98 protein-coding genes and 1 pseudogene (2 of these 99 running past the window's edge) are annotated in these 114034 nt (G+C 70.4%); 53 read left to right on the top strand and 46 right to left on the bottom strand.

The annotated features are described in order from the left end of the window. Nucleotides 1-941, top strand: the 3' portion of a protein-coding gene (locus OG452_RS13010; protein WP_327295796.1) for a helix-turn-helix transcriptional regulator. 121 nt of this gene lie to the left of the window's left edge; only the last 941 of its 1062 coding nucleotides appear in the window; the start codon falls outside the window, past its left edge; it ends in the stop codon at nucleotides 939-941. Nucleotides 942-1158: 217 nt separating this feature from the next. Beyond that, a complete protein-coding gene (locus tag OG452_RS13005) occupies nucleotides 1159-1686 on the top strand; it encodes a DoxX family protein (RefSeq protein ID WP_327295795.1) in 528 nt (175 codons plus the stop codon). A gap of 348 nt (nucleotides 1687-2034) precedes the next feature. Here OG452_RS13005 and OG452_RS13000 read toward each other — a convergent pair whose 3' ends face one another. Beyond that, nucleotides 2035-3327 carry a PspC domain-containing protein gene (locus tag OG452_RS13000; RefSeq protein ID WP_327295794.1) on the bottom strand — a complete coding sequence of 431 codons (1293 nt, stop codon included), beginning with the start codon at nucleotides 3325-3327 and terminating at the stop codon, nucleotides 2035-2037. Nucleotides 3328-3457: 130 nt separating this feature from the next. Here OG452_RS13000 and OG452_RS12995 point away from each other — a divergent pair, with 130 nt between their 5' ends. Together OG452_RS12995 and OG452_RS12990 are read left to right on the top strand one after the other, a co-directional pair. Continuing rightward, nucleotides 3458-4744, top strand: coding sequence for a PspC domain-containing protein (locus OG452_RS12995; protein WP_327295793.1), 1287 nt, complete (start codon nucleotides 3458-3460; stop codon nucleotides 4742-4744). After that, entirely contained in the window at nucleotides 4741-5472 is a 732-nt protein-coding gene (locus tag OG452_RS12990; RefSeq protein ID WP_327295792.1) for a response regulator transcription factor, read from the top strand. Before OG452_RS12995 ends, OG452_RS12990 begins: the two co-directional genes overlap by 4 nt. A gap of 65 nt (nucleotides 5473-5537) precedes the next feature. On the opposite strand, the gene OG452_RS12985 is transcribed toward OG452_RS12990, so the two are convergent. Both OG452_RS12985 and OG452_RS12980 read right to left on the bottom strand, forming a co-directional pair. Next, on the bottom strand, nucleotides 5538-5846 hold the full coding sequence (locus OG452_RS12985; protein ID WP_327299611.1) for a hypothetical protein: 309 nt from the start codon (nucleotides 5844-5846) through the stop codon (nucleotides 5538-5540). A gap of 86 nt (nucleotides 5847-5932) precedes the next feature. Next, the gene (locus tag OG452_RS12980) at nucleotides 5933-6862 is read right to left on the bottom strand and encodes an SPFH domain-containing protein (protein ID WP_327299610.1); all 930 of its coding nucleotides are present in this window, start codon (nucleotides 6860-6862) and stop codon (nucleotides 5933-5935) included. A gap of 365 nt (nucleotides 6863-7227) precedes the next feature. Here OG452_RS12980 and OG452_RS12975 point away from each other — a divergent pair, with 365 nt between their 5' ends. Beyond that, nucleotides 7228-8403: an alpha/beta hydrolase gene (locus OG452_RS12975; protein ID WP_327295791.1), complete on the top strand. Its 1176-nt coding sequence runs from the start codon at nucleotides 7228-7230 to the stop codon at nucleotides 8401-8403. Here OG452_RS12975 and OG452_RS12970 read toward each other — a convergent pair. Continuing rightward, nucleotides 8358-9443 (bottom strand): C40 family peptidase, encoded by a 1086-nt coding sequence (locus OG452_RS12970; RefSeq protein WP_327299609.1) that lies wholly within the window; start codon nucleotides 9441-9443, stop codon nucleotides 8358-8360. The two genes, OG452_RS12975 and OG452_RS12970, sit on opposite strands and share 46 nt — an antisense overlap. A 345-nt stretch (nucleotides 9444-9788) precedes the next feature. On the opposite strand from OG452_RS12970, the gene OG452_RS12965 reads away from it, so the two are divergent. Then, nucleotides 9789-10142 carry a hypothetical protein gene (locus tag OG452_RS12965; RefSeq protein WP_327295790.1) on the top strand — a complete coding sequence of 118 codons (354 nt, stop codon included), beginning with the start codon at nucleotides 9789-9791 and terminating at the stop codon, nucleotides 10140-10142. 110 nt (nucleotides 10143-10252) lie between these two features. On the opposite strand, the gene OG452_RS12960 is transcribed toward OG452_RS12965, so the two are convergent. Then, nucleotides 10253-11743: a UDP-N-acetylmuramoyl-L-alanyl-D-glutamate--2,6-diaminopimelate ligase gene (locus tag OG452_RS12960; RefSeq protein WP_327295789.1), complete on the bottom strand. Its 1491-nt coding sequence runs from the start codon at nucleotides 11741-11743 to the stop codon at nucleotides 10253-10255. A gap of 843 nt (nucleotides 11744-12586) precedes the next feature. Next, a complete protein-coding gene (locus tag OG452_RS12955) occupies nucleotides 12587-14206 on the bottom strand; it encodes a carboxylesterase/lipase family protein (RefSeq protein ID WP_327295788.1) in 1620 nt (539 codons plus the stop codon). A 159-nt stretch (nucleotides 14207-14365) separates the two neighbouring features. Here OG452_RS12955 and OG452_RS12950 point away from each other — a divergent pair, with 159 nt between their 5' ends. Next, complete coding sequence (locus OG452_RS12950) at nucleotides 14366-15139, top strand: TetR/AcrR family transcriptional regulator (RefSeq protein WP_327295787.1); 774 nt, start codon at nucleotides 14366-14368, stop codon at nucleotides 15137-15139. 135 nt (nucleotides 15140-15274) lie between these two features. Here the strand turns inward: OG452_RS12950 and OG452_RS12945 are convergent. Next, nucleotides 15275-15685: pseudogene (locus tag OG452_RS12945) on the bottom strand (NlpC/P60 family protein); the annotation flags it as partial. Nucleotides 15686-16114: 429 nt separating this feature from the next. Between OG452_RS12945 and pcrA the strand changes: the two are divergent. Beyond that, complete coding sequence (gene pcrA / locus OG452_RS12940; RefSeq protein ID WP_327295786.1) at nucleotides 16115-18610, top strand: DNA helicase PcrA; 2496 nt, start codon at nucleotides 16115-16117, stop codon at nucleotides 18608-18610. Nucleotides 18611-18660: 50 nt separating this feature from the next. Here pcrA and OG452_RS12935 read toward each other — a convergent pair whose 3' ends face one another. Both OG452_RS12935 and OG452_RS12930 read right to left on the bottom strand, forming a co-directional pair. After that, nucleotides 18661-20115: a M23 family metallopeptidase gene (locus OG452_RS12935; protein WP_442810152.1), complete on the bottom strand. Its 1455-nt coding sequence runs from the start codon at nucleotides 20113-20115 to the stop codon at nucleotides 18661-18663. Between the two features lie 364 nt (nucleotides 20116-20479). Further along, the gene (locus OG452_RS12930) at nucleotides 20480-21478 is read right to left on the bottom strand and encodes an esterase/lipase family protein (protein WP_327295784.1); all 999 of its coding nucleotides are present in this window, start codon (nucleotides 21476-21478) and stop codon (nucleotides 20480-20482) included. 352 nt (nucleotides 21479-21830) lie between these two features. On the opposite strand from OG452_RS12930, the gene OG452_RS12925 reads away from it, so the two are divergent. Then, on the top strand, nucleotides 21831-22244 hold the full coding sequence (locus OG452_RS12925; RefSeq protein ID WP_327295783.1) for a cobalamin B12-binding domain-containing protein: 414 nt from the start codon (nucleotides 21831-21833) through the stop codon (nucleotides 22242-22244). Nucleotides 22245-22565: 321 nt separating this feature from the next. On the opposite strand, the gene OG452_RS12920 is transcribed toward OG452_RS12925, so the two are convergent. The 3 genes from OG452_RS12920 to OG452_RS12910 form a co-directional block, all read right to left on the bottom strand. Next, on the bottom strand, nucleotides 22566-23780 hold the full coding sequence (locus OG452_RS12920) for an IS110 family transposase (RefSeq protein ID WP_327295782.1): 1215 nt from the start codon (nucleotides 23778-23780) through the stop codon (nucleotides 22566-22568). A gap of 683 nt (nucleotides 23781-24463) precedes the next feature. Beyond that, complete coding sequence (locus tag OG452_RS12915; RefSeq protein ID WP_327295781.1) at nucleotides 24464-26080, bottom strand: DUF5691 domain-containing protein; 1617 nt, start codon at nucleotides 26078-26080, stop codon at nucleotides 24464-24466. A gap of 189 nt (nucleotides 26081-26269) precedes the next feature. After that, nucleotides 26270-27661: an SWIM zinc finger family protein gene (locus OG452_RS12910; RefSeq protein WP_327295780.1), complete on the bottom strand. Its 1392-nt coding sequence runs from the start codon at nucleotides 27659-27661 to the stop codon at nucleotides 26270-26272. A gap of 118 nt (nucleotides 27662-27779) precedes the next feature. Between OG452_RS12910 and OG452_RS12905 the strand changes: the two genes are divergently transcribed. The 6 genes from OG452_RS12905 (at nucleotide 27780) to sucD (ending at nucleotide 37488) form a co-directional block, all read left to right on the top strand. After that, nucleotides 27780-28883 carry an ATP-binding protein gene (locus tag OG452_RS12905; RefSeq protein WP_327295779.1) on the top strand — a complete coding sequence of 368 codons (1104 nt, stop codon included), beginning with the start codon at nucleotides 27780-27782 and terminating at the stop codon, nucleotides 28881-28883. Next, nucleotides 28880-31450, top strand: coding sequence for a DUF5682 family protein (locus OG452_RS12900; RefSeq protein ID WP_327295778.1), 2571 nt, complete (start codon nucleotides 28880-28882; stop codon nucleotides 31448-31450). The genes OG452_RS12905 and OG452_RS12900 overlap by 4 nt, the downstream gene beginning before the upstream one ends. Nucleotides 31451-31811: 361 nt before the next feature. After that, a complete protein-coding gene (locus OG452_RS12895) occupies nucleotides 31812-32972 on the top strand; it encodes a VWA domain-containing protein (RefSeq protein ID WP_327295777.1) in 1161 nt (386 codons plus the stop codon). Between the two features lie 1202 nt (nucleotides 32973-34174). After that, nucleotides 34175-35080: a hypothetical protein gene (locus OG452_RS12890; protein ID WP_327295776.1), complete on the top strand. Its 906-nt coding sequence runs from the start codon at nucleotides 34175-34177 to the stop codon at nucleotides 35078-35080. A gap of 291 nt (nucleotides 35081-35371) precedes the next feature. Beyond that, complete coding sequence (gene sucC / locus OG452_RS12885; protein WP_327295775.1) at nucleotides 35372-36547, top strand: ADP-forming succinate--CoA ligase subunit beta; 1176 nt, start codon at nucleotides 35372-35374, stop codon at nucleotides 36545-36547. Nucleotides 36548-36567: 20 nt separating this feature from the next. Further along, complete coding sequence (gene sucD / locus OG452_RS12880; protein WP_327295774.1) at nucleotides 36568-37488, top strand: succinate--CoA ligase subunit alpha; 921 nt, start codon at nucleotides 36568-36570, stop codon at nucleotides 37486-37488. A 218-nt stretch (nucleotides 37489-37706) separates the two neighbouring features. Here the strand turns inward: sucD and OG452_RS12875 are convergent, their stop codons facing one another. Continuing rightward, nucleotides 37707-38801 carry a DNA-directed RNA polymerase sigma-70 factor gene (locus OG452_RS12875; RefSeq protein ID WP_327295773.1) on the bottom strand — a complete coding sequence of 365 codons (1095 nt, stop codon included), beginning with the start codon at nucleotides 38799-38801 and terminating at the stop codon, nucleotides 37707-37709. 148 nt (nucleotides 38802-38949) lie between these two features. Between OG452_RS12875 and OG452_RS12870 the strand changes: the two genes are divergently transcribed. After that, nucleotides 38950-40836, top strand: coding sequence for a cell division protein PerM (locus tag OG452_RS12870; protein WP_327299608.1), 1887 nt, complete (start codon nucleotides 38950-38952; stop codon nucleotides 40834-40836). Between the two features lie 47 nt (nucleotides 40837-40883). Here OG452_RS12870 and OG452_RS12865 read toward each other — a convergent pair whose 3' ends face one another. Then, nucleotides 40884-41831, bottom strand: a complete 948-nt coding sequence (locus tag OG452_RS12865; RefSeq protein WP_327295772.1) for a hypothetical protein — start codon at nucleotides 41829-41831, stop codon at nucleotides 40884-40886. A 157-nt stretch (nucleotides 41832-41988) separates the two neighbouring features. On the opposite strand from OG452_RS12865, the gene purN reads away from it, so the two are divergent. Together purN and purH are read left to right on the top strand one after the other, a co-directional pair. After that, the gene (purN, locus tag OG452_RS12860) at nucleotides 41989-42690 is read left to right on the top strand and encodes a phosphoribosylglycinamide formyltransferase (RefSeq protein WP_327295771.1); all 702 of its coding nucleotides are present in this window, start codon (nucleotides 41989-41991) and stop codon (nucleotides 42688-42690) included. After that, nucleotides 42602-44230, top strand: coding sequence for a bifunctional phosphoribosylaminoimidazolecarboxamide formyltransferase/IMP cyclohydrolase (gene purH / locus OG452_RS12855; RefSeq protein WP_327295770.1), 1629 nt, complete (start codon nucleotides 42602-42604; stop codon nucleotides 44228-44230). Before purN ends, purH begins: the two co-directional genes overlap by 89 nt. Nucleotides 44231-44350: 120 nt before the next feature. Here the strand turns inward: purH and OG452_RS12850 are convergent, their stop codons facing one another. Beyond that, nucleotides 44351-44971 carry an RDD family protein gene (locus OG452_RS12850; RefSeq protein WP_327295769.1) on the bottom strand — a complete coding sequence of 207 codons (621 nt, stop codon included), beginning with the start codon at nucleotides 44969-44971 and terminating at the stop codon, nucleotides 44351-44353. 213 nt (nucleotides 44972-45184) lie between these two features. On the opposite strand from OG452_RS12850, the gene OG452_RS12845 reads away from it, so the two are divergent. From OG452_RS12845 to OG452_RS12835, 3 genes are all read left to right on the top strand, one after another. Further along, entirely contained in the window at nucleotides 45185-46039 is an 855-nt protein-coding gene (locus tag OG452_RS12845) for a bifunctional methylenetetrahydrofolate dehydrogenase/methenyltetrahydrofolate cyclohydrolase (protein ID WP_327295768.1), read from the top strand. 394 nt (nucleotides 46040-46433) lie between these two features. Continuing rightward, the gene (locus OG452_RS35415; RefSeq protein ID WP_405562411.1) at nucleotides 46434-46796 is read left to right on the top strand and encodes a DUF3017 domain-containing protein; all 363 of its coding nucleotides are present in this window, start codon (nucleotides 46434-46436) and stop codon (nucleotides 46794-46796) included. Between the two features lie 548 nt (nucleotides 46797-47344). Next, nucleotides 47345-48334, top strand: a complete 990-nt coding sequence (locus OG452_RS12835; RefSeq protein WP_327295766.1) for a malate dehydrogenase — start codon at nucleotides 47345-47347, stop codon at nucleotides 48332-48334. Nucleotides 48335-48572: 238 nt separating this feature from the next. On the opposite strand, the gene OG452_RS12830 is transcribed toward OG452_RS12835, so the two are convergent. Both OG452_RS12830 and OG452_RS12825 read right to left on the bottom strand, forming a co-directional pair. Next, a complete protein-coding gene (locus OG452_RS12830; RefSeq protein ID WP_327295765.1) occupies nucleotides 48573-49289 on the bottom strand; it encodes an isocitrate lyase/PEP mutase family protein in 717 nt (238 codons plus the stop codon). 32 nt (nucleotides 49290-49321) lie between these two features. Then, nucleotides 49322-49861: a carboxymuconolactone decarboxylase family protein gene (locus OG452_RS12825; RefSeq protein ID WP_327299607.1), complete on the bottom strand. Its 540-nt coding sequence runs from the start codon at nucleotides 49859-49861 to the stop codon at nucleotides 49322-49324. A gap of 84 nt (nucleotides 49862-49945) precedes the next feature. On the opposite strand from OG452_RS12825, the gene pdxR reads away from it, so the two are divergent. Next, nucleotides 49946-51337, top strand: a complete 1392-nt coding sequence (gene pdxR, locus OG452_RS12820; RefSeq protein ID WP_327295764.1) for a MocR-like pyridoxine biosynthesis transcription factor PdxR — start codon at nucleotides 49946-49948, stop codon at nucleotides 51335-51337. Nucleotides 51338-51465: 128 nt separating this feature from the next. On the opposite strand, the gene OG452_RS12815 is transcribed toward pdxR, so the two are convergent. Further along, nucleotides 51466-52314 (bottom strand): hypothetical protein, encoded by an 849-nt coding sequence (locus tag OG452_RS12815; protein WP_327299606.1) that lies wholly within the window; start codon nucleotides 52312-52314, stop codon nucleotides 51466-51468. Between the two features lie 144 nt (nucleotides 52315-52458). Between OG452_RS12815 and OG452_RS12810 the strand changes: the two genes are divergently transcribed. After that, the gene (locus OG452_RS12810; protein WP_327295763.1) at nucleotides 52459-52767 is read left to right on the top strand and encodes a hypothetical protein; all 309 of its coding nucleotides are present in this window, start codon (nucleotides 52459-52461) and stop codon (nucleotides 52765-52767) included. Nucleotides 52768-52922: 155 nt separating this feature from the next. Then, on the top strand, nucleotides 52923-54110 hold the full coding sequence (locus OG452_RS12805) for a glutathionylspermidine synthase family protein (RefSeq protein WP_327295762.1): 1188 nt from the start codon (nucleotides 52923-52925) through the stop codon (nucleotides 54108-54110). Nucleotides 54111-54208: 98 nt separating this feature from the next. Here the strand turns inward: OG452_RS12805 and rocD are convergent, their stop codons facing one another. Next, the gene (rocD, locus tag OG452_RS12800; RefSeq protein ID WP_327295761.1) at nucleotides 54209-55414 is read right to left on the bottom strand and encodes an ornithine--oxo-acid transaminase; all 1206 of its coding nucleotides are present in this window, start codon (nucleotides 55412-55414) and stop codon (nucleotides 54209-54211) included. A gap of 545 nt (nucleotides 55415-55959) precedes the next feature. Next, nucleotides 55960-56574, bottom strand: coding sequence for an RNA polymerase sigma factor (locus tag OG452_RS12795; protein ID WP_327299605.1), 615 nt, complete (start codon nucleotides 56572-56574; stop codon nucleotides 55960-55962). A gap of 238 nt (nucleotides 56575-56812) precedes the next feature. Between OG452_RS12795 and trpS the strand changes: the two genes are divergently transcribed. Continuing rightward, on the top strand, nucleotides 56813-57826 hold the full coding sequence (trpS, locus tag OG452_RS12790) for a tryptophan--tRNA ligase (protein WP_327295760.1): 1014 nt from the start codon (nucleotides 56813-56815) through the stop codon (nucleotides 57824-57826). A gap of 109 nt (nucleotides 57827-57935) precedes the next feature. Beyond that, a complete protein-coding gene (locus tag OG452_RS12785; RefSeq protein ID WP_327295759.1) occupies nucleotides 57936-58523 on the top strand; it encodes a 2'-5' RNA ligase family protein in 588 nt (195 codons plus the stop codon). Nucleotides 58524-58558: 35 nt separating this feature from the next. Here the strand turns inward: OG452_RS12785 and OG452_RS12780 are convergent, their stop codons facing one another. Both OG452_RS12780 and OG452_RS12775 read right to left on the bottom strand, forming a co-directional pair. Beyond that, nucleotides 58559-59314, bottom strand: coding sequence for a decaprenylphospho-beta-D-erythro-pentofuranosid-2-ulose 2-reductase (locus OG452_RS12780; protein WP_327295758.1), 756 nt, complete (start codon nucleotides 59312-59314; stop codon nucleotides 58559-58561). 98 nt (nucleotides 59315-59412) lie between these two features. Continuing rightward, nucleotides 59413-60759, bottom strand: a complete 1347-nt coding sequence (locus tag OG452_RS12775) for an FAD-binding oxidoreductase (protein ID WP_327299604.1) — start codon at nucleotides 60757-60759, stop codon at nucleotides 59413-59415. A gap of 458 nt (nucleotides 60760-61217) precedes the next feature. On the opposite strand from OG452_RS12775, the gene OG452_RS12770 reads away from it, so the two are divergent. The 4 genes from OG452_RS12770 to OG452_RS12755 all read left to right on the top strand — a co-directional run bounded on the left by OG452_RS12770 (nucleotide 61218) and on the right by OG452_RS12755 (nucleotide 64140). Next, nucleotides 61218-61706 carry a phosphatase PAP2 family protein gene (locus OG452_RS12770; protein WP_327295757.1) on the top strand — a complete coding sequence of 163 codons (489 nt, stop codon included), beginning with the start codon at nucleotides 61218-61220 and terminating at the stop codon, nucleotides 61704-61706. Beyond that, entirely contained in the window at nucleotides 61690-62700 is a 1011-nt protein-coding gene (locus tag OG452_RS12765) for a decaprenyl-phosphate phosphoribosyltransferase (protein WP_327295756.1), read from the top strand. Before OG452_RS12770 ends, OG452_RS12765 begins: the two co-directional genes overlap by 17 nt. A gap of 70 nt (nucleotides 62701-62770) precedes the next feature. Continuing rightward, nucleotides 62771-63193: a GtrA family protein gene (locus OG452_RS12760; RefSeq protein ID WP_327295755.1), complete on the top strand. Its 423-nt coding sequence runs from the start codon at nucleotides 62771-62773 to the stop codon at nucleotides 63191-63193. Then, nucleotides 63181-64140, top strand: a complete 960-nt coding sequence (locus OG452_RS12755; protein WP_327295754.1) for a YihY/virulence factor BrkB family protein — start codon at nucleotides 63181-63183, stop codon at nucleotides 64138-64140. The genes OG452_RS12760 and OG452_RS12755 overlap by 13 nt, the downstream gene beginning before the upstream one ends. Here OG452_RS12755 and OG452_RS12750 read toward each other — a convergent pair. Then, a complete protein-coding gene (locus tag OG452_RS12750; protein ID WP_327295753.1) occupies nucleotides 64043-65356 on the bottom strand; it encodes a D-alanyl-D-alanine carboxypeptidase family protein in 1314 nt (437 codons plus the stop codon). The two genes, OG452_RS12755 and OG452_RS12750, sit on opposite strands and share 98 nt — an antisense overlap. A gap of 76 nt (nucleotides 65357-65432) precedes the next feature. After that, nucleotides 65433-65672, bottom strand: a complete 240-nt coding sequence (locus OG452_RS12745; RefSeq protein ID WP_327295752.1) for an SCO4848 family membrane protein — start codon at nucleotides 65670-65672, stop codon at nucleotides 65433-65435. Between the two features lie 331 nt (nucleotides 65673-66003). On the opposite strand from OG452_RS12745, the gene OG452_RS12740 reads away from it, so the two are divergent. Continuing rightward, nucleotides 66004-67557, top strand: a complete 1554-nt coding sequence (locus OG452_RS12740) for an ABC transporter substrate-binding protein (protein ID WP_327295751.1) — start codon at nucleotides 66004-66006, stop codon at nucleotides 67555-67557. A gap of 44 nt (nucleotides 67558-67601) precedes the next feature. On the opposite strand, the gene OG452_RS12735 is transcribed toward OG452_RS12740, so the two are convergent. The 8 genes from OG452_RS12735 to OG452_RS12700 all read right to left on the bottom strand — a co-directional run bounded on the left by OG452_RS12735 (nucleotide 67602) and on the right by OG452_RS12700 (nucleotide 73499). Further along, complete coding sequence (locus tag OG452_RS12735; protein ID WP_327295750.1) at nucleotides 67602-68306, bottom strand: TetR/AcrR family transcriptional regulator; 705 nt, start codon at nucleotides 68304-68306, stop codon at nucleotides 67602-67604. Nucleotides 68307-68317: 11 nt separating this feature from the next. Further along, on the bottom strand, nucleotides 68318-68713 hold the full coding sequence (locus OG452_RS12730) for a thiol-disulfide oxidoreductase DCC family protein (protein WP_327295749.1): 396 nt from the start codon (nucleotides 68711-68713) through the stop codon (nucleotides 68318-68320). Between the two features lie 6 nt (nucleotides 68714-68719). Next, nucleotides 68720-69127, bottom strand: a complete 408-nt coding sequence (locus tag OG452_RS12725) for a hypothetical protein (protein ID WP_327295748.1) — start codon at nucleotides 69125-69127, stop codon at nucleotides 68720-68722. 209 nt (nucleotides 69128-69336) lie between these two features. Further along, on the bottom strand, nucleotides 69337-70119 hold the full coding sequence (locus tag OG452_RS12720; protein WP_327295747.1) for a succinate dehydrogenase iron-sulfur subunit: 783 nt from the start codon (nucleotides 70117-70119) through the stop codon (nucleotides 69337-69339). Beyond that, the gene (sdhA, locus tag OG452_RS12715) at nucleotides 70119-71873 is read right to left on the bottom strand and encodes a succinate dehydrogenase flavoprotein subunit (protein WP_327295746.1); all 1755 of its coding nucleotides are present in this window, start codon (nucleotides 71871-71873) and stop codon (nucleotides 70119-70121) included. The genes OG452_RS12720 and sdhA overlap by 1 nt, the downstream gene beginning before the upstream one ends. Before the next feature lie 26 nt (nucleotides 71874-71899). Continuing rightward, nucleotides 71900-72376: a succinate dehydrogenase hydrophobic membrane anchor subunit gene (locus tag OG452_RS12710; RefSeq protein ID WP_327295745.1), complete on the bottom strand. Its 477-nt coding sequence runs from the start codon at nucleotides 72374-72376 to the stop codon at nucleotides 71900-71902. Nucleotides 72377-72383: 7 nt separating this feature from the next. Continuing rightward, a complete protein-coding gene (sdhC, locus tag OG452_RS12705) occupies nucleotides 72384-72764 on the bottom strand; it encodes a succinate dehydrogenase, cytochrome b556 subunit (RefSeq protein WP_164258559.1) in 381 nt (126 codons plus the stop codon). Between the two features lie 168 nt (nucleotides 72765-72932). Beyond that, nucleotides 72933-73499, bottom strand: a complete 567-nt coding sequence (locus OG452_RS12700) for a 2-oxo-4-hydroxy-4-carboxy-5-ureidoimidazoline decarboxylase (RefSeq protein ID WP_405565558.1) — start codon at nucleotides 73497-73499, stop codon at nucleotides 72933-72935. Nucleotides 73500-73731: 232 nt separating this feature from the next. On the opposite strand from OG452_RS12700, the gene OG452_RS12695 reads away from it, so the two are divergent. The 3 genes from OG452_RS12695 (at nucleotide 73732) to OG452_RS12685 (ending at nucleotide 76764) form a co-directional block, all read left to right on the top strand. Continuing rightward, nucleotides 73732-75330: a beta-N-acetylhexosaminidase gene (locus tag OG452_RS12695; protein WP_327295743.1), complete on the top strand. Its 1599-nt coding sequence runs from the start codon at nucleotides 73732-73734 to the stop codon at nucleotides 75328-75330. 261 nt (nucleotides 75331-75591) lie between these two features. Beyond that, nucleotides 75592-76239 carry a hypothetical protein gene (locus tag OG452_RS12690; RefSeq protein WP_327295742.1) on the top strand — a complete coding sequence of 216 codons (648 nt, stop codon included), beginning with the start codon at nucleotides 75592-75594 and terminating at the stop codon, nucleotides 76237-76239. A gap of 270 nt (nucleotides 76240-76509) precedes the next feature. Then, nucleotides 76510-76764: a hypothetical protein gene (locus OG452_RS12685; RefSeq protein WP_327295741.1), complete on the top strand. Its 255-nt coding sequence runs from the start codon at nucleotides 76510-76512 to the stop codon at nucleotides 76762-76764. 36 nt (nucleotides 76765-76800) lie between these two features. On the opposite strand, the gene OG452_RS12680 is transcribed toward OG452_RS12685, so the two are convergent. Together OG452_RS12680 and OG452_RS12675 are read right to left on the bottom strand one after the other, a co-directional pair. Beyond that, complete coding sequence (locus OG452_RS12680) at nucleotides 76801-77037, bottom strand: hypothetical protein (protein ID WP_327295740.1); 237 nt, start codon at nucleotides 77035-77037, stop codon at nucleotides 76801-76803. Between the two features lie 9 nt (nucleotides 77038-77046). Further along, complete coding sequence (locus tag OG452_RS12675; protein ID WP_327295739.1) at nucleotides 77047-77739, bottom strand: TNT domain-containing protein; 693 nt, start codon at nucleotides 77737-77739, stop codon at nucleotides 77047-77049. Between the two features lie 325 nt (nucleotides 77740-78064). Between OG452_RS12675 and OG452_RS12670 the strand changes: the two genes are divergently transcribed. From OG452_RS12670 to leuE, 6 genes are all read left to right on the top strand, one after another. Beyond that, on the top strand, nucleotides 78065-78541 hold the full coding sequence (locus OG452_RS12670; protein WP_442810000.1) for a lamin tail domain-containing protein: 477 nt from the start codon (nucleotides 78065-78067) through the stop codon (nucleotides 78539-78541). A 606-nt stretch (nucleotides 78542-79147) separates the two neighbouring features. Then, on the top strand, nucleotides 79148-79567 hold the full coding sequence (locus OG452_RS12665) for a PIN domain-containing protein (RefSeq protein WP_327295737.1): 420 nt from the start codon (nucleotides 79148-79150) through the stop codon (nucleotides 79565-79567). 562 nt (nucleotides 79568-80129) lie between these two features. Further along, on the top strand, nucleotides 80130-80834 hold the full coding sequence (locus tag OG452_RS12660) for an RNA polymerase sigma factor (RefSeq protein WP_327295736.1): 705 nt from the start codon (nucleotides 80130-80132) through the stop codon (nucleotides 80832-80834). After that, entirely contained in the window at nucleotides 80834-81871 is a 1038-nt protein-coding gene (locus tag OG452_RS12655; protein WP_327295735.1) for a hypothetical protein, read from the top strand. Before OG452_RS12660 ends, OG452_RS12655 begins: the two co-directional genes overlap by 1 nt. A 600-nt stretch (nucleotides 81872-82471) precedes the next feature. After that, a complete protein-coding gene (locus OG452_RS12650; protein ID WP_327295734.1) occupies nucleotides 82472-84070 on the top strand; it encodes an acyl-CoA mutase large subunit family protein in 1599 nt (532 codons plus the stop codon). A 148-nt stretch (nucleotides 84071-84218) separates the two neighbouring features. Beyond that, on the top strand, nucleotides 84219-84908 hold the full coding sequence (leuE, locus tag OG452_RS12645) for a leucine efflux protein LeuE (RefSeq protein WP_327295733.1): 690 nt from the start codon (nucleotides 84219-84221) through the stop codon (nucleotides 84906-84908). Nucleotides 84909-84979: 71 nt separating this feature from the next. On the opposite strand, the gene OG452_RS12640 is transcribed toward leuE, so the two are convergent. The 7 genes from OG452_RS12640 to OG452_RS12610 form a co-directional block, all read right to left on the bottom strand. Further along, complete coding sequence (locus tag OG452_RS12640) at nucleotides 84980-85888, bottom strand: class I SAM-dependent methyltransferase (protein ID WP_327295732.1); 909 nt, start codon at nucleotides 85886-85888, stop codon at nucleotides 84980-84982. Between the two features lie 129 nt (nucleotides 85889-86017). Then, the gene (locus OG452_RS12635) at nucleotides 86018-87112 is read right to left on the bottom strand and encodes an NAD(P)-dependent alcohol dehydrogenase (RefSeq protein ID WP_327295731.1); all 1095 of its coding nucleotides are present in this window, start codon (nucleotides 87110-87112) and stop codon (nucleotides 86018-86020) included. Beyond that, entirely contained in the window at nucleotides 87109-88512 is a 1404-nt protein-coding gene (locus OG452_RS12630; protein ID WP_327295730.1) for an aldehyde dehydrogenase family protein, read from the bottom strand. Before OG452_RS12630 ends, OG452_RS12635 begins: the two co-directional genes overlap by 4 nt. Before the next feature lie 8 nt (nucleotides 88513-88520). Further along, nucleotides 88521-89297 carry a (5-formylfuran-3-yl)methyl phosphate synthase gene (locus OG452_RS12625; RefSeq protein ID WP_327295729.1) on the bottom strand — a complete coding sequence of 259 codons (777 nt, stop codon included), beginning with the start codon at nucleotides 89295-89297 and terminating at the stop codon, nucleotides 88521-88523. A gap of 403 nt (nucleotides 89298-89700) precedes the next feature. Beyond that, on the bottom strand, nucleotides 89701-90813 hold the full coding sequence (locus OG452_RS12620) for an acyltransferase family protein (protein WP_327299603.1): 1113 nt from the start codon (nucleotides 90811-90813) through the stop codon (nucleotides 89701-89703). 233 nt (nucleotides 90814-91046) lie between these two features. Beyond that, a complete protein-coding gene (locus OG452_RS12615) occupies nucleotides 91047-92429 on the bottom strand; it encodes an alpha-2,8-polysialyltransferase family protein (protein WP_327295728.1) in 1383 nt (460 codons plus the stop codon). Continuing rightward, nucleotides 92426-93409 carry a glycosyltransferase family 2 protein gene (locus OG452_RS12610; RefSeq protein WP_327295727.1) on the bottom strand — a complete coding sequence of 328 codons (984 nt, stop codon included), beginning with the start codon at nucleotides 93407-93409 and terminating at the stop codon, nucleotides 92426-92428. The genes OG452_RS12615 and OG452_RS12610 overlap by 4 nt, the downstream gene beginning before the upstream one ends. 187 nt (nucleotides 93410-93596) lie before the next feature. Here OG452_RS12610 and OG452_RS12605 point away from each other — a divergent pair, with 187 nt between their 5' ends. The 4 genes from OG452_RS12605 (at nucleotide 93597) to OG452_RS12590 (ending at nucleotide 98305) form a co-directional block, all read left to right on the top strand. After that, a complete protein-coding gene (locus tag OG452_RS12605) occupies nucleotides 93597-94970 on the top strand; it encodes a DUF6716 putative glycosyltransferase (RefSeq protein WP_327295726.1) in 1374 nt (457 codons plus the stop codon). An 89-nt stretch (nucleotides 94971-95059) separates the two neighbouring features. Further along, a complete protein-coding gene (locus OG452_RS12600) occupies nucleotides 95060-96283 on the top strand; it encodes an acylneuraminate cytidylyltransferase (RefSeq protein ID WP_327295725.1) in 1224 nt (407 codons plus the stop codon). Nucleotides 96284-96294: 11 nt separating this feature from the next. After that, the gene (locus OG452_RS12595; protein WP_327295724.1) at nucleotides 96295-97218 is read left to right on the top strand and encodes an N-acetylneuraminate synthase family protein; all 924 of its coding nucleotides are present in this window, start codon (nucleotides 96295-96297) and stop codon (nucleotides 97216-97218) included. Nucleotides 97219-97270: 52 nt separating this feature from the next. After that, nucleotides 97271-98305, top strand: coding sequence for a hypothetical protein (locus OG452_RS12590; protein WP_327295723.1), 1035 nt, complete (start codon nucleotides 97271-97273; stop codon nucleotides 98303-98305). 42 nt (nucleotides 98306-98347) lie between these two features. Here OG452_RS12590 and OG452_RS12585 read toward each other — a convergent pair whose 3' ends face one another. Both OG452_RS12585 and OG452_RS12580 read right to left on the bottom strand, forming a co-directional pair. After that, nucleotides 98348-99859, bottom strand: coding sequence for an AAA family ATPase (locus OG452_RS12585; protein WP_327295722.1), 1512 nt, complete (start codon nucleotides 99857-99859; stop codon nucleotides 98348-98350). A 195-nt stretch (nucleotides 99860-100054) separates the two neighbouring features. Further along, nucleotides 100055-100600 (bottom strand): signal peptidase II, encoded by a 546-nt coding sequence (locus OG452_RS12580; RefSeq protein ID WP_327295721.1) that lies wholly within the window; start codon nucleotides 100598-100600, stop codon nucleotides 100055-100057. Nucleotides 100601-100893: 293 nt separating this feature from the next. Here OG452_RS12580 and OG452_RS12575 point away from each other — a divergent pair, with 293 nt between their 5' ends. The 8 genes from OG452_RS12575 (at nucleotide 100894) to OG452_RS12540 (ending at nucleotide 109831) form a co-directional block, all read left to right on the top strand. After that, complete coding sequence (locus tag OG452_RS12575; RefSeq protein WP_327299602.1) at nucleotides 100894-102216, top strand: amidohydrolase; 1323 nt, start codon at nucleotides 100894-100896, stop codon at nucleotides 102214-102216. A 152-nt stretch (nucleotides 102217-102368) separates the two neighbouring features. After that, entirely contained in the window at nucleotides 102369-103424 is a 1056-nt protein-coding gene (locus OG452_RS12570; RefSeq protein ID WP_327295720.1) for a BMP family lipoprotein, read from the top strand. A 209-nt stretch (nucleotides 103425-103633) separates the two neighbouring features. Beyond that, complete coding sequence (locus tag OG452_RS12565) at nucleotides 103634-105259, top strand: ABC transporter ATP-binding protein (RefSeq protein WP_327299601.1); 1626 nt, start codon at nucleotides 103634-103636, stop codon at nucleotides 105257-105259. After that, a complete protein-coding gene (locus OG452_RS12560) occupies nucleotides 105256-106386 on the top strand; it encodes an ABC transporter permease (protein WP_327295719.1) in 1131 nt (376 codons plus the stop codon). Before OG452_RS12565 ends, OG452_RS12560 begins: the two co-directional genes overlap by 4 nt. Further along, nucleotides 106383-107672, top strand: coding sequence for an ABC transporter permease (locus tag OG452_RS12555; protein ID WP_327295718.1), 1290 nt, complete (start codon nucleotides 106383-106385; stop codon nucleotides 107670-107672). The genes OG452_RS12560 and OG452_RS12555 overlap by 4 nt, the downstream gene beginning before the upstream one ends. Then, nucleotides 107669-108058 (top strand): cytidine deaminase, encoded by a 390-nt coding sequence (locus OG452_RS12550; RefSeq protein ID WP_327295717.1) that lies wholly within the window; start codon nucleotides 107669-107671, stop codon nucleotides 108056-108058. The genes OG452_RS12555 and OG452_RS12550 overlap by 4 nt, the downstream gene beginning before the upstream one ends. A 134-nt stretch (nucleotides 108059-108192) precedes the next feature. After that, nucleotides 108193-109470 carry a thymidine phosphorylase gene (locus OG452_RS12545; RefSeq protein WP_327295716.1) on the top strand — a complete coding sequence of 426 codons (1278 nt, stop codon included), beginning with the start codon at nucleotides 108193-108195 and terminating at the stop codon, nucleotides 109468-109470. A 31-nt stretch (nucleotides 109471-109501) separates the two neighbouring features. Then, entirely contained in the window at nucleotides 109502-109831 is a 330-nt protein-coding gene (locus OG452_RS12540; protein ID WP_327295715.1) for an STAS domain-containing protein, read from the top strand. Nucleotides 109832-109842: 11 nt separating this feature from the next. Here the strand turns inward: OG452_RS12540 and OG452_RS12535 are convergent, their stop codons facing one another. Continuing rightward, complete coding sequence (locus OG452_RS12535) at nucleotides 109843-110820, bottom strand: sigma-70 family RNA polymerase sigma factor (RefSeq protein WP_327295714.1); 978 nt, start codon at nucleotides 110818-110820, stop codon at nucleotides 109843-109845. 88 nt (nucleotides 110821-110908) lie between these two features. After that, nucleotides 110909-112249 carry an MFS transporter gene (locus tag OG452_RS12530; protein WP_327295713.1) on the bottom strand — a complete coding sequence of 447 codons (1341 nt, stop codon included), beginning with the start codon at nucleotides 112247-112249 and terminating at the stop codon, nucleotides 110909-110911. 62 nt (nucleotides 112250-112311) lie between these two features. Between OG452_RS12530 and OG452_RS12525 the strand changes: the two genes are divergently transcribed. Beyond that, entirely contained in the window at nucleotides 112312-113301 is a 990-nt protein-coding gene (locus OG452_RS12525) for a LysR family transcriptional regulator (protein WP_327295712.1), read from the top strand. Nucleotides 113302-113378: 77 nt separating this feature from the next. Here the strand turns inward: OG452_RS12525 and OG452_RS12520 are convergent, their stop codons facing one another. Then, a protein-coding gene (locus OG452_RS12520; protein ID WP_327295711.1) for an alpha/beta hydrolase crosses the window boundary here: on the bottom strand, nucleotides 113379-114034 show its 3' portion. It continues 106 nt past the right edge of the window; only the last 656 of its 762 coding nucleotides appear in the window; its start codon lies off the right edge, out of view; the stop codon is at nucleotides 113379-113381.

Raw genomic sequence — 114034 nt, 5'->3', positions numbered from 1 at the left:
TGGACCAGCTGGTCGACCTGGACCTGCCCGTGGAGGCGGTGCGAGGCCGGTACGGCGGGTACCGGCTCGCCTCCGGGTACCGCCTGCCTCCCCTCATGCTCAGCGACGACGAGGCGCTCGCTGTGCTGCTCGGTCTGGTCGCCGGCCGCCGGGCGGGGCTGATGACGACGGCGGACACGGCGAGCGAGACGGCAGCGGCCAAGATCCGCAGGGTGCTCCCCGCGCCGCTGGCCCGCAGGCTCGACACGGTCCTGGAATCCCTCGCGTTCACGGCGCCGCCCGGCGAGTCCGCCACCCCGGACGCCGATGTCCTGCTCACCGTCGCCGATGCGGTGCGCCACCGGCGGCCGGTCTCGATCAGGTACACCGACCGCGAAGGCCGACGCAGTGAACGCCCGCTGCACCCGTACGGGATCGTCGCGCACTCGGGCCGGTGGTACGTCACGGGCACGGACCCCGGGATCGGCGAGGACCGGACCTTCCGGCTCGACCGCATCGCTGACGCGAGGACTCTGCCCGGCTCCTTCGACGAGCCCGCCGGACCCGATCCGGCGCAGCGCGTGCTGTCGGGGTTCGCCACGGCCGAGTACCGGTACGAGGTGGTCCTGCGGATCCACGGGACCGTCGACCAGATCCGCGCCCGCCTTCCGGCCACCGTCGCGAGCGTCACGGAGATCGAGCCTGTGCCTGTGCCCGGGGCCGACGCGGAAGCGGAGCCCGACGCGGAAGCGGAGCCCGGGGCGGATGCGGAGCCCGGGGCAGGCGCGGATCAGGCGGCCGGGGGCTGGCTGCGGGTCGAACTGCGGGCGGAGCGGCTCGACTGGTTGCCACCGGTACTCGCCTCACTCGACCGGCCGTTCACCATCGAGCGCCCCGACGAACTGCGCGACCTCGTCACCGCGCTCGCCGACCGTCTCGCGTCCTGCGCCCGGCGGACCTGACGTTCGTGTGAGACATGGGCCCGCCCGGCCGCCCCGACATGTGAACCGAACCGTGAGCCCCGTCCGGCGAATCCGCCCCGTCGAATCGGGCCCGTGCGACCTGACCCCCCGCAGAGGCACCCCGTCCGCAGGATGCGTCGCCGCAGGACGCAAAATCGTGACTGCGTCCGCCACACCGGCACGCGCCACGGGGCAATCGGAGAGGCAGGACCAGGCCATGGTTCAGGGATACCGGACGGGCACACCCATCGGGCTCGGCGGCAGTGTGCGCAGCCGTAACGGTGGCTGGAAGGACACTGCCCGGCGGTACTCGCTGCTCCCGCTGCGGATCTTCCTCGGCGTCACCTTTCTGTACGCCGGTACCGACAAGCTCACCGGCTCCGGCTTCCTGCACACGACAGGCCCCGGTTCCATCGGCGAGCTCATGCACTCCGTACGCGGCTCCGCTGCTTTCCCGGCGCTCGTGGACCTGGCCCTGAAGAGCCCGGCCGGCTTCGGCTACGCGATCGCCATCGGTGAACTCGCCGTCGGCATCGGCACCCTGCTGGGGCTGTACGGGCGGGTCGCGGCGCTCGGCGGCGCCCTGATCTCGCTGAGCCTCTGGCTGACCGTGAGCTGGCAGTCCACCCCGTACTACTACGGCAACGACCTGGCCTACCTCATGGCCTGGCTTCCGCTCGTGCTCGCCGGGTCGCCGCTGCTCTCACTGGACGCCCTCCGGGCCGACCGCCGCCGGATGCTGTAACCGATGGTGCTGGCGATCCCCGCCAGCACGAGACCGGCGGCAAGCATCGGCAGCGCGGCCGGCGGAGGTGTCCGCCAGAGGCCGCCCGCGTCGCCGAGGTAGACGGCCGCGATGGCCAGCAGCACCAGACCCGCGACGGCCTTTCCCGGCCGGAACTCGTGCAGGAACGCGCGCTGAGGCCGACCGCGCGGTGGTTCACCGGCCAGTGGTTCATCGCGCAGTGGTTCACCGGCCAGTGGTTCACCGGCCGGCGGTTCATCGCGCAGTGGTTCGCCGGGACGCCATGCGTCGTGGCGTGGTCCGGCCGGGTGCGCCCCACCCGCCGCCGGGCCGCCAGTTCCTGCTCCGTCACCGTGCACGGGTCACCTCCGCCTGTCCCAGGCCGACCTCCAGGCGGAGGTCGACCGTGCCTCCGGCCTTGCCGCCCCCCTGCGGGGCGAGCGTCACCGTTCTCTCCCGGGCGGGGGAGATGTCGTTGTTGGTGGCCTTCTGGTTCTCACCGGGCAGCTGGATGTCGCCGAGACCCACCTCGGCATGGAGCCGCACCGTTACGTTCTTCGGTACGACGACCGACACCCGGCCCGCGCCGACCTCCACATGGGTACGGACGGACGTACCCGGCGGAACCCTCAGTTGCCGGAGGTTCAGCGTGCCGACCCCCGTTCCCACCTCGTACCGCGGGTGCACCGCCGACACCGACGCGGGCCGCCACTCCGTCCGCATCCAGTGCGTGGTGACGGTTTTCGGCAGGGCGCTCGCGCCCGCCAGCAGCGCCGTCGTGACCACCACCAGGAAGATCGTGCCGGACCCGGTACGCCCGACGAACGAGCTGAGCAGCATGCCGAGCCCGAAGACGGCGAGTGCGCAGGCCAGCCCGATCTGCAGACTCGTGGCGAACGGCTGGCTGTGCCTGGAGAGGCCCGTGCCGAGACAGGCGGCGATCAGGGCGAGCAGGAACAGCCGGCCGCCGATACCGCGCGGCCCCCGGCTGGCCGCCGGGGCGGACCGGGCCGGTCTGCGGGACGGCGGCGGATCAGGTGTGGTGTCCGAAGGGCCCCAGAGATAGCCGGAACCGACCGGTCCGGTGGTGCCGTCCTTGATGATCGGGTCCCGCCACCAGGACGGGCCGCCCGGCGTCGGCGGGGCCTTCGTCTCCGGCGGCGCGTCCGCCACTTTCTGCCCGGCGGGCTTCTGCGTGGCCGCCCGCTGCCCGGCGGCGGGCTCCGGCGGTTCGGGGGCGGCGAGCCGGCGCCGTTCCGACCAGACCGCGGAGCCCGCGGTGGCCAGCGACAGCAGGGCGGCGAAGACCAGCACCGACACGTAGTGCAGCATCGACAGGAACAGCCCGCAGCCGCCCAGCGCGAAGAGCACCGCGGCCATGGACGCGCCCTCGACCCGGCCGGTCAGCAGCCTGCGCGCCTCGTTCTCCTCCTCGCCCTCCAGCTGGATCACCAGCCAGGCGAAACCGTAGAAGATCAGCCCGATACCGCCGGTCACCGCGAGGACACCGAGTACGACGCGGAAGATCACCGGATCCAGGTCGAAGTGTCTGCCGAGCCCTCCGCAGACCCCGGCGACCACCTTGTTGTTCCGGTGGCGCCGCAGGGGTGGTCGCGGCTCGTTCAGCGGCGGGGTTGTCATACCCCCATGGTGACGGTCGTCCCCGGCGGGCGGGGGCGGTGACGACCCTGGCCGATCCCTGATTTCGGCCCCTGGAACCAGGGGGTTTTCCCTGATGCCCGTGGCGGCCCGTCCGTGTGACGATCGAACCATGCCAGTCGCCCCGCCCCGCGCCGCCGGTGCCGCATCCGAAACCCCGGACGAGCCCGCGCCGCGCAAGCTGTACCGCAGCGCCGAAGGGCGGATGCTGGGCGGCGTCGCGCGCGGCCTCGCCGGACACCTCGGGGTGCCCGTCTCCTGGGTGCGGGCCGCGTTCATCGTGCTCTTCGCCCTGGAGGGGCTGGGCGCGCTGCTGTATGCCGCGTTCTGGTTCGTCGTGCCGCTCGGCGCGGGCGGGGTCGAGCAGCCTGGCGTGTCATCGCCGTTCGAGGAGTCCCCGGACGGCCGCCGCAGACTGCGCAAGCCCGACCGTGGCCAGATCGTCGCCCTCATCGCGCTGATCATCGGCGTGGCGGCCTTCATCGGGAACGTGGACATCGGCGGCGACGCCAGTCCGTACATCTGGCCCGTCCTGCTCATCGGCGCCGGTGTCGTCCTCGTCTGGCGCCAGGCGGACAACACGCGGCGCGCGCACTGGGCGGAGGTCGGCCGCAGCAGCAGGCTTCTCCCGCTGGGCCGCGCGCTGGCGGGTGTCGTGCTGGTCGGCGCGGGGCTCGCCGCGTTCATCGTGATCCGCGGCTCGTCGGCGCAGCTCGGCAATGTCCTGACCGCCGCACTCGCCGTGGTCGCCGGGATCGCCCTGCTGGTCGGCCCCTGGCTCATCCGGATGACCCAGGACCTCTCCCAGGAGCGCCTGATGCGCATCCGCGCCCAGGAACGCGCGGAGGTCGCGGCGCATGTCCACGACTCGGTGCTGCACACGCTCACCCTGATCCAGCGCAACGCCGAGGAACCGGGCGAGGTCCGCAGGCTGGCCCGCGCCCAGGAGCGCGAACTGCGCGCCTGGCTCTACCGGCCCGAGGGCACCGGCAAGGACAAGGACGACGAACCCGAGACCCTCGCCGACGCCGTCAGACAGTCCGCCGCCGAGGTCGAGGACAAGCACGGGGTACCGCTCGAAGTGGTGGTCGTGGGGGACTGCCCGCTGGACGAGAAGCTGTCGGCCCAGATGCAGGCCGCACGCGAGGCCATGGTCAACGCGGCCAAGTACGGTGGCGAGGGCGGGGCCGTACAGGTGTACGCGGAAGTCGAAGGCCGTACGGTCTTCGTGTCGGTACGGGACCGGGGGCCCGGGTTCGATCTGGAAGCGGTGCCCGGGGACCGGATGGGCGTAAGAGAATCGATCATCGGCCGTATGCAGCGCAACGGCGGTACGGCAAGCCTGCGTTCCGCTCCCGACGGCGGCACCGTAGTGGAACTGGAGATGGAGCGAGCATGACCGAGCCCACCGACCGAACCGAGCCCACCGGCCGAACCGGCTGCACCGAGCCCACCGACCGAACCGGCCGCAGGGCCAGGGTCGTTCTCGTGGACGACCACCGGATGTTCCGCACGGGGGTGCAGGCGGAGATCGGCCGCACCGAGTCGACGGGCGTCGAGGTCGTCGGCGAAGCGGCCGACGTCGACCAGGCGGTCACCGTCATCAAGGCCACCCGCCCCGAGGTCGTCCTCCTCGACGTCCACCTCCCGGGCGGCGGCGGCGTCGAAGTGCTGCGCCGCTCGGCCGCGCTGATGTCCGACGCGGAGAACCCGGTCCGCTTCCTCGCCCTGTCCGTGTCGGACGCGGCGGAGGACGTGATCGGTGTCATCAGGGGCGGCGCCCGCGGTTACGTCACCAAGACGATCACCGGCACCGACCTGGTCGACTCGATCTTCCGGGTGCAGGACGGCGACGCGGTCTTCTCGCCCCGTCTCGCGGGGTTCGTCCTCGACGCCTTCGCCTCCACGGACGCACCGCCGGTCGACGAGGACATGGACCGGCTGACGCAGCGCGAGCGGGAGGTTCTGCGCCTCATCGCGCGCGGATACGCGTACAAGGAGATCGCCAAACAGCTCTTCATCTCGGTGAAGACGGTCGAGTCGCACGTCTCGGCGGTGCTGCGCAAGCTCCAGCTGTCGAACCGCCATGAACTGACCCGGTGGGCGACGGCGCGCCGGCTGGTCTGAAAGTTCTGGCCGAAGGCGCCGGCTGAGGGTTCTGTCCGACAGCTCTGTCCGACGGTTCGGGTGTGTCAGTCCGTCCCGTCGCCGCGGTCCGGGTTCGGGGGCCTGCCGCGGCGGGGGAGTGCACCGGCGTCGCGCGGCAGCCGTCCCGCGTCGGAGAGGGCCTTGCGGAGCAGGAACTCGATCTGGGCGTTGGCGCTGCGGAGTTCGTCCGCCGCCCAGCGCGCCAAGGCGTCGTGCACGGACGGGTCCAGCCGGAGCAGCACCTGCTTGCGCGCCCTGGCCGCCCGCCGCGGCGCCGGGCCGGAAGAGCCGGGGGCGCCGGTGCTTTCAGCGCTTACGGGACCCTCAGCGCTTACGGGATCCTCAGCGTTTATGGGGCCTTCCGCGCTCACGGGATCCTCAGCGTTTACGGGGCCCTCGGCACTCACCGGACCTTCCTCGCTCGCCGGCCCCTCCGCACTCACTGGTAGAGGGAACCGGTGTTCAGGACCGGCTGGACGGCGCGGTCACCGCACAGCACCACCATCAAGTTGCTGACCATGGTGGCCTTGCGCTCCTCATCCAGTTCCACGATGCCCTGTTCGCTGATCCGGACCAGGGCCTGCTCGACCATGCCGACCGCGCCCTCGACGATCTGCTGGCGGGCTGCGACAACCGCCCCGGCCTGCTGGCGCTGGAGCATCGCGGAGGCGATCTCCGGTGCGTACGCGAGGTGGCTGAACCGGGACTCGACGATCCGGACCCCCGCGGCCCGGACCCGCGCCGTCAGCTCCAGCGAGAGCTTCTCGGTGATCTCGTCCGCGTTGCCGCGCAGGGACAGCGCGTCATCGTCGTGCGCGTCGTACGGGTACTCGATGGCGATGTGCCGGACCGCCGACTCGGTCTGGGTCGCGACGAACTTGCGGTAGTCGTCCACCTCGAACAGCGCCTGCGCGGTGTCCTCGACCTTCCACACCACGACCGCCGCGAGTTCGATCGGGTTGCCGTAGGCGTCGTTGACCTTCATCACCGGTGTCTCGTTGTTCCGCACCCGGGTGGAGATCTTCCGTGAACTGGTCAGCGGATTCACCCAGCGCAGTCCGTCCTGGCGGATCGTGCCCACGTACCGCCCGAACAGCTGGATGACGCGGGCCTCGCCCGGTGCCACCATCTTCACGCCGGTCATGCAGAACAGGGAGCCGAGCAGTACGACGATGCCCACCACGACCAGGGTGACGCCCAGACCGTCGGCGGCCACACCGCCACCCACGAGCAGCCCGATCCCCACCACCGCGCCGAGCAGGGTCAGCAGCAGTGCGGCGCCGCCCGCGATGCCGTGCGCCGGGGTCTCGTGCACATGCGGGGCCGGCATGTCCGGGGTGTCCGCCTCCAGCCCGGCCGCGGTGGTCATGGCGTTGGCTGACGCCGGCCTGCCGGTGGGCGCCGGGTCCTGTCCGGGTGTTTCCGTCATGGTGTTCTCTCTCTTCGGGGCGTTGCTTCTCCGAAACCCAGACTGATGTCTGTGGCTAATCAAAGTGATAGCTAATTTAAGCATGGCGCTGCAGAGTGGGCAATCACCCCGGCCCGCTCCCTCCTGCGCCCGTGGCGACCGGCGGGCCGGTGTGTACGGGTATGGCCAGGTGCGGGCAGAGTCGGCCAGCGCCAGGCAAGGAACGGGCGTATACCGTACGTGTTGGGTCATCGCCGTACGTGACGACGTAAAAAGGGCGCAAAACAGGTAACCCCAGGGTCCAATAGGGCATCTTTCCACCCGTGATGAGCCTGACGGGAACCCCGTTCTTCCTCGCCGCGATCGCCATGATGGGCGTCGCGGTGCTGCTGCCCCTGCTGCTGTGGGGGCGCGTGACCGGCCCCGCGGCCGTACGCGGTGCGGCCCGGCTGGTGATGGTGCTGTTCGCGCAGGCGACCGCGGTGCTGGTCGTCTTCGTGGCGGTGAACAACAGCAACGGCCTGTACGACAACTGGGCCGATCTGCTCGGCACCGGCAATCATGTGGTCGCCGCACCCGACCTCGGCACCGACGGCCTCGGCGGGCGGCAGCTGGCCTCCGAACCTCACCAGCGGGCCGTGTTCAAGCCGGTGACCGACCCGCGCATGGGCCACGGCGTGCGCAGCACGGTGCTCACCGGGCAGGTGTCGGGGGTGCGCGGTGAGGTGTACGTCTGGCTGCCGCCCGAGTACCACGAACCCGCCTACCGTCACCACTCCTTCCCGGTGGTCGAACTGCTCTCCGGGTTCCCCGGCACGGCGAAGGCCTGGTTCTCCAGTCTCGGAGCGGAGAAGCAGCTGGCGCCGATGATGCAGCGGGGCGAAGTCGCGCCGTTCATCCTGGTGTCGCCGCGCACCTCACTCCTGGGCAGCCAGGACACCGGCTGTGCCAACGTGACCGGGGTGATCAACGCGGACACCTGGCTGAGCGTCGACGTGCCGCGGATGGTGACCGACACTTTCCGGGCGAAGCACGGAGCGGCCGGGTGGGCGGTCGCCGGGTACTCGGCGGGGGCGCACTGTGCGGTGAAGCTCGCGCTGGCGCACCCCGACCGGTACCACGCGGCGGCCGGGCTCTCCGGGTACAACGATCCGGCGGCCGAGCGCGCCTCCATCACCGCCAGGGATCCCGGGCTGCGGCGTACGAACAATCCGCTGTGGATCCTGCGCCATGCCAAGACCCCGCCGCGCGTCTCCCTCTTCATCTCCGGTGCGCCGCGCGACGGTTACCGGGACGGTCTGGCGCTGCGCGCCGCCGCCAAGCCGCCGACGTCGGTGCAGGTCATCCCGGTGACGGGCGGACACAGTCTGGCGGTGTGGCGCAAGCAGGTGCCTGATGTCTTCACCTGGCTGAGCGCTCAGTTCAGACCGGGGGCCCGCTCAGGCGCATCGATCGGTCACGTGCCCGCGACCGGCCGCGTCGCACCGGCGAAAGGCATCTGATCGATCGGCGCGAGCCTGACCGGGGCGCCGGGGTGCGGGGCGTGGATCATCCGGCCATCGCCCACGTAGATGCCGACATGGCTGATCCCGGAGAAGAAGAACACCAGGTCGCCTGGGGCCAGTTCGGAGCGTTTCACCCGCTGTCCGGAGTTGATCTGGGTGTACGTGGTGCGCGGGAGTGAAACCCCCGCCGAGCGGTACGCGGCCTGGGCCAGGCCCGAGCAGTCGAAGGACGAGGGTCCCGTGGCCCCCCAGACGTAGGGCTTGCCGAGCGCGCTGTAGGCGAAGGCGACCGCCCGCGCCGCCCGGGAACCGGGGGTGGCGACCGGGCCGCGCACGGCCGACCGGTCGGCGGCCTGCGGGGCGGCGGACCTGTTGGCGCCATTGGACTCGTGCTGGGTCTGGTGCTGGGACTCGTACTGCGAGCGCTCGGGTGCCGACAGCCGGGAGAGCAGTGCCTCGGCCGCGTGGATCTTGCTCCGCACGGTGGTCTTCTGCTTCTTCAGGTCCGCCTGCTGGGTCCGCAGCCCACTGAGGGCGGAGGCCGCCTCGGAGCGCAGCTGGGCGAGTTGTCCGATCTGCCGGCGCACCCCGGTGACCTCGGCGGCCTGCTGATCACCGACGCGCTCCACATAGGCGGCCCGGTCCAGGTACTGCGCCGGGCCGGACGAGAGGAACACCTGCAGCGACGGGTCGATGGCGCCGTTGCGGTACTGGGCCGACGCCGTCGAAGCGAGCGCGGAACGCGCCGTGTTGAGCTGCTCCGTCCGGCGGGCGGCCTGGTCGCGCAGGGAGCGCAGCGACTTCTCCGACGCCGCGGTCTTCTCCTTGGCCCCGTCGTACTTCTCGGTAGCGGTCTCCGCCTCCTGGTACAGCTCGTCGACCTGGGCCTTGACCTGCGCGGGTGTGAGGCGCGGCGCCGCGTGGCCGACGCCCTGGAAGGCGGTGGCGGACGCGGCTCCCGCGAGGGTGAGGGTTGCGGCGGTCCGGGCCGCGGGGCCGGTGAGCGGGCGCTGCCTGGGTTTTCGGTGAGCGGCCACGAGGGCGTTCACGTCCTTCCGTACGTCCTTGCGGCGGTGATGACCGACGGCCGCCCGGTTTCGGGACGGCGGTGGGGAGCCGGTCGCCTGGGCAAGAACGCTAAACCTGAGGTTATGGGACCGAGACCTCATGGGACATAGTGGTCGAATCTGGCCGCTGCGTTGCTTTGTGTCTGCTTTATGCGGCCGCTGATGACCGGATCGGACTGGTTCTTGGGGTGCGCTGTGGCGGACGGGCGGCGGGGCCCGTTGTCCGGGGCCGGCCAGTGCCACGGGCGGTCACGGGCGGGCACACAGGCCTACCGGTGGCAGGGACCCGTAGGGCGGTGGCTAAGGTCGAATCCCATGGACGTACTCATCAATGCCGTCGTCGGCCTGCACATCATCGGTATCGCCGCGCTGCTCGGCGGCTTCCTGACCCAGATGAAGGCGATGCGCACCGGCGACGCCCGGTTCGGGCCCGGGATGCTGCACGGCGCGCTGACGATGCTGGTGACCGGCGTGGCGCTGGTCGGCCTGAACCAGGCCGAGGGCAACACCATCAACACCATCAAGATCGGGATCAAGCTGGCGTTCCTGGTGGTGATCCTGGGACTCGTCTATGTGAAGCGTGATGACGAGCGGATCGAGAAGGGCCTCTTCGGGGCGGTCGGCGGTCTGACGATCGCCAACATCTTCATCGCGCTGCTCTGGACCTGAGGAGCGGGCTGCTCCGGTTCTGAGCGCTGTGCTCCGGTCCTGGGCGGGCGGCCCGTGCGGACGGCCCGCCGCGGTCCGGCCCGCCCCGGTACGGCTGACGGCCGGTGCTCCTACTCCCGTACGGCTGACAGCTCGCGCACCGTCGCCATGTCGCTGAACGGGATCAGCTGGTCGCCGACGATCTGGTACGGCTCGCTGCCCTTTCCCGCGACCAGCACGACGTCGGCCGGCCCCGCGGCGGACAGGGCGAAGGCGATGGCGCCGCGGCGGTCGGCGATCCGCTCGAACGGGGTGCCGGTGGCCGTCAGCCCCGGTGTGATCTGGTCCATGATCGCCTCGGGGTCCTCGTCACGGGGGTTGTCCGATGTGAGCACGCACAGATCGGAGTGGGTCCCGGCGATCTCTCCCATCGGGGCCCGCTTGGTGACATCCCGGTCGCCGCCGCAGCCGAAGACTGTGATGACCCGGGCGCCGGCGAAGTCCCTGATGGCGGCGAGCACCTTGTCCAGGGAGTCGGGCGAGTGCGCGTAGTCCACGATCACGGACGCGCCCTGCGGCGCCTCGAACCGCTCCAGCCGCCCGGGGACGGGAGGCATTCGGTCGAGCGCCGCCACCAGACCCGCCAGGTCATGGCCCAGGAGGTGGCAGGCGGCCAGCGTGGCCAGTGCGTTGGCGACCGAGAACCTGCCGGGTACGGGGATCGCGGCTGGATACTTGCGCCCGTCGTGGTGAAGCGTGAACCGCGTACCGAAGGCGTCCATGTCCAGGTCGGTCGCCCGGTAGTCGGCTTCCGCGTCCAGGCCGTACGTACGGACCAGACCCGGCATCATCGCCGGAACCAGCGCGCCGACCGGGTCGTCCGCGTTCACCACCGCGCGCTGGCAGAGCCCGCCGAAGAGCCGGAGCTTGGCGTCCCGGTAGTGCTCCATCGTGCCGTGGTCGTCCAGGTGGTCCTGGGTGAGGTTGGTGAAGACGCCCACGTCGATGAAGGAATGGTCGATCCGGTGGTTCAGCAGGCCCATCGAGGTGGCCTCCAGGACCACGGTGCCCACCTCGTGGTCGCGCATGTGCCCCAGCAGATACTGGAAGTCCGGTGACTCCGGAGTGGTCAGCACCGAGCGCGGCATCGGGATCAGCTCGTCGCCGATCCGGTTTCCGCCCGTCCCGATCACGCCCACTTTCGCGCCCTCGGCGATCCGCAGTACTGACTCCACCATGTACGAGACGGACGTCTTCCCGTTGGTGCCGGTGACGGCCACCATGTCCATCGCCCGGCCGGGCTCCCCGTGGTAGCGCGAGGTGATCAGCGCGGCGGCCTTACGGGTGTCGGCCACCCGCACGACGCAGGCACCGTCCGCCGACGGCCGTACCGCTGCGGGAAGACCGGGCGCGGGCTCTTCAACGAGCACCCCTACGGCGCCGCGTGCCAGTGCGGATCCGATGGCCTCGGGGCCGCCACCCTGGTGCCCGGGCACCGCGATGAAGAGCGAACCCGGCGAGACGCGGTGGGCGTCGAAGCATGCCCCCGCGGTGACCCTCGTCCCCGGATCGCCCAGAAGTACTTCGTGGTCGTGCCCGGCCAGCAACTCGCTCAACTTCACAGGGGTCCTCTCAGGGTGCGGCCGGCTCGCCGATGGCCGCGGGAAACGACACCGGCGGTACGCCAGGGGGCGCGGGGCCGCAGGGAGTAGTGGGGGAGTACGGGGATGCGTGGTGCTGCTGGTGCTGGATGCGTGGAGGGAGGGTGAGATGCGGCCTTGTGCCACGGCGATGCGTTGCGAGAGCCCGCGGAAGCTTCTCGGCCGAGGCTCAGGAGGGGGCCGAGGCGCGGCGGGTCCGCCGGGGGGCGCTTCCTGCGGGTGTGCAGGCAGGGCGGTAAGTGCGGCGGCGGGACAACGGGACGCGCGGGCCTGGTGGGAAAGTTGCTAGCCGTGGCCGTGCAGCGCACGGCAGCGCGCCCGGGGCGCGACAGGACCCGGCGAGCGAGGGGCCCGGACCGGGCACTCCGTCACCGCATGTGTATGTCCCATACGGGGAGTCTACGCGCCGGGAGCCCCGGGTCCTGCGGACCGGAGCGAGCCTTCCGCGAAGCGGCTCCAAGGCGCCCCGCACTCCGGTGCCCAGCCCAAGCGTGTCGCCGGCCTGCCGAATCGCCACCGGCCCCGCGGCCTGCTGCACGACGGCGAGGATGCGCTGGTACCCCGGCGGTACCACCCTTGTCCACGCCCGGCGCGCGGTCCGGGACCAGCAGCACTCCGCGCCGGTCCACCTGCGCAGACGCCGCGCGGTCAACGCCTGTTCCGCGGCGCGACCTGGTACGTCATGCGGACCGGACCTGATGGGGGACGACGAGCTCGTCCCGCTCATGCACTCAACCGCCTGCCGGAACCCAAAGCCCGGTTCCGCAGCCGCGAGCCCATCGAGCACAGGCGCCGTGGCAGCCGTCAGCTGCCGATGGTCTTCCAGAAGCCACACTGGTGTTCCTGGGCGAGATCGGCCGGTTCCGTCTTCCCCGGTTGCAGCGACTGGACGTGCCGGAGGGTTCCGAATCGGGGCCAGGGCGCCGCGCCGTGGCCGTTCGGGTCGTCCGTGTAGGCGAACTGGGCCCAGTAGCGCACCATCGTGTCCGCGAGTTGGCGCTGAGCGGGTGTGGCCGGACCGGGGAGCTGCTCGTCGTCGAAGAGGTACTGCAGCTCACTGCCGTGGAACGCCCCGGTGGGGAAATTGGGTTTCTTGAGGGTGCCGAACCAGGGAGCTTCCTCGTCGTCGAACTCGTAGGCGTAGGTCGGCACTTGCCGGTCCAGGGCCCGGTCCCGGTCGAGGACCGTGCACCCCCAGGCCCAGTCGCTGATGACGGCGGACAGCGCCTCGCCCGGGGACCGGAAGCGGTCGGCGGGGTAGCGGGCCAGGACGTGGGCCGCGTCGGCAGGGGCGAAAAGTGTCTGGATCTGTTGCCGGTAGCTGCCGTCGGTCGTCGTCTGGCCGGTCACTGCTTCGATGGCCGCGGTGAACAGGCGATGTTCGTCCCGGGTCGTTCCCTGAATGACGGGGACCCGCTGGAAGTGGCCGGTGGCGAACCCCTTTTCCGGGCTCACAGGCAGTATGCCGCCGCCGACCGAAGGCCCGGACCCGAGTCCGTAATCGGACCACTTGACGAGATCCTCCACGGGTTCGGCGCGTAGGCAGGCCGCTGCTGTCCGGAGGTCGGAGCAGCCGGCCTTGGCCGCTACGTCAAGCCCGTGCCGCTCGCGCTCCGCGCGCGGCAGCGGGAACCAGGTCGCCGGACCCGGTGACCATCTGCGTCCCGTGCACTGGGCGCTTTGCAGGATCGCCTTTTGGAAGAGACCCGCTGACCCCGGCGCCACGAGATGCGCGCAGACGCTGGTACCGCCGGCCGACTCGCCGAAGAGCGTGACGTTCGCCGGGTCGCCGCCGAATGCCGCCGCGTTGCGCTTCACCCACCGCAACGCGGCCTGCTGGTCCTCCAGGCCGAAGTTGCCCGACAGGTGCTTGGCCAGACCGTGGTCGAGCGCGGGATGGTCGAGGAATCCGAAGATACCGAGCCGGTAGTTGAAGCTGACCACGATCACCTTGCCCGTACTGGCCAGGCGCTGTGCGTCGTAAAGGCTCCCGGCGCCGTTGATGAAGCCGTTCCCGTGGATCCAGACCATCACCGGCAGATTGCGGGCGCTGCTGCGCAGAGGCGCGGTGACGTTCAGGTAGAGGCAGTCCTCACTGCTGCTCTGCTGGTCGATGAGCCCCGCTGCCTGTGCACACCGGTTGCCGGGTGCGGTCGCGGTCCGTACGCCTGCCCAGGACGCAGCCGGCCGGGGCGACGCCCAGCGCAGCTGCCCTACCGGCGGGGCGGCGTAAGGGATCCCCTGGAACATCCGGGTGCCCGTGCCGAGGCGGCCTTCGACCAAGCCGGCGTCCGTCCTGACCACGGTGGCAGGACCGCCTTGGCCGGCCTCGGCGTGATGTGCTTCCTTCGAGCATCCGGCTGCGCCGCTGATCATGGCGCCGCAGAGCAGAGCGGCCAGCAGGGCCCGTAAGCGCGGCCGCACCGTGACCTGCGAACTGCGGCGCCCTGGTGAGGGCGCCCGACCTATGGGATTCACAGACGTTCACGTCCTCAATCAGTTCGTGTGGGGCACGCACTAATATAAAGTGTGGGGCAAGCACAAAGTCAATGCTCCCGTGGACGAGACATAGAGATGAGCTCGATGCCGACAAGTGACGACGAGCGGCTGCCACCTGGCCTCGCCCTGGCGTGGGGGCTGCCCGTCAAGACGGGGCGACTGGGCCGCAAGCCCTCACAGAGCGTTGAGGGAATCGTCGAAGCAGCTGTCGGGCTGGCCGATGCGGAAGGCTTCACGGCCCTGTCCATGCCGAACATCGCCAAGCGGGTGGGGCTCACCGCCAACGCGATCTACCGGTACGTCAGCTCGCGGGACGAACTGCTGGTGCTCGCCGCCGAGACCGCGTGGGGTCCGGCACCGGACCTGGAAACCGGTACGGACCAGTGGCGAGCCGCGGCCGCCACCTGGACGAGGGCAATGATCGCGCGATGCGACACTCATCCCTGGCTGTCCGACCTGCCCATTCGCGGGGCGCCCGCGACCCCGAACCTGCTGCGCTGGACAGAAGTGCTGCTGGAAGCGCTCACCGGCGCCGGACTGAGCTCTGCCGAATCGCTGGGGTGTGCGCTGCTGCTTGACGGCTACGCCCGGCGAATCGCCAGTGCCCGCCGGGATGTGCGCAACAGCAGTGCGGCGCCGGTTCAGTCCGCCGCCGTGACCCGGTTCCTTCAACCGCTCCTGCATGAGCACGGATACCCCATTCTCGCGTCCATGATGACGCAGAACGAATACGACGACGCCATCGGCGACGACGACGTTGACTTCGGCCTGACCCGGATCCTGGACGGCATCGAGGTCCTGATCGCTCGACGAACACAGGAGCGGCCGCCACGGCAGTCATGGCACACGGGCGGGTAAGCGCGGACCTTACCGGCGCAGATCACCGACACGTGATGTCGGAAGAGTCACCCGACGACGGCAGCCGTGCGCCGATGCCGCCTGCGAAACCGGGAGAAGAACGCAATGAAAGGGCCCCACCCCGCTGAGCTGCTGCTACCCGGGCCGCACGCTGCCGGGGATCGGTATGTAGTAGATCGACTCCTCGCGCACATACGCGCCCGGCTTCGGGGCGTGGATCATCATCCCGTTGCCGACGTACATCCCGACATGGCTGATGTCGTCATAGAAGAACACCATCGTCTCCAGCGCCGCGAGCCGCGCCTTCTCCTCGGCCGTCAGCTTCGAGAGCAGGCCGCGTGCCTCGGCGAGTTTCGACTGGATGGCCTCCTTGCTCGTCTTCAGCACCGCCTGCGACGCGGTCGGACTCTCCAGGCCGCGCGCCGCCTCGCCGCGCTCCCGGGCCTCCGACCGCTGCTCCCGGTAGTCGGAGACGGCCTTCTCCTGGCGGTCGCCGAGCCGCTTCATCAGCTGGTCCTGGTCGGAGTACGACTGGGGGTTGTCGGCGGCCGTTCAGGCTCTGGGAGAGGGTTCGGGCCCGTCCGGAAGATCGCCCTACGGTCGGTCCGTGGGGAAGATTGCCGGGTGGTGCGGACCGATTCACCCCGTTGGTGCCTGATGGGCCCCGGCTCCATCTGCCACATGCCGTACGTCACGCATCGCATCGCACGTCGCACGGCAGAGCGGACTCGGCGCGGACCGCTCGTCCCGGCGCCGTTCGCCGAGGGGGGACCGGCGGTCCTGAGCGAGCAAGACAGCCAACTCCTGTGACGGGTGGGAAGGCTGATGTTCGATATGCCCGATACATTTTCGTGACCTTGCCGCCGGCCGCAGGTCGGGGGCCGGGGGCAGACGGGCGGGGGCGGCGGGAGGTGAACAGGGTGACCGGACGTACGGCCCCGGGCTGTCACTGGCTCGGCCTAGACTCGGTGGACGATGAGCAGCCTCTTTGATGACAGCTTCCTGGCGAACCTCCAGCCCCCGGAGGAAGAGCCCCCGCCGCCCGCCGAGGACTCCGCCGGCGGCCACGCCGGAGGGAGCCACTCCCCGGAGGAGGTTCCGCACGACCTCTTCGCCGGTGCGTGGCCCGTCACGGAAGGGGACCCGCCCCGGCGTGACGGGTACTACCGCGACGGCGCCCCGCGCCCCGCCGTGGACCCCGCAGCGCTGCTCGAAGGGCTGAACGCCGAGCAGCGCGCCGCCGTCGTGCACGCAGGTTCCCCGCTGCTCATCGTGGCCGGTGCCGGCTCAGGCAAGACCCGGGTGCTGACCCACCGGATCGGGCATCTGCTCGGCTCACGCGGGGTGCACCCCGGCCAGATCCTCGCGATCACCTTCACCAACAAGGCTGCGGGCGAGATGAAGGAGCGCGTCGAGGAGCTCGTCGGCCCGCGCGCCCAGGCGATGTGGGTCATGACCTTCCACAGCGCGTGCGTGCGGATCCTGCGCCGCGAGTCGAAGAAGCTCGGCTTCACCTCGTCGTTCTCGATCTACGACGCTGCCGACTCCAAGCGGCTGATGGCACTGGTCTGCCGCGATCTGGACCTCGACCCGAAGAAGTTCCCGCCGAAGTCCTTCAGCGCCAAGATCTCGAACCTGAAGAACGAGCTGATCGACGAGGAGACCTTCGCTGGGCGGGCGGCTGATGGTTTCGAGAAGACCCTCGCCGAGGCGTACGCGCTCTACCAGGCACGGCTGCGCGAGGCCAACGCGCTGGACTTCGACGACATCATCATGACGACGGTCCATCTGCTCCAGGCGTTCCCGGATGTCGCAGAGCACTACCGGATGCGCTTCCGGCACGTCCTGGTCGACGAGTACCAGGACACCAACCACGCCCAGTACACGCTGGTACGCGAACTGGTCGGCCCGTCGGGCGAGGGCAGGGCGCCGGGCGAACTGTGTGTCGTCGGTGACGCGGACCAGTCCATCTACGCGTTCCGCGGGGCCACCATCCGTAACATCCTCCAGTTCGAGGAGGACTACCCGGACGCGACGACGATCCTCCTGGAGCAGAACTACCGCTCCACCCAGACGATCCTCTCCGCAGCCAACGCGGTCATCGAGCGCAACGAGAACCGCCGCGCCAAGAACCTCTGGACCGAGGCCGGCGAGGGCGCGAAGATCATCGGCTATGTCGCGGACACCGAGCACGACGAGGCGCAGTTCGTCGCCGACGAGATCGACCGGCTGACCGACGCGGGCGACGCGAAGGCCGGCGACGTCGCTGTCTTCTACCGGACGAACGCGCAGTCCCGTGTCTTCGAGGAGATCTTCATCCGGGTCGGCCTCCCGTACAAGGTCGTCGGCGGGGTGCGGTTCTACGAGCGCAAGGAGGTCCGCGATGTGCTGGCCTATCTGCGAGTCCTGGCCAACCCCGAGGACACCGTCCCGCTGCGCCGGATCCTCAACGTGCCCAAGCGCGGGATCGGCGACCGGGCCGAGGCGATGATCGACGCGCTCGCGCAGCGCGAGAAGGTCAGTTTCCCGCAGGCGCTGCGCCGGGTCGACGAGGCGTACGGCATGGCGGCCCGCTCGGCCAACGCGGTGAAGCGGTTCAACGTCCTGATGGAGGAGCTGCGCACCATCGTCGAGTCGGGTGCGGGGCCCGCCGTGGTGCTGGAGGCCGTCTTCGAACGGACCGGCTACCTGGCCGAGTTGCAGGCATCCACCGACCCGCAGGACGAGACCCGGATCGAGAACCTTCAGGAACTCGCCGCTGTCGCCCTGGAGTTCGAGCAGGAGCGCAGCGACGAGGAGGGTACGGGCACGCTCGCCGAATTCCTGGAGAAGGTCGCGCTGGTCGCCGACTCCGACCAGATCCCGGACGAGGACGAGGACGGCTCCGGTGTCATCACCCTGATGACGCTCCACACGGCCAAGGGGCTCGAATTCCCTGTCGTGTTCCTGACCGGCATGGAGGACGGCGTCTTCCCGCACATGCGTGCGCTCGGGCAGGTCAAGGAGCTGGAGGAGGAGCGGCGGCTGGCGTACGTGGGGATCACACGTGCCCGCGAGCGGCTGTATCTGACACGCTCGACGCTCCGCAGCGCCTGGGGCCAGCCTTCGTACAATCCGGCCTCGCGCTTCCTTGAGGAGATCCCCGCCCAGCACCTGGAGTGGAAGCGCCTGGGCGCGATGGCGGCCCCGGCGGGTCCGACGTCGGGAGTCACCTCGTCGCTGTCGTCCTCGCTGTCCTCTTCACGTTCGCGTGCGGGCTCGGGCGGCGCTTCGGGCTTCGCGACCCGGCGGGTCGGTGACAAGCCGGTGATCACGCTGAACGTGGGGGACCGGGTCACGCACGACCAGTTCGGTCTGGGAACCGTGATGCAGGTGACGGGGACGGGCGCGGATGCCCAGGTCACGGTGGACTTCGGCGACGAACGCCCGAAGAAGCTGCTGCTGCGCTACGCACCGGTCGAGAAGCTCTAGGCAGGGCGGCACCGCTTGGCCTGCCGGCAGGTCCGGCAGGGCCGGGCGGCTTACGTCGGGTTGAGGCCGTGGCTGCGGAGCCACGGCAGCGGGTCGATGGCAGCGCCGCTGTGGGGCCGTACTTCGAAGTGCAGATGCGGTCCGGTCGAGTTCCCGGAGTCCCCGGAGTACGCGATGACCTCGCCCGCCTTGACGGACCCCGAGCGGATCTTGGTACTGCTGAGGTGGCAGTACCAGGTCTCGGTGCCGTCGGGCGACGTCACCATCGCCATGTTGCCGTAGGCGCTGTTCCACTGCGTACGGACGGTGCCGTCGGTGGCGGCCATGACAGGCGTTCCGTAGGAGACGGGGAAGTCGATACCGGTGTGGACGGACATCCAGTTGGTCCCGGCCTGGCCGAAGTAGGCGCTGAGTCCCTTCTGCGTCACCGGCAGGACGAACTTCGGCCGGGCCGCCTCCTTGCGCGCGGCTTCCTCCTCGGCCTTCTTCTTCGCTGTGGCCTGCCGCTGCTTCAGGTCGATGCGCTCCTGCGTGCGGCTCGCGCGGTCGGCGAAGTCGTCGGCCTCGTGGCTGAGGTCGGCGAGCTGGCTGTCCAGCTTGCTGTTGGCGGCCACCGGCTTGACTGACGACGGATCAGCGGCGGCCTGTGTGGCCGTGTCGCTGTCCTTGCCGCTCTCCCCGATCCCTCCGACGGTCGCGGCGGCGACTCCGGCTACGCCCATCACACAGACGGAGGGGACGGCAATGGTCAGCAGCGCGGAACGCTTGGCAGGTGTACGGCGACGACCGCCCCGGCCGCCCGAGGCGCGGCGCGCGGCGGGATGGGGTTCAGGGTGGGGCACGGGGAGCGATGCGGTGGGAGCGGTGCCGTCCGAGGGGGCACCCGCTGTGTGGCCCGACTCGTCAGACAACTCGGGCTCACTGAACTCCGCGAGACCGTCCTGGTCGGCGAACGCCGCGAATTCGGCGGTGTGTTCTGGCAGGGTGGCATCCGGAAGACCGACGGCGGCGAACTGCTGGGTCGCGTGGGGAGTCGCCTCACCGACGGATGTCCAGGCGGTTGCGTCATGGGCAGCGGTGTCGTTGCCGTACGCACTAGTGCCGTATGTGCCGGTGCTGTAGAGGCCGGTGTCGTACGTACCGGTGTCGTACGGGGCGGCGGCGTCGGACGGCGCGAGCCACTGCTGGGTGGTGTCGGCGCTCTCGAACCGACCAGTGATTTTCCCGGCGTTGGAGTTCCAGGCGCTGGCATCCCACTGGCCCGTCGTGTCATACCCGGCCGTGTCCTGACCGGCTACGACCTGCGTGGGATAGCCGTAACTCTGGGGCTGGGGCTGAACCGGCCACTGGCCGGTCGGCTGATACGTCGCGTCGTATCCGAGAGTTCCGAGAGTTCCGTGGGAACCGGTGTCCCACTGGGTGGAGTCGTACTCTCCGCTGTGTCCTGCTGCGTGGGCTGCGTGGTGGTGTGCTTCGTGCGGCTGGGGGGCGTACCTGCCCGGCATATCGCCGAAAAGCGGGTCAACGGCAAAAGTACCGGTGGAGCTGGAGGCGGAGTAATCGTCGTTTCCGACATACCCGGCGTGGGTTTGCTGGTCGTTCACCAACGTCTCTCTCGCCTCGGCAGCAGGGCCCTGCGTCGGGGGCACCCCCGGTGGAAGCAGTGGCGCGACTGTACCCGGCAGTACGTGGCGGCGACAATCTTCGGCAGGTAGCGGACGCCCGGGAATCGGGCATTCGGCCGTCTTTCGAGGGGCTATGTGCACAGCCTTGGCCCGGCGTTCGGGAAGCGTTCGACGTATCAATGCCTTTTGACCGTCCTCGCTTCCTTTTCTTCCAGTCGTTCATCCACGCGTTTTCCGGCCACTGTCAGGCGACCGAGATGACGCTTTCCAGGGAACCGGTGGCGGTTTCGTCGGACGACTCGAGTGCCTCCCGGATGGCGGCGGCCACGACCGGGTGCACCGGCAGGGCGAGGTGTCCGATGCCGCTGACCCTGACATTCGTCGTGATGAGGTCGGGGTGGTCGATACAGCCGGCCTCGACCGGGATCATCAGATGGTCGAGTTCACTCCAGAAACTCACGAAACGGGTTCGGCAGCCGGGCGCGGGCCCGCGCAATTCCTCGATCACGTCCGAGTGGGGGAGCATCTGCCGGACGAGTGGGTGGGCGCTCATCAACAGAGCGATCTGGGTTCCCTCGTGCGGCGTGCCAAGGGTGACGAGCGTGCGCACCCGTCTGTCACCACCTTGTCGCTGTACGTAGTACCGGGCGATCAGGCCACCGAGGCTGTGTCCGACGATGTCGACGTCCTGGTGTCCCGTGCGGGCGCAGATCTCCTCGATGTGCTGCCCCAGCAACTCGGCCGCCGCGCGGATGTCGCAGGTCAGCAGCGAGTAGTTGAGCGACTCCGGGTGCTGCCACCCGTGCCGCAGGAGGGAACGGCGCAGCAGGACGAAGACGGAGCGGTTGTCCACGAAGCCGTGGAGCAGTACGACGGGCCGGTGCCCCTGGCCGGGAGGGGGGAGGTGCTCGACCGTGGACTCCCCGGTGCGTGGGTGCCCGAGTGGCCGCCCGTCCGGCTTACGGAGGGGGGCGCCGAGGGCTTCGACCGCGGGCGACCCTGCGGGGGGCCCGGTGTGCCCTGTCGACGCGTTTCCGTCCACGCTTCGCCTGCCCGTGGGTCCGCCGGGCGGTGCGTCCAGTGGCAGGTCGATCCGACGCTCATCCGTGATGCCGGACGGGTAGAGCAGCACATGCCCGGCCAGGATCGCGAGGTCGAGGGCCGTTGCGCGCAGTGGCACGGAGGAAAGCTGGAGCTGGCGCAGCAGCCATTGGGGGGAGAGGAAATCCGGCAGCACCTTCATGGGGGCGACCTCCCGAACCGCGTATGGAGGCGACCTTGTCCCCACACGCACTCATGGGTGCCACGGAAGAGTCCTTGGCTGACATGACGGACATGTCAGCTTCCGTGCCATCCACCGTGCAGCCGATGGTACGGGTAATGCGGCGCTCTCGCCTGCGGCTCCCGTCACGCGGCACCCGGGTGCGCCTGGGGCGGAGCAGACTTCCGGATTTCCGCCCTGACACGGGGCGTGACGCGTAGTGAATGTGTCCCATGTGTGATTTCCCCCTCCCTGGCCACCTCGAAACGGCTGGTTGCGAGATGCTGTGGATAACGTTCGTTCACGTTCGTTCGCATCGTGCATGGAGGCAGTGATGGGTGTGGTCGGTCCGATCCGCGTAGTGGTCGCCAAGCCGGGTCTCGACGGGCACGATCGCGGGGCGAAGGTCATCGCGCGTGCCCTGCGGGATGCCGGTATGGAGGTCATCTACACCGGCCTCCACCAGACGCCCGAGCAGATCGTGGGAACCGCCATTCAGGAGGACGCCGACGCGATCGGGCTCTCCATCCTGTCCGGCGCCCACAACACGCTCTTCGCGAAGGTGATTGAGCTGCTGAAGGAGCGCGACGCCGAAGACATCAAGGTCTTCGGCGGCGGGATCATCCCCGAAGCGGACATCGCACCGCTGAAGCAACTGGGCGTCGCTGAGATCTTCACCCCGGGTGCGACCACGACATCCATCGTGGACTGGGTCCACGCGAACGTACGCCAGCCCGCCGGCGCCTGACCGGCTGGTTCCCTGGTTGGTCACCTCCTGGTTGCCCTGCCTCCTGGCTGGGCGATCTCCTGGCGGCCACCCCTCTTGGCTGGGCGATTCTCCTCCTCTTGGCTGCCGCCCCTCCTGGCTGCTGCCCCCTTTCCTGGCTGGCGGCACCTCCTGACCAGCCGTCCGTCTGGCCGACCGGCAGGGACACCCGGTCGTTCGAGAGCCGGCCACAGAGTTTCGCCCGGGCTGTCCGGAGCTGCCACCGCTGGCCTGGCTGCCCGGGGGGTGCCTCTATGTCGTTCGTCAATTCCGCGCTGCCGGTTTCGGGGGTGTTGGTCTGGTTTATGCGGCGAGGGCAACGGTGGGTGTTCGGGGTTCGTAGAAGGTTCCGTCGCGGAGCATGGCGAACAGGACGCTGATGCGTTGGCGGGCGAGGCGGAGGAGGGCTTGGGTGTGGGTCTTTCCGCGGGCGCGTTGCTTGTCGTAGTAGGTCCGGGAGGCGGGATCGGCGTTCATGCAGGCGAAGGCGGACAGGAACATGGCCCGTTTGAGCTGGCGGTTTCCGCCTCGTGGGGCGTGTTCGCCGTGGATGGAGGTTCCCGACGACTTTGTTGTCGGGGCGAGGCCCGCGTAGGAGGCGAGGTGGGCGGCGGTGGGGAAGTTGGTGCCGTCGCCGACGGTGGTCAGCAGGACTGCGGCGGTCCTGACGCCGACGCCGGGCATCGAGGTCAGGACCGGGGAAAGAGGGTGGGCCTCCAGCAGGGTGTTGATCTGGGCTTCCAGGGCCCGGCGCTGTGCGTGGACGGCGGCGAGCGAGCGGGCCAGGGACGGGACCACGATGTCGAGGGTGCCGGTGCCGGGAACGGTCACGGTCTGCTCGTCCAGGGCGTCGAAGACGTCGTCGATCAGCCGGGCGGCCATGCGCGGGGCCTTGGGCCGGATGAGTTCGACGAGGCGGCGTCGGCCGGCTTTGCGCAGGGCGGCCGGGGAGCCGTGGCGTTCCAGGAGCCAGGTGACGGCCTGGTGGTCCAGGCGGGGGCCCAGGACACGCTCCAGCGACGGGTGGAACTGGGTGAGCAGGCCGCGTATCCGGTTGCTGGTGCGGGTGGCCTCGGCGGCGAGGTCCTGGTCGAAGCCGGTCAGGACGGTGAGCTCGGCGGTGATCTCGTCGGCGAGTTCGAGCGAGCGCAGGGTGTGGGGCAGGGTGCGGGCGGCATCCGCGATCACTGCCGCGTCCCTGGCGTCGGTCTTCGCCTCGCCGGGATACAGGTCAGCGATCCGGCGCATCGCGAGTCCTGGCAGGTAGGCGACTTTGCAACCGGTGTCCCGGGCGACGGCCAGGGGCAGGGCGCCGATGGAGGCGGGCTGGTCCACGATCACCAGCACCATGCCGAACTTCGTGGCCAGCTTCTCGAAGACGGCCCGCAGATTCGGCTCGCTGTTGGGCAGCTGCTTGTCGAAGACCTTCTTCCCGGCCGGGGTCAGCCCGTGTCCGTGATGGGCACTCTTGCCGACGTCCAGGCCCAGGAAGACGCCCACCTCAGTGGTGTCGAGCATCGTTGTTCTCCCTCTCCTCAAGGGGGTGTTCACGGTGCCGGCCTCGGCATGGGTGTCGTACGCGCGCATCCACGTTATGCAGACCTGCCGCCCGCGAACTGTCCGGCATTGCGCCGGACCGGGCGGTGGCCGGACCTCTCATCAGCGTCTCCGACAACACCTCCCGGGCCCGGTGACACCACCCCCCAGGTCATGCCTTCGACAGGGGGCAACAGTCATGCCGGACCCGGAGGCCAGCGGTCCCATTGCAGGACCGCGAAAAACATAACGGGGTAGCCAGGACCAGCGGGCGGCAGGCCGCAGGGACCAGCGGGCGGCAGGCCGCAAGGACCACCCGGCGCGGCAGTCAGGGCCCGCCGGTAGACGCCCAGCAAACGCCCGCCGCCCAGGGGGCGGTCTCTGCTGTCGCCCCCGCCCGCAGGTGGGCCCACCACGCAACGGGCGACGGTGATCACGCGCCCTGCACAGCGAACACCTGCCCCTGCACGGCGGCTGCGCTGGGCAGGGCCGCAGCTTTGCGGTTGCGCGCTTTGCCGTTGCGTGCTCTGGGGAGCGCGCAACGCGGTAGCACGTCAGGTCGCGTCGCGTCGTATCTGCGGCAGGTTGTGGATCACCCTTTCCCCAGAGCTCACGGGGGCGGGGTGTTCGCCCGCGGAGTCGTGCAGGGAACCGGATACGCAGCATCAAGCCGTCGGTTCCATCGCCTCTGCCAAGCGCGCCTCCCCTGTCAGTTCCTCCGCCAGTTCCCCTGCCAGTTCCGCGGCCATCGCAGCCCGGAGCTTCAACGTCGAGACCAGCCGCTGGAATGCCTCCGACCAGTAGCCGCCGGCTCCCGGTGACGCCCTCTCTGTTTCGTCCGGTAGCGCGGTGAGGATCTCAAGGCGTGGTGCTTCGGTGGGGTCCAGGCACCGTTCGGCCAGTCCCATGACGCCGCTGAAGCTCCAGGGATAACTGCCCGCATCCCGCGCGATCTCCAGCGCGTCCACCACGGCCCGGCCCAGCGGCTCCGCCCAGGGCACATCGCAGACGGCCAGCAGCTGGAACGCCTCCGACAACCCGTGCCCGGCTATGAACTCCGCTATCCAGCGAGCCCGTTCGTCGTCCGGTAGCGCGGCCAGCAGTTCGGAGCGCTCGGCGAGGGACGTCGTGCCGGGACCCGAGAGCAGCGCTCGCGACCATTCGGGGTCCCGCTGCCGCACTGCGGCCCGGCGCCATGCGGCGTGCAGTTCCTCTGCCCAGCCGTCCGCCACCGGCAGTGTGACGATCCGGTCGGGCGTGCGGCCTCGCAGCCTGGTGGTCCAGACACCGAGCGGAGTGGCCTCCACCAGTTGGCCCAGCCACCAGGACCGCTCGCCCCGTCCGGCCGGTGGGACCGCGGACACGCCGTCGCGCTGCATCGCCGCATCGCACTCGTGCGGCGCTTCGACGGAGATCCGGACCTGGTCCACGGACAGGTCCAGACTGACGCACGTCATCGCGCGGTCCGCCATCCGCCCGGCCAGCGCGGACGTGGGCAGAGCGGAGAGCAGTTCGGCCGCGGTGGAGCGGACATTGCGGCTCCGGTCGGCCAGGGCTCGCTCCAGGAAGGGCTCGTCCCCATCCGTGAGCCCGGTGCGCAACGAGTCGAGGAACATCAGCCGGTCCTCGGCTCGTTCCCTGGTCCATGTGGTGGCGAGCAGGGCGATACCAGCTGCCGGTGAATGCGCCCGTACGGAGGTGAGGAGTGCCACGCGCTCGACGAACAGGCCTTCCTCCCAGAGGCCTTGAACGGCCTCCGTGGCGGTGGGCGCGGGCAGCGCCCCGCCGCCCGACGTGCTGCGCAGCGCGAATTTCCAGTCAGGATTGAGCCGGGCGAGCCACAGTCCGCGTGCTCCGGCGAAGGCGAGTGCGTGCGGCCGCAGATCCGTACGCGCCCGAGCCGCGTCGAGCAGCGCGTCCAACTGCGAGGCCGGCGCGCGGTAGCCGTGCCGGAGAGCCGCCGCAAGCCACTGGGGCAGCAACTCGGTGAGGTCGGGTGCCGCGCCGCGCCGTCCGCCCGATCCCGGGGGCCCGGGCCGGTCGGCCAGCAGTTGAGCCAGTCTTCGTCTGGCAGGCTCGGGCGGCTCGGGCCGTGGATCGTCCGGAGCAGGGGAGGGCGGCGCGGCTGCGGCAGCGGGAAGCAGCCCTGCCCTGCGCCGTACGGTGTGGAGAGCGGCCGCGTCCAGCAGCGGAAGGTCCCCGGTCGGCGGTGGCCTGCGGTCGGTGCCGAGCAGAGCCGAGGTGACGAGCTCTTGCCAGGCGGCGGTGCGGGTGCTGGTCATCGGCCCCTCCGTGAGCGTGCATGCGTGAACGTATAGATGAATGCGGATGTGAGCGCGGTGGAGTACCCCGGCCCGACGGGCGCTCAGCCACGTTGCCGAGCCGGTCACGTCAGCCAGAGGTCACGTCCGGTCGGGCCAGGCGGGTCACGCCAGGCCACGTGAGGCCGCGTCAGACGGCGCCACGCCGTGTCACGTCAGCGGCACGGCTTCGGCGGTACCTGGCGTCCATGCCGTCAGTGGGGTGAATCCTCGGTGTCCGCACTCGCCGAACACGGTGACCGGGCTCCCACCGGACAGGGCGGTGAGCTTCCACAGCCCTGTTCTGGCCGATGCGTCCGAGGCGATGGGCAGGGCGGACTCGCCCTCGGCGTCGGCCAGTTGCCAGCCGCTGCTTCCGCCGGCACCGGGCACCGGTATGACGGAAGACAGGGTCGCCGGCCAGGAACCGAGCCAGGGGTCGTCGCGCAGGGCCTGTCCGTACGCGCGGAGGGCGGCGCCGGTCGATATCCCCTCGGGTGGGCCGTCCGACCGTCCCGGAGGGCCGAACCGCTCGCCGAGCGCGGCCCGTAGCTGACCCGAACCGGGATACGGCATCAGGTCCGCATCCAGCGTCAGGCCCACGGGCAGAGCCACCCCTGGCGCTCTGCCCGCCGCACCGAAGTCCAGCAGCTGTGCTGTTCGCCCCGACCGGCTTCCGTGCAACCAGATGCGGCGAGTGGTGAGTTTTCCGTCGGCGGAGTCCTGCTGCGAGAGAACCAGCCACCTGTCCCGGACCGGCGGGCCCTCGGCTGATACCGGCAGACCGACGCGGGTACGGACCGTCGTGGCCAGCGCCTCCGGCAGCAGCTCACGTCCGAGCCAGGCCCTGTCCAGCAGATGCAGCATCGCGCACTCCTCCAGCAGGCGCACCGGCCAGCCCTGGCCGGACGACGGAATGGCGGACAACTCCCGTACACGGGAGGCAAGTCCGGGAGCCTGTGCGTCGACCATGCGGGCCGCTGTCTCCTCCCACAGCGCATACCCTGCCTGCTCCGCCCCCGCCAGACCTCTCCGCAGCAGGTCGTCGAGGCGCTGTTCCAGCTCCGTGGCGCCCGCGGTGACCCGCTCGGCGCGGCGCTCCGCCCGCCGCCTGGCCGCTTCGGGATCCACCGCCTTCCCAGGACCGGAACCAGGACCACCCGCCGAACGGTCCTCAGGCCGGTCCGCCCTGCGGCCTTGGATCCACTCGCCGGCCCACTCCGGCGGCGTCGGTGTGTCTTTCACCGCCTCGTCCGCAGCCGCCCAGAGCAGCAGCAGACCCAGCGCGTGCTTGCACGGAAACTTCCGGCTGGGGCAACTGCACTTGTACGCCACCCCCGCTGTGTCGACGACTGTCCGGTACGGCTTGCCACCGCTCCCGCTGCACAGCCCCCACACGGCGCCCGAGCCGTCCGACCACCCCGCTTCCGACCACGACCCGGACGATGCGCCGAGCCTGCTCCCCGCCTTGCGTGACGCCGCGTCAGGAGCCAGTGCCAGTACTTGGTCCGCAGACCAGCGCACCGCCTGCCGAACCTCCTGCAGAACCCCCTGCTGATTCATGGCTCCGAAGGTACGTGCCGCCACTGACAAACGGCCGTGAGCTGCGGAGACGGCCGATTGTCAGTGCCATGGTGCACGGTGGTGACCACATCCGGTCGAACGATCTGGAGGGGGATCCATGACCACGTCCGAAAACCCTGGTGCAGAGGTTCTGAGGCCGCACGCCGAGGACGCATTCGCCCACGAACTCACGGCACTTGCCGCTGCGGACGACCGTCCGCGCCCCGAGCGCTGGAAGCTCTCGCCGTGGGCCGTGGCCACCTACCTCCAGGGCGGCACGCTGGCGGACGGCACGGTGATCACCCCCAAATACGTCGGACCGCGCCGCATCGTCGAAGTCGCTGTAACCACGCTCGCGACCGACCGTGCGCTGCTGCTGCTCGGGGTCCCCGGCACCGCCAAGACCTGGGTCTCCGAGCACCTCGCGGCGGCCGTGAGCGGGGACTCGACCCTGCTCGTCCAGGGCACGGCGGGGACCCCCGAGGAAGCGATCAGATACGGCTGGAACTACGCGCAGCTGCTGGCCCATGGACCCAGCCGTGACGCCCTGGTGCCCAGCCCCGTCATGCGGGCCATGGCGGAGGGCATGACCGCACGCGTCGAGGAACTGACCCGGATCCCCGCCGATGTGCAGGACACCCTGATCACGATCCTGTCCGAAAAGATGCTGCCCATCCCGGAGCTGGGCGAGGAGACGCAGGCAGTCCGCGGATTCAATCTGATCGCCACGGCCAACGACCGCGACCGCGGAGTCAATGAGCTGTCCAGTGCGCTGCGCCGACGATTCAACACGGTGGTTCTGCCGCTGCCTTCCACCGCTGATGCGGAGGTCGACATCGTCTCAAGGCGCGTCGATCAGATCGGCCGTTCGCTCGATCTTCCTGCCGCGCCCGAAGGGATGGACGAGATCCGCCGGGTGGTGACCGTCTTCCGTGAGTTGCGCGGTGGGGTCACCGCTGACGGGCGGACAAAGGTCAAGTCCCCGTCGGGCACTCTCTCCACAGCCGAGGCGATCTCCGTCGTCACCAACGGGCTTGCGCTGGCAGCGCACTTCGGCGACGGGGTGCTCCGGTCGGCCGATGTCGCCGCCGGTCTGCTGGGCGCGGTCGTACGCGATCCGGCGGCCGACCGGGTTGTCTGGCAGGAGTATCTGGAGACCGTGGTGCGGGAACGGGACGGCTGGAAGGACTTCTACCGGGCCTGCCGGGAGGTCTCGGTATGACCGGCTCCACGGCTTGTCCCGTCTCCGGGGCGCCCTCGGTGCGGCAGTCCGCACCGTCCGGGCAGGGCGCTCCTTCGGCCCCCGTCACACCGTCCGCGCCCGCCACGTGCTCTGTGGCGGCCGATCCTCTGCTGCTCGGTGTGCGGCACCACGGCCCCGGTTCGGCCCGTGCCGTGCTGGCCGCGCTGGACGCCGTGGGACCCGACGCCGTGCTGATCGAGGGGCCACCCGAGGGCGACGCCTTGCTGCCGCTCGCCGCGGACACGGAGATGAGGCCACCCGTCGCACTGCTCGCCCATGTGGTGGGCGATCCGGGCCGGGCGGCATTCTGGCCCCTGGCGGAGTTCTCGCCGGAGTGGGTGGCGATCCGCTGGTCACAGCGCCACGGGGTGCCGGTCCGATTCATCGATCTGCCTGCGGCGCACTCCCTTGCGATGGCCGAGGAGGAACCCGGGGAGCAGTCCGCCTCGGAGCCCGGCGAGGGGGCGGAGGGGGAGGCCGGACACGCCGGAGACAGCGGGCCCCTGCGGTCTCCTGCTGCGGTACGGATCGACCCGATCGGCGTGCTGGCCGAAACCGCCGGGTACGACGACGCCGAGCGCTGGTGGGAAGACGTCGTCGAGCACCGGGGCCCCAGCCGCCCCAGCCGCCTCAGTGGTCCCGGCGGTCCCGGCGATGCCGGCGGTCCTGGCGATGACGGCTCGGGGAAGGACCCCCTCGCGCCGTTCGCCGCACTCGCCGAAGCCATGGAGGTCCTCCGCGAGACCTACGGCGACGCGGGATTTCCCCGGGACCGGGTGCGCGAGGCCTTCATGAGGATCCAACTGCGTGCGGCCCGGAAGGAATTCAGCGGCCCGGTCGCGGTGGTCTGCGGCGCCTGGCACGTCCCTGCCCTGACTGTGAAGACCACCGTTGCGGCTGACCGTGCCCTGCTCAACTCGCTGCCCAAGGTGAAGGCCGAGACGACCTGGGTGCCCTGGACGCACCGGAGGCTCGCCCGGCACAGCGGATACGGAGCCGGAATCGAGTCGCCCGGCTGGTACGGGCATCTGTTCAGTGCCGACGACCGCCCGGTGGAGCGCTGGATGACCAAGGTCGCCCGGCTGCTGCGGGACGAGGACCGGATGGTCTCCTCCGCCCATGTCATCGAAGCGGTGCGGCTCGCGGGGACACTCGCCGCCCTGCGCGGGCGCCCGCTGCCCGGGCTGACGGAGACGACCGATGCCGTGAGGGCGGTAATGTGCGAAGGCTCCGACGTACCGCTCATGCTCGTCCAGGAGCGGCTGGTAGTCGGCGAGGAGCTCGGAGAGGTCCCGGACGCCGCCCCTGCCGTGCCGCTCCAGCGCGATCTGACCCGGGCCCAGCGCACGCTGCGGCTCAGACCGGAGGCAGTGGATCGGGACCTGGACCTCGATCTGCGCAAGGAGACCGACGCTGCACGGTCCCGGCTGTTGCACCGGTTGAGGCTTCTCGGGGTCGGCTGGGGTGAGCCGGGCCGGGGCCGGGCGAGTACGGGCACCTTCCGGGAGAGCTGGCGGCTCCGCTGGGAGCCGGAGCTGTCCCTGCGGATCGCGGAGGCCGGGATGTGGGGTACGACCGTGCTCTCCGCCGCCACCGCCAGAGCCGAGTCGCAGGCCGTGTCCGCGACCGCGCTCGCCTCCGTCACCGCACTGGCCGAGCAGTGCCTGCTGGCTGAACTGCCCGATGCGCTCCCGGTGGTGATGCAGGTCCTGGCCGACCGCGCCGCGCTCGACACCGACGTCGGCCATCTCGCCGGTGCGCTGCCCGCGCTGGCCCGTTCGCTGCGGTACGGAGATGTGCGCTCCACGGGTACGGCGGCGCTCGGCGAGGTCGCCGCGGGCCTGGCCGAGCGGATCTGCGTCGGTCTGCCGCCGGCCTGTACGGGACTGGATACGGATGGCGCGAACGAGATGCGGGGCCATCTGGAGGGGGTCCATACCGCGATCGGACTGCTGCCGGATGCCGCAGGGCTGCGTGAGCGGTGGAGCGAGGTGCTGCGCAGACTGTCCGGACGGGACTCCGTCGCCGGGCTGATACGCGGGCGGGCCGTCCGACTCCTGCTCGACGACGGACAGCTTGCCGAGGACGAGACAGCCCGGCTGATGGGCCTCGCTCTGTCACCGGGTGCGCCGCCCGCTGATGCGGCCGCCTGGATCGAGGGCTTCGTGGGCGGGGCGTCCGGGGCGGGGACGCTCCTGGTCCACGACGAGCGGTTGCTCGGGCTGGTCGACGCATGGCTGGCGGGTGTGGCGCCGGAGGCGTTCACCGGCGTACTGCCGTTGCTGCGCCGTACGTTCTCGGCGTACGAGCCGGGGGCACGCCGCACGCTCGGCGAGCTCGTCAGGCGCGGCACTGGGACAGGTGGGGCCAGTGTGGCTGGTGGAGCCAGGGGGGCCCGTGGTGGGGGTGCGGCCGGTGGAGGGCCGGGCGGCCGGGCTGAGGAGTCGGCGCCCGGGTTCGGGGCCGCGCTCGACGCGGAGGGTGCGGACGCGGTCCTGCCGGTACTGCGGCTGCTCATCGGGGGCGGTGGGTCCGCTGTCCGCTGACGGCCCGCCGGCCGGATGGGACCGGAGCTGTGGGAGCGATGGGACCGGCCATGGTGGTGGCGGGCCGGGTGCTGACCGCTGGGGCGAGTGCGGACCGGCTGCTGATGGTCTCTGTGTTGATGGGCCCTGTGGGGGTGGTCCCCGTGCTGCTGGTCCCTGTTGTCGTAGTGGTCCCCCGTGCTGATGGTGATTGCGCTGGGGGTCACTGCGCCGATGGGCTGGACGGTGATGTCTGTGGCAGGAGGAGGTGCAACAGCGGTTGCGGCAGGGGCAGCGGTTGCGGTTGCAGTGATGTGGGGCCGGGAAACGACGGCCGAGGCGTTGAAAGCCCGGGCGTCAACGATCTGATGAGGGCGGGCGGATGAACGGGGTGGATGAACGGCTGCGGCGCTGGCGGCTCGTTCTCGGGGGCGATGCGGCAGAGACCACCGGGGTCTCACTCGGAGGCCGGGACGCAGCGATGGACGCGGCGCTCAGTGCGCTGTACGGCAAGGGAAAGAAGGGAGGCGGGCGCAGCGGCGACCGGCCGGCGGGGCTCGGGGCCTCCGCGCCGTCCGTCGCGCGCTGGCTGGGCGACATCCGTACGTACTTTCCGAGCTCCGTCGTCCAGGTGATGCAGCGCGACGCCATCGAACGGATCGGTCTGTCGGCGCTGTTGCTGGAGCCGGAGATGCTGGAAGCCGTCGAGGCGGACGTGCACCTGGTCGGGACGCTGCTCTCGCTCAACAAAGCGATGCCCGAAACGACCCGGGAGACAGCGCGCACCGTGGTCCGCAAGGTGGTCGACGAGTTGGAGAAGCGGCTCGCGACGAGGACCCGGGCCACCGTCACCGGGGCACTGGACCGTTCCGCGAGGATCAGCAGACCGCGCCACCGGGACATCGACTGGGGCCGCACCATCCGCGCCAACTTGAAGAACTATCTGCCCGAGTACGGCACGGTCGTTCCGGAGCGGCTCATCGGCTACGGTCACGCCGCACAGTCGGTGAAGAAGGACGTCATCCTCTGCGTCGACCAGTCGGGCTCGATGGCCGCCTCGGTGGTCTATGCGTCGGTGTTCGGCGCGGTTCTCGCTTCGATGCGGTCCATCTCCACCCGCCTCGTTGTCTTCGACACGGCCGTTGTCGATCTGACGGATCAAATCGATGATCCGGTCGATGTCCTCTTCGGTACGCAACTCGGCGGTGGTACCGACATCAACCGGGCTCTGGCGTACTGCCAGTCGCAGATCACCCGGCCGACCGACACGGTCGTCGTCCTGATCAGCGACCTCTACGAGGGAGGCATACGGGAAGAAATGCTGAAGCGGGTCGCGGCGATGAAGGCGTCGGGCACCCAGTTCGTCACGCTGCTCGCTCTGTCCGACGAGGGAGCGCCCGCGTACGACCACGCCCACGCGGAGGCGCTGGCCGCTCTGGGAGCACCCGTGTTCGCCTGTACGCCCGACCTCTTCCCGGACGTCATGGCGGCGGCGATCGAGCGAAGGGCCCTGCCCATACCGGACATGGCGCCGCATCAGTGACAGGGGCTTGCGCGACCCCCTGATGCTTGTGCAAACATCGTTCCGTCACCCATAGAGGGGACCGTTCTGGTTGTTCGGGGTGTTCTGGCGCCCGGCCGGTAGGACTACGCCTGAACGAGAACGCACTGGCAAGTACATCCACGTACGCCTGTACAAGCGAAGGCCGTTGCTCATCCTGAATTCCGCCGCTGCTCCCCTTCCCGCAGCCCCGCGCGCCGTGCGCATGGTGGCGGGACGGCACTCGGTCCAGGTGATGCTGTTTCTCGGCGGCCTGCTCGCACTCGGCTTCCTGTGCGGGGGCCAGGCGCACGCGGCCGACCCGCCAGGGACAACCGCACCCGTGGCACGGAACAGCGCAACTGCGCCTGAGGCGAAGGCCAGTGACGGTGCGGTCGGCGCCGAGGGCCGGCGCGCGACCCATCAGGCCGGACAGCAGGTACGAGCCGGTGCACATCGGGCGCGAACCGATGCGGATACGGCCGCCGCTCCAAGCCAGGCCCAGGGCCCAGCTCCAGCCCGGGCGGGCGTCCCGGCTCCGTACCCAGTGCCGGCGTCCGCGTCCGTGTCTGACGTGGGGCGGTTCGCCGAGCCGGCGGTCCGGCCGGCCCGACAGCTGACCGGGGCGCTGGAGTCCGCCGTACCGATGTGGACGAGTGAGCGTCCACCGGCGTCCACCGCCCCGGAGCTGTCGAGGCACACGGCCCCTGAGCGGCAGGTCGCGGAGTGGGCTACTGCTCACCACCGGGCGGTAGCTGTCGGTCAGCGGTCCGGGTCCGATCGGCGCGGGGTGGTCTCGGGCCCGGTTCGGAACTCGGCGGCCGCGATGTACTCGTACCGCGAGATCAGGGAGCCGGGTCCCGGGGTCCGTTGTGGGGATCTGCCGGGGCAGCAGCTTTGTGGCCTCAGGGTCCCCCTGGGTCTGACGGGTCCCGCCAGACAGACCGCTGAGGGGTCCGGATCGGGCGGCGTCGCGCTCTGTGCGGCACCCGACGGTAGCGGCGCCAGGTTCGCGCTGCTACGCGGCGCAGCGCTGCCCGACGCCGGTGCGCCCACCCGCGAGAGAGCACGCGAAATCCTCGAATTCCCCGGATAGGGCAGGCCGTTCCCGCCTTGTACCTGCCGCGCGGGGGCGGAACAGGTCTGCCCGCCAGCCGGAGACCTCCGGTTTCCGGACCGTCGAATTCGAAGGATCTGACACCAGCATGAACAAGAACATCCGTCGTTCCATAGCTGTCGCTGCCACCGCATCCGGGGCGTGGGCGTTGGGCGCAGCGGCTGCCGGCGCGGCCGAACTGCCCGTGTCCGTACCGCACACGGCGCCTGACGCTGCCCCCGACATCACAGCCGACATCACAGCCGACATCCGGGGTGTCGAAGGTCAGGATGTTGAAGGCGCAGTCGGTCACGCCAAGGACATCGCTCACGCGGGACACGTGACCGATGTGGACCACATCGCTCATGCCGCCTCTCACGTCGCTCATGTCGCGCAGGCCGCTCACGTTGCACACGGCCTGCGCGTCGTTCACGCCGCGCATGTCGTTCACGCCGCTCACGCCGTCACGGGTGTGGTGAACAGCGGCTCGGAGGCAGCGGTGGATTCTGTCGCCTCCTCCCTCCCCTCTGCCCCCTCCGCCTCGTCCGTCGATGAGATCGGGGTCGACGGGGGCGAAGGTGTTGACGCGATCGACTACCTCTTCGGTCCGATCGACCAGATTCCCGGGTACTCCGAGGCCGCCGGCCAGGTCATCGGCCAGGCCACCGATGCGATCGGCACGGCCCGCGACCTCACGGCCCGCGACCTCACGGCCCACGACATCCCGGCCCACGACCTCATGGCCCACGGCGCAGCGGTACCGATGGGAGGCACAGTCACCGAATCCATTCCGCCGACCGCCCAGGTGCAGGTGAAGCCCTTGGCCCAGAGCATGGCCCAGAGCGCGGCCCGGACCGCGACCCGGAGCTCTGTCCACAGCCTCGGCACCACGGTGGCCCGGCACGCGCGTCCGGTGGTCGGACACGCTGTTTCCGGTGCGTCAGCCGCTGTGGAATCGGTCACCCCGGGCGACTTGGCGGACGCGCTCACCACCGGCGCTTCGCCGCTCTCCTGACCGCTCCCTGAGCGCGTCGGCGCAGCTCACCGGGCGGTTCCTCAGTGCAGGGGGGCCGCCCGGTCCGCGCCGGGGGCCTGTGACCGTAATCACCGCGCAGGTGTGATCTGCGATTTAGGGACCCGGCACCCACGGGGATAACCTGCGAGACGGACATGCCGCGTACTCGGACACCGTCTACGCCTCCCTAGTGACAGCGCAGTCACGTTGCCCTTCGCGGCACGCCCACGCAGACAAGTAACCGCGATCACTACTGCGACGACGATTTAAAGCAAAGGGAGACGGACGCGCGTGGACCTGTTCGAGTACCAGGCGAGGGACCTCTTCGCCAAGCACGGTGTACCGGTGCTGGCCGGTGAAGTCATCGACACGCCTGAGGCGGCGCGCGAGGTGACCGAGCGTCTGGGCGGCAAGGCCGTCGTCAAGGCGCAGGTCAAGGTCGGCGGCCGTGGCAAGGCCGGCGGCGTGAAGCTTGCCTCCGACCCGGCCGACGCCGTGGCGAAGGCCGACGCCATTCTGGGCATGGACATCAAGGGCCACACGGTCCAGAGGGTCATGCTGGCCGAGACAGCGGACATCGCGGAGGAGTACTACGTCTCCTTCCTCCTCGACCGCACCAACCGCACCTTCCTCGCCATGGCCTCCGTCGAGGGCGGCGTGGAGATCGAGGTCGTCGCGGAGGAGAACCCCGACGCGCTGGCCAAGATCCCGGTCGACGCCAACGAGGGCTGCACCCCGGAGAAGGCCGCCGAGATCGTTGCTGCGGCGAAGTTCCCGGCCGAGATCGCCGGCCAGGTCGCCGACGTGTTGCAGAAGCTGTGGACCGTCTTCATCAAGGAGGACGCGCTCCTCGTTGAGGTCAACCCGCTGATCAAGTCCGGCGACGGCAAGATCATCGCCCTTGACGGCAAGGTCTCGCTCGACGAGAACGCCGACTTCCGCCAGCCCGACCACGAGGCTCTCGAGGACAAGGCAGCAGCCAACCCGCTCGAGGCTGCTGCCAAGGCCAAGAACCTCAACTACGTCAAGCTCGACGGTGAGGTCGGCATCATCGGCAACGGCGCGGGGCTCGTCATGAGCACCCTCGACGTCGTCGCGTACGCCGGTGAGAAGCACAGCAACGTGAAGCCCGCCAACTTCCTCGACATCGGTGGCGGCGCCTCCGCCGAGGTCATGGCGAACGGCCTGGAGATCATCCTCGGCGACCCGGACGTCAAGTCCGTGTTCGTCAACGTCTTCGGCGGTATCACCGCGTGCGACGAGGTCGCCAACGGCATCGTGCAGGCGCTTGAGCTCCTCAAGTCGAAGGGCGAGGCGGTCACCAAGCCGCTGGTCGTCCGCCTCGACGGCAACAACGCGGAGCTGGGTCGCAAGATCCTGTCGGACGCCAACCACCCGCTCGTGCAGCGTGTGGACACCATGGACGGCGCGGCCGACAAGGCCGCCGAGCTCGCGGCTGCGAAGTAAGGGAACAGGTCACCAACACCATGGCTATTTTCCTGACCAAGGAAAGCAAGGTCATCGTCCAGGGGATGACCGGCGCCACCGGCATGAAGCACACCAAGCTCATGCTCGCTGACGGCACCAACATCGTCGGCGGCGTCAACCCCCGCAAGGCAGGCACCTCGGTCGAGTTCGACGTCCCCCAAGGCCCTGATGGCCAGGGAGGTGCCCGCATCGACGTCCCCGTGTTCGGCACGGTCGCCGAGGCCATCGAGAAGACCGGCGCAGACGTCTCGGTCCTCTTCGTGCCGCCGGCCTTCTCGAAGGCCGCCGTCGTCGAGGCCATCGACGCCGAGATCCCGCTCGCCGTCGTCATCACCGAGGGCATCGCCGTCCACGACTCGGCCGCGTTCTACGCGTACGCCAAGTCCAAGGGCGACAAGACCCGGATCATCGGCCCGAACTGCCCCGGCCTGATCACCCCCGGTCAGTCCAACGCCGGCATCATCCCGGGTGACATCACCAAGCCCGGCCGTATCGGTCTCGTCTCCAAGTCGGGCACGCTGACCTACCAGATGATGTACGAGCTGCGCGACATCGGCTTCTCGTCTGCCGTCGGCATCGGTGGCGACCCGGTCATCGGTACGACGCACATCGACGCCCTCGCGGCGTTCGAGGCGGACCCCGAGACCGACCTCATCGTGATGATCGGTGAGATCGGTGGCGACGCCGAGGAGCGTGCGGCCGACTACATCGCGAAGAACGTGACGAAGCCGGTCGTCGGCTACGTCGCGGGCTTCACGGCGCCCGAGGGCAAGACCATGGGCCACGCCGGCGCCATCGTCTCCGGCTCCTCCGGCACCGCCCAGGCGAAGAAGGAAGCGCTCGAGGCTGCGGGTGTCAAGGTCGGCAAGACGCCGACCGAGACGGCCAAGCTCGCCCGGGCGATCCTCGCCGGCGCGTAGCGGACCCGGCTCTTCCAGCAGTTCCAGTACTGACAGCAGTTCCAGTACTGACAGCGGTTCCAGTACTGACGGCGGTTCCAGTACTGACAGTCCCAGCACTGCGAAGCGGGCCCGTTCCTCCTGGTTTCAGGGGGTACGGGCCCGCTCTCGTGTTTGCGCGACAGAGCGCTTCTGGCTGGACTTGGCCGAGCGGGAGCCCGGGACGGGTCGGCTCCGGGCTAGCGCAGTTGCGGTACCAGGCGTTCCGGGCCGTTCGCCGGGACGGCCCGGAGTCGCTGGTGCAGCTTCTTGTCCTCGGCGGTCAGCCGCTGCGGGCCCCCTCGCGGCGGGACACCCTCCACGCGTTGCGGCGGGCCGGTCGGCCGTGCGTAATGGGTCGGGGCCGTGGCCAGGGTGAACGCCGTCAGGGCCGTGAGCAGAACGGCGCAGCCTATGGTGAACCGCGTCCAGAACCGGGTCCGCCGCTCGCTCCCCGTCCGTACCGTGCGGGGCTCCGGGAGGGTGACTCCGGGGCCGGCCAGGGTGAGGGGGCCCAGCTGTTCCTGGAGCAGCCCGGGTTCTTCCAGATCGGGCAGGGCGCGGGCCACGGCGGCCCGCGCGTACAGGAGCCGGTTCGCGGCCGCCGGTGTGCTCGCCTCTGTCTCGGCCGCGGTCTCGGGGAGGTCGAGGCCGAGCCCGTCGTAGAGCAGCAGGGTGCGCCGGTAGGCGGGCGGGAGGCGGAGTACGGCGTCCCGCAGCGGCAGCTCTGCGGGATCGGTGGCCCGGCGGTCTCGACGGCTGCGCCTGCGGTTCGGCCGGTGCCAGGGCGACATCGCGTACTCGTACGCCGCAGCGCGTACCCAGCCCGCCGGGTCGCGGTCCGTCGCGACCTCCGGCCACATCTGCCACGCCAGGTGGAACGCGCGCTCGACCGACTCCCTGGCGAGCCGGTGGCGGCCGGTGAGCAGATACGTCTGGTGTACGAGCCCGGGCGCGGCCCGCGCGTAGAGCATGTCGAAGGCCTCGGCGGGGGTGACATCGGGCGGCTGTTCGGGGTCCGGTGAGACGTCGGCTGCGGCCTGCGGGGCTCCAGAACCCTGTGCTTCCTGTGCTTCCTGTCCTGCTTCCTTCTCTTCCTCTGCTCCCTGCGTTCCCTGTGCTTTCGGTACTTCCTGTGTTGTTTGTTCCGCTGGCGCCTCCGGCGGGTCCGGTGCGGGTGCCGCTTCTGGTGGTGCTGCTGCTTCGCGCCGGTCCTCTGCTGCCTGCCCGACGCTCGGTGACTTCGCCTCGCGCCGTGCTCGGCGCCGCTTCTTCGGGGAGCGCAGTTCCGTCATGAGGTGCCCCCGGCGCTGCTCACGGCGCTGCTCATGGCCGGATACGAGTCCGAAAAGTACATAAAACGTATATTGAGTGACACGACCGGTCTTTGCCTGTTACGCGGCGAAAGCGCGTGTCGTTGGCAGCATGGCCCGCGTGACCCAGATGACCGCCCGCCGTCCGTCGCTCGCCCCCGTGCGGAGCCGATCCGCCGTGCTGGCCGACTGCGTGCTGCGAGGCGTGCTCGCGGCGGCGCTCGGACTCGGCTCGCTCACCGTGCTGGTGATGCTGCTGTGGATCAGCTCGCCCTATCCCGACAGCGGGCCGGGCGGTGCACTGCATGTCACCGCCGCGCTGTGGCTGCTGGCCCATGGCACGGAGCTGACCAGGCAGGACACCGCTTCCGGTGTGCCTGCCCCGCTGGGCGTGGTGCCGATGTTGCTGGTCGTCCTGCCCGTCTGGCTGGTCCAGCGGGCCGCGCGTGACGCGCTCGACCCCGCGAACGGCCGCCCAGGGCCATCGGTGCCGGGCGCTCTGTGCGCGGTGCCCGGTGGCTATCTGCTGGTGGCCGCCGCTGTCACGGCGTACGCGTCGGGCGGGCCGCTTTCCGTCGTACCGCTGAGCGCGCTGTGGCATCTGCCACTCGTCGCCGGTGCCGCGGCCGCGGTGGGCGTGTGGCGGGCGCGCGTCTTCCCGCGCGAGCCGTTCAGCGGCTGGGGGCGTATGCGGGTGCCCGGTGGCAGGGTGCTTTCCGCCGACGTACGCCGCGCCCTCGCGCATCGGGTGCCGACCGCCCTCCGGGCCGGTGCCGCCGGGGCCGCGGTGCTGGCCGGCGGGGGCGCGCTGCTGGTCGGCGGTTCGCTGGTGTGGCACGGGGGCGCCGCGCAGGAGTCGTTCCTGCGGCTGACCGGCGCGTCGTCGGGGCGCTTCACGGTCCTGCTGCTGGCCGTCGCGCTCGTACCGAACGCGGCGCTGTGGGGTGCTTCGTACGCGCTCGGTCCCGGCTTCACCCTCGGCACCGGTTCCGCTGTGACGCCACTCATGGTGACCGGCAACGCCGCGCTGCCCTACTTCCCGCTGTTGGCCGCTCTGCCGGGCCCCGGAGGCGGTTCACCGCTGAACTGGGCTGTCGTGGGTGTGCCGCTGGCTGCTGGTGCCGTCGTCGGCTGGTTCGTGACCCGGGTACGGGAGGACGACCGGGCCGGCACCCTCGGCGTGACCGTGCTCATGGTGCTGTCGGCGGCTGTCGTCTGTGCGGCGGCCATGGCCGTTCTGGCTGCGCTGTCCGGCGGCCCGCTCGGCACCGGGAGGCTGACGTCCTTCGGCCCGGTGTGGTGGCAGACGAGCGTGGCCACCCTCGCCTGGACCCTGGGGGCGGGACTACCAGCGGCACTGCTCCGGCGCTGGTGGGCGCTGCGGAGCAGCAGGGCCGCCCTGGTGATGTCCGCCGTGGACGTCGCGGTGCCGGTGAACGCCCCGACCCCTGCGAAAGCCCCGGCTCCTGTCAACGCTCCTGTGCAAGTTCCGGCCGTGGCGGAACCGGAGGCGTACGACAGCGGGGACGACAGCAGGAAGGGCGACGGAGCGGACAGCGGAGCAGGGGTGGGGAGGTGGGCTGCGCTGCGGGCGTACTCCGGGAGGCTGTTGGCGAAGTTCCCCCTCACGGATGAGCAGGACAGACGCTCGTCATCCGTGCCGGCCGAACCCGTGCCGGCCGAATCCGTGCTGTCCGAGTCCCTGCCGACCGAATCCGTGCCGATCGAATCCGTGCCGACTGATGTGCTGACCGAATCTCCCGCGTCTCCGGATTCTCCCGCGTCATCACTCTCGTCCGGGGAGGCGGCAGAACCCCGAGAGACCGGAGAGACCGGAGAGGCCCGAGATACCGGAGATACCGGCGAGGCCGAGGGGCCCATGGGCTCGGACTCCGGGGAAGATGCCGGGGCGGCTGAGAGTGCCGCCGACAGCAAGAGCAAGAGCGGCCTTCCGTCCCAGCCGGCCGGGGCCGGGCCCGACATCTGGCCGCCGATGCGCTACGCCGACGAGGACTGACGCTGCCTGCCCGCCCCCTCACCTGGCTGCTTCCGCTGCTTCTGGCTCTACTTCTGCGTGCCGAGAACCGGAACCAGCGAGGGCGGCAGCTTCTTGTTGCAGGCGAGCTGGCCCTGCTTCGTCAGTGCGTCGTTCACGCAGGTGTAGTAGTCCCGGTACGTCAGCTGCGCCGAGAACGTGAGGATCACGATCAGCAGCGCGAGCCCCGCGGTCACCAGGCCGCTCACCGCAGCGGTGATCTGCTGCTTCGAGGAGGAGGCCGTCGCACCGGCATACGGACGCGCGTACGGGCCGGGAGCAGGCGGAGCCGTCGGTGCCGGGGGAACGCCCGGGCCCGGCGGCGGCCCGTCGGTCGGTGCGGCCGGGTGCTGCGGCGTCGCCCCGGCCGCGGCGCCCTTGCTGCCGCCGGACTCCGGCTGCGGCTTCGCACGCAGGGCGCTGATGCCCCAGTACAGCGCGAGCGCGCCGAGGAGCAGTCCGATCTCGGGCAGGTTGAAGAGGGCGAAGAAGAAGGCCCACATTCCGGCGAGCAGCGCGTAGCGCGCCCGGCGCTGAGCCGGGTCCTTGGGGTCCCAGCGCAGGCTCGGACCGGGACCGCCCTGGCCGCCGTTCCGCCCGCCGCCCGGACCGTTGGGCCCGCCCGCCGGCCGCTGGGGACCGCCGCCGAACCCGCCGTCGTGACGGCCAGGCTGAACCGGGCTCCACTGGCTCCCCCGGTCGGGAGACGACGGCGACGGGGGCGAGTCGTCCCCGTCGTTTCCGCCACCGCTCCCTTGACCGCTCCCGTCACCGTTTCCGCCGTCGTGGCCGTCGCCGCCCGCCGGATACTGCGGCTGCCGGGGCCGCCACGGCTGCTCCGGCCGGTCCGCGGGTGGCGGCGCGAACGGGTTGTCGTCGTCGGGCTCCGTCGAAGAGGGCCGGCGCTCCCGCAGCAGCAGTGAACCCTGCCCGTGCAGCGGGGTGCGGAGAGTCGCGCGGTGGCGTCGGTCCTGCATCTGGTGAACGTCTTCCCCTCATCCGGTTCCTGCCCGGGAGACAGGTCCTGTCCCCAGACGCTACCTCTCGGCCGTGCCCCCGTCCCGTGGGGGCCATTCGGTGTGCCGGTATCGTTGCCGACGGTCGGCGCGTTCGTAGAGTTCCCCGTATCGGGGGATGCGTTCTATTCGTACGACCGCACAAGTCGTATCCAGAAAGGGCCCCGCTGTGGCCTCCCCGTCCTCTCCCGCCCGCCTGGTCGTGCTGGTCTCCGGTTCCGGAACCAATCTGCAGGCCCTGCTCGACGCGATCGCCGGTGATCCGGTCGCCTACGGAGCCGAAATCATCGCGGTCGGCGCTGACCGCGACGGCATCGCCGGACTCGACCGCGCCCGCGACGCGGGGCTGCCGACCTTCGTCTGCAAGGTGAAGGAGTACGCGGACCGCGCCGCGTGGGACGCGGCGCTGGCCGAGGCCACCGCCGCCTACGCACCCGACCTGGTCGTGTCGGCCGGTTTCATGAAGATCCTGGGGAAGCAGTTCCTCGCGGCCTTCGGCGGCCGGACCGTCAATACGCATCCGGCGCTGCTGCCCGCGTTCCCCGGCGCCCACGGAGTGCGCGACGCGCTCGCGTACGGGGTCAGGGTCACCGGCTGCACCGTCCACTTCGTCGACGACGGCGTCGACACCGGACCGATCATCGCGCAGGGTGTGGTCGAGATCCGGGAGCAGGACGACGAAAGCGCTCTTCACGAGCGCATCAAGGAAGTCGAGCGGAAGCTGCTCGTCGATGTCGTGGGGCGTCTGGCCCGTAACGGCTACCGCATTGAGGGACGAAAGGTTCAGGTCGGTGCACACCGAGAACACGGACACCGTTAAGCCCATCCGGCGCGCGCTCGTCAGCGTCTACGACAAGTCGGGTCTGGAGGAGCTGGCCCTCGGGCTGCACGAGGCGGGCGTCACGCTCGTCTCCACCGGATCCACCGCGGCCAAGATCGCCGCTGCCGGCGTGCCGGTCACCAAGGTGGAAGAGCTCACCGGTTTCCCGGAGTGCCTCGACGGCCGGGTCAAGACGCTGCACCCCCGTGTGCACGCCGGGATCCTCGCCGATCTGCGCCTTGAGGACCACCGCAGGCAGCTCGCCGAGCTGGAGGTGGAGCCCTTCGACCTGGTCGTGGTGAACCTCTACCCCTTCACCGAGACCGTCGCGTCCGGGGCCACGCCCGACGAGTGCGTCGAGCAGATCGACATCGGCGGCCCCTCGATGGTCCGGGCCGCGGCCAAGAACCACCCGTCGGTGGCCGTCGTCACCAGCCCGGAGCGGTACACGGACGTCCTCACCGCCGTCCGCGGCGGCGGCTTCGACCTGACCGCCCGCAAGCGGCTCGCGGCCGAGGCGTTCCGGCACACCGCCGCGTACGACGTGGCGGTCGCCGGCTGGTTCGCCGACGACTACGCGGCGGCCGACGACAGCGGCTTCCCCGAGTTCCTCGGCGCGACGTACCAGCGCGGAAACGTCCTGCGCTACGGCGAGAACCCGCACCAGGGCGCCGCGCTGTACGTCTCCGGTACGGGCGGCCTCGCCCAGGCCGAGCAGCTGCACGGCAAGGAGATGTCGTACAACAACTACACGGACACCGACGCCGCGCGCCGGGCCGCGTACGACCACACCGAGCCCTGCGTGGCGATCATCAAGCACGCCAATCCGTGCGGCATCGCGATCGGCGCCGACCTGGCGGAGGCGCACCGCAAGGCGCACGCCTGTGACCCGGTGTCCGCGTACGGCGGTGTGATCGCGGTCAACCGTCCGGTCACCGTGGCACTCGCCGAGCAGATCGCCCCCATCTTCACCGAGGTCGTCGTCGCCCCGGCGTACGAGGACGGCGCGGTCGACGTGCTGGCGCGCAAGAAGAACATCCGGGTGCTGCGCTGCCCCGACGCCCCGTCGGCCGCGGCCGAGGTCAAGCAGATCGACGGCGGCGCGCTGCTCCAGGTCGCCGACCGGCTCCAGGCGGAGGGCGACGACCCGGCGAACTGGACGCTCGCGTCCGGCGACGCGCTCGACGCGGCCGGGCTCGCCGAGCTGTCGTTCGCCTGGAAGGCGTGCCGCGCGGTGAAGTCCAACGCCATCCTGCTCGCCAAGGACGGCGCGTCCGTCGGCGTCGGGATGGGCCAGGTCAACCGGGTCGACTCCGCGAAGCTCGCCGTCGAGCGCGCGGGCGAGGAGCGGGCGCGGGGAGCGTACGCGGCTTCGGACGCCTTCTTCCCGTTCCCCGACGGCTTCGAGATCCTGGCGGACGCAGGGGTCGGGGCCGTGGTGCAGCCGGGCGGTTCGGTCCGTGACGAGCTGGTCGTGGAGGCCGCCAAGAAGGCGGGCGTGACGATGTACTTCACGGGCACGCGGCACTTCTTCCACTGAGGGGCCGGTGCGGGACTGCCCGTACCGGGGTGCTCCGGTGCCTGGACCGGGTACGCCCGAGGGCCGTAACTCAGCGCGATACGCGCCGGGTTACGGCCCTCGGGCCCAGCAGGATGCGGGTCAGCCGACCTTGACGACCACGGTCGAGCAGATCTTGTCCGCGAACGTCTGCTTCTTGGCGTCCCACGCCGGCCACAGCCAGCCCAGGTAGCAGGCGATGCTGTCCACGAAGTGGGCGAGGTAGCGGACGAACGCCATACCGAAGCCCAGGGTCTGGCCGTCGGCCTCGCGCAGCAGGCTGATACCGACGGCCTTCTTGCCGAGGAACTGGCCCGTGGTGCCCTCCTTGTAGATCTTGAAGAGGCCGAGCCCGATGCCGACGACGACGCCGAGCACGGCGATGGCCGAGCCCACGCTGCCGCCCATGGCGCTGCCGATGCCGATGAGGATGCCGTACGGGACGGCGATGCACACGCCGTCGATCAGGAGGGCGGCGAACCGGCTCCACCAGCCCGCGTACGGGGGCCGGCCGCCGTAACCGGGCTGCTGCGGGTAGCCCCCGCCGTAGGCCTGCTGGACCGGCGGGGCCTGCGGGTATCCGTAGCCCGGCTGCTGCGGCACGCCCTGCGGGGCCTGCTGCGGGTATCCGTAACCCGGCTGCGGCGGCTGCTGGGGCTGGCCCTGCGGCTGCCCCTGCGGCTGGCCGTAGGGGTTGTTCGGGTTCGGGTCGCCGAAGCTCATGGCTGGATTCCTCCGTTGGTTCATGCGGGGACGTCGCGGTTCGATCGGAGGATTGGTGAAAGAAACGTCAAAGCGGTCTGCCCCCCGACACCGGCCCGCGGCACTGCGGACCACATGCTTCTAAACGGCGCGTAAGTTTGTCCAGTCGCAGTCCCTATGTGTTGTGCAAGTGCAACTTGGGCGATCATGACGCCCCCTGAAAGAATGGCTCGTATGACAGCCCAGATTCTCGATGGCAAGGCCACCGCGGCCGCGATCAAGTCCGATCTGACCGTCCGCGTGGCGGCCCTCAAGGAGAAGGGTGTGGCCCCCGGTCTCGGCACCCTGCTCGTCGGTGACGACCCCGGCAGCCGGTGGTACGTCAACGGCAAGCACCGCGACTGCGCCGAGGTCGGTATCGGGTCCATCCAGCGCGAACTCCCCGACACCGCAACGCAGGAGGACATCGAGGCGGTCGTCCGGGAACTCAACGAGAACCCCGAGTGCACCGGATACATCGTGCAGTTGCCGCTCCCCAAGGGCATCGACACCAACCGCGTCCTGGGGCTGATGGATCCGGCCAAGGACGCCGACGGGCTGCACCCGACCAGCCTCGGCAAGCTGGTGCTGAACGAGGAGGGGCCGCTGCCCTGCACCCCGTACGGCATCATCCAGCTGCTCCGCCACCACGGTGTGGAGATCAACGGGGCACATGTCGTGGTCGTCGGCCGCGGTATCACCGTCGGCCGCTCGATCCCGCTGCTGCTGACCCGGAAGTCCGAGAACGCGACCGTGACCCAGTGCCACACCGGCACCCGTGACCTTCCCGCGCTGCTCAAGCAGGCGGACATCATCGTTTCCGCGGCCGGTGTCCGGCACATCATCAACCCCGAGGACGTCAAGCCGGGGGCCGCTGTCCTCGACGTCGGCGTCAGCCGGGATGAGAACGGCAAGATCGCCGGAGATGTGCACCCCGGCGTCGCGGAGGTGGCCGGCTGGGTCTCCCCGAATCCGGGCGGTGTGGGCCCGATGACCCGCGCGCAGCTGCTGGTGAACGTCGTGGAGGCGGCTGAGCGCAGTGTCGGCTGACGCGGCCGCACGGACGGGGCCTGAGGAGTCGGGGAAGCCCGGAGCACGGCGCAAGGGTGCGGGGGCCTGGCGGTCCGCACGGGGTGCGGCGGGTTCCGGACCGGAGGAGCAGCCGACGGAGGCTTCTGGACCCGAGGCGTCGGCGGAGGCCCCCCGGCCCGAGGAGCCGCCGGAGGCTTCCCGGTCCGAGGCGTCGGCGGAGGCCGGGACGGGTAAGCCGGCCGAGGCGGAAGGCACGGGTGGGGAGTCTGAGCCGGAGTCGGAGCCGGAGGGGGAGCCGGAGGGGGAGAAGCCGGCCGGGGCCCATGAGCCTGACGCGCCCGAGGGGGAGGACGCTGTCAGTGCGCCGGGCCCGGACGGCGAACCGGTCCGCACGACCCGGCGCTTTCCCTCCGTGACGCGGGACACCGCGCGGCCCGAGGGCGGTGGCCGGGCTGCTCCCGGTGGCGCGCCCGCGCCCGCCAGGCAGTGGCCGCTGCTCACGGTGCTCGTCACGATCGGCGTCGGCCTGCTGCTCGTCGCCTTCGACGTGACACGGGTGGGGCTTCTGCTGGTCGGGCTCGCTCTGCTCGGCGGCGCGGTGATGCGCTGGTGTGTGCGGTCCGTCGGGATGCTTGCGGTGCGCTCGCGCTTCACCGACATGGTGACGTACGGAGTGCTGGGCTTCCTGATCACACTGCTCGCGCTCATGGCGCAGCCCAAACCGTGGCTGCCGGTGCCGTTCCTCGAAGGGCTGATGCGGTTCACCGTGCGGTGACGCGGAACTCCCTTGCGACAGTGGGACGTTGACCGCCCGTACGGCTGTGGGAAGGCCGGCGGACGGTCACCGGAAGACCACCGGAAAATAAAAGAGAATCGGGGGAGTGGCCCGCGACTCCGGGGGCAGACGAGGGCTATCCCCCCACGGGTGCTTGCACCCGGCGGTGGCCGCCCGCGTCTCTCCCCCCCTGACGCGGGCGGCCACCGCCGCTGCAGTCCGCAGGCCCGGGTCCAGGGGTCCCAGTTCCACCGGTCCGTCGGCGCGGATCCTCCGATCCGCCGCCGGTACGGGTACGCCGCCCTGTTCCACCCGTGAAGGTCTTCCGCCGATGAAGGGGCCCGCAGGGCCAACACGCGCTCCTGTACCGGGTGTACGAAGCCGGTGTGCGGCGTGCCACACGGGGGTGGGGGTTGGCCGCGCGCGGGGTCGGATAGCCTGACGTCGGAAGTCTCTTCACATCAAGATTCAGTTCGTGGTGTGAGCCCCCGAGATTTCCCGCACCAGGGGCAGGGACCCCCACCGCCAGCTGTCTTACGGAGAACGCCATGACCCGCACTCCTGTGAATGTCACCGTCACCGGCGCGGCCGGCCAGATCGGCTACGCGCTGCTCTTCCGCATCGCCTCAAGCCACCTGCTCGGCTCGGATGTGCCGGTCAAGCTGCGTCTCCTGGAGATCCCGCAGGGGCTGAAGGCCGCTGAGGGCACCGCGATGGAGCTCGACGACTGCGCCTTCCCGCTGCTTCAGGGCATCGAGATCACGGACGACCCGAACGTCGCCTTCTCCGGCGCCAACGTCGCGCTCCTGGTCGGCGCCCGCCCGCGTACCAAGGGCATGGAGCGCGGTGACCTGCTCGCGGCCAACGGCGGCATCTTCGGCCCGCAGGGCAAGGCCATCAACGACAACGCCGCGGACGACATCAAGGTCCTGGTCGTCGGCAACCCGGCCAACACCAACGCGCTCATCGCGCAGGCCTCGGCCCCGGACGTACCGGCCGACCGCTTCACCGCGATGACCCGCCTCGACCACAACCGTGCGATCTCGCAGCTCTCGCAGAAGACCGGCGTTTCGGTCTCCGAGATCCGCCGTCTCACGATCTGGGGCAACCACTCCGCCACGCAGTACCCGGACATCTTCCACGCCGAGGTCGCGGGCAAGAACGCCGCCGAGACCGTCAACGACGAGAAGTGGCTGGCCGACACCTTCATCCCGACCGTCGCCAAGCGCGGCGCGGCGATCATCGAGGCGCGTGGCGCGTCCTCGGCCGCCTCGGCCGCGAACGCCGCCATCGACCACGTCCACACCTGGGTCAACGGCACGGCGGACGGCGACTGGACCTCGATGGGTATCCCGTCGGACGGCTCCTACGGTGTGCCCGAGGGCCTCATCTCCTCCTTCCCGGTCACCACGAAGGGCGGCAAGTACGAGATCGTCCAGGGCCTGGAGATCAACGACTTCTCGCGCGCCCGCATCGACGCGTCGGTGAAGGAGCTCTCCGAGGAGCGCGACGCGGTCCGCGAGCTCGGCCTGATCTGAGCCGGACGCCCGTTCGTCCGCTCGGCGGATCTGTGGTGCTGCTGCTCTGCTGCCTGAAGGAACGCCCCCGGTGACCATGTGGTCGCCGGGGGCGTTCCGTGTGGTCGGGCCGGTGGGCCTGTGCGCCCGTGCGCTGGTTCAGTCGGCCCGTCAGCCCGTCAGCCCGTCAGCCCGTCAGCCCGTCAGCCCGTCGGCCCGTCAGCCCGTCGGCCCGTCGGCCCGTCAGCCCGTCAGCCCGTCAGCTCTTCAGGCTGTTCGCGTCCTGGCGCAGCCGTTCCATCGACTGGCGGTGCAGGCCCGGGCCGAACGTGACGCGGGTGGCGCCCAGTTCGCCCAGTCCCTGGGGCGACGGACCGTTCGGCAGGAAGAGCGCGTTGAGCGGCGCCCCGATCCCGGACGCGAGGCCGGACAGCTGGTCCGGCGGCGCCATGATCGGGTAGACACAGTCGGCGCCGGCCGCCATGTAGCGGAGGCCGCGATCGATGGTCTGCTCCGGATCGTGCACGCCCCGGATGTACGTATCGATGCGGGCGTTGATGAACAGGCCGCCCCCCGCCGCCGCGCGGAACGCCGCGAGCCGGTCCGCGTTCTCCTGTGGGTCGTTGAGGACTCCGCCGGGGGAGTCCTCCAGGTTGCAGCCGACGGCGCCGGTGTCGAGCAGCCGCCCGGCGAGTTCGGCCGGCGGCAGGCCGTAGCCGGCCTCGATGTCCGCCGAAACGGCCACCCCGAAGCCCTCGACCGCCCGGACGATCCGGCCGATCGCGGCGAACATCTCGTCAGCCGGGGCCTCCCCGTCCGCGTAACCGAGTGCTGCCGACACTCCGGCACTCGGGGTGGCGAGCGCCGGGAACCCGGCTTCCGCGAAGATGCGGGCGCTGGCCGCGTCCCACGGGCCGGGCAGCACCAGCGGATCGCCGGGGGGCCGGTCCAGATGGAGGCTGCGGAAGTCCGTCATGGCGGGGCCTTTCAGTGGCGGCGGTGGACAGGTCAGTTGCGGTGGGCGACGGAGCCCGGTGTGTAGTGGCCCGGCACCATGCGGGTGGAGACGGCGAAACGGTTCCAGGAGTTGATCACGGTGATCGCCGCGATCAGATGGGCCAGCTCGGTCTCGTCGAAGTGCTCGGCGGCGTGCGCGTAGACCTCGTCCGGTACGAATCCGTCGGTGAGCACCGTGATGGCCTCGGTCAGCTCGATCGCCGCGATCTCCTTCGCCGTGTAGAAGTGCTTCGACTCCTCCCAGGCGCTCAGCTGCACGATCCGCTCGACCGACTCGCCCGCCGCGAGAGCGTCCTTGGAATGCATGTCCATGCAGAAGGCGCAGTGATTGATCTGGGAGGCGCGGATCTTCACCAGTTCGAGCAGGACCGGGTCGAGGCCGCCCCGGGCTGCCGCATCCAGGTTGACCATGGCCTTGTAGACCTCGGGGGCGAGCTTCGCCATATTGAGGCGGGGGGTGTGCTCGGGGAGGTACTCGGGCGCCGAGTCCGAGGCGCTCGTGCTGTTCGTCGGTGCCGCGGTGTCCGTCATGTCTTTTCTGCCCTTCATGCCCTTGTGTTCCTGGTGTGAGTACGACGCTACGTGGGACATGGCGCAGGGGTATGGTCCATTTCTGTGACGGATTCCTGGGCCACTTTCGGCGTAGACCTGCATCTGGAACTGACCGGACCCGGGCTGCGGGTCAGCCTCACGGACGCGCTGCGCCGAGCCGTCCGCACGGGGCGGCTGGCGCCGGGGACCCGGCTGCCCTCCTCGCGTACGCTCGCCGTCGATCTGGGTGTGGCCCGTAACACGGTCGCCGACGCCTACGCCGAACTGGTGGCCGAGGGCTGGCTGACCGCCCGGCAGGGGTCGGGGACCCGCGTGGCCCCGCGGGCGTTGCCGCGCGGGGAGCCGAAGCCGGCCGCTGCCCGGCGGCAGCGGCGGAGCGTTCCTACGTACAGCCTCCGGCCCGGTCTGCCCGACCTCGCGTCGTTCCCGCGCACGGAGTGGCTCAGGGCGTCGCGGAAGGCCCTGACCGCCGCACCCCACGACGCGTTCGGTTACGGCGACCCACGGGGCCGCTCCGAGCTGCGGACCGTGCTGGCCGGCTATCTGGCGCGGGCGCGCGGTGTCCACGCCGGTCCGGACCGCATCGTGGTCTGCGCCGGGTTCGCCCACGCGATGATGCTGATGGGGAAGGTGCTGCGGGGGAGACGGGTACGGGACGTCGCCGTCGAGTCGTACGGACTCGATCTGCACTGGAACCTGCTCGTCGACGCCGGGCTGCGCACGAAGGCCCTGCCGCTGGACGGGTTCGGTTCACGCACGTACGAGCTGGGGCGGGAGGGTGCGGTGCTGATGACACCGGCGCACCAGTTCCCGACGGGCGTCCCGCTCCACCCGGACCGGCGCACGGCTGCCGTCGACTGGGCCAGAACGACGGGCGGGGTGATTCTGGAGGACGATTACGACGGGGAGTTCCGCTACGACCGGCAGCCCGTCGGAGCGCTCCAGGGACTGGATCCCGAGCGGGTCGTCTACTGCGGCACGGCCAGCAAGTCCATCGCTCCCGGACTGCGGCTCGGCTGGCTGGTGCTCCCCCGTTCGATGGTGGCGGAGGTGCTGGAGGCGAAGGGCAACTCCGACTGGATGTCCAGCTCGCTGGAGCAGCTGACGCTGGCCGAGTTCATCGCCTCGGGTGCTTACGACCGGCATGTCCGCTCGATGCGGCTGCGCTACCGGCGGCGCCGTGACCAGCTGGTGGAGGCCCTGGCCGAACGGGCGCCCGGCATCCGGGTGTCCGGGATCGCGGCCGGACTGCACGCCGTGCTGGAACTGCCCCCGGGAACGGAGCAGTCGGTCGTCCAGGCGGCGGCCTGGCAGGGCCTCGCACTGGACGGCGGTTCCCAGTTCCGGCACGCGGACGTGCGGGACGGGCGCGACATGCTGGTCGTCGGGTACGGAACGCCGTCGGACAGCGCGTGGGCGGGGACGCTGGAGGCGCTGTGCCGGGTGCTGCCGTAGGAGCACACGCCGTCAGCATCGGGCTCGGGTTGGAGCCGGGGGCTGGGGCTGGCGCTGCACGTCTGGGGCTGCGGGGCCGCGGGTTTGCAGGGCCGGGCTTTGCACAGTTCGGTCTCAGGTCTCAGGTCTCAGGCCTCGGGCCTCAGGTCTCGGGTCTCGGCCGGGGCCGGTGTGGCCGGGGCCTCCCCGAACCGTGCCAGTGCGAGTGCTCCCGCGACGGCCACCACGAAGCCGGCCACCGCCAGCGGGGCAAGACCCTCCCTCGTACGGTCGCCGAGCCAGACCACGCCGACCAGCGCGGGGCCGATCGTCTCGCCGATGACCATGCCCGCCGTGGCCGTGGTCACCGACCCGCGCTGCAGCGCCGAGGTGAGCAGCAGGAAGGCCGAACCGCCTCCGACGAGCAGCGCGTACAGCGCCGGGTTGGTGAAATCGACGGAGTCGATGAGGCGTACCGCGACTTCGACCACCCCGAAACCCACTCCGGAACCGAGACCGAGCACCAGGGCCCGCGCCTTGCCCTTGAGGCGGCCGGCCACTGTGCCGACCAGCAGGACCGCGACCGAGACCCCGAGCAGCGACCAGCCCAGCGCCGACGATCCGGCAGTGTGGCCCTCGGTCCCCGAGGCGAGGCCGAGCATCCCGAGGCCCGCGCAGACGACGGCCACCGCGCCCCACTCGGTACCGGAGAGCCTGACGCCGAGGATGCGGGACGCCACCACGGCGGTGACCGCGAGACTCGCGGCGAGTGCGGCGCCGACCACGTAGATGGGGAGCGTACGCAGGGCGATGATCTGGAGCACGAAACCGACCCCGTCGAGGCCGAGCCCCGCGATGTAGCGCCACTGGCGTACGGCGCGCAGGAGTAGCGCGGCGTCCACACCCGAGCCGGTTCCGGGTGCGGAGGCGCGGGCCGCGGCGGCCTGGAGCACGGAGGCCGTGCCGAAGCAGACCGCTGAACCGAGGGCACAGATCATTCCAAGGAGCACGGAAGGACTCTAGTTGGGCGCAGGAGAGCCCGTTGACGGCCGCCCGTAGGCACGACATCTAGTCTGTACACGGACAGGTGCCACCGGAGGGCTGCCTGTACTGAGAGTCTGGAATACGGGGGAGGTCAGCGCATGCGCAAGATGAGGTCGAGTGCTGTGGTGCTGGGTGGGATGGGGATGCTGGCGGCGACGCTCACTGCCTGCGGCTCCGACGTGGACAAGCGGTGCGTCGATCCGCAGACGCATAAGCAGCTGCCGAAGTACGAGTGCACCAACAGCACCGGTCATGGCACTTACTACTACGGCGGGTCGTCCAAGCACGGCAAGATCTCGGGCGGCAGTTTCAGTAAGCCGTCGGTGCACCGCGGCGGTTTCGGCGGCGGGTCCCACTCCGGCGGCGGATACCACTCCAGCGGTGGGTCCCACTCCAGCGGCGGCTGAGCCGGGTACGCACCGGAACTGCGGAACTCACCGGTACGCACGGGAACTGCGGAACTCACCGGACCGGTACGCACCGGTACTGCGGAACTCACCGGAACGTACGGGAACTGCGGAACGGTAAAGGAACTGCGGAACGTACGGGAACAGGCGACACCATGCAGCGGCACAACACAGAACCGCGCCCAGGCTGGCAGCAGATCGTCGAGGAGCAGGGTCTGATCTATCCACTGACCCGCTATCCCGACGACTCGCTGCGCCCGTACTGGGACGAGAGCGCGTACTACTCGTTCTCTCTCTCCGAGGTCGAGGCGCTGGAGGAGGTGGTCGAAGAGCTGCACGCGATGTGCCTGGCCGCGGCCGCGCACATCGTTGACCACGACCGCTTCGCTGAGCTGGGCATCACCGATCCCCGGCTGGCCCGGCTGGTCGGCGAGTCCTGGCGTCGCCGGGATGAACTGCCGTCCGTCTACGCCCGGTTCGACCTCCGGTACGACGGCAGCGGCCCGGCGAAAATGCTGGAGTACAACGCCGACACCCCTACCTCGCTGGTGGAGGCCGCCAGTCCACAGTGGTTCTGGATGGAGGACCGCTTCCCCGGCGCCGACCAGTGGAACTCCCTGCACGAGCGGCTGGTCGCCGCCTGGAAACGGCAGGCGCCGCTGCTGCCGCCGGGGCCCCTGCACTTCGTGCACTCCGAAGCCGACGAACTCGGTGAGGATCTGATGACGGCCGCCTATCTGAGGGAGACCGCCCAGCAGGCCGGCATCGACACCGAGGCCCTCTCGGTGGAACGGATCGGCTGGGACCCGCTGTCCGGGCGGTTCGTCGACGAGCGGATGCGATTCATCCGCAGCTGCTTCAAGCTCTACCCATGGGAGTGGCTGACGACGGACAGCTTCGGTCCGCATGTCCTGGACACGCTCGACAACGGCGGTTCCACCGGCTCCACCTGCTGGATAGAGCCCGCCTGGAAAATGCTCCTCTCCAATAAGGCGCTGCTCGCCGTGGTGTGGGAGCTCTACCCCGGACACCCGAATCTGCTGCCCGCCTACCTGGACGGACCGCGCGAACTCGCCCTGTCCAAGGGGTACGTCTCCAAGCCCCTGCTCGGCCGCGAGGGCGCGGGGGTCCTGCTCCACGAGCCGAGCGCGGGCACCCTCGGCGTCCGGGCCGACGAGCCCTGTTGCTACCAGGAGTTGGCCCCGCTGCCAGACTTCGACGGCAACCGGGTGGTGCTCGGCGCGTGGGTCGTCGAGGACGAAGCGGCGGGGCTCGGTATCCGGGAGTCGGCGGGGCCGGTGACGGACGAGTACGCCCGCTTCCTGCCCCACGTCATCCTGTAGCCCTGCCCTGCCCCGCACCCTTGGCGCCGGTCGCCGGTTGCCGGTCGTCGCTTGCCGGTCCTGGCCGCCACCTGGATCGCGGCAGCCGGGCCGCCGTCTCAGATGTTCAGCACGCTTCGGAGCTGGGCGAGCCCCCAGTCCAGGTCCTCCTTACTGATCACCAGCGGCGGGGCGATCCGGATGGTGGACCCATGGGTGTCCTTCACCAGCACTCCGAGATCCATCAGCCTCTCCGAGATCTCCCGGCCGGTGCCGAGCGCCGACGCGATGTCCACTCCGGCCCACAGCCCGCGACCGCGTACAGCCTCCACCGCACCGCTCCCCACCAGCAGCCCCAGTTCATGGTGGAGGTGATCACCCAACTCGGCCGCCCGCTGCTGGAACTCGCCGGTCCGCAGCATCGCGATGACTTCAAGAGCGACGGCGCACGCCAGCGGGTTTCCACCGAAGGTGGACCCGTGCTCGCCGGGCCGGAAGACACCCAGCACCTCCGCCGACGAGACGACCGCCGATACCGGCACCACCCCGCCGCCGAGCGCCTTGCCGAGGATGTACATGTCCGGCACCACACCCTCGTGCTCACAGGCGAAGGTCTTCCCGGTCCTGCCGAGCCCGGACTGGATCTCGTCGGCGATGAACAGCACGTTCCTGGCGCGCGTCAGCTCCCGTACGCCCGGCAGATAGCCGGCCGGCGGCACCAGCACTCCGGCCTCGCCCTGGATGGGTTCGAGCAGTACGGCCACGGTGTTGGCGTCGACAGCTGCTTCCAGGGCGGCCAGATCCCCGTACGGCACGATCTCGAATCCGGGGGTGTACGGGCCGTAGTCCGCTCTGGCCTCGGCATCCGTCGAGAAGCTGACGATGGTGGTCGTCCGGCCGTGGAAGTTGTTCTCGGCGACGACGATCTTCGCCTCTCCGTCCGGTACGCCCTTGACCTGGTATCCCCACTTGCGGGCGGTCTTCACCGCGGTCTCGACCGCCTCGGCCCCGGTGTTCATCGGCAGCACCATCTCCATGCCGCACAGCTCGGCGAGCTGGGTGGAGAAGTCGGCGAACCGGTCGTGGTGGAAGGCCCGGGAGGTGAGCGTGACCCGCTCCAGCTGGGCCTTGGCGGCGTCGATCAACCGGCGGTTCCCATGACCGAAGTTGAGCGCCGAGTAACCGGCGAGCATGTCGAGGTAACGGCGCCCCTCGACATCGGTCATCCACGCGCCGTCGGCAGACGCGACTACTACGGGCAGCGGGTGGTAGTTGTGCGCGCTGTGCGCTTCGGCGGAGGAGATCGATGTTTCCGTAACTGACACGGGTTCTCCGTTCTCAGGGCGTACGGCTTTTACGGCGTACGGGCCATACGGGCGCGGGTCCTACGGTGTTCGGGTCATCGTGTGCTCATTCCTATCGTCGGCCACGGCGGGCAGGAAGAAACCTTGTGGACCGGCGCGCCGGGTGGGTATGCGGTGCCGGGGCGTACCGCACGTCGATCCCGTCGGTGTCCGCCCCACCCGGCCCCCCGAACCAGTCGAGCCGGCTGCGCGCCCAGGCGCGGGCCCGTTCGAACCGGCCCGGCTCCGGAAGCCGTGCCGGGTCCCTGCTGGGAGCGGGCACCCCGTCCGCGATAATCCGCGCCAGCACCCGCTCGGCCATCGACTGCTCCGAATCCGAATCCGAATCCGACCACGGGTACGGTCCCGGTCCCGACTCCGATGCCGACGCTGGTGGCCCGGCCGGGCCGGTTGGCCTGGCTGACCCGCCCCGCTCTCCGTTTCCGCCCCGGCCCTCGAGCGCGCGGCCCAGGGCCCGCAGTTCCGCAGGGAGCCTTGGATCCGGATCACGCCGTCCGTACTCGCCCTTACCGCGCATGTCTCGCGTCACCCTTCACGCAGCTCGTGTTCCCCGTGCTTCCACCCTCGTCCGACTCCGGCGTATGACCGCCGTCCGGCGGCGGAAGCAGTTTGCTCAGCTTCTTCAAGGCGCGGTTCAGCCGTGACTTCACCGTGCCGCGCGGCCAGCCCAGCGCCTCCGCTGTCTCCGCCTCGTCCATTTCCAGCAGATAGCGGTACGTCACAGCCAGCCGCTGTTCGGTGCTCAGCCGGTCCAGCGCCCCGAGCAGCAGCGCCTTGCGTTCCTCCCGCAGCGCGGCCACCGCAGGATCCGCCGACTCCGGTATCAGCGGCTCCGCCTCAGTCATCGCGGCCTCGCGTCCCGCCGCGGACCGCTGCCGGACCGCCGAGCGCAGTGTGTTCCGCGTCTCGTTCATGACGATCCGCAGCAGCCAGGGGCGGAACGACGCGCCCGGCTTGAAGTGGTCCAGCGCCCTGTAGGCCTTGAAGAAGGCCGACTGCACCACGTCCTCCGCGTCCGCACCGGCCCCGAACGCGGCCGCCGCGCGCAGTGCGATTCCTGTGTACGCACGCACCAGCACGGCGTACGCCTGGGTATCTCCCGCCCGCACGCGCGCAATCACTCCGGCCTCGCCCATAGCCGTGGTCGCGCCTGTGTCTGTGCTCGTGCTTAGACCTGTGCCTGTGCCTGTGCCTGTGCCTGTGCGTGTGCGTGTGCCCGTGCTCGTGTCTGGGTCTCGGTCTGTTGTGCCTCTGTCTGTGGCCCCGTCGGCAACCGCGACGTGGCTCCCCTCCCGCGTTCTCACATCTTTCATACACCGCGCGACTGAGATCGGTTCCGCACCTGAGAGAATGCTGTACATGGCCTCAGACCGTCCCCGGGTGCTCTCCGGGATCCAGCCCACGTCAGGCTCGTTCCACCTCGGCAACTACCTCGGCGCCGTACGCCAGTGGGTAGCCCTGCAGGAGTCGCACGACGCGTACTACATGGTCGTCGACCTGCACGCGATCACCGTCCCGCAGGACCCCGCCGAGTTGCGGGCCAACACCCGGCTCGCGGTCGCTCAGCTCCTCGCGTCCGGCCTCGACCCCGATCGCTGCACGCTCTTCGTGCAGAGCCATGTGCCCGAGCACGCCCAGCTCGCCTGGGTCATGAACTGCCTGGCCGGGTTCGGCGAGGCCAGCCGGATGACCCAGTTCAAGGACAAGTCGGCCAGGCAGGGCGCCGACCGGGCGACCGTCGGCCTCTTCACGTATCCGATCCTCCAGGTCGCCGACATCCTGCTCTACCAGGCCAACCAGGTCCCCGTCGGTGAGGACCAGCGCCAGCACGTCGAGCTGACCCGCGACCTCGCGGACCGGTTCAACAGCCGGTTCGGTGCGACCTTCACGGTTCCGGAGCCGTACATCCTCGAGGAGACGGCGAAGATCTACGACCTCCAGGACCCCTCGGCCAAGATGAGCAAGTCGGCGGCCTCGCCCAAGGGCCTGATCAGCCTGCTCGATGAGCCGAAGGTCTCGGTGAAGAAGGTCAAGAGCGCGGTGACCGACACCGACACGGTGATCCGCTACGACCCCGTGGCGAAGCCCGGTGTGTCGAACCTGCTGACCATCAACTCCACGCTCACCGGCACGAGCATCGCCGACCTGGAGCAGCAGTACGAGGGCAAGATGTACGGCGCGCTCAAGACCGACCTCGCCGAGATCGTCGCCGACTTCGTCACACCGTTCCGGACCCGCACCCAGGAGTATCTGGACGACCCGGAGACGCTGGACTCCCTCCTCGCGAAGGGTGCGGAGAAGGCCCGTACGGTCGCCGCCGAGACACTGGCCCAGGCGTACGAGCGGATGGGGTTCCTGCCGGCCAAGCACTGACCCGGAGTCTGTGACCTTGGACTCTGGCCAGGCGGACGGGGGGCCGCCACACTGCTCGCATAATGGTCGGGCAGGCATCCGGAAGCATCCGACAGCGGAGGAGAACGACGTGGGGGCCGTAACGCTCGGCGTTTCGATCGCGGTCCCGGAGCCGTACGGCAGCCTGCTCCAGAAGCAGCGCGCGAGCTTCGGGGACTCTGCCGCGCACGGCATCCCGACCCACGTCACCCTCGTCCCGCCCACGGAGGCCGACTCCGCGTCGCTGCCCGCGATCGAGGCCCATCTCGCCTCGGTCGCGGCGGCGAACCGGGCCTTCCCGATGCGGCTGTTCGGGACGGGAACGTTCCGGCCCCTCTCACCTGTCGTCTTCGTCCAGGTGGTGACGGGCGGTTCGGCTTGTTCCTGGCTCCAGCAGCAGATCAGGGACCCTTCGGGGCCGCTGGTGCGCGAGCTCCAGTTCCCTTACCACCCTCATGTGACGGTCGCTCACGCCATCTCCGACGAGGAGATGGACCGGGCGTACGAGGCGCTCGCCGCCTTCGAGGCGACATGGACCTGCGGCTCCTTCGCGCTGTACGAGCAGGGGCCGGACGGCGTGTGGCGGAAGCTGCGTGAGTACGCGTTCGGCGGCGGGGGCGGCGTCGTCCCCGGACCGAGCGTCTCCCGCGAAGCACCCACGGCGCCGTCCCTGCCCTAATGTCTTTCGTTTGAATCAGGCCGACAGCTGCCGGATCAGACCGGGAGCCGCCTGAACAGCGGTCGCGGGACGTGCCGCAGGGCCGACATCACCACCCGCAGGGTGCCCGGCACCCAGACCGTCTCCGACCGGCGGCGCAGGCCCGTCTCGATGGCCAGCGCCACCGCCTCCGGCGTGGTGGCCAGGGGAGCCTCCTCCAGCCCCGCCGTCATCTTCGAGCGTACGAAGCCCGGGCGCACCACCATCACATGGACGCCGGTCCCGTGCAGCGCGTCGCCGAGTCCCTGGGCGAAGGCGTCGAGGCCCGCCTTGCTCGACCCGTAGATGAAGTTGGCCCTGCGGGCACGCTCGCCCGCCACCGACGAGAGCACCACCAGCGAACCGTGGCCCTGCCCTTGGAGTGCCTTGGCGCAGATCAGACCCGCGGAGACCGCCCCCGTGTAGTTGGTCTGCGCGACCCGGACCGCCGACAGCGGGGCGCTCTCGTCGCGGGCCTGATCGCCCAGCAGCCCGAAGGCGAGCAGCACCATGTCGATGTCGCCCTCCGCGAACACCTTGCCCAGTGTCTCCTCGTGGGAGTCCGGGGCCAGGGCGTCGAAGGCGGCCGTACGTACCTCGGCGCCCAGGGTGCGGAGGTGGGCGGCGGCCGCGTCGAGCGCGGGGGAGGGGCGTCCGGCGAGCCAGACCGTCTTCGTGCGGCGGGTCACCAGGCGGCGGGCCGTGGCGAGGGCGATCTCGGACGTACCTCCGAGGATCAGCAGGGACTGGGGGGCACCGAAAGCGTCTTTCATGGCTGCTTCCTCGGGGTCGGGGATGGGGGCGGAGATATTGGGTGGCGTCGGGGGCGGTTGCCGGGGGCCAGGTGGCTCTCGGCTGGGTGTGCGTCCCGTCAGAGGGCGAGGCGGCGGGAGAGGTCCGACGTGAAGACCGCGCCCGGATCCAGTTCGGCGCGCAGCGCCCGGAAGTCGGCAAGCCGGGGGTACATCGCGGCCAGCAGATCCGGGCGCAGCCGGGAGTCCTTCGCCAGGTAGACACGGCCGCCCGCCTCGGCCACCTCCTCGTCCAGCGTGTCGAGGAACGCCCCGAGTCCGCTGAGGTTCGCCGGGATGTCCAGCGCGAGCGTCCACCCCGGCACCGGGAAGGAGAGCCAGCCGGGGTCCGCATCGCCGAAGCGCTTCAGCACCGCCAGGAACGAGGGGCAGCCGCGCCGGGAGATGCGCCGGACGATCCGGCGCAGGGTCTCCTCCTGCCCGTACCCGACGGCGAACTGGTACTGGACGAAACCGCCGCGCCCGTAGATCCGGTTCCAGTGCGGGACCCCGTCGAGCGGGTGGAAGAAGGTGGCGAGCCGCTGGATCTGTCCGGTACGCAGCCGTGGCGCCCTGCGGTACCAGAGTTCGTTGAAGAGCGAGACGGAGGTGCGGCCCAGCAGTCCCTCCGGGACGAAGGACGGGGGCGCGGGGAGTGTGGCGGGGCGGAAGGCCAGCGGTGCGCGCCGCAGGCGTGCGGGGAGCGCGTCCAGCGGCGCGTGGTCGCCACGGGTCAGGACCGAGCGCCCGGTGGCCGCGCCCCGTGCCAGCAGGTCGATCCAGGCCACCGAGTAGCGGTAGCGGTGGTCGGTGGCCGTGAGACGGGCCATCAGGTCGTCGAGGTCCGTGGCCCGCTCGGTGTCCACCGACATCAAGGACGTCCGCACCGGCAGGAGCTGGACCGCCGCGCTGAGGATGGCGCCGGTCAGCCCCATCCCACCGGCCGTCGCGTCGAAGAGCGCGGTGCCCGGGACGGTCGTGTGCACCGTGCCGTCCGCCGTCAGCAGCTCCATCGAACGCACATGGCGGGAGAAGGAGCCCGACACATGGTGGTTCTTGCCGTGGATGTCGGCGCCGATCGCGCCGCCCACCGTGACGTACCTGGTGCCCGGGGTCACCGGCACGAACCAGCCCAGCGGCAGCAGCACCTCCATCAGCCGGTGCAGGCTCACTCCCGCGTCGCAGACCACGACCCCGGCCTCCGCGTCGATGGAGTGGATCCGGTCGAGGCCGGTCATGTCGAGCACCACGCCGCCCGCGTTCTGTGCGGCATCGCCGTACGCCCGGCCGAGGCCGCGGGGGATCGAGCCGCGCGCCCCGCATCCGAGCACCGCTGCCGCCGCCTCCTCGTACGTACGCGGACGGACCAGCAGCGACGTCGTCGGTGCGGTGCGGCCCCAGCCGGTCACCGAGCCCACGGAACTCATGGCACGCAGGGAGCGCACCGGACTCGCGGAGCGGACCGGAATCACGGGGCCCGCCGTGCTCACGGGCGTGGTGGCGCGCACTGACGCGGTGGTTTCGGCAGACATGGAGTAGACCGTATCGCCCGAATACGCGGGGAAATGGGTGATTGAGGGAGTGTCAACCAGTATGGCCGTGATTATCGGGCAATGTCATATAAGAGCCTTCCCGCCGTGGTGAGGGCCGTGCACACCGAGCAGCGGAGAGGGGTGAGGGAGTGCGGTCCATAGAAACAGTGCGATCCATGGAGACAGTAGTGACGTCCACGGACACAGTGCCGACCATAGAATCGGTGCCGTCGACAGGCACAGTGCCGTCCACAGATGCGGCGCCGGCCACAGACACAGCGCCCCCCATAGAAACAGCGCCGTCCACAGAGACACCGTGGTCCATAGCAGTCGATCGCCGGCTCCTGTCGGCGATGCGCGGCTTCGGTACGGATCGACGGGTGGGCGGCGCCGCGCGTCTCCTCTCCTTCAGCGGTGAACACGGTGCGCTCTGGCTCGCCGCCGGGATCACCTGCGCGGTCGCCGACCGCGAGCGGCGCGCCGCCTGGCTGCGGGCCACCGCGCTGGTCGGCACGGCCCATCTCGCGAGCATGTGCGTCAAACGGGTGGTGCGCCGCCCCCGCCCCCGGCTCGCCGCCCGGCTCCCGCTCGTACGCACCGCGGGCCGGTACTCCTTCCCCAGCTCGCACGCCTCGTCAGCGACGGCCGCCGCCGTCGCCTTCGGTGCGCTGCGCCCGGCGGGCCGCCGCCTCGTCACGCCGCTCGCCGCCGCGATGTGTGTGTCCCGGCTGGTCGTAGGCGTCCACTACCCGACCGATGTCGCCGCAGGCGCCCTGCTCGGCGGGGTCACCGCCGGACTCGGTGCGAAATGGATGCGAGGCGCCCATGTCCGATCTCTCTGATCTCTCTGACGTCTCCCGGATCACCCAGCTCCCCCCGCCGCCCGAGCGCGGCGCCGCCGCACAGGTGCCGCCGGGACCCCCGCCCCTCGCCGTTCCCGGCGGCGGACACGGTGCGCTCGCGCTGCCGCTGGGACTGCTCAGGACCGCCCGCCCCCGTCAATGGGTCAAGAACGTCTTGGTCGCCGCCGCGCCCGCCGCCGCCGGTGAACCGCTCTCCCGGGGCGCGGTCACCCAACTGGGGCTCATATTCGTGCTGTTCACGGCCGCGGCATCCTCCGTATACCTGGTCAACGACGCCCGGGACGCCGAGGCCGACCGGGCCCATCCGGTCAAGTGCCGGCGCCCGGTGGCGGCGGGGCAGGTGCCCGTGCCCGTCGCGTACGCCGCGGGAGCGCTGCTCGCCGTGGCGACCGCCGCCGCCGCTGTCGTCTTCTGCAACGACATGACGGCCGCGCTGCTCTCCGCGTACATCGCGATGCAACTCGCCTACTGCGTCAGCCTGAAGCATGTCCTGGTCGTCGACCTGACCGTGGTGACCACCGGATTCCTGATGCGCGCGATGATCGGCGGGGTGGCGCTCGGTATCCCGCTCTCGCGCTGGTTCCTGATCACCGCCGGGTTCGGCGCGCTCTTCATGGTCGGCGCCAAGCGCTACTCCGAGGCCGTCCAGATGGAGGGCGACGGGCGGACCCGCGCGCTGCTCTCCGAGTACACCACCGGATATCTGCGCTTCGTCTGGCAGTTGGCGGCCGGTGTCGCGGTGCTCGCGTACTGCCTCTGGGCCATGGAGAGCAGCGGCCCGCCCGGTGTGGGCCTGCTGCCCTGGCGGCAGCTGTCGATGGTCCCGTTCATCCTGTCCATCCTCCGGTACGCGGTCTTCGCCGACCGTGGCACCGCCGGCGCCCCGGAGGACGTCATCCTGGGCGACCGCGCGCTCGCCGTGATCGGCGTCGTCTGGATCGCCATGTACGGCCTCGCGGTCGCCCGGCTGTGAGGGCCGGGGGAGGGGAGGGCGGCGAAGGGTGACGAGTGACGAGTGAGAGGCGATACGGGAGGGCCGGGCCGTGACCATCAGCCGCCGTGAGATAGCGGGCTTCGCGCTCGCCGGGAGCTGTGCCTACGCCGTCGACCTCGGCCTCTTCGTCTGGCTGCGGGGCGTCGCGGGCTGGGGCCCGATCACCGCCAAGTCGGTGTCCTTCCTGGCCGGCTGTACGGTCGCGTACCTCGGCAACGCCTTCGGCACGTACCGGGGGCGGCGGGTCGGCTGGCGCGGGTACACGGTCTTCTTCGGGGTGAACATCGCCGGCGCGGCCGTCCAGTTGCTCTGCCTGGCAGTGTCGCACTACTGCTTCGGGCTGACGTCCCCGCGCGCGGACACCGTCTCCGGAGCGGTCGTCGGCATGGCACTCGCCACCTGCCTGCGCTTCTGGGGGACACGGAGGCTGGTATTCCGCTCCGAGGGTAGGCGCACGCCATGGACTGGCTGACGAAGCTCCCCGTTATCGGCCCCTGGGCGGCCCGGCTGACGCGTACGCATGCCTGGCGCGCGTACGAGACCCTCGTCCGGGTGCACTGGAGCAGGCTGGCGGCGGCGATCACCTTTGTCAGTTTTCTGGCGCTCTTCCCGCTGATCACCGTCGCCGCCGCGATCGGCGCCGCCCTGCTCAGCCAGTCCCAACTGCACGCCATGCAGAACGCGCTGTCCCGCCAGGTGCCCGGCATCTCGGATCAGCTGGACCTCAACTCGCTGGTGCAGAACGCGGGTACGGTCGGCGTCGTCGCAGGGGCGCTGTTGCTCTTCACCGGTATCGGCTGGGTCGCCTCGATGCGGGACTGCCTGCGCGCGGTGTGGGAGCTCGACAACGCGGACCAGGGCAACGCCATCGTGCGCAAGCTCAAGGACGGCGTGATCCTGCTCGGGACGGGCGGCGCCGTACTCGTCTCGGCCGGCGCGTCGGCCGTCGGTTCGAGCGCGGTCAGCTGGACGGCCGGGCAGACCGGCATCGCGGACACCGGCTGGGGCGGCGCGCTCCTCCAGGGCGTGGCGTTCGCGCTGGCCGTCCTCGCCGACTTCCTGGTGCTCCTGTACGTACTGACCCTGCTGCCCGGCGTCGAGCCTCCCCGCCGCAGGCTGATCACCGCCGGGCTGATCGGCGCCCTCGGCTTCGAACTGCTCAAGCTGCTGCTCAGCGGCTATATGCGGGGCGTCGCGTCGAAGAGCATGTACGGCGCCTTCGGCGTCCCCGTCGCGCTGCTGCTGTGGATCAGCTTCACCGTGAAGCTGCTGCTCTACTGCGCGGCCTGGACCGCGACGGGGCACGCCGACGAGGAAGAGATCAGCGACGTGGAGAACGTCGTACCAGACCCGGCAGCGGCCAGCGCCGGTGCACCAGGAACACCCCGGCCGCCAACAGGAGCAACGCCCCTGCGCTGATCGCCAGGGCTGTGCCGATCCCGGTGGAGCCGCCCTCCTCTGCCGCGGCGGCCTTGTCGCTTCCGGTGGCCCGGGCGCCGCCCTTGCCGGCGTGCGTGGCTCCGCCGCCCTTCGCCGTCCCGCCGGAGCCGGCCGCCGCGGAACTGGCCGGAGCGACCAGCTCGCCGACCGGTGTGACCTTGCCCTCCGAGGCGAAGCCCCAGTCGAGCAGCCGCGCAGCCTCCTTGTAGACCGCGTGGCTCTCGGCCGAGCTGGGCTTCATGACGGTGACGAGAAGCACATGACCGTTGCGTTCGGCGACCGCGGTGTAGGTGGCGCCGGCGTGCGTGGTGTTGCCGTTCTTCACACCCGCGATGCCCTTGTACTGGCTCACGCCGTCGGCGCCGGTCAGCAGGCGGTTGGTGTTCTGGATCCCGAAGGTCTCGCGCTTCTTGCCCTTCTTCTTCATGCCGGGGAACTGCGCGGTCGCCGTCGAGCAGTAGGTGCGGAAGTCCTTCTTCTGCAGGCCGCTGCGGGCGAACAGCGTCAGGTCGTACGCGCTGGAGACCTGGCCCGGGGCGTCGTACCCGTCCGGCGACACCACGTGGGTGTCGAGCGCCTGGAGGTCGTCGGCGTGCGCCTGCATGTCGCGGACGGTCTTCGGCACGCCCTCGTTCATCGCAGCCAGCACGTGCACCGCGTCGTTCCCGGAGCGCAGGAAGACCCCGAGCCACAGGTCATGGACCGTGTAGGTGAGGTTCTCCTTGATACCGACCAGGCTGCTGCCCTCACCCATGCCGGCGAGGTCGGACGGCAGCACCTTGCGGGTCTCGGTCGCCGGGAACTTCGGCAGGAGGGTGTCCGCGAGCAGCATCTTGAGTGTGGAGGCCGGGGCCAGTCTCCGGTGCGCGTCGTGCGAGGCGAGGACGGCACCGGACTCGGCGTCGGCGACGATCCAGGACTCTCCGGAGAGATCCTTCGGCAGCACCGGCGCACCGGGGCCGAGCTGCACCTGGGTGCCTGTCCGGCCGAGACGCGCCCCGCCGATCTGCGACCGTGCGGTCTTCGAGGGGCCCGAGGTCTTCGAGTGCTCCGAACCCTCCGAGGTCCCGGTGGCGGACGGTCTCTGGCCCGGAGCTGCCGCGGCCGACGCGGGCACGGCGCAGAGGGCGGGCAGCAACGCGGCGGCTATGACCGTCAGTACGGTCCTTTTCGCGGTCTTATCAACGGCAGGCACGCTGGTGAAAGTACAGGCAGACCACGGTGGACCGACAGCGCGGGCCGGACGAAAGATCACGTTGCCTGCCGCGGCACTAGGCGGCCCGGCGGTGGGCGCGGACGCCCCGGAGGCCGATCGCACCGATGACCGTGCCCAGGATGAACGAGACGATGGCCAGCGTCAGGTGGATCCACAGATAGGCCGTGGGCTTGCCGCCGTCGAACGCGAGCCCGCTCGCGTCCTTGAAGAGGTTCTTCGCGAAGGTCACCCAGACCACCCACGACCACACTCCGAACGCTGTGAGGAACCAGGAGGCGGTGCGGTTGAGTTTCATGGGTCGTCGTCCTTCGAAGCCGGTGGGGGGCGTTCCTGCCAGTATGTGATGCCTGCCCGCGCGGCCTGCCGAGGGGGGTGCACCCTGCGGCACGGAGCCCCTTCCGGAGCGCTTCCCACAGCCCCTCGGGAGCACGGACCCGCAGGCCGGGGGCGTGCGGCGGCCTGTTGTGACGCTCTCTGCGAGCCCCTCATGAAGGTTGCCTAACAACTTGGCCCACGTGAAGATTTTCTCTTCCACTTGTGAATTTCGTGTGGTTGGGTTGGCGCCGACTTGGGTCTGACGTGCGCCGGTCCGCGCGTCCACGGGGTGGGTTGAGGGGAACAGCACAATGCGTTCGATCCGCATGCGGATTCTGGTCATATGCGTCGTTCTGGCGTGTGCCGGTGTCGGCGCCTGGCAGCTGCTGCCGGGCGACGGCGGGAAGAAGAAGCCGATCGTCATCGGGACCACCGACGTCGTCTCGTCGCTGGACCCGGCCCAGGCCTACGACGCCGGTTCGTGGGCCCTCTACAACTCGCTCTACCAGTCGCTGATGACGTTCAACGTCGGTTCCTCCACCCCGGTGCCGGACGCGGCGAGCAGCTGTGAGTTCACCGATGACGCCCTGCGTACCTTCAGCTGCACCATGCGTGACGGCCTGACGTTCTCGAACGGCGACAAGGTCACGGCGGAAGATGCCGCGTTCTCGTTCAACCGTGTCCTGCGCATGAAGGGGAACGGCCCCGCACCGCTCTACCCCACGCTCAAGAACGTCGACGTGTCGGGCAACAAGGTCGTCTTCCACCTCAAGGCCCGCGACGCCACCTTCGCCTCGAAGATCGCGACAGGCGGCGGCGCCATCGTCGACCACACCGCGTACCCGGCGAACAAGGGGCGCAAGGGCAGTACGGTGGTGGGCTCCGGGCCGTACGTGCTGAAGTCCTACAAGAGTGGCGTCAGCGCGCTTCTGGAGCCGAACCCGCAGTACAAGGGCGCCATCAAGAAGACCGGCGTACCGGTCGAGATCCGCTACTTCAAGCAGCCCGCCCAGCTCGACGCCGCCTGGAAGCACAAGGACATCGACGTCGCGCACCGGGTGATGACCCCCGCGACGCTGACGAAGCTCTCGCCCAGTGACCCGGACGCCCATGTCACCGAGGCGACCGGCAGCGAGGTCCGCAACCTGGTCCTCAACGTCCGCAAGGGTTCGGCGTTCGCGGACACCGGGGTGCGCCGGGCCGCGGCCGATCTGGTCGACCGCGCGCAGCTGTCCGAGAAGGTCTACAACGGCACGGTCGAACCGCTCTACTCGCTGATTCCGCAGGGTTTCACCGGTCACACCACCGCGTTCTTCGACGCCTACCCGAAGGTCGATGAGGCTGCTGCCAGGCAGCTGCTCCAGCAGGCCGGTGTGCAGACCCCGGTGGCCTTCACGTACGCGTACTCCAGCACGAGCGTCACCGACGACGAGGCCCGGACGCTGAAGACGCAGCTGGAGAAGGGCGGCCTCTTCAAGGTGAAGCTCAAGGGGATGACGGACTGGACGAAGTTCCAGGACGACTACCGGCTCGGCAAGTTCGACGCGTACGCCGTCGGCTGGATCGCGGACTATCCGGACGCCGACAACTACGCGCAGCCGCTGGTCGGTACCGGCAACAGCCTCTTCAACGGCTACAGCAGCAAGGACGTCGACCGGCTGATCGGCCGCACCCAGCAGTACACCGACCGGGGCAGGACCGCCGACGACTTCAAGGCGCTGCAGGACGATGTCGCGCAGGACGTACCACTGATCCCGCTCTGGCAGCGCAAGGACTATGTGCTGACCAGCAAAGACGTGTCGGGCGGGCAGTACCTCGCCGACGGGACGGGCGTCTGGCGGATCTGGGAACTCGGCTGGCTGTAGCGGCCGGCGGGACCGCGCGGCGGAGGAACGGGCGGTCCCGCCGGTCAGGACCGTTTGCGGGCCGTCGCCGTTTCGGCCATGCCCGGCAGGAAGTCCGTGAACAGCTCGTGCACCTCATGGACCAGCGGTCGCAGCGCCCGGAAGCGGGCCAGCGCGATGCCCCTGGTGGTGAGCCGCGCTCCGCGCCCGGCGAGCCGTCTGCTGCGCTCCCGCTCGGGTGACCGGTCGAAGACCCAGTACAGGACCAGTCCCATCTGGGACAGCCACATCAACTCCGGCAGTACGTCGGCCAGTTCGCCGGGGATCTTCGCCTTGGCGCCCGCCAGTACCTCTCGGTGGATCGAGATGGCCGTCTCGCGGGCGGCCTCCGACTCCACCGAGAAGGGGCTGAGCGGGCTCTCGGGGTCGGCCGCGTTCTTGAAGAACTGGGCGGCGAACTCGTGGTAGGGCGCCGCGACATCGAGCCAGGCCGTCAGGACCCCGGTGAGCCGCTTCTCCAGATCGGTCTCGTGGTCGAGCACATCGCGCACCGCCGCCCGGTGCTCCGCGCCGATGCGGTCGTAGAACCCCTGGATCAGGTGTTCCTTGCCGGCGAAGTAGTAGTACGCGTTCCCGACGGAGACGCCCGCCTCCCGGGCGATGACCCGCATCGTCGTCTTGTCGTAACCGCGCTCCTGGAAGAGCCGGAGCGCGGTTTCGAGGATGAGCGTCCGGGTCTGCTCGCTCTTGGCAGGCTTCGCATCAGTCACGGTGCCCGAGCCTAACCGGGGACCGCGCACCGCTCACCGCAGGGCGGCGCTGTGACGTCGCGGTACTTGGCCGCGGTGAGCATCGCGACCCTGACGAAGGGCGCGCCCGCGGGGGTGGACAGCCAGTGGGCTTTGGGCCGGTGGGCGGCGAGCGCCCACAGGCAGACGATCCAGGCGGCCGGTCCGCGGTAGATCTGGCCCCGGTCGCCGATCACGGTGATCTCCTCCAGGGTGCTTCCGTGGTCCAGCCCGGGGAACCGCTCCATGGCCTCGGCTGACGCGGCCGGCACCAGGTCGAGCGGTACGAGCTGGCGCTGCCCGCGCAGCCAGTGCCGCAGATGGACACAGAGCGGGCACCGGGCGTCGTACAGCACGGTCAGTCTCCTGACGGGGGTGGTGTCCCTCATCGCGGTTCAGGCCCCGGCAGTCGGCGCGACCCAGCCCTGCGGCGGCACCGGCGGAGTCTGCTCGCGGTCCATGATGCCGCGCCGGCGGAACTTGTTGAGCGCGTAGACGTTGCCGAGGTGCATCGCGCCGAGGACCAGCAGGACCACGCCCAGCTTCGTCGACAGCGCCTCGAAGATTCCCCTGGCGTCGGTGACGGTGCTGCCGTCCTGCAGATACAGGGCCACGAATCCCAGGTTGACCAGGTAGAACCCCACCACGAGCAGGTGGTTGACGGCCTCGGCGAGCTTCTCGTTCCCCTTGAGCACATCGGCGAGGAAGACCCGCCCGTGATGGCTGAGCGTCCGGGCCACCCAGACGGTCAGCCCGACGCTGATGACGAGGTAGATGACGTACGCGACAACTGTGAGGTCCATGCCCCACCCTCCTTTGAACGCGTTCAAAAGCTGATGTCATGGACTGTAGCCCTTCTTTTGAACATGTTCAATACGAGGGTGCGCCGCTGAACTCCCACCTCCGGACGGGCACATGGCTGCGGGTCACCTGAGAAAAGCCCGAGGGCCCCGCCGCCCGGAAACCGGGATGCGGGGCCCTCGTGAAGTGGCCGGAAGGGGTGGCCGGAAGGTCAGAAGCGGCGGGTGATGAGTGCGCGCTTCACTTCCTGGATCGCCTTCGTGACCTCGATACCGCGCGGGCAGGCGTCCGTGCAGTTGAACGTCGTGCGGCAACGCCACACGCCGTCCTTGTCGTTGAGGATCTCCAGACGCTGCTCGCCGCCCTCGTCACGCGAGTCGAAGATGAAGCGGTGCGCGTTGACGATCGCGGCCGGGCCGAAGTACTGGCCGTCGTTCCAGAACACCGGGCAGGACGACGTGCACGCGGCGCAGAGGATGCACTTCGTGGTGTCGTCGAACCGCTCGCGGTCCTCGGCGGACTGCAGACGCTCGCGCGTCGGCTCGTTGCCGTTGGTGATGAGGAAGGGCATCACGTCGCGGTACGCCTGGAAGAACGGGTCCATGTCGACCACGAGGTCCTTGAGGACCGTGAGGCCCTTTATGGCCTCGATCAGGATCGGCTTGTCCGGGTTGATGTCCTTGATCAGCGTCTTGCAGGCGAGCCTGTTCTTGCCGTTGATCCGCATCGCGTCCGAACCGCAGACCCCGTGCGCGCACGAGCGGCGGAAGGTCAGCGTGCCGTCGAGCTCCCACTTGATCTTGTGGAGGGCGTCGAGCACGCGCTCCTTCGGGTCGATCTCGACCGCGAAGTCCTGCCACTGCGCCTCGTCCGAGATCTCCGGGTTGAACCGGCGGATCCGGAAGGTGGCCGTGATGAACGGCGTGTCGGCGAAGCCGGCCTCCGGCTTGCCGGCCCCGGCCTTGTCAGCGTCGTTGATGGTTGGGGTAGCCATTAGTACTTACGCTCCATCGGCTGGTAGCGGGTCTGGACGACCGGCTTGTAGTCGAGCCGGATCGACTCGGAGCCGTCGTCGCCCACCTCGCGGTACGCCATGGTGTGGCGCATGAAGTTGACGTCGTCGCGGTTCGGGAAGTCCTCGCGGTAGTGACCGCCGCGGGACTCCTTGCGCGCCAGGGCGGACGTCGCCATGACCTCGGCGAGGTCCAGCAGGTTGCCCAGCTCGATCGCTTCGAGGAGGTCGGTGTTGAACCGGCGGCCCTTGTCCTGGACGGACACGTTCAGATAGCGCTCGCGCAGCTCGGCGATCTTCTCGACCGCCGTCTTGATCGTCTGCTCGGTGCGGAACACCATCACGTTGGCGTCCATGCACTCCTGGAGCTCCGTGCGCAGCACGGAGACCCGCTCGGTGCCGGTGGCGTCACGCAACCGCTCGACCTGGGCCTCGACCTGCGCGGCCGGGTTCTCGGGAAGCTCGGCGAAGCCGTGCTTCGCCGCGTACTCGGCGGCCGCGATACCCGACCTGCGCCCGAAGACGTTGATGTCGAGCAGCGAGTTGGTGCCCAGACGGTTGGCGCCGTGCACCGAGACGCAGGCGACCTCGCCGGCCGCGTACAGGCCGGGCACGACCGTGGTGTTGTCCGCGAGGACCTCACCCTGGACGTTGGTCGGGATGCCGCCCATGGCGTAGTGCGCGGTGGGCTGGATCGGGATCGGGTCCGTGTACGGCTCGATGCCCAGGTACGTACGCGCGAACTCCGTGATGTCCGGGAGCTTGGCGTCCAGCTGCTCCGGCGGGAGGTGCGTCAGGTCGAGGTACACGTGGTCACCGGCGGGTCCGCAGCCGCGGCCCTCCCGGATCTCCGTGTAGATGGATCGGGACACGACGTCACGGGACGCGAGGTCCTTCATGACCGGCGCGTACTTCTCCATGAAGCGCTCGCCGTCCTTGTTGCGGAGGATGCCGCCCTCACCACGGGCGCCCTCCGTCAGCAGGATGCCCATGCGCCAGATGCCCGTCGGGTGGAACTGGAAGAACTCCATGTCCTCCAGGGGCAGACCGCGCCGGTAGCAGGCGGCCTGGCCGTCACCGGTCAGGGTGTGCGCGTTCGACGTGACCTTGAAGAACTTGCCGGTGCCGCCGGACGCGTAGATCACGGACTTCGACTGGAAGACGTGGATCTCGCCGGTCGCCAGCTCGTAGGCCACGACGCCCGCGGAGGTCTTGACGCCGTCCACCTCGACCAGCAGCTGGTCCAGGACGTAGAACTCGTTGAAGAACTCCACACCCTCCTTGACGCAGTTCTGGTAGAGGGTCTGGAGGATCATGTGGCCGGTGCGGTCAGCGGCGTAGCACGCACGGCGGACCGGGGCCTCACCGTGGTTGCGCGAGTGGCCGCCGAAACGGCGCTGGTCGATCTCCCCGGCGGGCGTCCGGTTGAACGGCAGGCCCATCTTCTCCAGGTCGAGGACCGCGTCGATGGCCTCCTTCGCCAGGATCTCGGCGGCGTCCTGGTCGACCAGGTAGTCGCCGCCCTTGATCGTGTCGAAGGTGTGCCACTCCCAGTTGTCCTCCTCGACGTTGGCGAGGGCCGCGGCCATGCCGCCCTGGGCGGCACCGGTGTGGGAGCGGGTCGGGTAGAGCTTCGTCAGCACGGCGGTGCGGCTGCGCTTCGTCGACTCGATGGCCGCGCGCATACCGGCCCCGCCGGCGCCGACGATGACGGTGTCGTACTTGTGGATCTTCATGATGAAAGCGCCTCGGTCCCGGGCTTCTAGGAGATGTTCGGGTCGAAGGTGAAGATCACCAGCGTGCCCAGCAGGATGGTGAACACCGTGGCGGTGTACAGCAGGCCCTTGAGCCACAGGCGCGTGCCGACGCGCTCCGCGTAGTCATTGATGACGGTACGGAGGCCGTTGGCGCCGTGAAGCATCGCCAGCCAGAGCATGGTGAGGTCCCAGCCCTGCCAGAACGGAGAGGCCCAGCGGCCCGCCACGAAGGCGAAGCCGATCTTGCTCACCCCGCCGTCGAGCACCAGCTGGATCAGCAGGTGGCCGAGGACCAGGACGACCAGGACGATCCCGGAGAGGCGCATGAACAGCCAGGCGTACATCTCGAAGTTGCCGCGTGTGGTCTTCGGCGTCTTCTTGGTGCGCTGGCGCGGGGCCTCGATGAGCGGCGCGGGGTGGTCGGCGTCGAAGAGGGAGACACCCTCGACGGGGCCGACAGCGGCGGAGGTCTCAGCAGACATTCAGTCCTCAGCTCCCGAACAGTTCGCGTGCGGCGTGGCCGAGTACGGGGTAGATGGCCCCGATCATCAGCAGGACCCAGATGCCCACGACAGACCACAGCATCTGCTTCTGGTGGCGCGGGCCCTTGGACCAGAAGTCCACGGCGATGATGCGCAGGCCGTTCAGAGCGTGGAAGAGGATCGCTGCGACAAGGCCGTACTCAAGGACGCCCACGATCGGCGTCTTGTAAGTAGCGATGACCTTGTCGTAGTCCTCGGGGGAAATACGGACGAGAGCAGTGTCCAGGACGTGTACGAACAGGAAGAAGAAGATGAGGACGCCGGTGACTCGATGAGCCACCCAGGACCACATACCTTCCCGGCCGCGGTACAGCGTTCCAGCCGGCACGGAAAAACCCTCCGGGAGCGGGGGACGGGGGTCATGCCGCCAGCTTCTCTCGCTGAGAGGAGCTGTGTCGGTCTGGCCCGGCCGGGTACGGTCCACCGGCCCTGGCCATCGTAGCGACGACTTGTCGGTTCCTTCGCGCGGGGGGTTCCGGTGTGATCAAACAGGCAATCAAACAGCCACGGACGGGCTACCGGCGTGGCCCGTATCCGCCACAAGACGGGTGATTCGTCCCCGGGCGAGGCGGCGTAGCTCGTCGGCGGCGACCACTCGCTCCTCGTCGGGCTCGTGCGAGAGCCGGGAACGGATGCTCGCGAGCACCTGGTCGAGGTGCTCGGACGGGCGGAAGGCGTCGAGGCAGATCACGAAGGGGTGGCCGAAGCGGCTCTCGTACGCGGCATGCGCGGCGCTCAGCGCGGTGTGGGCGGCCCGCGGGGCCCTGCCGTGGAGCGGCCCGGACGCCGGTTCGCCCGCCAGGGCCTGGCAGAGCTCGGCCGGGGACAGGTCGTAGCTCGCCTCGTCACATGCGGCGAGCAGCGCCGTCAGGTCGGGGTAGGGGCGGTGTGCGGCCAGCCGCCGGGCCCACCGGGGGCTGCCGCAGCAGCCGAGCAGTGCGCTCTCGGCGGTGCCGGCGGGTGCAGAGTTGAACCGGTGGAGACCGGACGGGCCACGGTTCTGCGCGGGTATGGCTGCGCGTGCCGGGCCGTCTGTTCTGTGGTGAAGTGACGGCGGTCGCATCGGAGGGCCGGCGTGGGACTCGCTGGACAGCGTGGGCTCCTCGAACACGACAGGAGGGTCGGATGACGGCGGTGAATGAGCCGCAACGCTATCGATGTGCAGAGTTAAGTGTCCGACGGATGCGCGATTTTCACCCGGAAGGGAGAGTTTCAAGGCGCGTGATGGACGAATTGGCTGGCATTTCACCCTCACCTTCACCCTCGCCCAGCCGTGCACGGGAGGTTTCGGACTGATGAAAAGACTCAACGCACCGGTTCTCGCCGTGGGCCTGACCGCCACGGTTGCCGCGGTCGCGCTGGCCGTCACGGTCTGGCCGGACGACGACACGTACGGCGGCAGCGGCCCCGCCGGCCGCGGCTCGGCGGTGACGGCCCCCTCGTCCGACCCGTCGGCGACGAACTACCCGCTGTCGCCGGCGCCCCGTGCCATCCCGTCGGTACGCGAACACGGCCCGGCGCGCGGTCCCGGCTGGCGCCCGCAGAAGGGCTCCCGGGTCCTGGTGGACAAGGGGTGCAAGGGCCTCACCGACGAGGGCAGGCTCCTCTCGCACGAACTGAAGATCGGCTACGCGTACGGCGGCACCGCCCGCGCGGGCGATATCGAGCTCGCTCTGAAGCCGGACAAGAAGGCCCCCCGCGAGTCGTACACCCTCAGCGCCCGCGACAACCGGGTCACGATCACCGGTCCCGACGAGGCCGGGGTCTTCTACGGGACCCGGACCCTCAAACAGTCCGTGCAGGCCGACGGGAAGGTGCCCGAGGGCGTCGTGCACGACAAGCCTGCCAGCGCGCAGCGCCGGTTCAACCTGGACATCGCCCGTAAGCCGTTCGACGCCGCCTGGATCGAGGACCGGCTGCGCGAGATGGCCGACCTCAAGCTGAACCAGCTGGGGCTGCACTTCTCGGACGACCAGGGCTTCCGTATCGAGTCCACGTCGCACCCCGAGGTCGTCTCCCCCGACCACCTCACCACGGCGCAGGTCCACCGGATCGTCTCGCTCGCCTCCAGCCTGCACATCACCGTCGTCCCGGAGATCGACTCGCCCGGACACCTGGGGGCGGTGATCAAGGCGCACCCGGACCTCCAGCTGAAACAGGCCGACGGCACCCCCGTCAAGGGCGCGGTCGACGTGTCGAACCCGAAGGCGGCGCAGATCGTCGACTCGCTGCTGCGCGAGTACATGAAGCTCTTCCCCGGCCCGTACTGGAACGTCGGCGGTGACGAGTACCAGGCGCTGACGGTGAAGGACCCGGAAGCGTCCTTCCCGCAGCTGGCCGCCCTGGCCCGGAAGAAGTACGGCGCGAAGGGCACGGTCCAGGACCTGGCGGTGGCGTGGCTGAACGACCGGGCCGCGGTCGTCAGCAAGGCGGGCAGGACACCGCAGGCGTGGAACGACGGGTTCTTCCGCGGCGGGGTGGCGAAGGCCGACAAGAACATCCAGGTGGAGTACTGGACGGGCAAGGAGTTCGGGGCCCGGCCGCCCGAGGAGTATCTGGCCGCGGGGCAGCGGGTGGTGAACCTCAACGACGAGTACCTCTACTACGTACTCGGCCAGCCCAACGACTTCACCTATCCGACGGGCAAGCGGATCTACGAGCAGTGGACCCCGCGGGTGGTGCGCGGCACCAAGGCGGTTCCCGCCAAGTACGCGCACCTCATCGACGGCGGCGGGTTCGCCGTCTGGGGCGACTTCCCGAACGCCCAGACCCCGGCGCAGGTCGCCGCGGGCATCCGGATGCCGCTGCGGGCGACGGCCCAGAAGCTCTGGAACCCGGACAAGCCGGCGCTGACGTGGACACAGTTCACGTCGCTGGCGGCGAAGCTGGGCTGACTGGACCGTACGGACGCGGCCCTCGGGACCCCGCCCCGGGGGCCGCAGCCGTGCCCGGCCCCCGGTGGCCCGGGTGCCGCTCCCCCTAACGGATGCATCGGCCGAGCCCCAGGGCGGCCGGGAGACGTGCAGGTCAGAGGGCTTGGGGCGGCCGGACGGGTGTTACGCAAGGTGACGTAGCGATTGCGTAGTGTATCCCTCCGTTTGCACGGTGGCGGTGAGTACTTCCCACTTCCCGCACCTCCGAAAGGAACGCTTTCCATGCGCATGTCCCCGAAGGCCGGTCTCCTCGTCTCGTCCGCCGTCTGCGGCGCCCTCACCCTCGGCGTGGCGGGCCCGGCGGCCTACGCGGCGGCCGACCACGCCCCCGCGGCCCGCCCCGCGAGCGCCCCGGCCGTCCCCGTGCCGGGCGCCGACAAGCTCGCGAACCAGGCGAAGCTGCTGGGCGTAGCCGGCGGTGTCCTGAAGCCGGTGACGGACCTGGTCAACGGCGTGCTGAAGGCCCCGGGCGGCAAGCTCCCCGCCGCGGAGGCCGCCAAGCTGGCCGACCCGGTCAAGGCCGCCCTTGCGAAGGTCGGGGAAGCCGCCCCCGCGGCGCCCGCGGCCCCCGGCATTCCGGGCGGCGTGACCGGGGTGTCCGGCGCGCCCGCCGCACCCGACCCGGGTGTCGCTCTCAAGGCGAAGGCGGCGGCCGACCTCCAGACCAAGGTCAACACCCTCGTCAAGGCGGCCGCCACCGGCACGCCCGCCAAGGTCGCTGCGGCGTCCCAGTCCGTGCTCACCTCCCAGGTGAACGTCCTGACCGCCATCCTGCTCGGCGGCGGTCTCCCGGCCCCGAACCTGCCGGGTCTCCCGAAGCTTCCGACGGTGCCCGGGGTCGCCCAGCTGCCTGCCACGCCGGGCGCCTGACCGGCCCGGGTCCGGACCGGGCCCGGGCGAGCGGGCGGACCCGGGCCCGCGTGCGAGAGGCCCGCGGCGCCCCGCGAAGGCGCCGCGGGCCTCTCGGTGCCGGTGCGTCCGAGTCGGTGCGTCCGAGGCGGTGCGTCCGAGGCGGTGCGTCCGGATTCGGTACATCGGGCCGGGTCGCGGAGTGCGGGTTCCGGGTGGAGCCGGGGCGGTTCCGGGGTGAGGTTCGGCCCTCCGCGCGCGGCGGTGCCCGGCGGGCCGTAGCGTCCAGGGATGGACTTCAACATCACCGCGCAGGAAGAGGCTCTGCTCCTGCGGATCCGCGAGCACCTGCACGCGGGCAGCACCCCCCGCGAGGACGACCTCGTCGCCGAGCTCGGCGACGAGGTGCGGGGGCAGGTGCGCAGTCTGGGCGAGCGCGGCTGGCTCGTCGTGCGGCCCGCACCGGACGGCACCTTCTACGTCGAGGGCCTGTCGTCCCTCGCGGAGTCGGCCCTGTCCAACCGGCGGGACGTGGGCGACCAGTAGGCGCCGGGCCCCCGGCGTACCCCGGACCGCCGGCCGTCAGACGAGCAGCCGCAGCAGGTGCGCGCAGGCGTCCGGCTCCGTGTCGTACCGGCCGATGACCTCGGACAGGCCGCGTTCGTACGCACCGGTCTCCCACGCCGCGCCGTCCTCGGTCCGCTTCAGATAGAGGAAGTCGGTGGGCGTGGGGACCGGTTCATGGACCCCCTCGATCCGGTAGTAGCCGTCGGGCACCCCGGCGTCGCGCAGCGCGGCCCGCAGTTCGTGGCGGTCCATGGGCCGGTGCTACTCGCCGGCCACTGCGGCCTGGGCGAGGTAGTGGTGGTCGAGCAGCCACTTCACGTTCAGCCGCTGGCCCTCACCCGGGTTCAGGAACACCGGGTCGAGCTTGATCTGCTGCCCGTTGCCGGGCTGCTCGAACCACGGCGCGATGCCGCCCTGCCACACCCAGAACGGCTTGGCCACCCGGTAGACGTGGTAGTCGCAGGGCACTGCGGCGTCACGGGTGTTGAGGCTCTGCGGGGGCAGCGCGCGCTTGGCGTACGAGTCGCCCGCGGGCGCCAGGTAGGAGCCGTACTCGGAGCCGAAGCGGTCCAGGCGCTCGCCCGTGCGCAGCTTCTCGGGCTCCTTGTCCACCTGCCCGTTGACCTCCTTGAACCCGTCGTTCGGCGGGTACTTCCAGCTGCCCGAGTCCGCTGGCCCCTCCCAGTACTTCTTCAGGAAGTCCCCGGACGACAGCTTCCCGGTCCGGTGGTAGCCCTTGAGCAGCGGACCCACCGGCTTCTCGTGCTTCGACGGCAGCCACTGCGGCCCGAGCCGGGCCTCCTCCCGGAACTGCCCCGAGCAGGGGGCTTGCTGCGGCCGGGAGGCCGCCGACCGGTCCGGGTGCTGCTGCGGAGCGGTGCTCGCGGCTGCGGGCGCCGCCGCGGTCGCGGCGGTGACGGTCAGCGCGGCGAGAACGGTGCGAATGCGGTTCACTCAAGGTCCCCTTGTGTTCCGAAACCCGGCTGGGCTGTATCACGCACGGTAGCGGATCAGTCACCATCTGCGGGGCGGGACGGCGGAGTCGCCCGCTGTACGGGCCGCTGTCCGTGGGGAGCGCGTTGTCTGGTGAGGTGCGCGGGGGCGTATGCGCCGGATGAGCTGACGGGGTGTGTTTTGTCCGGTTTTGGCAAAGTGGCGAAGGTTCTCCTGACATCGGAACCCGCTCGGTTCAGAGTGTGGGGGTCCGGCACAGAGCCGGAAGTTCATCTGCACCATGCGTGGGCCGACCGGCGCACGCATGCCCTGATCTGGGGGTTCCATGTCGTCTTTGTCTTCAGGTTCCCGTCTCGCCGCAGCTGTTCTGGCCTCCGGGGCCCTGCTGGCCGCCGCCTTCCCGGCAGCGGCCGCCGACCACCACCACGCCCCGCGCCATGAGCGCGCGGCCGTGGTGGTGGGCGCCGTCCACCACGTCGACAGCCACAGCCGCGGGCACCACCGCGGCAACCGGCTGGACGCGGAGTGGATCACCGTCACCAACAACTCCCGCCGGGCCGTGGAACTGCGCGGCTGGACGCTGACCGACGCGCAGCACCACTCGTACCGCTTCCACGCGCTGCGGCTCGGCGCGTACAAGTCGGTCAAGGTCCACACCGGCCACGGCCGCGACACCTGGAACGACGTCTACCAGAACCGGCGCTCGCCGATCTGGGACCGCGTCGACACCGCGACCCTGCGCGACGCGCGCGGTCACGTCGTGGACATCGAGCGTCTGGGCAACCGTCACCAGCACCACTGACGGTTGAGGTGACACCAGGTGCGCCGCGAGTGGGCCCGCTCGCGGCGCACTGCTGTGTGCTCTCCCGCGCGGCCGGCGGGACGGGCGGTGTGGCGGCCGGGCCTGTCGTGCCGGTGAGGGGAACGGGGGAGGGTGGCGCAGCAGCGGGGGCGCCGGGCACGATCGCGGCGGGTGCCCGGGCGGTGACGACCCGTGGACGCGCTCCGCTTCGGCGTCGAGGCCGAGTAGGTGGCCCAGTTCCTCGTCAGCGAAGCGTGCTTGCGCCATCGGCGCGGCACCGGCCGACTCCCGCAGGGTGAGCGCCTGCCCGGTCAGCACCCCCTTATCGCCGGGAACCCTTTCGGCTACGGAGGGGCAACTGATGGCCAGGACTGTGGTCGATCTGGACGAGGAGATCGTCGAGCAGGCGATGCGCTGTGCGGCGTGAAGACGACGCCGCCGCAGTGCGGACGGCGATGGAGGAAGGGGTGAAGCTGCGGCTGCGCCGGGAGCTGTTCGATGCCATTGACGAGGTGAGTTCGAGGACACGTTCGCGGAGATCCGGTCACAGACGGGACCGCGGAATCCGGACGGCTCGCTGAAGCGCGGAGGCGGGACCTCGGCGGCGTGAAGGGGCCCCACCTCCTCGACAAGTCCGCGCTGGCCCGCCGGGGCAAGCCGACGGTGCGGGCGCGGCTGGACGCGCTGGCCCGCGACGGGCTCCTGGCGGTGAGCGCCCCGACCGAGTACGAGGATCTGTACTCGGCGCGCGGGAAGCCCGAGGCGCTGCGACTGCGTGCCCTGCTCCGCGGCTTCGACCACGTGCCCTGCAGAGACGAGGAGTTCGAGCGGGCACTCCAGATCCAGGCCCTGGTGGCCCTGAACTCCGGCTTTCACCGGGCGCTGTCGCTGGCCGGCGTCCTCATCGCTGCAACCGCCGCGCGGCATCGGGCCACGGTCCTGCACTACGACGGCGACCTCGGCATGATCGCCTCCTTGAGCGGGCTGCGAGCCGAGTGGGTCGTGGAGCCCGGCACAGCCGACTGAGCCGGAAACGTACATGCCGTCCTGCGCGTGCCTCGACGAGTGAGGGCAGAGCGTTCTCGTCGCGGGCCGGGCCGTCCCGGGTCTGCTCAAGGCGTGGTGCTGTGCTGGGACCGCGCCCACCTTCCCGCGGGGTCAGAGCCTTGTGGTGGAGTTCCCGCTGCAACGTGAGCGGATGAATGTGGTGTTACGCCGCCTGTCTCGGTAGCGCACTCCGTGCCCGACTTCGCGCCCCATTCAGCAGGGTGCCGAATCAAGGCAGGTTCAATCCACTGCGCATTGGTCAGGGCCCGGGCCGGGCGATGGAACGACGACCGGGGCCGCCACCCCCCACAGGAGAGGCCCCGGTCGTCATCCGCGGGAGCCGCGGTACGGTCCCGTATCTCTCTCAGCGCCGGGCATGCGTTTTCTGTCACACCGCGCAGAGTCAGCGCGTTGTCGCAGGTCGTACAAGTCGTGGACGCGGACCGGGCACAGGCCGTAGCGTGACGGATTGCGCAAAGCGGCGCGGCAGTGGCGACCAGCTGCACAGCGGGGGAGCGGTGCGGCAGGACAGGTTGAGGGAGTGCTGGGGGACGACGCGGAGCTGACCACCGCGGTGCTCGCGGCACAGGACGGGGACGAGGACGCCTTCCGGACTGTGTACCGCGCGGTGCACCCGCGGCTGCTCGGGTATGTACGGACGCTGGTCGGCGATCCGGACGCCGAGGACGTCACGTCCGAGGCGTGGCTGCAGATCGCCCGCGACCTCCGGCGGTTCAGCGGCGACGCGGACCGGTTCCGTGGCTGGGCGGCCCGGATAGCCCGTAACCGCGCGCTCGATCACATACGGATGCGGGGCAGGCGCCCCGCGGGCGGCGGTGACGAGTCCGAACTGGCGGCGGAGCCGGGTGACTCGGACACCGCGGGAGAAGCCATCGAAGCCCTGGCCACCGGCCGTACGATGCGGCTCATCGCCCAGCTCCCGCAGGACCAGGCCGAAGCGGTGGTGCTGCGGGTGGTCGTCGGGCTGGACGCGAAGAGCGCGGCCAGAGCGCTCGGCAAACGGCCCGGTGCGGTACGGACCGCCGCGCACCGCGGGCTGAAGAAGCTTGCCGAACTGCTCGGCCCCGAGGTGGGCCCGCACGGACTCGACGCCGTACCCACGCAGCGCTCCCCACGCGAAGGGTCGAAGCAGGAGAGGCCGAAGCAGGAGAGGCCGAAGGGCGAGGGGTCGAAAGCCGCGGTCGGTGTGACGCATTCGCGTCCGTGGACGCAGAAGGACATGTGATGGCCGACGAGCGGTGCGAATGGCTTGACAAGGACACGGCTGAGCGGTTGCTGAGCGGTGGCCCTGTCGGCGCCGTCGACGATCACGCGAGGGCGCAGGCCGCGCGGCTGCACGCCGCGCTGGATGGTGCGGCCCCGTCCGCCGACTGGGCCGAGGCCGATGAATTTCCCGGCGAGAAAGCGGCGTTGGAGGCGTTCCGGCTGGCCAGGGACGGCGGCGCGGACGCACTCGGACCGGTACGGCGTACGGCAGAGGCGCAGGGACCGGTACGGGCCGCCGGCCGTTGGGGCCGACCGGTGCGGTTCAGCGTCGCCGCCCTGGTGGCGGGCTGTGCGCTGAGCGGGGTGGCGGTCGCCGCGGGGACCGGCATGCTGCCTTCGCCCTTCGGCCACAGCGAACCGATGCCCGCCTCGTCCGTTTCGTCCGCCGCGACACCGCGGCCGCTCATCTCCGGCTCCTCCTCCGGTACGTCCACCAGCGCCTCGCCGGGGCCGGACAGCAGCAGCCACGGCAGTGGGGAATCCGCCCCCGGACAGCACGGCCCGCGGACCTCGCCCCCGGCGAGCCGGCCCGGCGGCGATGGGGGCGACGGGGACAGCGGCACGGGCGAGGCCAGTCGGCGCGGGACCCCGTCGGGAGGCACCGGGCACGGGCCCGGCGCCGGGAACCGGGGCGAGCCGACGCCGTCCGGAGGCAGTCACCAGCCGGGCGCCGGGGTGTTGCACAAGCTGGCCGCGGCCTGCCGTGACTACCGCGCGGGGCGGGTCGACGGCGGGCGCAGACGGGCTCTGGAGTCGAAGGCCGGCGGCGCGGCGAACGTCGAGAAATTCTGCGGGCGGGTGCTGGGCGCCGGTGGCTCCAAGGGCCACCGGGTCTCGTTCACGCCCTCGACCCCGCTCACCCCCGCCCCGCCTGCCACGTCCCCCGCACCCTCGCCCTCCCTGTCCCCCGGCCCCTCGCCCTCGCCGACCCTCGCCTTCCCGGCTTCGCCCTCACCGGGCGACGGGAACGGCGCAGCGACAACGGCGAACGGCTGAGGGGCTCGCCGGAGAAACGGCTGGCGGTCTCGTCGGCGAACGGCTGACGTGCTCGCCGGGGAAACGACTGACGTGCTCGCCGGAACCGGCTCCGCCGCCGTGACTGCTCGGCCTTCGTCGCCGTACCGATCCGTCCTGCCGCAGTGACCGACCCGGCTCCACCGCCGTACCGATCCGCTCCGCCGCAGTGACCGATCCGCAGGTGTGACACTTTCCGGGAGCCCGGCGCAGTAGAGAGTGAGCCGACTGGTCATCGGCCGCGTGTGAGCCGGGGTTCCCCCCGTACCTTCGGCTCCGCGCACCCGGCGCGGGTGGGTTACGTTCCCCCGGACCCACCCGCGCCCCCAATCCCTCCGAGGAGTTCCCGAGAACTCCCGGGAACTCCCGGGCTTTCTTCGCTCCTCGCGCCTCGTCCCGGGTGATTCCCCCTCCGGGCGTCGCGAAGCCCATGCTGTGAGCAAGGTCCCAGCGTGTGTGTCTCCACCCGCTGCGCCCCCACCGCTACAGTCCGTCGCGAGAACCAGGACTTACTGCTAGGTAACTCTCCGGCTGAGCGGCTTTTCCTGGTGGGCACCCTTTCAACGCGGGAGGCAGCAGCAGATGGCACGCGAAACCGGCAGCGACCGGCTGACCGAGAGCGGACTTCCGATCGATCCGGTGTACGGGCCCGGCGCGCAGGTCGGCTGGGACCCCGCCGAGAAGCTGGGCGAGCCCGGCGCGTACCCCTTCACCCGGGGCGTGTATCCGTCGATGTACACGGGCCGGCCGTGGACCATGCGCCAGTACGCCGGTTTCGGTACGGCCACCGAGTCCAACGCCCGCTACAAGCAGCTCATCGCCCACGGGACGACGGGTCTGTCCGTCGCGTTCGACCTGCCGACACAGATGGGCCACGACAGCGACGCCGCCATCGCGTCGGGGGAGGTCGGGAAGGTCGGGGTCGCGATCGACTCGCTCGACGACATGCGGGTGCTGTTCGGCGGGATCCCGCTGGACCAGGTCTCCACGTCGATGACGATCAACGCCCCGGCGGCGCTGCTCCTGCTGATGTACCAACTGGTCGGCGAGGAACAGGGCGTAGCCGCCGACCGGCTGACCGGGACCATCCAGAACGACGTCCTGAAGGAGTACATCGCGCGCGGGACGTACATCTTCCCGCCCAAGCCCTCGCTGCGGCTGATCGCGGACATCTTCAAGTACTGCCGGGCCGAGATCCCCCGCTGGAACACCATCTCCATCTCCGGTTACCACATGGCGGAGGCGGGGGCCTCGCCCGCGCAGGAGATCGCGTTCACGCTCGCCGACGGCATCGAGTACGTACGGACCGCCGTCGCCGCCGGGATGGACGTGGACGACTTCGCACCGCGCCTCTCCTTCTTCTTCGTCTCGCGCACGACGCTCCTCGAAGAGGTCGCCAAGTTCCGTGCGGCACGCAGGATCTGGGCCAGGGTGATGCGCGAGGAGTTCGGCGCGCGGAACCCCAAATCGCTGATGCTGCGCTTCCACACGCAGACCGCGGGCGTCCAGCTCACCGCCCAGCAGCCCGAGGTCAACCTGGTGCGCGTCGCCGTCCAGGGGCTCGCCGCGGTCCTCGGCGGTACGCAGTCACTGCACACCAACTCCTTCGACGAGGCCATCGCCCTGCCCACGGACAAGTCGGCCCGGCTGGCCCTGCGCACTCAGCAGGTCCTCGCGTACGAGACCGATGTCACCGCCACGGTCGACCCGTTCGCCGGCTCGTACGTCATGGAGGCGATGACCGACGACGTGGAAGCGGCGGCCCTCGCACTGATGGAACGGGTCGAGGACATGGGCGGCGCGGTGAGCGCCATCGAGAACGGCTTCCAGAAGAGCGAGATCGAGCGCAGCGCCTACAAGATCGCGCAGGAGACCGACAGCGGCGAACGGGTCGTGGTCGGTGTCAACCGCTACCAGCTCGACACCGAGGAACCGTACGAACCGCTGCGCGTCGACCCGGCCATCGAGGCCCAGCAGGCGGCCCGGCTGGCCGCGCTGCGCGCCGACCGCGACCAGCCGGCCGTGGATGCCGCGCTCGCCGCGCTGAAGAAGGCCGCCGGCGGCACGGACAACGTCCTGTACCCGATGAAGGAGGCGCTGCGGGCACGGGCCACGGTCGGCGAGGTCTGTAACGCGCTGCGGGACGTGTGGGGGACGTACGTACCGGTCGACGCTTTCTGAGGTGCTGAGGTGCTGAGGTGCTGAGGTGCTGAGGTGCTGAGGTGCTGAGGGCCGCTTCGGGGTTTCGAGGTTTCCCCGCGGTTTCCGGGCTCTCCGGGGTGCTGAGGGTCACTCCCGGACTGTCATACCCGCGTGCGAGACTCGGTCCATGCTCGGTGTCACGGATCTCCCGACCTATCTCGCCGGCCTTGCGCTGATCATTCTGCTGCCGGGCCCCAACTCGCTGTATGTGCTCTCGGTCGCCGCCCGGCGCGGCGTCCGCACCGGATACACGGCGGCCGCCGGGGTGTTCTGCGGGGACACCGTGCTGATGACCCTCTCCGCCGCGGGAGTAGCCTCGCTGCTCCAGGCCAACCCGCTGCTGTTCGGCCTGGTGAAGTACGCGGGCGCCGGTTACCTGACGTATCTGGCGTTCGGCATGGTCCGCACGGCCCGCGCTCTCTGGCGCGACCGGCGCGACCGGCGCGACCGGAGCGAGGGGGCCGCGGAGACCACCGGCGCTACCGCGGAGACCACCGGCGAGCAGACGACCGCGCTGGAGCGGCCGTACCGCAGGGCCCTGGTGGTCAGCCTGTTCAACCCGAAGGCGATCCTCTTCTTCATCTCGTTCTTCGTGCAGTTCGTCGACCCGCACTACGCCTACCCGGCGCTCTCCTTCGTGGTGCTCGGCGGGCTGGCGCAGCTGGCGAGCTTCCTCTACCTCACCCTGCTGATATTCGGCGGCACCCGCCTCGCCGCCGCCTTCCGGCGCCGCAGGCGTCTCTCCGCCGGGATGACGACGGCGGCGGGCGCGCTCTTCCTGGGCTTCGCGGTGAAGCTCTCGCTCAGCAGCGTCTGAGGCAGCAGTCTGAGGTAGCAGAGCAAGCCGCTTCACAGCCCGCCCCTTCACAGCCCCTTCTGATTGCCGCGTCACCGCCGGGGTTTGTTCGCGAACACCCAACGGTTGCCCTGCAGTGCGTCGTTCGGCTCGGGCAGCGGGCCGCGGCCGTGGCGATGAGTGAATTCGAAGGGGGTGTGGACCGATGTGGACCAGCCCCTGCTCCCCAGGCGACCCGCGGAGTCGGGTCGCGGCGCCCGGTCGAACAGGTCGAGCAGGTCGATGCCGATCTGCTGTTTCGTGGAGGTGTAGAGCGGGCTGTCGCGGTGTTCCAGCAGGTCCTTGTCGAGCTTGACCTCGAACCCCAGGGCGCTTCCCCCGGTGCTCAACCGGTCCACCGTGTCGATGAGGTGGGTCTCGGCGGTGACGGGCAGGTAGAACAGCAGCCCCTCGGCCAGCCACACGCTGGGCGCCGCCGGGTCGAAGCCCGCGCCGGTCAGTGCTCCGGCCCAGTCGGCACGCAGGTCGACGGGGGTTGGTACGCGCGTGGCCTTCGGGGCGGCCGCCAGCCCGTCGAGCACCTGGTGTTTGAAGGCCAGTACGCCTTCTCTGTCGATCTCGAAGATCACGCAGCCGGGAGGCCAGTCGAGCCGGAAGGCCCGCGTATCCAGCCCGGCGCCGAGCAGGACGACTTGACGGGCGCCCCCCTCGCGAACCGACCGCAGCAGGAAATCGTCCAGGACCCGCGTCCGCAGGCCGAAGTAGCGGGCGAAACGTCCCCACAGCGGGTCCGCGTCCCCGTCCGGGACCTGCCGCAGGCGGACTGGCCAGTCCGCGCACGCCGGTGCGGCGCGCACGAAGTGCTCCGCGTAGACGTCCTGCGCCAGGCTGTCGTCGCGGTGAGTCTCGATCGCCCGTGCCGCGGCGACCAGGAGAGCGGTCAGACCGACACCCCCCGCTACGCCCTCCGCACTGGTGCTCCGATGTGCTGTGCCGGTCATGCGTCCTCCGTTGGTACGAGCAGGGACCACGAAAAGCGGGAAACAGGGATCACGCACCGGTCGGTCGGCCGCTCGGCCAACCGGTCGGGCGGGAGGGCAGCGGGGCGCTCACCACCCCCGCCCCTTCCCCTACGGAATCAGGACGGGTTTCACCACGCGGCCAGCGTCGCAGTCGCGTTCGGCCTCGTTGATGTCGGCGAGCGGGTACGTACGGATCAGCTGGTCGAAAGGGAAGAGCCCGGACTGCCACAGCCCGGTCAGCCGTGGAATCAGCAGGCCTGGTACCGCGTCCCCCTCACAGATGTGGGAGATCCTCCGGCCCCGGTCGAGCGCCCCCGGGTCGAGTGGCAGCGTGGTGTGGAGCCGTGCCACCAGACCGAGGTGGCCGGTCGGGCGGAGGGCCCTGAGTGCGTCGTTGATCAGCCGGACGGAGCCCGTGGTGTCCAGGGCGTACCGCGCACCGCCGTCGGTGAGTCGCCGGATGCGGTCGGCCAGGCCGGGCGACGCGACGTCCAGCGGGATCGCGCCCAGCCGCTCGGCGAGGGCCAGCCGTTCCGGGTGCCGGTCGACGGCCACGGTCACCGCTCCGGCCGCGCCGGCCGCCATCACCGCGGCCAGGCCCACCGCGCCCGCGCCGAACACCGCGAGTGTGTCACCGGGGCGGACGCCGAAGGAGTTGAGGACCGCTCCGGCGCCGGTGAGGAATCCGCAGCCGAGCGGCCCGAGGAGTTCGACGGGCAGCGAGGGATCGACCCGTACGGCGTTGCGGGCGGGGACCATCGCGTACTCGGCGAACGAGGACTGGCCGAACCACCGGGGGGCCAGTGCGTTCCCGGCCGCGTCGGTGAACCGGCCCGCGTTCTCCTCGCGTCCGCCGAAGAGGTTCAGCGAGGCGAAGGAGTCGCAGTAGGCGGGGGCCGCGCCCGTGCAGTTCCGGCAGTGCCCGCAGGAGTCGAAACTCAGCACGACATGGTCGCCGCTGCTCAGGCCGGTGGCCGGGCCGCCGGTCCCCACCACGACTCCGGCCCCTTCGTGGCCGAGCACGGCAGGCAGCGGTGAGCGGCCGGCCGAACGACGGACCGCGAGATCGGTCCGGCACATCCCGCAGCCGGCGATCCTGACCAGGATCTCGCCGTCGGCCGGTCCGGTGTTCAGGGCCACCTCCTCCAGGGCGAAGCGGCTCTCGTACGAGCGCAGTACCGCCGCCCCGAACCGCGTCGTCACGCTTCCTCCGGGCGGTGCACGACGAACGGCCTGAGGTTTCCGTACAGCCCCCACGGCCCGCCCGCGACGCCGACTCCACTCTCCTTGATGCCCGCGAAGGGCTGGGCGAGAGAGATTTCGGCGTGGTGGTTGATCCAGGCCGTGCCGCACTCCAGCCGCCCGGCCACCTCCTCGGCCCGGTCGAGGTCGGCCCCCCATACCGAGCCGCCAAGACCGAACCCGGTGCCGTTGGCCGCATCGACGGCTTCGTCGAGGTTGCTGTACGGCAGTACCGGCAGGACCGGTCCGAACTGTTCGCCCGTCACCAGCGGCCCGGCGGGCGGGACATCGGACAGAACGGTCGGGGCGAAGAAGTAGCCCGGCCGGTCCAGCCGGTGGCCACCGGCCGCGGCCCTGGCGCCGTCCGCCAGGGCCTGGGCCGTGTAGCTCTCGACCCGTGCCAGTTGCGGGGCGTTGTTGACCGGCCCCAGCTGCGTGCCCGGATCGAGCCCGGCCCCGACGACGACGGTTTTGGCATGGTGCGCGAGGGCCTCGACCACCTGGGAGTGGAGCCGGGCCGGGGCGTAGACCCGCTTGACCGCCATGCAGACCTGCCCGCAGTTGCGGAACGCCGCCCAGAACAGCCGTTCCGCGATCCGCTCCACCTCCACGTCGTCCAGCAGGACGGCGGCGTCGTTGCCGCCCAGTTCCAGGGTGACCCGCGCGAGCGAGGCGGCCGCGCCCGCCGCGACGGCCCGCCCGGTGGGCACCGAACCGGTGAAGGTCACATGACGGATCCCCGGGTGGGCCGCGAGGCGGGCGCCGAGGGGTTCGTGACCGGTGACGACCGTCAGTACCCCCTCCGGGAGCGCGGTGGACATGACGGACGCCAGCAGCCGGGTGGCGAGGGGGGTGTACGGGGAGGGCTTGAGCACCACCGTATTGCCCGCGGCGAGCGCGGGCGCGAACTTCGCCGACGCAAGCTGAAGAGGGAAGTTCCACGGGACGATCGCGGCGACGGGCCCGAGCGGTCGCCAGTGGACCTCGCTGCGTACCGGCCGGCCGTCCGTGATCTTCTGCGGCCCCGGGAGCGGCTCGGCGAAGTAGCGCAGCCGGGCCGCCGCGCGGGCGACCTCGGCGTACGAATCGGCCAGGGGTTTGCCCTGTTCACGGGTGAGCAGCGGGGCGAGCCGGGCCCCGGCCGTCTCCACGGCGTCGGCAGCCGTGAACAGCGCCTTGGAGCGGGTTATGGGGTCGGCCCGCCAGCCGAGCCAGGCCTCGTGAGCCTGCTCGACGACGGCGTCCAGCTCGTCCGGCTGCTGGTCGGGGGCCTCGGCGAAGGGCGTACCCGTCGCAGGATCGAGGACGGCGAAGCACTCACTGCGTGGCGCCGGCGCGCGACCGGGTCTGCTGGTCGGCATGCCGGCGGTCAGTTCGCGGTGACGGTGGTCGCCGCGTATTCCCGGGCATGCCGGTCCATCTCGGCCCGGAAGGCGGCCACCAGGTGCGGCTGGATCCTTCCCGTCCTGCGGTCACCTCCCTCGCAGACCGCACCGCGTACCCCCACGATGTCCGTGCCGATACGGGTCAGCGCACCGAGATCACCAACCTTGACACTCCCTGCGAGTGCGGCGAGCAGACCGGCCCCGTGGGCCAGCCCGACGAACTCCGCGCAGACGTCGGTCGGGACATGGTCGAAGAGCCGTGTCCCGTCCTTGATCGCGGTGTCGAGCATGGCCGCGTCGCAACCGGACCGGCGGGCGATGTCGGGCAGCGAGAGCGGGTTGACGCAGCCGATGCGGTGGGCGTCGGCGTACCCCGAAGCGACCACGAACGCGTCCGGCCTGTAGTCCTTCACCGCCCTGACCACCCCGCACATGACATCGACGGCCTGCTCGGGCGTCGTGCATCCGTAGAGGCCGACCTTGATGTACGTGGCCCCGGAGACAGCTGCGCCGAGCGCCGCCTGGGCCACCGTGCCGGGCTTGTACGGTGCGTCTCCCACCGTGGCGGACACCGGCTTGTCCGCGGGGACCGCATCACGGATCTCCCTGATGACCCAGGGGAAGTTCGCGCCGAGCGAGCCCTCTTCGGGCCTTTTGACATCGACGATGTCGAGGTGTTCCGCCGCCTTCACACAGTCGCGGGCCTCTTCGACACTGTCGGGGGAGATGAGAAGCAACAACGTGGGTTCCTTCCACCGCATGTCCACCTGCCGAGGACAGGTATGCGGAGTCGCTGGATCCTCGAGCACGTGCGGTCCGCTCATCATTACGGCGGCCCGTCGTGCCGGGGAGGGCGCGCGGAGTACCGGACGGATCATTGCCCCCAACCCCGCACGCCCCCAGCGCACGGCCACGACGGTTAGCGTCGTGCTCCGCGGTGAAGCGTGGTGCCACGCGGCAGGCAAGGATCCGCGGCCCGGCGGTATCGGCGGCCGCGCCGAGGGCCGACGGATGTCCCCAGCGCGGGGCAGGCGCGTCGAACCGTACGAAGACCAGAGCCAGGGCTACAGCCGCGCAGGCCAGGTGCCTTCCCCGTCACTGTGATGCCACGTCGGCACGCCGGGTTGTGCACCAACTGACCCCACTCCCAGCCCCGGTTGGCCGTCACCCGCTCCCCGTGGAACTGACCCTCCTGGACAGCGCCCCGCGCAGTACCGGCGTCAGCCTGTTCTCGACGTAGCGGTTGAGCAGCCAGGCCAGCCCCAGCATCAGCGCGACGGTCAGAACGAGCGTGCCGTACGAGGGGATCCCCAGCTTCCGGTGGAGTACGGCCACCACTACCCAGCCCAGATGCTCGTGCACCAGGTAGAAGGGGTACGTGAGCGCCCCGGCGACCGTCAGCCAGCGCCAGTCGGCCCAGCGGAAGAAACCGAGTGCCACCGCGCCGACCAGCACGAAGCCCAGCGTGACCACGGCGACGATCACCATGGTGTGCCGGTAGGAGAAGAACGCCGGATCGGCCCGGTGCCACAGACCGGCGACCGCGTAGTGCTGGCCGATCGCCCAGCTGACGCCGACGACGCCCCAGGCGATGACGTCCAGCCGGTCGCGGTGCAGGAGGTAGAGACCGATCCCGCCGATGAAGAACGGCGCGTACTCCGGCATCAGCACCATGCTCAGCATCGGCTGATGCACCGCGTCGGTGATCGCGGCGGCCAGGGTCCACACCCCGCAGAAGACCAGGACTCGCTGCCGGTTGGCGCCGGGCAGCACCACGCAGAGGGCGAAGAGCGCGTAGAAGCGCAGCTCGGCCCAGAGGGTCCAGCACACACCGAGGACCCGCTCGGCGCCGACCGGCTGCTGGAGCATGGTGAGGTTTACCAGCGCGTCGCTGGGCGAGACCGTCCGGTACGCGACCCAGGGGAGTGCGAACGTCGCCGTGACGATCACGATCGCCGCCCAGTACGCCGGGTAGAGGCGGGAGACCCGGGAGGCGAAGAAGGAGCGCAGCGGCCGGCCCCAGCCGCTCATGCAGATCACGAAACCGCTGATGACGAAGAAGATCTGCACACCGAGACAGCCGTAGGCGAACCACTCGGAGAGTGTCGGGAACTGGTGGCGCGGCGACCCGCCCCAGGCCCTGCTGATGTCGCCGTCCCGGCCGCCGTAGTGGTACGCGGCGACCATCAGGGCGGCGACCAGCCGCAGTCCGTCGAGCGCGCGCAGCCGGCCGCCCGCGCGGGCGGTCCGACCGGGGCCGGTACGCGCGGTGGGCATCGGCAGCGGTGAGCCGGGTATCGGCGGGTCCGGTATCGGCAGCGGTCCGTCGGATACGGGCGGGTCCGGTATCGGCAGCGGTCCGTCGGATACGGGCGGGTCCGGTATCGGAAGGGGTGCGGCGTCGGCGGAACCGGGCGCGGGGGCGGGGCCGGCGTCCTGGCCCGGGGCCGCCGCCGCGGGCACCGGCGACGGGACCGCGGCGGGCAGCGGCACGGAGGCCGGGGCAGGGGTCATCCGAGCGCGACTCTCTTGAGGGAGCGGGCCCGCCGGGCCACCCGTCGTACCGTCGCGTTGCGCGGGATGAAGGCGAGCTGGGCCGGCAGCGCGCCCGGCAGCCCCAGCACGGTCAGCCGGCGACGCTTGAAGTAGCGCCAGGTGTGGGCGTCCAGGTGGCGGCTCAGGTACGCCTCGGCCGCCGGACGCAGATCGGGCCGCAGCTGCGGCTGCATCGCGAAGCCGACGGCGGCGACGAGCCCCGGCAGATCGTCGGCGGACGCGGCCCCGGCCGGGGCTCCGGCGTCCTCCAGCGCTGGCAGCAGTGCGTCGACGATGGTCACCGGGACCCGGTTGCTGTTCTGGTACGGGGCGAGCCGGTCCAGCAGCAGCTCGGTACCGGTGCGGGCGACCGGGATCCCGTAGAAGGCGCTCGCCGTCAGCAGCGCGGTGGAGAAGCAGCCGACCACCAGCGCCGGGTGCGTCCGTTCGTACAGTGTCTCGGCGAGCAACGGCTCGTCCAGTACGGTCAGCTCGGCGCCCAGCTGCTCCGCCTCCCGCTCCAGCAGCCGCGACCAGCGGGCCGGCGCCGTCGGGTGCGGCTTGAACACGACCGTGCGGTGGCCGAGCGCGACCGCCCCGCGCAGCATCCGTACATGGAGGTCCTCCTCCTCCTGCGGAGTGAGGATCTCCAGCGCCGAGAGGTACTGGCCGAGCAGCAGCGCCGGAGGCTCCGCGCACTCGGGCAGGCTCGTCACGGACTCGGCCAGCTCGCCCAGTACCTTGCGGAAGGCGGCGTCCGGCACGATCTCCGGCTCGGCCCCGAACTCGGCGAGCAGCAGCGGCTTCAGACCGGGCACCAGGTCCAGATGGAGCAGCCGCCGGATCCTGGTGCCGATCAACGGATCGATCTTGTTGCGCGTCGGGCCGTACGACATCAGCCCGTCCGCGTACACCGTGACCGGCGCGTCCTGGAAGAGCAGGGCCAGCGCCTGCGCCGGGTTGACCTGGACGGACTCGACCGCCAGCTCGATCCGGTCGTCACCGAGGTCCCAGAGGAGCCTCAACTGCCGTTCCCACAGCGGAATGTCGTCGGTGCGCGGCGACCAGCCGCCCGGGTGCAGCGGTTCGATGGTGTCGTTCCAGGAGAGCACGCCGTCGAACCGGTGGCGCAGCTGCTCGAAACCGGGCATCGCGTCCAGCGCGGGAGTGGTCTCCGGGATCGCCGCGTTGTTGCTGACCAGCAGCAGTCGCCGGTCGGCGGAGTCGAAGCAGCCGCTGTCGATCGCGGCGGCCAGGGTGGCGGCTCCGTACAGCGTGGAGGCGTAGAAGATCTGCGTCGTGCGGGGTGTACGGGCTGCGTGGGGCGTATCGGTTCCACGGGCGGGCGACGTCGTCACGCTGCGGCCTCCGTCGTCAGCGAGGCCGGACGGCGGCGCAGCCGCCGCAGACGCGAGGCGCGCGCGGTGTCCATCGAGTCGAGCGCGTCGCTCAGCAGATCCTGCGGCATCCGTTTCAGCGCGGCCGCGCTGAGCGTCCGCAATTTACGTGCCACGGCTGGTTCGAACCTTTCGATGGAGCCCAAGTGGTGCGAAATAATCGCGCAATAGGTGCGCACGGCCTTGGGAAGAAGGAGATCGGCTTCCGGGTCTTTCGATGTTTCGTCGATAACCTGGTCGAATGCGCGGATGAAATCGAGCTGGCGCACGTCGCCGATCTGTGTGAGGGACGAGGCGACACCGCGCCGGTAGAACATTCCCAGCAGCCCGAGTACGGCGAATGACTCCGCTTCCCTGTGCAGCCGCCAGATCCACGGGCGGTCTTCGGCGGTGCGCAGCCCGTGGGTGAAGTGCAGCAGCCCGCGGTCCAGCAGCCTGCGGTGGTACATACCGGCCCAGGCGTACGCGTAGTCGACCGGGGTGGAGCGGTCGGCGGGCAGAATCACCTCGCGCGGAACGGTGACCTCGCCGCGCCTGCCGTACGGGACCCGGTGGACCGTACGCGTGCTGCCCATGCACTGCACATGGTCGGTGCGGACGAAGTCGCAGCCCAGCGCCTCCATGTCGGCGAGCAGCCGCTCGTAGTACCCGGGGGCGAGCCAGTCGTCCCCGTCCAGGAAGGTGATGTATTCGCCGCTCGCCGCGTCGAGCCCGGTGTTGCGGGCGGTGGCGAGTCCTCCGTTCTCCCGGTGTTTCAGCAGGACGGCCCCGGGAAGCTCGCGCTCCGCACGTTCGAGGATCTCCGGGGTCCCGTCCGTCGAACAGTCGTCGACGAGCAGGAACTCGAAGTCGTCGCGTGCGTTCGCGCGGAGGCTTCTGAGGGTGTCGGGGGCGTATGTCTGCACGTTGTAGAACGGCACGATGACGGAGAGCTTAACCACCTGCGTGACGCTAAGAGGTGCCCCGGCATTTGTCCTGAAGCCCGGTGGGATGGCAGGTGAACTGGATATGGCGGAACAGTGAACCGCCTTGTCCCGTCTGCCGTTTCTCCCGCTGTCGGCCCGCTGTTAACCCTTTGTTGCGGTTGAGTTGGGCCACCGAACCGAATGCCTTTCTACCTTCGTCGTTGTGCAAGCAAGTACCAGCGATGTTCTCCGCGTTGCCGTGATCGCCGATTCCGACACCCGTTGGAAATGGGGCGCGCTCACCGCACGCCGTCTCTCCGTAGGGGACGCCAGGCTCAGCGGCTTTCTGCTGCGCGGCCGGGCCACGCCCACCCCGCGCCAGCTCGCCGAGGTGGGCGCAGGTGTGGACACGGCCGCCGTCCGGGAGGTGACGGGGGCGGAGTTCCTCCGGGCCGTCGAGCAGGACGGCTACGACGTGATCGTCCTCGCACTCGTCGGCGGCGCGGTCCAGGCGATGCTGCACGGACTCGCCGCGCTCGGGAGCCCCGCAGCCGGCACCGCCGGGGAGGGGGCCGCCGCAGCCGGAACCGCCGCGCTCAGTAAGTCAGTAAGGCGGCCCGTCGTCGTCACCGGCTATGTCGGGGTGGTCTACGAGAAGCTGGCCGACGGTCTCCTGCTGCGGCACGGCGCCGACGTGGTCCTCGCCAACTCGCCGCACGACGCGGAACGGTTCCGCGCGGTGTACGAGGGGGTGGGCGCCGACGCGTCCGCCGTGACCGGGACCGCGCTGCCCTTCCTGGGCGGGGCGCCGTACGCCGGGGGTCCGTTGAAGACCGTCGTCTTCGCCGCTCAGCCCTCCGTCCCCGCCTCCCGCGAGGGCCGGACGTATCTGCTGCGCCGCCTGGTCGAACACGCCCGGCTGCACCCGGACCGTGAGGTGCTGCTCAAACTCCGGTCCCAGCCCGGCGAGCACACCACGCACATCGAGGAACTGCCCTACCAGAAGCTGGCCGAGAAGCTCCCCGGCGGGCTGCCCGCCAACTTCCGGCTGGTGTACGGGCACATGGGCGATGTGCTGGACCGTACGGACCTGCTGGTCACGGTCTCCTCGACCGCGGCTCTGGAGTCCCTGCACCGGCGCATCCCCACCGCTGTTCTCACCGACCTCGGTATCCGCGAGGCGCTCGGCAACCACCACTTTCTCGGCTCGGGCTGCCTCGCCTCATGGGACCAGCTGGACGCCGGCGCGAGCCCGGAGGCCGATCCCGCCTGGCTGACCCGGCAGGGGGTGGCGGCTGGGGGACCACCCTCCGGGGGAGGCTCGGACGACACCGCCTTCGACGCCGTACGAGAACGGGTCGCGCGACTGCTCCTGGAGCCTCAACTCCCGCCTGTAGAGCCCTACTACACCCACGTCTCCGCGCCCGGATACCTCCCCGGCATCCTCGCCCGCTACCGCCTGGACGCCGCCCCGGCCGCCGAGACCGGCGGGGTACGGCGAGTCGTGCGCGACGCCGTACGGGACGCGGCGCGCGGGGCGTACCGCCACGGCGTCCAGCGCGTGGCCCCCGTCATCCGCCGCATGGGAGAACTGTGATGCCCACCGAAGCCGCTGAAGCCGCCGAAGCCGCCGAACCAGCGGCCGGGCCGTCGAGGCCCGCCCAGCCCGCTCGATCTGCTGGGTCCGTGCAGCCCGCTGAGTCCACGCAGCCCGCGGCACCGGCCAAGGCCCCCCGGGTGCTGGCCGTGATCCCGGCTCGCGGAGGATCGAAGGGCGTGCCGGCCAAGAACCTCGAACCGGTCGGCGGCGTACCGCTGGTGGCCCGCGCGGTCCGCGCCTGTCTGGGCGCACGCCAGGTCACCGACGTCGCCGTGTCGACGGACGACGAGCGGATCGCGACGGCGGCACGCGAGGCCGGCGCCGACGTGGTGCTGCGCCCCGCCGAGATCGCCGGGGACACGGCGACCAGCGAGGCCGCCGTGCTGCATGCGCTCGACGCGTACCCCGGAACGGATGTCGTGCTGCTCGTGCAGTGCACCAGCCCTTTCCTCACCAGCGCGGAGATCGACGGGGTGGCGGCCGCGGTCGCCACGGGCGGCGCGGACACCGCGCTCACCGTCGCCCCCACGCACGGCTTCATCTGGCGCGAGGAGCAGCGCGCCGACGCCGACGGCGGAGGTACGGACACCACCGGGGTCAACCACGACAAGGCGTTCCGCCCCCGCCGACAGGACCGCCCGCAGGACTATCTGGAGACCGGCGCGGCGTACGCCATGAACGCCGGGGGCTTCCGCGCCGCCCGGCACCGCTTCTTCGGCGAGACCGCCCTGGTCCGTACCGATCCGGCCCGCGTGCTGGAGATCGACGACCCGCACGACCTGGCCCGCGCCCGCGCCCTCGCGCCGCTCCTGGACGTCCGTACGCTGCCGGGCCGCGACGACGTCGACGCCGTCGTCCTGGACTTCGACGGCACCCAGACCGACGACCGCGTCCTCATCGACGCGGACGGCCACGAGTTCGTCGCAGTCCACCGCGGCGACGGCCTCGGTGTCGCAGCGCTCCGCGACTCCACGGACCTCAAGATCCTGATCCTCTCCACCGAGCAGAACCCGGTCGTCGCGGCCCGCGCCCGCAAGCTGCGGGTGCCCGTGCTGCACGGCATCGACCGCAAGGACCTCGCACTCAAGCAGTGGTGCGAAGAACAGGGTGTCGCGCCCGAGCGCGTGCTCTACGTCGGCAACGACGTGAACGACCTGCCGTGCTTCGGCCTCGTCGGGTGGCCCGTCGCGGTCGCCCAGGCCCACGACGCCGTACGCGGCGCCGCACGCGCGGTCACCACCACCCCCGGCGGCGAGGGCGCGATCCGCGAGATCGCCGCCTGGCTCCTGGGCCCCACCCTCAACAAGTAAGGAATCCCCTCATGAGCACCACCCGCCTCCGTACCCTCGGCACCAAGACCGCGGGCCCCGGCCACCCCGTCTACATCACCGGCGAGATCGGCATCAACCACAACGGTGAGCTGGACAACGCCCTCGCTCTGATCGACATCGCCGCCGAAGCCGGCTGCGACGCGGTCAAGTTCCAGAAGCGCACGCCGGAGATCTGCACCCCGCGCGACCAGTGGGACATCGAGCGCGACACCCCCTGGGGCCGGATGACGTACATCGACTACCGCCACCGCGTCGAGTTCGGCGAGACCGAGTACCGGGCCATCTCCGACCACTGCGCCAAGCGCGGCATCGACTGGTTCGCCTCCCCGTGGGACACCGAGGCCGTCGCGTTCCTGGAGAAGTTCGACGTACCGGCGCACAAGGTCGCCTCCGCCTCGCTCACCGACGACGAGCTGCTGCGCTCGCTGCGTGCCACCGGCCGTACGGTGATCCTCTCCACCGGTATGTCGACCCCGAAGCAGATCCGGCACGCGGTCGAGGTGCTCGGCAGCGACAACATCCTGCTCTGCCACGCCACTTCGACGTATCCGGCCAAGGCCGAGGAGCTGAACCTGCGCGTCATCAACACGCTCCAGGGCGAGTACCCGAACGTCCCGATCGGCTACAGCGGCCACGAGACCGGCCTCCAGACCACCCTGGCCGCGGTCGCGCTCGGCGCGGCGTTCGTCGAGCGCCACATCACCCTGGACCGCGCCATGTGGGGCTCCGACCAGGCGGCGTCCGTCGAGCCGCAGGGCCTCACGCGCCTCGTCCGCGACATCCGCACCATCGAGGCGTCGCTCGGTGACGGCGTCAAGAAGGTCTACGAGTCGGAGCTGGCCCCCATGAAGAAGCTGCGCCGCGTCGCGGGCGTCGTCGCCGAGGGCGCGGACCGCGAGCCCGCGTCGGTCTGACCCGGGCGGCAGGAGAGCCCGAGAAGACTGCCCCAGGAGGAGAACCGCCACTGTGAAGAGCGCCCCCACCACGCTCGCCTTCGTGGAGAGCCCCGTCCAGCTGCTCAACCTGCTGGAGTGGGCCCACACGACGACCATGGACCTGACCGTGGTCGTCCTCTCACCGCTCGACCCCATGTCCCGCGGCCAGCTGCGCCGGATGGCCGAACTGGCCCGGGGTGAGGGGCTCACGGTGCGCTGGGAGGAGGCGCGTGGCGGAGTGGCGGCGCCGTTCCAGACGATCGGCGGGCTGACACCCCTGCTGCGCGGGGCCGACCGGATCGTCATCGGGGACCCGTTCTCGCGGTACGTGCAACTCCTCCTCGCCCTGTCCGGCGCCCGGGACCTGACGGTGGTGGACGACGGCACGGCCACCATGGAGTTCATCGCCCAACTCGCCGCGAAGGAGCCACTGGTCCGCTGGCACAGACGCGGCAGACGCGGCCCCCGCGACCTGCTCTTCGCCCCCATGGCGTCGGCGGCCCGCCGCCGCCTCACCCCGTCGGGACGGCGCGCGGTCGAGGTCTTCAGCTCGATGCCGGTCGCGGACGCGCCCCCCGGACTGACGGTCACCACCAATGACTTCGCCTGGACCCGCTCCCGCTTCGGCCCGCCGAGGATCACCCGCACATCCGACCTGGTGGGCACCTCGCTCGTGGAGACGGGGGTGGTGGACCAGGGCCGCTACATCGCGGCGGTGACCGACTTGGCCCGTACGCACCGGGTGACGCGGTACTTCGCGCACCGCCGCGAATCCACCGAGAAGCTGCACCGCCTGCACGCGGAGACGGGCCTGGAGATCGTCCGCCCCGACCTCCCACTGGAACTGATCGCCCGCCGCGGCCCGATCGGCCGCACGATCGTGAGCTTCCCGTCCACGGTGGTCCACACCCTCCCGCTCGCCCTGACGGGCACTGAGGTCCGCGTGGCGGTCTGCGACATCGACCCGGCCTGGCTCACGGACACGGCGTCACCCCGAGCGCAGGGATTTCTGGCGGGGGTGACGGGAACAGCCCGCGACGTGCAGCGGCTGGTGCCGGGGGTCTGAGTGCCTGAGCCGGTCCGGCGGGCCTCACTGCTCTCACTGCTCTCAAACGTGGCGCGTGCCGCCGTACAGGGCGTCGAGGCCCACCAGGGCTACATCCTTTCGCTGGTCGGCGGTCCGGACCAGGTCGGGGAAGAAGCCGTTCAGGGAGAACAGCGTCAGTACCGCGCCCTCTGTGTTGTAGCCCTGTGAGGCCAGCAGAGTCCGGATGTGTTCCAGCCGGGTGAGATCGTGCAGGCTCCGGCGGTCGATCGTCGCCTTGGCTTCACCGAGGAGACGGATACGGGCGCCGGGCTGTTGCGGCCGACTGTCCAGATCGAGCGCGACGACGTCGACCTCGTGCGCGGTCTTCGCCCTGGGGCCGGAAACCACGGTGGTACCGATCGCTCCCAACTCCAGTCCGGGCAGCAGCTCGTGGGCGTAGTGCCCGGTCCACTGGCGGGCCAGGTCTTCGAAATGCGGCCCGAGAATCTTCGACTGGAATGTGGCAGCGGACGCCCGCCACGCCTGATCGGCACGCCCGCGATCGACGAGGTCGGCCCGCGGAACCGCGATCAGCTGATTGAAGCGGATCACCGGATCCGCGAGCTTGATGCTGGTGTTGCGGCCTCGGAGGACGTCAGCCTCCCTCACGACGTACCCGGAGCTCTCCAGCACGTTCAGGGGGTGGGCCAGAGCAGTGCGTTCCCTGCCGACCAGGCCGCCGATCTTCGCTGGAGACGATGCCCCGCGTGCAATCGCCGTCAGCACGTCGTAGTAGAGCGTACGGCGGGTGATGCGGGGGTCCTCACGCAGCAGATACTCGGTCTCGGTGCGGGTGAAGACGCCGATGTCCGGGCTCAGAAGATTCTCCATGACCCATGTGTCGAACGTGGCCACGGAGTCGGGTGTGCCGGTGGCGACCAATTGCCGGTAGCCAGGTGCGCCGCCGAGGACGGCATGCAGCCGGAGTGCCACATTCGGGTCGTCGACCGACCAGAGCTCTCTCGCGGTCCGGTAGTCGAAGGCCGTGAGCCGCATGTCCAGGGCGGCCCGGCCTCGGAGCGGCTGGGTGCCCGAAAGCAACTCGTGCATGACGCTCATCGCTGAACCGCAGAGGATGATCCGCCCCCGGACGGGGTCGCCCGGGCTGCCGGCCTGGGAGTCGTCATACAGCTTCTGCAGGATGCCGGGCATCTCCGGCGAGTGCTCCAGCAGGTAGGGCAACTCGTCAATCACGAGCAGAGGCAGCTCCGCCCGCCGCGCGACCTGGTCGAGCGCCGTCGTCAGTATCCGTTCCCAGTCACCGATCCGGACTTCGGCTTCCGGTAGACCGGCGTATGCGGCGACAGCGGCAGTGGCGCGTTCGAGTGCGGCGATGCGGCCCTCTTCCCGTACGGCGCTCAGATACAGCCCGCCGGCCTGTTCTGTCAGTGCGCGAAGGAGGAAGGACTTGCCGTAACGCCTGCGGCCGGAGAGCAGTCCCAGTCGCAGTTGCGGGTCGTCGGCTGCCAGGAATTGGTTCAGGACTCGCCATTCGCGATCACGGGCGAGCACCCTGGCGGGCTTCTCCAGCAACTGGGGCTCCTCATTCGTATAACTCCAGATATACGAATCAGTATAGGTCGAGGCGGATTTATGGCGCCCCCCGATGGGAGAGGGAGAGGACCGGCGGGCCCGGGAGATCGGATCTCCGCGATCGTCACCTGATGCATGCGCCCGACCGCACGCCGGCGGAGCTACGTGCTCTCCGGAGTGGGCCGCGAGGCTGTGTCAGCCGGCGTCGGTTTCCGGCTGCCGCTCGCTGCCGGTGACCGTGCCGTCCAGCCCCCTGCCCCGGAAGGCCAGAATCACCATCAGGGCGCCGCCGCAGGAGATCGCCCAGTCGGCCAGGTTCATCACGCTGAAGTCGCGGACCGCGATGAAGTCGACGACCGCTCCGCGCAGGCCGCCCGGGGAGCGGAAGAGGCGGTCGGTCAGGTTGCCGAGCGCACCGCCGAGCAGCAGTCCGAGCGCGATCGCCCACGGGCCGCTGTACAGCTTGCGCGCCATGCGGACGATCACCAGGGCGATGGCCACCGCGATCACCGTGAACAGAATGGTGGTCGCCCCGCCGATGCCGAAGGCCGCGCCGGGATTGCGCATCGCGTTCAGCTCCAGCCAGCCGCCGATCACCTTGACGGGCGGGTGGTTCTCCAGCTTCGCGACCACGGCCAGCTTGCTGCCCAGGTCGAGCGCGTACGCGACCCCTGCCACGCCGAGCAGCAGAGGGGTGCGCCGCTTGCCCTTCGGCTCCAGGTCCGGCACCGGATTCGTCACGTTCAGCCACCTCATGTCTGCCACCCGGCCGTGTCCCGGCTCGCGGTCGCGGATCCCATGTGAAGGGACCCGCCTCGTCGCCAGCCTATGGACCGCCCCGCGACCGCCCGGGTCCAGGTGCGTGCGGCGTCGCCGCCGGAGTCCGGCAGCCGCAACGGTGCACTGCAATACCCACCAACCACCCGTTCCAAGCCCGCCGCGCCGGATTTCTTTCGCCTAAGCGGCTGAACTTTTGTTGATCGATGGCTAGTTGAGTGGTGAAGGGGCCTAACCTTGAACGGGTGAACCAGTTGATGTCCCGTGAGTCCGATGCCGACCAGCCCGGTGACGCCGACGGCGCCAGTGATGCCAGCGGAAGCGGTGGTGCCGGGGCCCCCGTCCTTGCCGGTGCGGCCGGTGCGGCTCTGCCCGGTGTGCTGCCCGCCGACCTCCGTGCCGAACTGATCGCCTTCCGGCGTGATCTGCACCGGCACCCGGAGCTGGGGAATCAGGAGTTCCGTACCACTGCCGCCCTCAAGGCGCGCCTGGAGCTGGCCGGGCTCGCGCCCCGCGTGCTCAGCATCGGGACCGGCCTCATCTGCGACATCGGCGTCGACGGTGTTGATGAGGCCGGTGGTATTGGTGAGGCGGCCCCCCGCCGCATGCTCGCCCTCCGCGCCGACATCGACGCGCTGCCCATCCCCGACACCAAGACCGACTGCGACTACCGCTCCACCGTGCCCGGGATGGCCCACGCCTGCGGGCACGACGTGCATACCACCGTCGTGCTCGGCGCCGGTCTGGTGCTCGCCCGGCTGCACCGTGCCGGTCAGCTGCCCCACCCCGTACGGCTGATCTTCCAGCCCGCAGAGGAAGTGCTCCCGGGCGGCGCTCCCGACGCCATCGAGGCCGGGGTGCTCGAAGGGGTCGGCCGGATTCTCGCCGTGCACTGCGACCCCAAGGTCGACGCCGGGCGGGTCGCGCTGCGGACCGGGGCCATCACCTCCGCCTGCGACCGGCTCGAAGTCAGTCTGGACGGGCCCGGCGGGCACACCGCGCGCCCCCACCTCACCACCGATCTGGTGACCGCCGCCGCCAAGGTCGTGTCCGAGGTACCCGCATTGCTGGCCCGCCGGGTCGACGCCCGGGCCGGGCTCGCCGTGACCTGGGGGCGGATCGAGGCCGGCCACGCCTGCAACGTCATCCCGCAGCACGCCGAACTCTCCGGCACCGTGCGCTGCCTGGACCTGGCAGCCTGGCGGGCCGCCCCCGATCTGGTGCACGCGGCCATCGCCGAGGTGGCCGACCTGCACCGGGCCAAGTCGGAGATCAACTACGTACGCGGGGTGCCGCCCGTCGTCAATGACGGCGCCATGAACGAGCTGCTGCGCGACGCCATGACCGCGCGCCGCGGACCGCACGCGATCGAGGAAGCCGAGCAGAGCCTGGGCGGCGAGGACTTCTCCTGGTACCTGGAGCAGGTGCCGGGCGCGATGGCCAGGCTCGGTGTGCGGACTCCCGGCGACAGCGCCCGAGGCGACCTGCACCGGGGGGACTTCGACCCCGACGAGGCGTCGGTCGAGGTCGGCGTGGAGCTGTTCACGGCGGCCGCGTTGCTGGATGGACACCGGCTGTAGGCGGACAGGTGACCGGACAGGCCCGACCTCGTTCGCGTCGATCCGATAACAGGTTCCGAACAGGCCTTTACCTGACATCTACGCGCGTTACGATCCTCGCGAAAACCAGCGCCGGAAGAGGCGCTCCAGGTTTGGTTTGAAGGGACCTCCTCTTGCGCCGGGTAACCAAGATCGCTGCGTCTGGCATAGCCACCGCCGCTCTCGCTCTCTCCGTGTCCGCCTGCGGCAGCACGTCGACCAAGGAAGACTCCAGCTCTTCGTCGTCCGGCTCCTCCAAGGGTGTCAAGGTCGGCGTCGCCTACGACGTCGGCGGCCGTGGTGACCACTCCTTCAACGACTCCGCCGCCCGCGGCATCGACAAGGCGAAGCAGCAGTTCGGCGGCAGCGTCAAGGAACTGACCGCGAAGACCACGGACACCGAGGCCGACCGCATCCAGCGGCTCACCGACCTCGCGGACGCCGGCTACAACCCGATCGTCGGCATCGGTTACGCGTACGCGAACTCGATGAAGCAGGTCTCCGCGAAGTACCCGAAGGTCACCTTCGGCATCGTGGACTCGGTTGTCGACGCCAAGAACGTCGACAACATCGTCTTCACCGAGCAGGAGGGCTCCTACCTCGCCGGTGTCGCCGCGGCGCTGAAGTCCAAGACGCACCACGTCGGCTTCATCGGCGGTGTGGACGTCCCGCTGATCAAGAAGTTCGAGGCGGGCTTCGTCCAGGGCGTCCAGGACACCAACAGCAAGATCAAGATCGACCGGCAGTACCTCAGCCACGGTTCGGACACCTCCGGCTTCGCCAGCCCCGACAAGGGCAAGGAAGCCGCGCAGGGGATGCTCGACAAGGGCGCTGACGTCGTCTACTCGGCGGCGGGCTCGTCCGGCAACGGCGCCATCGAGGCCGTCAACGGCAAGAAGGGCGCCTGGGCGATCGGCGTCGACTCGGACCAGTACAACATCGCCTCGCTTGCGAAGTACAAGTCCTCGATCCTCACCTCGGTCGTCAAGAACGTCGACATCGGCGTCTACGACCTGGTCAAGTCGGTCCGCGCCGGCAAGCCGATGACCGGTACGCACACCTACTCGCTCGCCGAGGGCGGTGTCTCGCTGGCCACCAGTGGTGGTTTCATCACCGACATCAAGCCGCAGCTCGACGCCGCGAAGAAGAAGATCGTGGACGGCAAGGTCAAGGTCAAGACGACCCCCTGATCCGGCCTGATCCAAACGAAGGACCCGGGGCCCGGTGTGAGGGTTGCGTCCCTCCCGCCGGGCCCATAACGATGTGTCAACTCTACGCGTGTAGCGCGTAGTTGACGCGCTAGCGTCACCGCATCCCTCCCCGTCTCCGCCGGGACCCTCCACCGCTCCTTCTCCGAGGAGAGTGCGCCATCAACGCGTCCAGCCCTCCCGCCGTCGAACTGCGCGGCATCACCAAACGATTCCCCGGTGTCGTCGCCAACCGCGACATCGACATCACCGTCCGCAAGGGCACCGTGCACGCGCTGTGCGGTGAGAACGGGGCCGGCAAGTCGACCCTGATGAAGATCCTCTACGGCATGCAGAAGCCGGACGAGGGCACGATCGCCATCGACGGCGACCAGGCCGTGTTCGCCAGCCCCGCCGACGCCATCGCCCGGGGCATCGGCATGGTGCACCAGCACTTCATGCTCGCCGACAACCTGACGGTCCTGGAGAACGTGGTCCTGGGCGGCGAGAAGCTGTACGGGATCGGCACCAAGGCCCGCACCAAGATCCGGGAGATCTCGGACGCGTACGGCCTGGGTGTGCGCCCGGACGTCCTCGTCGAGAACCTCGGCGTCGCCGACCGCCAGCGCGTGGAGATCCTCAAGGTCCTCTACCGCGGCGCCCGCACGCTCATCCTCGACGAGCCGACCGCGGTCCTGGTCCCGCAGGAGGTCGACGCGCTCTTCGACAACCTGCGCGAGCTCAAGTCCGAGGGCCTGACGGTCATCTTCATCTCCCACAAGCTCGGTGAGGTGCTCTCCGTCGCCGACGAGATCACCGTCATCCGGCGCGGTACGACCGTGGGCACCGCCGACCCGGCGACCACCACCTCGAAGCAGCTGGCCGAGCTGATGGTCGGCAGTGAACTGCCTTCGCCCGAGACCCGCGAGTCGACGGTGACCGACGCACCGATGCTCACCCTCGACGGCCTGAAGCTCACCGCGGTCGACACCGACGGTGTCGTACGGGAGGTGCTCTCCGGCATCTCCTTCACCATCCATCAGGGCGAAGTCCTGGGTATCGCGGGCGTGGAGGGCAACGGCCAGGCCGAACTCGTCGAAGCGATCATGGGGATGCGCGACCCCGACGGCGGTGTCATCACGCTCGACACCACCGACATCTCGCACGCGTCCACCCGCAAGCGCCGTGAGAGCGGCGTCGGTTACATCCCCGAGGACCGCCACCGGCACGGCCTGCTCCTGGAGGCCCCGCTCTGGGAGAACCGGATCCTCGGCCACGTCACCGAGCGGCCCAACTCCCGGCACGGGCTGATCGACGCGAAGGCGGCCCGCGCCGACACCGAGCGGATCATCGCGGACTACGACGTGCGCACACCCGGTATCGACGTCACCGCGGCCTCCCTCTCCGGCGGCAACCAGCAGAAGCTGATCGTCGGCCGCGAGATGAGCCACCGTCCCAAGCTGCTGATCGCCGCGCACCCCACCCGGGGCGTGGACGTCGGCGCGCAGGCGCAGATCTGGGACCAGATCAAGGAGGCCCGCCGCGAAGGGCTGGCCGTCCTGCTGATCTCCGCCGACCTGGACGAGCTGATCGGCCTGTCCGACACCCTGCGGGTGATGTACCGCGGCCGGCTCGTCGCCGACGCGGACCCCGCCACGATCACCCCCGAGGAACTCGGCTCGGCGATGACGGGCGCCGCGACCGGCCACCTGGAGCACGGCGGGAACGCTGGTGCGGACGGGACCGCCGCCCCGGAGGCACTGGGAATCCCGGAGCCCCGCAAGACCCCGGAGACCCCGGACACCGCCGGCGGCGAAGCTGGGGGAGAGGACCGATGAAGAAGTACACCTCGCGTATCGACCGGGAGCGGCTGATCCTCGCGATAGCGGCCCCCCTGCTTGCGGTGGTGGCGGCCCTCGTCGTCACCGCGCTGGTCATCCTGGCCACCGGCAAGAACCCGCTGTCCGCGTTCAGCGACATGCTGACGTACGGCTCGGCGAGCGACAGCCAGATCTACATCCTCAACAAGGCGACGACGTACTACCTCGCGGGTATCGCGGTGGCCGTCGGCTTCCGGATGAACCTCTTCAACATCGGTGTCGACGGCCAGTACCGGATGGCCGCCTTCTTCGCCGCCGTCGTCGGCGGCGCGCTGACGCTGCCCGGCATCGTCCAGATCCCGCTGATGATCGTCACGGCCATGCTGGTCGGTGCGATGTGGGCGGGTATCGCGGGCGTACTGAAGGTGACACGGGGCGTCAGCGAGGTCATCTCGACGATCATGCTGAACTCGATCGCGACCGCGGTGATCGCCTATCTGATGCAGCCGGGCCGGCTCGGCCAGCTCGACGACGCGGGCACGCTCGTCTCCACCAAGCCGCTGCCGGAGTCCTCCTGGTTCTTCTCCATCAACACGGGCCCGGCCGGGATGCTCTGGGGCTTCATCTTCATCGCGGCGCTGGCCGGTGTGGCGTACTGGTTCGTACTGGGCCGCACCCGCTTCGGCTACGACCTGCGGGCCGTCGGCCAGTCCGAGTCCGCGGCCTCCGCGAGCGGTGTCAGCGTCAGGAAGATGGTCGCCACCAGCATGATCATCTCTGGTGCGATGGCCGGTCTGATCGGTATGCCGACGCTGCTCAACGACAGCCATATGTACAGCAACGACTTCCCGCTGGGTATCGGCTTCACCGGCATCGCCATCGCGCTCCTGGGCCGCAACCACCCGGTCGGGATCGCGCTCGGCGCGCTCCTCTGGGGCTTCCTGGAACGCACCACCAACCACCTTGAGTTCATGGGGTACGACAAGGAGATCCTCGGCGTGATCCAGGGCGTCATCGTCCTGTGCGTCGTCATCGCCTACGAGGTCGTGCGCCGCTACGGACTCAAGCGCCAGCAGCAGAAGGTCGGCGCCGAACTCGCCGCGCAGGCCGCCGCCCACTCGAACCAGCAGGAGGTGACGGCATGACCGCGACCATGACCGAGACTCCGCCGCCAGCGGCTCCCAAGGCGGCGAACGCCAAGTCCGGCCGTTCCCGGCTCTCGCTCCCGAAGATCCTGCTGATCGTCGCCGGCGCCCTGGCCCTGCTCTCGCTGGTCCGGATCGTCACCGGCGCGGACCAGTTGACCTCCGAGGGGCAGATCAGCGCCTCGCTCGGGCTCGCCGTACCGATCGGCCTCGCCGGTCTCGCCGGCCTCTGGTCCGAGCGGGCCGGTGTGGTCAACATCGGCCTCGAAGGCATGATGATCCTCGGCACCTTCGGGGCCGGCTGGATCGGCTGGCAGTCCAGCCCCTGGTTCGGGCTGCTCGCGGGCATCACCTTCGGGATGCTCGGCGGGCTGATCCACGGGATCGCCACCATCACCTTCGGCGTCGACCACATCGTCTCCGGTGTGGCCGTCAACCTGCTCGCGCTGGGCATCACCCAGTACCTCGCCAAGATCTTCTTCAACCACGGCGCCGCGATGGCCGCGGGCGGCAACCCGAAGCAGTCCCCGCCCGTCGACTCGATGCCCAGCGTCACCATCCCCGGGCTCTCGGACGGCCTTTCCTCCGTCGAGAAGCACCACTGGTTCTTCGTCTCCGACCTGGCCGGCGTCCTCGGCGGCCTGGTCACTGATGTGTCGGTGCTGACGATCATCGCCGTGCTGCTCTTCGTCGGCACCTGGTGGGTGATGTGGAAGACCGCGTTCGGCCTGCGGCTGCGCTCCAGTGGCGAGAATCCGATCGCGGCCGAGTCGCTGGGTGTCAACGTCTACCGGTACAAGTACGCAGCCGTCGCCATCTCCGGCGGTCTGGCCGGACTCGGCGGTGCGTTCCTGGCGATGGTCCCCACGCACATCTACCTGGAGAACCAGACCGGCGGCCGCGGCTACATCGGTCTCGCCGCGATGATCTTCGGCAACTGGCGCCCCGGCGGACTCGCCATGGGCGCGGGCTTGTTCGGCTTCTCCGACGCGCTCCAGCTGCGCAACGGCGGCGAGACCGTCCACGCGCTGCTGCTGCTCATCGTGGTGCTGCTGGTGCTGCTCGCCGGGTGGAAGCTCTACCGCAAGTCCGTGCTCCAGGGCGCGATCAGCGCGGTCATGGCCGTACTCATTCTGGTCTGGTACCTGTTGACCGACGATGTCCCGTCCGACTTCGTGGGCGCCACCCCGTATGTGGTGACCCTGCTGGTGCTCTCGCTCTCCGCGCAGCGGCTGCGGATGCCCAAGGCGGACGGTATGCGCTACCGGAAGGGCCAGGGCAAGTGACAGAGGTCGACTGGGACGTGCTGCGGGAGGCCGCGCGCGGCGCGATGTCCCATGCGTACGCCCCGTACTCGAAGTATCCCGTCGGAGTCGCGGCCCTGGTGGACGACGGGCGTACGGTCGTCGGCTGCAACGTCGAGAACGCCTCGTACGGCATCGGGCTGTGCGCCGAGTGCGGCCTGGTCTCCCAGCTCCAGGCGACCGGTGGCGGCCGGCTGACCCACTTCACCTGCGTCGACGGCGCGGGCGCGGTGCTCGTGCCGTGCGGGCGCTGCCGTCAGCTGCTGTACGAGTTCGGCGGGCCCGAGCTGCTGCTCGAAACCCCCGACGGGGTGCTGCCGCTCTCCGAGATGCTGCCGCAGGCCTTCGGCCCGCAGCATCTGAACTGACGGACGCTGAGGGGCCGGGGCCTTCCGTAGTCGTGGGAGGCCCCGGCCCCCTTCTCCCTGATCTCTCTATGCGCGTAGAGTCGCGCGTTACGCATCACGTTACGAACCCCCTCGCCGGAAGGAACGCCAACTCCATGGACGTCATCTCTGTCATCCGCACCAAGCGGGACCGGGGCGAGCTGAGCCCCGAGCAGATCGACTGGGTGATCGACGCCTACACCCGCGGCGCGGTCGCCGACGAGCAGATGTCGGCGCTGGCGATGGCGATCCTGCTCAACGGCATGAACCGTACCGAGATCGCCCGCTGGACCGCCGCGATGATCAACTCCGGTGAGCGGATGGACTTCTCGGCGCTGTCCCGGCCGACCGCCGACAAGCACTCCACCGGTGGTGTCGGCGACAAGATCACGCTGCCGCTCGCTCCGCTGGTCGCCGCGTGCGGGGCCGTCGTGCCGCAGCTGTCCGGCCGTGGACTCGGCCACACCGGTGGCACGCTCGACAAGCTGGAGTCCGTCCCCGGCTGGCGCGCGCTGCTCTCCAACGCCGAAATGATGGACGTGCTGGACTCGGTCGGCGCCGTCATCTGCGCTGCGGGCGACGGTCTGGCCCCCGCGGACAAGAAGCTGTACGCGCTGCGCGACGTCACCGGCACCGTCGAGGCGATCCCGCTGATCGCCTCCTCGATCATGTCCAAGAAGATCGCCGAGGGCACCGGGTCGCTCGTCCTGGACGTCAAGGTCGGCTCGGGTGCCTTCATGAAGAACCTGGACGACGCCCGCGAACTCGCGTCGACGATGGTCGGTCTCGGCACCGACCACGGTGTCCGTACGGTCGCGCTGCTCACCGACATGGCGACCCCGCTCGGCCTGACCGCGGGCAACGCCCTCGAAGTGCGCGAGTCCGTCGAGGTCCTGGCGGGCGGCGGCCCCGCGGACGTCGTGGAGCTGACCCTCGCGCTGGCCCGCGAGATGCTGGACGCGGCCGGCCTGAAGGACGCCGACCCGGCGAAGGCGCTCGCCGACGGCTCCGCGATGGACCACTGGCGCCGGATGATCGCGGCGCAGGGTGGTGACCCGGACGCGGCGCTGCCGGTCGCCCGCGAGCAGCACGTCGTCACCGCCCCGTCGAGCGGGGTGCTGACCCGGCTCGACGCGTACGACATCGGGATCGCCGCCTGGCGTCTCGGTGCGGGCCGCGCCCGCAAGGAGGACCCGGTGCAGGCGGGCGCCGGCGTCGAACTGCACGCCAAGCCCGGCGACACGGTGACCGAGGGCCAGCCGCTGCTGACCCTGCACACGGACACCCCGGAGAAGTTCGCGTACGCGCTGGAGTCGCTGCCCTCCGCGTACGACATCGCCCCGGCGGGCACGGCGTTCACCCCGAACCCGATCGTGCTGGACCGCATCGCCTGACCGCCCGGACCGGTGGGGACCGGCGGCGGCGATGAGTTCCGGGCGCCGCGCCGGTCTTCCTGCTGTGGATGTCACCGAGCCGCTCGTCCTTGTCGTCACCGGCCAGGTCAGCCGGGCCGATGTCCCGCGACTGTGCGAGGAGCTGCGGCTGCTGCTGCACGGCGCCGGGGCTGCTGGGCGCGCGCCGTCCGCGGTCGACTGCGACGTGGGCGGCCTCGTCCGGCCCGGCCTGGCCGCCGTGGAGGCGGTGGCCGGACTCCGGCTCACCGCTCTGCGGCACGGCCGCCGGATAAGGCTCCGGAACGCACCGCCCGAGCTGACCGAGCTGCTGGCCCTGACCGGTCTCGCGGAACCGCCGTAGAGGCCGGGCGGCTACTCCTCCAGGTGCTTGGGCAGGTCGAAGAGCGGGAACCAGCGCTCGGTGTCCAGGAACGAGGTGATCCCGGCGATCCGGCCGTCCGTGATCTCGATGACCATCAGCGCCCACGGGTCGAACCCGGTGCCCGACTGGCTCGGATGGTAGTGGGCGAAGGCCGGAGTGCCGTTGGCCACCGTCGGGACGAGCCGCGAGCCGCGGCAGACCGCGCCGACGCCCAGCATCCAGCCGACGATGTTGTCGTGGCCGCGCAGCCACAGGTCGTACGGCGGCATGGAGAGCGTGGCGTCCTCATGGAGCAGCGCGGTCAGCGCCTCCATGTCGTACCCCTCGAACGCCGCGACATAGCGGGCGAGCAGCTTCTGCTGCTCCTCGTCCAGGGGGTCTGCCGCGTCGGTCGCGGCCGGTGCGCACTCGGCGAGGGTCGAACGGGCCCTCTGCAGCGCGCTGTTGACCGACGCGACCGTGGTCTCCAGCAGCTCGGCGACCTCGCTCGCCTTCCAGGCGAGCACTTCGCGGAGGATGAGTACGGCCCGCTGCTTGGGCGGCAGATGCTGGAGAGCGGCGACGAAGGCGAGCCGGATCGTCTCCCGCTCGACCGCCTTCTCCGCCGGGTCCACCAGGGACGGCAGCACCCGGCCGTCCGGGACCGGCTCAAGCCAGGCCGCCTCGGGCTGTGCGTTGAGCGCGGCTTGGGCCACCGGGGTGGCCTCGTTGAGATCCATCGGGCGGGCCCGTTTGTTGCCCGCGTTCAGCATGTCAAGACAGACGTTGGTCGCGATCCGGTAGAGCCACGAGCGCAGCGAGGAACGGCCCTCGAACCGGTCGAAGCTCCGCCAGGCGCGGACCATCGTGTCCTGGACGGCGTCCTCCGCCTCGAAGGCCGAACCGAGCATCCGGTAGCAGTAACCGGCGAGCTCCGTCCTGTGCCCCTCAAGGCGCGCGTCGATGTCCGTTGTCGCGAGGTCGCTCATAAGGGTCCCCCTGCTTGATTCCCGAGCTCGGTCCCGATCGCACCAGCGATTCCGAAACTACAGGGGGCCACTGACAACGGCATACGGATCAGCGCACGGGCCACCTTTTCGGGGACTCCGCGACCGGTGAGCCCGCAACCGGTGTACCCGCGGCCGGTGAGCCCACCCGCGACGTCCGCTGCGCGACCGCCCGCGCGCTGTGCGACCCGTACAGCGTGATCGCCAGGACGCCGGCCACCGCCAGCAGCCCCAGCGCCACCGTGCCCGCCCAGCCCCCGGCGTGGAAGGCGGCAGCTCCGAGCACGCCGCCCGCGCTGCTGCCCAGGTAGTACGACGCCTGGTACAGCGCCGACGCCTGGGCGCGCCCCCTCCTCGCCGTACGGCTCACCGACGAGGACGCGACGGCGTGCCCGGCGAAGAACCCGGCGGTGATCAGGACGAGGCCCAGAAGCACGGTGGCGATCGAGTCGGACAGCGTGAGCAGCAGTCCCGCCGCAGTCGTCGACACCGCGAGGTAGAGCGCGCCCCGGCGGCCCAGCCGGGCGACGAGCCGGCCGGCCGTCGCGGACGAGACCGTACCGACGAGGTAGACCAGGAAGACCGAGCCGACGAGCCCCTGCGGCAGGCTGAACGGGGCGCCCGCCAGCCGGTAGCCGATCACCGTGTAGACGGCGCCGAAGACCGTCATGAACAGCGCGCCGATCGCGTACAGCCTGCGCAGCAGCGGGTCGCCGAGGTGGCTGGCGACGGTACGGCCCAGGGCGCGCGGGTCGAGCGGGACCGCGGTGAAGTTACGGGCGCGGGGGAGCATCAGCCGGAAGACGACCGCGCAGACGACGGACATCAGCCCGATCGCGCCGAGCGCCACGCGCCAGCCCCAGGCCTGGGCGGCCCAGCCGGCCAGGATGCGTCCGCTCATGCCGCCGATGGAGTTCCCGGCGACGAACAGCCCGATCGCGGCGACCAGCGCCTTGGGCCGTACCTCCTCGGCGAGGAAGGCCATCGCCGATGCCGGGAGCCCGGCGATGGCGGCGCCCTGCACCGCGCGCAGCACGATCAGCGAGCTCACGTTCGGTACGAACGGCACCAGCAGGCCGATGGCCACGGCGACCGAGAGGGACGCCGTCATCATCGTCCGCCGCCCGAACCGCTCGGACAGCGCGCTCAGCGGCACCACGCACACGGCGAGTCCGCCGGTCGCCGCCGAGACGGTCCAGCTGGCCTGGGCGGCCGTGGCGCCGAGGCCGGAGCTGATCGCGGGCAGCAGGGCCTGGGTCGAGTAGAGGAGGGCGAAGGTCGCCATGCCCGCGGAGAAGAGCGCGAAGCTCATGCGGCGGTAGCCGGGGCGGCCGGGGGTGAGCTGCTCGGGCTGGGACGGCGCGGCGGAGGCACTCACGGTGGTGAGTGCCCCGGTACTGGCAGGAGGCATACCCCGAACGTAGGTCCGGGTTTTTAATGCGTCCAATGCATGGACTCGCCATAATCGTTCCCATGGCGCATCAGCACAGCTCAAAGCCGCGGCTGTCACTCGGAAGTTACGAGAAAGACATCAGATACGCGAGAGACATCAGCTACGAAGAGGACATCCGGCTCCTGCTCGCGCCCCGCCTGGCGTACTTCGAGGCGGTCGCGCGCCACGAGCATGTCACCCGGGCCGCGCACGAGTTGTCGGTGCCGCAGTCCACGCTGTCGCGCGCGATGGTCAGGCTCGAAGCGGACCTGGGCGTGGCGCTGTTCGCCCGCAGGGGCCGCTCCGTCTCGCTGACGCCCGCGGGCCGGACCTTCCTGTCGACCGTGGAGCGGGCGCTCACCGAGGTCGAGCGGGCCGCGGACTCCGTACGGGCGGACGCCGACCCCGCGTCCGGGCGCATCACCTTCGGCTTCCTGCACACCCTGGGCTCCGAGACGGTGCCCGGGCTGATCCGCGCCTTCCGGGCCGATCACCCGAAGGTGCGGTTCCAGCTCGTCCAGAACTACGGCGAGGCGATGATCAAACGGCTGCGCGCCGGGGAGCTCGACCTCTGTCTGACCTCACCGGTGCCCGACGCGCCCGATCTGGTCGCCCGGCGCCTGGACGAGCAGCGGCTGCGGCTCGTGGTGCCGGACGACCACCGGCTCGTCGGCCGCAGACGGGTCAGGCTCGCCGAGGCCGCCGACGAGACCTTCGTGACGCTGGAGCCGGGGTACGGGCTGCGCCGCATCACCGACGACCTGTGCGCCGAGGCCGGGTTCACCCCGCGGATCGCCTTCGAGGGCGAGGAGGCGGAGACGCTGCGCGGGCTGGTCGCCGCGGGGCTCGGGGTGGCGCTGCTGCCACCGCCCGCGGTGGCCAGGCCGGGGGTGGTGGAGCTGGCGGTGACCGCGCCGCGGGCGGTGCGGGAGATCGGGGTGGCGTGGCTGGACGGACAGCAGGACACGGCCCCGGTGGCCGCGTTCAAACAGTTCCTGCTGGCGCGGCGGGGACGGCTGCTGCCGGAGTAGCGGCGGCACGGCGCCGCCCCGGCAGCTCCCGCTGCCCCGGCGTTACCTTCACCGCCCCCGCCTCCACGTCCGCCGCGCTACTGAAGCGTCCGGCCGAACCCCGCGGCCAGCGGCATCCGCAACCCCAGCGGCGGCGGTGCCGCGAACGCGTCCACCACCGGCCGCGCGTACGCGTGCGAGAACAGCGCCCCCCGTACGAAGTCCGAGGCCAGCGCCACCACTTCGGACCGGTGCTGGCGCAAGGAGTGCCCGTCGGAGTGGACTTCGAAGCGGCAGGTGTCGCGGTTGGTCTTCTTGGCGCGTTCCGCGAGCCGGTAGGAGAGTTCGGGGTCGGAGCGGGCGTCCGTGGTGCCGTGCACGATGAGGACCTGGCGGCCCACCAGCTGCTTCACCGGTTCGGGCTCGGCGGCCACATCGTCGTCGGGCAGCCACGGGGCGACGGCCAGGACCGAGGTGACCGCGTGGTGGCCCGCCGCGTGCAGGGCGGCGCGGCCGCCCATGCCGTGGCCCGCCAGGCAGACCGGGACGTCGCCGTACCGCCGCAGCGCCTCGTCCACCGCCCAGGACGCGTCCTCGGCGAGGTGTGCGTCCGTACCGTTCCAGCCGCGGAAGCGGTAGCGGACGACGTGGGCCGCGAGCCCGTCGCCCCGGCCCGCGCGGGCCAGAGTGCGGGCCGACGGGCGCAGGGACGCGTACGGCAGGGGGGAGGAGCGGCGCCGGGAGACCGGGTCGC

It is taken from the genome of Streptomyces sp. NBC_01197, assembly GCF_036010505.1.
Lineage (GTDB): Bacteria > Actinomycetota > Actinomycetes > Streptomycetales > Streptomycetaceae > Streptomyces.
The sequence above is the reverse complement of the archived record's forward strand: the minus strand, read 5'-3'. Positions and strand labels throughout refer to the sequence as shown.

Excerpts from the sequence above, each read along its gene's own strand:
- purH (WP_327295770.1), top strand. The coding sequence starts at position 42,602 with ATGTCGTGGGGCGTCTGGCCCGTAACGGCTACCGCATTGAGGGACGAA.
- OG452_RS12965 (WP_327295790.1), top strand. The coding sequence starts at position 9,789 with ATGGACGTACTCATCAATGCCGTCGTCGGCCTGCACATCATCGGTATC.
- OG452_RS12640 (WP_327295732.1), bottom strand. The coding sequence starts at position 85,888 with ATGACCGGCACAGCACATCGGAGCACCAGTGCGGAGGGCGTAGCGGGG.
- OG452_RS12730 (WP_327295749.1), bottom strand. The coding sequence starts at position 68,713 with ATGAGGGACACCACCCCCGTCAGGAGACTGACCGTGCTGTACGACGCC.
- OG452_RS12700 (WP_405565558.1), bottom strand. The coding sequence starts at position 73,499 with ATGCGACCGCCGTCACTTCACCACAGAACAGACGGCCCGGCACGCGCA.
- OG452_RS12805 (WP_327295762.1), top strand. The coding sequence starts at position 52,923 with ATGCAGCGGCACAACACAGAACCGCGCCCAGGCTGGCAGCAGATCGTC.
- OG452_RS12890 (WP_327295776.1), top strand. The coding sequence starts at position 34,175 with ATGAACAAGAACATCCGTCGTTCCATAGCTGTCGCTGCCACCGCATCC.
- OG452_RS12915 (WP_327295781.1), bottom strand. The coding sequence starts at position 26,080 with ATGACCAGCACCCGCACCGCCGCCTGGCAAGAGCTCGTCACCTCGGCT.
- OG452_RS12530 (WP_327295713.1), bottom strand. The coding sequence starts at position 112,249 with ATGCCTCCTGCCAGTACCGGGGCACTCACCACCGTGAGTGCCTCCGCC.
- OG452_RS12990 (WP_327295792.1), top strand. The coding sequence starts at position 4,741 with ATGACCGAGCCCACCGACCGAACCGAGCCCACCGGCCGAACCGGCTGC.
- OG452_RS13000 (WP_327295794.1), bottom strand. The coding sequence starts at position 3,327 with ATGACAACCCCGCCGCTGAACGAGCCGCGACCACCCCTGCGGCGCCAC.
- OG452_RS12810 (WP_327295763.1), top strand. The coding sequence starts at position 52,459 with ATGCGCAAGATGAGGTCGAGTGCTGTGGTGCTGGGTGGGATGGGGATG.
- OG452_RS12825 (WP_327299607.1), bottom strand. The coding sequence starts at position 49,861 with ATGACGGACACCGCGGCACCGACGAACAGCACGAGCGCCTCGGACTCG.
- OG452_RS12865 (WP_327295772.1), bottom strand. The coding sequence starts at position 41,831 with ATGCAGGACCGACGCCACCGCGCGACTCTCCGCACCCCGCTGCACGGG.
- OG452_RS12720 (WP_327295747.1), bottom strand. The coding sequence starts at position 70,119 with ATGGCTACCCCAACCATCAACGACGCTGACAAGGCCGGGGCCGGCAAG.
- OG452_RS12920 (WP_327295782.1), bottom strand. The coding sequence starts at position 23,780 with ATGCTCGACACCACTGAGGTGGGCGTCTTCCTGGGCCTGGACGTCGGC.
- purN (WP_327295771.1), top strand. The coding sequence starts at position 41,989 with ATGCGTTCTATTCGTACGACCGCACAAGTCGTATCCAGAAAGGGCCCC.
- sdhA (WP_327295746.1), bottom strand. The coding sequence starts at position 71,873 with ATGAAGATCCACAAGTACGACACCGTCATCGTCGGCGCCGGCGGGGCC.
- OG452_RS12650 (WP_327295734.1), top strand. The coding sequence starts at position 82,472 with ATGGCACGCGAAACCGGCAGCGACCGGCTGACCGAGAGCGGACTTCCG.
- OG452_RS12545 (WP_327295716.1), top strand. The coding sequence starts at position 108,193 with ATGGACGTCATCTCTGTCATCCGCACCAAGCGGGACCGGGGCGAGCTG.
- OG452_RS12975 (WP_327295791.1), top strand. The coding sequence starts at position 7,228 with ATGAGCCTGACGGGAACCCCGTTCTTCCTCGCCGCGATCGCCATGATG.
- OG452_RS12815 (WP_327299606.1), bottom strand. The coding sequence starts at position 52,314 with ATGATCTGTGCCCTCGGTTCAGCGGTCTGCTTCGGCACGGCCTCCGTG.
- OG452_RS12930 (WP_327295784.1), bottom strand. The coding sequence starts at position 21,478 with ATGAAGGTGCTGCCGGATTTCCTCTCCCCCCAATGGCTGCTGCGCCAG.
- OG452_RS12725 (WP_327295748.1), bottom strand. The coding sequence starts at position 69,127 with ATGGACCTCACAGTTGTCGCGTACGTCATCTACCTCGTCATCAGCGTC.
- pcrA (WP_327295786.1), top strand. The coding sequence starts at position 16,115 with ATGAGCAGCCTCTTTGATGACAGCTTCCTGGCGAACCTCCAGCCCCCG.
- OG452_RS12695 (WP_327295743.1), top strand. The coding sequence starts at position 73,732 with ATGAAAAGACTCAACGCACCGGTTCTCGCCGTGGGCCTGACCGCCACG.
- OG452_RS12775 (WP_327299604.1), bottom strand. The coding sequence starts at position 60,759 with ATGAGTTCCGTGGGCTCGGTGACCGGCTGGGGCCGCACCGCACCGACG.
- OG452_RS12770 (WP_327295757.1), top strand. The coding sequence starts at position 61,218 with ATGCGCGGCTTCGGTACGGATCGACGGGTGGGCGGCGCCGCGCGTCTC.
- OG452_RS12625 (WP_327295729.1), bottom strand. The coding sequence starts at position 89,297 with ATGCGGTGGAAGGAACCCACGTTGTTGCTTCTCATCTCCCCCGACAGT.
- OG452_RS12595 (WP_327295724.1), top strand. The coding sequence starts at position 96,295 with ATGAGCACCACCCGCCTCCGTACCCTCGGCACCAAGACCGCGGGCCCC.
- OG452_RS12620 (WP_327299603.1), bottom strand. The coding sequence starts at position 90,813 with ATGCCCACCGCGCGTACCGGCCCCGGTCGGACCGCCCGCGCGGGCGGC.
- sucD (WP_327295774.1), top strand. The coding sequence starts at position 36,568 with ATGGCTATTTTCCTGACCAAGGAAAGCAAGGTCATCGTCCAGGGGATG.
- trpS (WP_327295760.1), top strand. The coding sequence starts at position 56,813 with ATGGCCTCAGACCGTCCCCGGGTGCTCTCCGGGATCCAGCCCACGTCA.
- OG452_RS12765 (WP_327295756.1), top strand. The coding sequence starts at position 61,690 with ATGTCCGATCTCTCTGATCTCTCTGACGTCTCCCGGATCACCCAGCTC.
- OG452_RS12935 (WP_442810152.1), bottom strand. The coding sequence starts at position 20,115 with ATGCCGGGCAGGTACGCCCCCCAGCCGCACGAAGCACACCACCACGCA.
- OG452_RS12830 (WP_327295765.1), bottom strand. The coding sequence starts at position 49,289 with ATGACGGACTTCCGCAGCCTCCATCTGGACCGGCCCCCCGGCGATCCG.
- OG452_RS12630 (WP_327295730.1), bottom strand. The coding sequence starts at position 88,512 with ATGCCGACCAGCAGACCCGGTCGCGCGCCGGCGCCACGCAGTGAGTGC.
- OG452_RS12535 (WP_327295714.1), bottom strand. The coding sequence starts at position 110,820 with ATGAGCGACCTCGCGACAACGGACATCGACGCGCGCCTTGAGGGGCAC.
- OG452_RS12900 (WP_327295778.1), top strand. The coding sequence starts at position 28,880 with ATGACCGGCTCCACGGCTTGTCCCGTCTCCGGGGCGCCCTCGGTGCGG.
- OG452_RS12875 (WP_327295773.1), bottom strand. The coding sequence starts at position 38,801 with ATGACGGAACTGCGCTCCCCGAAGAAGCGGCGCCGAGCACGGCGCGAG.
- OG452_RS12575 (WP_327299602.1), top strand. The coding sequence starts at position 100,894 with ATGTCCCGTGAGTCCGATGCCGACCAGCCCGGTGACGCCGACGGCGCC.
- OG452_RS12740 (WP_327295751.1), top strand. The coding sequence starts at position 66,004 with ATGCGTTCGATCCGCATGCGGATTCTGGTCATATGCGTCGTTCTGGCG.
- OG452_RS12845 (WP_327295768.1), top strand. The coding sequence starts at position 45,185 with ATGACAGCCCAGATTCTCGATGGCAAGGCCACCGCGGCCGCGATCAAG.
- OG452_RS12835 (WP_327295766.1), top strand. The coding sequence starts at position 47,345 with ATGACCCGCACTCCTGTGAATGTCACCGTCACCGGCGCGGCCGGCCAG.
- OG452_RS12540 (WP_327295715.1), top strand. The coding sequence starts at position 109,502 with ATGAGTTCCGGGCGCCGCGCCGGTCTTCCTGCTGTGGATGTCACCGAG.
- OG452_RS12710 (WP_327295745.1), bottom strand. The coding sequence starts at position 72,376 with ATGTCTGCTGAGACCTCCGCCGCTGTCGGCCCCGTCGAGGGTGTCTCC.
- OG452_RS12555 (WP_327295718.1), top strand. The coding sequence starts at position 106,383 with ATGACCGCGACCATGACCGAGACTCCGCCGCCAGCGGCTCCCAAGGCG.
- OG452_RS12950 (WP_327295787.1), top strand. The coding sequence starts at position 14,366 with ATGCCGACAAGTGACGACGAGCGGCTGCCACCTGGCCTCGCCCTGGCG.
- leuE (WP_327295733.1), top strand. The coding sequence starts at position 84,219 with ATGCTCGGTGTCACGGATCTCCCGACCTATCTCGCCGGCCTTGCGCTG.
- OG452_RS13005 (WP_327295795.1), top strand. The coding sequence starts at position 1,159 with ATGGTTCAGGGATACCGGACGGGCACACCCATCGGGCTCGGCGGCAGT.
- OG452_RS12925 (WP_327295783.1), top strand. The coding sequence starts at position 21,831 with ATGGGTGTGGTCGGTCCGATCCGCGTAGTGGTCGCCAAGCCGGGTCTC.
- OG452_RS12910 (WP_327295780.1), bottom strand. The coding sequence starts at position 27,661 with ATGAATCAGCAGGGGGTTCTGCAGGAGGTTCGGCAGGCGGTGCGCTGG.
- OG452_RS12995 (WP_327295793.1), top strand. The coding sequence starts at position 3,458 with ATGCCAGTCGCCCCGCCCCGCGCCGCCGGTGCCGCATCCGAAACCCCG.
- OG452_RS12525 (WP_327295712.1), top strand. The coding sequence starts at position 112,312 with ATGGCGCATCAGCACAGCTCAAAGCCGCGGCTGTCACTCGGAAGTTAC.
- OG452_RS12980 (WP_327299610.1), bottom strand. The coding sequence starts at position 6,862 with ATGACCACCGCGGCCGGGCTGGAGGCGGACACCCCGGACATGCCGGCC.
- OG452_RS12780 (WP_327295758.1), bottom strand. The coding sequence starts at position 59,314 with ATGAAAGACGCTTTCGGTGCCCCCCAGTCCCTGCTGATCCTCGGAGGT.
- OG452_RS12655 (WP_327295735.1), top strand. The coding sequence starts at position 80,834 with ATGGCCGACGAGCGGTGCGAATGGCTTGACAAGGACACGGCTGAGCGG.
- OG452_RS12670 (WP_442810000.1), top strand. The coding sequence starts at position 78,065 with ATGTCGTCTTTGTCTTCAGGTTCCCGTCTCGCCGCAGCTGTTCTGGCC.
- OG452_RS12905 (WP_327295779.1), top strand. The coding sequence starts at position 27,780 with ATGACCACGTCCGAAAACCCTGGTGCAGAGGTTCTGAGGCCGCACGCC.
- OG452_RS12690 (WP_327295742.1), top strand. The coding sequence starts at position 75,592 with ATGCGCATGTCCCCGAAGGCCGGTCTCCTCGTCTCGTCCGCCGTCTGC.
- OG452_RS12560 (WP_327295719.1), top strand. The coding sequence starts at position 105,256 with ATGAAGAAGTACACCTCGCGTATCGACCGGGAGCGGCTGATCCTCGCG.
- OG452_RS12745 (WP_327295752.1), bottom strand. The coding sequence starts at position 65,672 with ATGAAACTCAACCGCACCGCCTCCTGGTTCCTCACAGCGTTCGGAGTG.
- OG452_RS12870 (WP_327299608.1), top strand. The coding sequence starts at position 38,950 with ATGACCGCCCGCCGTCCGTCGCTCGCCCCCGTGCGGAGCCGATCCGCC.
- OG452_RS12755 (WP_327295754.1), top strand. The coding sequence starts at position 63,181 with ATGGACTGGCTGACGAAGCTCCCCGTTATCGGCCCCTGGGCGGCCCGG.
- OG452_RS12685 (WP_327295741.1), top strand. The coding sequence starts at position 76,510 with ATGGACTTCAACATCACCGCGCAGGAAGAGGCTCTGCTCCTGCGGATC.
- OG452_RS12680 (WP_327295740.1), bottom strand. The coding sequence starts at position 77,037 with ATGGACCGCCACGAACTGCGGGCCGCGCTGCGCGACGCCGGGGTGCCC.
- OG452_RS12895 (WP_327295777.1), top strand. The coding sequence starts at position 31,812 with ATGAACGGGGTGGATGAACGGCTGCGGCGCTGGCGGCTCGTTCTCGGG.
- OG452_RS12850 (WP_327295769.1), bottom strand. The coding sequence starts at position 44,971 with ATGAGCTTCGGCGACCCGAACCCGAACAACCCCTACGGCCAGCCGCAG.